The organism is Actinoallomurus sp. CA-150999 (assembly GCF_050942425.1).
GTDB lineage: Bacteria > Actinomycetota > Actinomycetes > Streptosporangiales > Streptosporangiaceae > Actinoallomurus.
Genome location: NZ_CP192063.1, coordinates 8,974,157 through 9,086,771 on the forward strand (window position 1 = coordinate 8,974,157; position 112,615 = coordinate 9,086,771).

The window sequence follows — 112,615 nt, forward strand, 5'->3', positions numbered from 1 at the left end:
GCCCGTTTCCGCAGGGCCACGGGTGGCTGAGCACTCCACTCGGCACGGCGAGGCCCGTTTCCGCAGGGCCGGTCCGCTCGGCTCCGGAGCGACGCCCGGAGCGCCGAGGACGATCCGCTCAGCCGCGCGGGAACTCCGGCGCCGACCCGGTCAGCGCCGCAAGAACACCAGCGCTGGTTCGGTCAACGTCGCAGGAACTCCCGCAGCGCCTCGCCGATGAACGCCGCGGCGTCCGGGTCTGCGCCGCCGCCCGCGAGGTGTCCCCAGATGCCGGGGATGACGCGCAGTTCGGCGTCGGGGATGTGCTGGACGGCCCACGCCTCGTCCTCGGGCGGGAAGTACAGGTCCTTCTCCGACGGCATGACGAGTGCGCGCGCCTTGATCGAGCCGAGCGCCGCCACGGTGTCGCCGTCGAACCCCGGGGTCTGCCCGACGTCCGCGTGCTGCCAGGTCCAGACCATCGCGAGCAGGTCGTTGGCGTCGGAGCCGGCGAAGTTGGGCTCCCACACGCCGGTGAGGAAGTCCTCCAGCGTGGGGAACCCGAGCCGTTCGTACACGCGCTGCCAGTAGAAGGCCTGGGAAAGGCCCCAGCCCGCGTACACCCGGGCGAAGGCGCGCATGCCGTCGCGCGGCGGCTCGGCGTAGTCGCCGCCGGCGAACGCCGAGTCGGCGGTGAGCGCCGCCCGGAGGCCTTCGAGGAACACCTGGTTGTGCGGGCTGGTGTGCGAGGACCCGGTGATCGGCGCGATGCGTTCGACCATGCCGGGATGGCTCACCGCCCACTGGTACGTCTGCCCGGCGCCCATCGACGCGCCGAGGACCAGGGCCAGCCGGTCGATGCCGAACCGCTCGGTGACGAGGCGATGCTGCGCCGCCACGTTGTCGTGCATCGTCACGTGCGGGAACCGGGCGCGGTCGTACGGCGCCGGCGTGTTGCTCGGGGAACTGGACAGGCCGTTGCCGAACAGGTTCGGCGCGATGACGAAGTACCGGCGGGTGTCCAGTGGCCGTCCGTCGCCGATCAGCCACTCGTTCGCCTCGTGGGTCCCGGCGAACCAGGTCGGGAAGAGGATCGCGTTGGATCGGTCCGGGGCGAGCTCGCCGTACGTCCGGTAGGCGAGCCGGGCGTCCGGCAGGGTGCCGCCGCGCGACAGCGGAAGATCACCGAGTTCGAGCGTGTCATGATCGGTCACATCGCGGACAAGGCGCGGACGCTCCGGGCTATTCCGGACGCCCCCAGGCCCCCTCACGTGGGGATCAGGTCACGACGGTCACCGTCTCCGCCGGTGAGTCGTGGTGGCGCCAGAGGTGTTCGGCGATGTCGTCGGGTTCGTGGGTGAGTCCCGGCCCCACGGCGCCGACGATGGTGACGCGTCCGACGTGGATGCCCCGTTGCGGCAGCGTCTGTGCGAGCAGGTCGAGGTAGCCGTTCAGTCCGGCATAGACGACGGCGCTCACGGCGCGCTCCGGGCTGGGTCGTACGGCGGCGCCGCCGGTGGTGAACAGCAGCGTGCCGGAGCCGCGCTCCAGCATCCCCGGCAGGACGGCCTGGACGACGGCGACGGCGCCCACGACCGTGAGGGCCAGGGCGTCCTTCACGTCTCCGGCCGTGGTGTCGAGGACGGGCCGGATGAGGGATACGTCGGCGAGCGGACTGAAGCAGACGACCTCGGGAACACCGAGGGCGGACGTCAGCTCGTCGAGCGCTCGGGTGATGTCGTCGGGGTCGGTGATGTCACCGGTGGCGGCGATGACGTGGTGCCCGTGGGCTCGCAGGTCGTCGACGATGGCGTCGAGGCGCGCCCGCCCGCGCGCGATGAGTCCGATCGGGTGGCCCTCCCGGGCGAAGCGGCGGGCGGCGGACGCCCCGATGCCCGGGCCCGCGCCGACGACGAAGACGGGCCCGCTCACTGGGCGGTCCATCCGCCGTCGACGGCGACGAGCGCGCCGGTGATGAAACTGGCGGCGTCGGACACCAGGAACGCGACGGCCTCGGCGACCTCTTCCGGACGCCCGATCCGGCCGATCGGGTGAGCCTCGCCGAACGAGGCGAGCATCTCGCGGCCGTTCTCGACGACGCCTTCCATGATGTCGGTGTCGATCACCCCGGGGAGGACCGCGTTGGAGCGGATGCCCTTCGGGCCGCCCTCGATGGCGAGCACGCGCGTGATCTGGGCGAGGGCGCCCTTCGACGCGGCGTAGGCCGTCTGCGTCTCGAAGGCGACGACCGATGAGATCGAGGCGATCGAGACGATCGCGCCGCCACCCCCGGCCTCCATGATGCGGAAGGCCTCACGTGCCTGGACGAAGTTGCCGCCGGCGTTGACGCGCAGGATGCCCTCGAAGTCCGCGACGGTGGTCTCGGTGATCGGCTTGTTCAGGGTACGGCCCGCGTTGTTGACGAGGATGTCGAGCCGGCCGAACCGGTCGACGGCCAGCCGCATGGTCGAGCGCGCGAGGTCCTCGTCGGCGACGTCACCGACCAGCGCGGCCACGTTGTCGGGGTCCTGCGCGGCGAGTTCCTGGACCGCGTCGGAGCGGTCGGTGACGACGAGCCGGGCGCCGCGGGCGCGCAGCAGGGTGGCCGTCGCACGGCCGATGCCCCGTGCGGCGCCGGTGACGACGGCGACCCGTCCGGTGAGATCCCAGGTGGTCGGAGTAGTGGTCATGATCTTCTTCCTTCAGCGTTGGTGCGCCGGCCGTACGACGATCTCGTTGACGTCGACGCCGGCCGGCTGCGCGAGGGCGTACGACACGGCCTCGGCGATGGCGTCCGGCTCGATCGCGTGCGCCCGGTAGGTGCGCATGGCCTCGGCGGCTCCACGGTCGGTGATGGAGTCCGCGAGTTCGGAGGTGACCACACCGGGCGAGATGGTCGTGACCCGGATCGAGGGGTCGCTCTCCTGCCGCAGGCCCTCGGTGATCGCCCAGGCGGCGTACTTGGTACCGGAGTAGACGGCGCTGGTGGGCACCACCAGGTGCGCGCCGATGCTCGCGATCGTGACGAAGTGGCCCGAACCCTGCGCAGTGAACCGAGGCAGAACCGCGGCGATCCCGTGCAGTAGTCCGCGGACGTTCACATCGATCATTCGGTCCCACTCGTCGACCAGCAGGGAGTCGAGCCGTGACAGCGGCATGACCCCGGCGTTGTTGACGAAGACGTCGATCCGCCCGGCGCGATCCCGGGCGGTCTCGACGAAGTCCTCGACGTCGGCGCGCTTGGTCACGTCGAGCGGGACGGGTTGCAGGGTCCCCCCGGAGCGCGCGGTCGCTTCCTCGGTGCGTTCGGCGAGCGCCCGCAAGCGGTCGGTCCGCCGTGCGCCCGCGAACACGTGGTGTCCTTGACCTGCGAGGCGGGCGGCGACGGCCTCACCGATGCCGCTGCTGGCGCCGGTGACGAGGATGACCTTGCGGTCGGGCGATGATTCATTCTGGTTCGTCGGCATGACTTCGACGATGGCCGGTGCCGAACGGCTGGAGAAGGGCGCCGTCTTCCTGGGAGTACCGCACCCACCAAGCCATCGGCGAACGCTCATACGATGGCCGGTATGACACGTTCCGACCTCGGCACCTATCTGCGCGCCCGGCGGGCCCAGGTCACGCCGGGTGAGGCCGATCTGCCGATCGTCGGCCACCGGCGGGTCCCCGGTCTGCGACGCGAAGAGGTGGCGATGCTGGCCGGCGTCAGCGTCGACTACTACATCCGTCTCGAGCAAGGCCGCGAACGCACGCCTTCGGCGCAGGTGATCGACGCCCTGGCCGCCGCCCTGCGCCTCGACGAGGACGGCCGCGAACACCTGTTCCGCCTGGCCGGGCTCAGCCCCCGCGCCCAGGCCACCGCCGTCGACGAGCGCGTCGACCCGAGCCTGCTCCAGCTCATGACCGCATGGCCGAACAACCCCGCCATCGTCTACAACCGCGCCTACGACGTGCTCGCCTCGAACGCGATCGCCGACGCGCTCTTCCACGACTGGGCGCACTCACGCAACCTCATGCACGTCGTGTTCACCGACCCCGCCGCACGAGCCTTCTACCGGGACTGGCACGACGTCGCGCGAAACTCGGTGGCCGGCTTCCGGCTCGGTTACGGCAAGGCTCCGCACGACCCGCGAGTACGGCAGGTGCTCACCGAACTGCTCGACCAGAGCCCCGAGTTCGCCGAACTGTGGGCCCACCACGACGCCCGCGGCAAGGCGCTCGACCGCAAACGCTTCGACCACCGCGACGTCGGAGAGCTGACCTTGACGATGCAGACCTTCGACGTCCGCTCCAGTCCCGGGCAGGAGCTCGTCGTCTACCACGCGGAACCGGCCTCGGCGAGCAGCCAGGCCCTCGCCCTCCTCGGCTCCCTGGCCGCCACCTCGCGCCAGGAGGTCTAAGGCGTCACTCTCCCGACGGCCGCCGGGCGATGACGTGCAGAAGGGCCGCGACCCGGCGGTAGGGGTCCGTGCGGCCGGCGCGCTCCTCGGCGGCGAGCAGCGCGTCGAGGTCCTCGGGTACGGGGGCGTCGTCGGCCGCCGTGTCGGTGAAGACGCGGACGCCGTACCAGGCGGGCACGGACAGGCCGCGCTCGGCGAGCGCGGCCGTCAGGTCGGCGAGCCGGTCCGCGCGGGCCTCGACGCCGATCCGGTTGCGGTAGGACGTGCCGTCGAAGGCCGCCATGGCGGCCGGCCAGTCGCCGAACAAGCCGGGCCGCATGGCCAGGGCGTCACCGTTGCGGGCCAGGAGGGACACCAGCGCGCCCGGAGCGGCGACGTCCGCGACGGCGTCGAGGAGCGGGCCCGGGTCGGCGAAGTACATGAGCACGCCGTGGCAGAGGACGACGTCGAAGACCGCCGTCCCGCACAGCGCGGCGGCCCGCGTCACATCTCCCTGGACGACGCGGACGCGCTCCCGTACGGCGGCCGGTTCGGCGTCCAACGCGGTCGTGAGGTCGCCGAGCAGCGCCGACGAGGCGTCCAGCCCGGTCGCGGCGTGTCCACGGCGGGCGAGCCGGAGGATCTGCGTTCCCTGACCGCAGCCGAGGTCGAGCACGCGCCGGGGTGGCGCGTCCGGAAGGTGCGCGGCGAGCTGCCGCGCCACGAGCTCCTGGCGGACCGTCTGGCGGAGCGAGCCCAGTCCCGCCCGCCAGCGCCCCTCGCCCGGCGCGAACCCGCTCATGCGCCCTCCTTCGTCGGGGGGGGTGACCAGACGCGCCATGCTCACGATTCGCTCGCTCCGCTCACTCACGCGCCCTCCTCCGCCAGAGGAGCGACCAGACGCGCCATGCTCACGATTCGCTCGCTCCGCTCACTCACGCGCCCTCCTCCGCCAGAGGAGCGACCAGACGCGCCACGCCGACGTCGGCCGCGCGTACCCGCTGAGAACGCAGGTGCCGTCTCGCGGCGTACCCGCTCATGAGCCGGCGCCGCCGGGCGGCACGATCGGCAGGTCCGGTGGGGTGCCGGTCTCGATGAGACGCCACAGGGCGTCGGTGTCGAGGTGGCGTTCCACGAGGTCGCCGAGCGCGTCGAGCTGTGCCTCCCGCAGCGCCGCGAAGTCGGTGTCGGGGGCGGGGGTGAAGTCGCGGCCCGCGGTCCGGGCGACGTCGGTGAGGAAGGCGCGGCGGAAGCCGTCGTTCTCCATCGCGCCGTGCCAGGTCGTGCCCCAGACCGCCCCGACGCGGCAGCCGTCGAGGAACGGTTCCCCGCCCTCCGCCGCGGCCACTCCGTGATGGATCTCGTACGCGTGCACCGGCTCGCCGTAGGCGATTCCGCTGGGTCGGCGCAGGGTCTTGTCGGAGGCGAACTCCACGCGCACCGGCAGCAGCCCGAGGCCCGCCACCGGTCCGGCCATCGACTCGATGTCGTCGAGGATCTCGCGGGCCAGCATCTGGTAGCCGCCGCAGATCCCGAGCACTGGGCGGCCGGCCCGTGCCCGTCGTACGACCTCGGCGGCCAGTCCCTGCTCGTGCAGCCAGGCCAGGTCGGCGACCGTGGCCCGGGATCCGGGCAGCACGACCAGGTCCGCGTCGGCCAGTTCGCCGGGCGTGGTCGCGAACCGTACGCTCACGCCCGGCTCGGCGGACAGGGCGTCCAGGTCGGTGAAGTTCGAGATGCGCGGCAGCCGGGCGACCGCGACCCGCAGGGTCTCCCCCGCGACCGCGGGGCGCGTCGGGGGGCGCGCGTCCAGGGCGAGGGAGTCCTCCACGTCGAGCCAGAGCCCGCCGAGCCAGGGCAGCACGCCGTACACCGGCCGGCCGGTCAGGGCCGTGATCTGCGCGAGGCCGGGGGCCAGCAGCTCCGGCGCGCCCCGGAACTTGTTGATGACGAATCCGGCGATCAGCCGCTGGTCCTCCGGCTCCAGCAGGCCGACGGTCCCGTACAGCGCGGCGAAGACCCCGCCCCGGTCGATGTCCCCGACGACGATCACCGGCATGCCGGGGCCGTCCGGGGATCCGGCGGCGCGCGCGAGGCCCATGTTCGCGAGGTCGCCGGCGCGCAGGTTGATCTCGGCGGGGCTGCCCGCCCCCTCGCAGATCACCACGTCGTACCGCGCGCGCAGCTCGGCGAGGCTGGCGAGGACCACCTCGCGGAGGCGCCGCTTGTGCTCGGCGTATCCCATGGCATCGACCTCGGCGACCGGGCGGCCGAGCACGACCACCTGGCTGCGCCGGTCGCTGCCGGGCTTGAGGAGCACCGGGTTCATGTGGGCGGTGGGCTCGACCCGCGCGGCGGCGGCCTGCATGGCCTGCGCCCGCCCGATCTCCGCGCCGTCGGCGGTGACCATCGAGTTGAGTGACATGTTCTGCGCCTTGAACGGGGCGACCTTGACCCCCTGCCGGGCGAGCCACCGGCAGATCCCCGCCGTGAGGACGCTCTTGCCCGCATCCGACGTCGTCCCCGCGACCAGCAGCATCCCATTGCCCACGGACGCCGACGGTAGCAGCCGGACGACGGGCCGCCGGAGCCGGTGACGGCCTGGAAGAGCAGCGGGCATACCCGATTCGGATGTCCGTCGTCGGCAGGTCGAGGTCGACGGGGCCGACGGCACCGTGCCGGGCCGCCACAGCCGGCCGGGCCCGCAGTCGGCCGGGCCCGCAGTCGGCGGGAGCGAATTTCTACCGGAATCGCCCCGTTTGTGAGAAGCGGCTCCCGTGGGGACGGGGCAGCGTGGAGGCCTCCTACAGTGGGTGTTCGTGCTTTACGGCAGATCTGCGGAAATCAGGGCACTCGACGAGGTGATCGTGCGGGCCCGCGCCGGCTCCGGCGCCGGGGTGGTGTTGCGGGGCGAGGCAGGGGCGGGCAAGACCGCCCTGCTCGACGCGGCGGCCGCGCGAGGCGGCGCGATGCGTGTGCTGCGGACCAGCGGCGTCGAGTCCGAGTCCGACCTCGCGTTCGCGGCGCTGCACCAGGTGCTTTGGCCGGTGACCGGCTCGCTCGACGCGCTGCCCGAACCCCAGCGCGACGCTGTGAGTACGGCTCTGGGGCTTGCCGCGGGCAGTGTCGGGGATCGGTTCCTGCTGGGCGCCGGCGTGCTCTCGTTGCTGGCCGAGGCGGCCGCGCCGGACGGGCTGATCTGTGTGGTCGACGACTTTCAGTGGGTCGACCGGGCCTCGGCCGACGCGCTGTTGTTCGCCGCCAGGCGGCTGGGGACGGAACGGATCGCGATGTTGTTCGCCGTGCGCGGGGATGTTCCGGTCAAGGGCGTGCCGCTGACAGTGGACGTGGGTGGCCTGCCCGAGTCCGCGGCGGCCGAGCTGCTGGAGTCCCGCCACGGTGTGCTGCCCGCTCATGTGGCGCGGGAGCTCGTCACGCTGACCCACGCGAATCCGCTCGCCCTGGGCGAGATCGCCGCCCGCCTGACGCCCGCCCAGCTCGCCGGGCGCGAACCGCTGCCTGAACCGTTGCCCGGTGGTGCCCGGCTCTTCGGCGATCGGGTGGCCGCGTTGTCCGCCCCTGCTCGGCTGGTCGCCCTGGTCGCCACCGTGGAGGCCGACCTCGACCCGGTCCTGCGCGCCACCGACCGGTTGTTCGCCGAGGAGGCGATACGGCCCGCCGAGAACACCACAGGGCGGGTGGCGTTGGCCGAGCTGGAAGGAGCCGGGCTGGCCGGGGTGTCGGGCACGAGCGTGCGCTTCCGCCATCCGCTCATCCGGTCCGCGATCCATGAGGTGGCCGCTCCCGCCGACGTCCGCCGCGTGCACGCCGTCCTGGCGGAGCTGACTTCGGATGATCGCCGCGCCTGGCACCTGGCCGGAGCCGCCCTGGGCCACGACGAGCAGGTCGCCGCCGCGCTGGTGGCCGCCGCGGAGCGGGCGCGCGACCGCGGCGGGTACGGCGCCGCCGCCACGGCCCTGGCCAGGGCCGCCGAGCTGACCCCCGAGCCTCGCGCCCGTGCCGTCCGCCTGAAGGACGCCGCCGTCGCGGCCTGGCTCGGCGGCCGCCCGGGACAGGCGGAGTCGCTGCTCGCCGAGGCGCGCGAACGGGCCGGCGGGGACGCCACCCTCGCCATGGAGATCGCCCAGCTCCGGGGCCGGTTCGAGCTGAACTCGGGCAACGCCGCCGAGGCCGTACGGATCCTGGCGGCAGGCGACAGCCTGGGCATGCTGGCCGACGCCGTGGAGGCGGCCTCATTCGTCGGTGACACGACGACCATCGTCGAGCTCGGCCGGAGGGCGGCGGCGCACCCCGAGGGTTTCCTGCGGGACACGGTCGCCGGGATCGGCCTGACGCTCGACGGCGACGCCGCTGGGCCGGTCCTGCTGCGGCGGGCGCTGGCGCGGACCGGCGAGCTGGAGGACGCGGCGGGGTACCTGTGGGCGACGGCCGCGGCCAGCTCCCTGGGCGAGTGGGACCTGGCCACCGAGATGGTCACGAGGGCCGGACGGGTGGCCCGGGTGTCGGGGATGACCGGGCAGCTGCCTGTCGTGCTGGAGTTCGTGGCGACCGCCGAGCGCATCGCCGGGCGGCTTGCACAAAGCCAAGCGATCTCCGACGAGGGCCTGGAGCTGGCCCGTGAGGCGGGGTACGAGAACACGGTGGCCGCGCACCGGGCCAACCTGGCGGCGCTGGCGGCGCTGCGGGGTGAGGAGGAGCCCTGCAAACGGCAGGCCCGCGAGGCGCTGGCCATCGCCGTACCGCATCGGCTGGGCTTGCAAGCGGGAGTGGCCGCGTACGCGCTGGCGCTGCTCGACCTGTGCCTGGGCCGTTACGCGGTGGCGCACGACCGTTTCACGGCCATCGCGACGGCGGGACCGGGCGCCGGGCATCCGACCGTGGTGTGGCGGTCGGCGCCGGACCGCGTCGAGGCCGCCGTGGGGGCGGGCGACGAGGCGGGCGCGCGGGCGGCGCTGGAGGCGCACGAGCGGTGGTCGGCGCACGCCGCGACGGCCGAGTCGCGCGCCGTGCTGGCCCGTTGCCGGGGCCTGGTCGAGTCGTCCGAGGACGCCTTCGGCGAGGCGCTGCGGCTGCACACCAACCCGTTCGAGGCGGCCAGGACCGCCCTGCTGCTGGGTGAGCGCCTGCGCCGCGCGCAGCGGCCGGGCGAGGCGCGGGCGCATCTGCGGATGGCGTGGGAGACGTTCGAACGGGCGGGTGCCCGGCCGTGGGCGCGGCGCGCGCAGGACGAGTTGCGGGTGGCGGGCGAGAGCGGGCAGGCCCCGCCCGCGGCCGTACTCGACGCGCTGACCCCGCAGGAGCTGCGCATCGCGGGCCTGGTCGCCGACGGCTTGTCCAGCAAGCAGATCGCCGCCCGGCTCTTCCTGAGCCCGCGCACGGTCGAGTACCACCTGTACAAGATCTATCCGAAGCTGGGCATCGGCTCCCGTACGGAACTGGCGCGACTAGTAGTTCTACAGAAGGCACCCGTAGCCGACGACGACATGCTGTGAGACATGCAGAACGTGACCATCTGGAGTGAAGAGTTCGGCGCCGAGACGGACGCGCCGATCCTGCTGATCATGGGGTCGATGTCGCAGGGCATCCTGTGGCCGGACGAGTTCGTCGGCCGCCTGACCGCCGGAGGCCGCCGGGTGATCCGGTACGACCACCGGGACACCGGCATGTCGGGTACCGTCGACTTCGCGGCGGAGCCGTACACGTGGGACGACATCAAGAACGACGTGTACCGCGTGCTGGACGCCCACGGCCTGGAGAGCGCGCACCTGGTCGGCCACTCGGCGGGCGGGCTGCTCGGCCAGCTGGTCGCCGTGGAGCGGCCGGAGCGGGTGCGCTCGCTGACCGTCATCGCCTCCTCGCCGCTCGGCGGCGGCGAGGGCCAGGTGCTCATGCGAGCCCTGATGAGGCAACCGCAGTCCGAGGGGAGCCTGCCCGAGCCGACTCCGGAGTTCGTGGCCTTCTACCGCGCGCTGATCGCCGCCCCGCCGCCGGAGGACCGGCGCGCGCGGATCGACGGGATGATCGCCGAGCAGCGTGTGCTGCACGGCACCGGGCTGCCGTTCGACGAGGACGCGGCGCGCCGGCTGCAGGAACGGATCTACGACCGGGCCCGCGATCTGTCGGCGGCGGCCAACCACCGGCTGGCCGGAGCGGCCAGGCCCGACTTCGAGCCGGTGGGCGTGCTGCACCAGGTGAAGGCGCCCACGCTGGTCATCGAGGGCAGCCACGAGCCGGCCAAGCCGGGCCACGGCGCGATCATCGCCGAGCAGATCCCAGGGGCGCGGCCGATGATCGTGGCGGGCATGGGGCACACGCTGCCGATCGAGGTGCACGAGGAGCTGGCCGCCGCGATCCTCGCGCACACGGCCGGGTGACGGCCCACCGGAGTCCTAGGCCGTGACGGGAGCGGGAGCTCAGGAGGCGCCGAGGGCCCGGTGCGCGAGCTCCTGCACCACGGCGGTGACCTCGTGGACGTCGATCGGCGCGCCATCGGCGATCAGGTCGTCGAGCAGGCCGTCGGCCGCGTGGTAGACCATGCGGAACGCCATGGCCGGATCGCGGGCCTCGAACGCTCCCGCCTCGGCGCCCTCGGCGACGTAGCCGCAGATCAGGTCGATGACGCGCTGGTTGGCGCGCTTGCAGATCTCCAGGGCCGGGGCGTTCGCCGAGCCGTAGACGACGCGGTGCAGCTCGGCGTTCCGGACGGCGTGCTCGATGAGCGTGGCGAGGAGACCGTCGATCGTCGGCCACCAGCCGCGTTCCTCACCGAGGATGTCCTGGGTCTTGGTGACGATCGCGTCGACGTACCGCTCCCAGAGCGCGCCGAGCAGGTGGTCCTTGGTGTCGAAGTACAGATAAAAGGTGCCCTTGCCGATCTCGGCGGCGTCGGTGATGTGGCCGATCGTGGCGACGTTGAAGCCGATCGAGCGGAACACCTCCTGGCCCGCCCGGAGGATGTCCTCCCGGCGGTCGTCGTGGCTCTTCGTCACCCGCTTGCGCCGTGCGCCCGTCGCCATCGCGTCCGTCTCCTTCTCCGCCGGCCTTCGAGCATAGCCGAATGACCGACGTTCAGTCGGTTGACTGAACGTCGGTCATTGGGATTGACTGACCGTCGGTCAGTCACTGCTCGAGGAGGATCCGATGTCAGCCGACACCGCCGGCCACGCGAACCGACCCGCGCGGGCGACCGGATGGAGGTTCCGGGGCGCCGCGTACACCTTGCTGGTCCTGCTGGCCGGCACCAACCTGCCCACGCCGCTGTACCGCGGCTACCAGCGGACCTTCGGGTTCTCGCCGCTCGTCGTCACGCTGATCTTCGCCGCCTATGTCGCGGCTCTCATCCCGTCGCTCCTGGTCGCCGGACCGCTTTCGGACGCCGTCGGACGCCGCAGGATCCTGCTCCCCGCCGTGGGCCTGGCGGCCGTCGGCTCGCTGGTCTTCGCCCTCGCCGGCGGGACGGTCTGGCTGTTCGCCGCCCGCGTCGCCCAGGGACTGGCTCTCGGCGCGGCGTCCGGAGCGCTCAGCGCCGTCCTGACCGAGCTCGAACCGAACGGCGACCGCCGCCGGGCCGCCCTCGTCACCACGATCGCGTCCGTCGGCGGGCTCGGCGCGGGGCCGCTGCTGTCGGGCCTGCTCGCGCAGTACGCTCCGGCCCCTCGCGTTCTCCCCTACGTCGTGGAGATCGGCCTGCTGGTCCCGGCGGCCGTCGCGATGGCGGCACTGCCCCCGGGACGCCCGGCGACCCGATGGCGGCCCCAGCGACCCCGGATCCCGGCCGCCATGCGGCGGGTCTTCGCCACCAGCGGTGTCGCCGGCTTCCTGGCCTTCGCCGTCATCGGTCTCTTCCTCACCCTGGTCCCGCCGTACGTGGCCACCCTGGCGGGAAGCGCGAACCTCGCCCTCAGCGGCGGCACGGTGACCCTCATGCTCGGTTCGTCGGCCGTCGCCCAGGTCGTCGCGTACGGGCGGAGGCCGATCACCGTCCGGGCGGCCGGGCTGCCCCTGCTGGCCGCCGGGCTCGTCCTGCTCGCTGTCGCCGGAGAGGAGGCATCCCTGCCCCTGCTCCTCACCGCGACGGTCGTGGCCGGGGCCGGGCAGGGACTGGTGTTCCTCGGCTCCCTCACCCTGGTCAACAACGCGGCGCCCGCCGAACGCCGCGCCGAGGTCATGGCGGGTTTCTTCGTGGTCATCTATCTCGGCGTCGGCGTGCCGGTGATCGGTGTCGGCCTCCTCGCGACGGCGACCGGCCTGCTGACCGCCGTCCAGGACTTCGCCTACGTCGCCGCCGCCCTGTGCCTGACCGTCCTGGCCGCCCCGTACCTGGTGCGCCGGCCGGCCCGGAAGACCGACCCGGTCGCCTGAGATAAGGGAGTTCCGACAGTGGACACGACACGCCTCACCCATGCCTACCGCGACCTGGTCGCCGCGGCCTCGGCGATCGATGCGGCCGTGCGGCGAGCCGACGTCGACTGGACGCTGGCGCACATCGCCCTCAGCGACGAGATGCTCGCCGGAGCGGCCGAGCGGCTGCTCACCGGCGAGAACGTCGTGGTGGACAACCGCGCCGCGATGGACGAGACCGCGATCGCGGAACTGATCGCGGCCACCTCGCACGCCGAACGCGTCGCGCTGGTCCACCGCAACGGCGCGGCCCTCACGAACGTGGTCGGCCGGATCCCGGAGGCGACGGCCGACCGGACCGTACGGATCCGTCTCGTCGACCGCACCGGTCGTCAGGTCACCGACGCCGAGGTGACGTGGGACCGGCTCATCCGGATGCGGGCGGAGGAGCACCTGCCGGGGCACACCGCGCGGCTCGCCGCCGTCAGCGGCGCAGCCTCCGCCACCCGGCCCTGACCGCCGCCCGCGCGCCGACCGTGACGACGGCCGAGGCGACCGTGACCGCCCGAGACAGCCGGACGGCCCGCCGGATGTCGTACGGTTCGGCGGCGCGACCATCGCCGAGCTCAGGCCGGTGCTCGACGCGGTTCCCGTACACGTTGACGCCGCCGAGCCGTACGCCGAGCGCTCCGGCGAACGCGGCCTCGCAGCGCCCGGCGTTCGGGCTGGGGTGCGCGGCACCGTCACGGCGGAGGACCGCGTACGCCGCGCGCGGCGAGCCCCCGACGAGCGGCGCGCAGACGACCGTGAGCAGCCCGGTCAGCTGCGCGGGCGCCCAGTTCGCCGCGTCGTCGAGGCGTGCGGCGGCCCAGCCGAAGCGCAGGTAGCGGGGGCTGCGGTGCCCGACCATCGCGTCCAGCGTGTTGACCGCCCGGTACGCGAGCAGCCCCGGCACGCCGAAGACCGAACCCCAGAACAGCGGAGCGACGGCGGCGTCGGAGGTGTTCTCGGCGATCGACTCGACCGTCGCCCGCGCCAGCTCCTTGGCGTCGAGGGCGCTCGGATCCCGGCCGCACAGATGCGGCAGCCGCCGCCGAGCCGCCTCGACATCGCCCGCCTCCAGAGCGACCGCCATCGCCACCCCCTCCCGCCCCAACGACGTCCCACCGAGAACCGCCCAGGTGGAGACGGCCGTGACCACGGCCCGAGTTGGACCGCCCGCAGCCGAAGCGTCCCTGACCAGGTCGGTCGCGGCCGAGGTAGCCCTGTCCGGACCGGCCGCAGTCGAAGCATTCTCGGCGGGGCCCGTCGCGGCCGAGACAGCCCTGTCCGGGCATGCTGCGGCCAAGGCGCTCCCGGCCGAGCCGACCGCGGCGGCCCCGGCGGCCCCGGCGGCCCCGGCCCGGTCGGACGTCCGGTCGAGGCGGCGCGGCCGACAGCGCCCCGTACGGCCGGTGCGCGCCGCAGTGCTCCGTACGACCGCGTCGGCGGCGAACCCTAGACCGGCGGCGCCGAGCACGCAGGTCGCCGCGAACACGGCTCCGCGCGCCCGGGAGTCGGCGTAGAGCCGTCGCTCCAGCGCCGACGCCGCCCGGCCGAACGCGGCCACCGGATGCCCCCGCCGTGGGTCACCGACCAGCGCATCCAGGACCAACCCGACGCACAGCCCCTTCTCGATCGTCACGAACGAAGACGATAGGCCCACCAGAGCCCGCAGTACCTATGGGGCCGGGTGGCTGCCTTCGCTCCGGCGGCGTTTCGTCTTGCGAGAAATGTCGGTTCTGGCTCAAATTCGATGATCGGTCGCGGGTGGTGTTGGAGGGCCTGGCAAGCGGACACCTGGCGCAAAGTACGGTTTCGTTCCGATCGCGATCCCATCTCGTCCAGGGGGCGCAGCGGAGCCGATTCGGCTCGCTGCGGGGGTGTTCTCCGAGACTGCTGCACGGTTGTTGAGCGGCAGGTAATTGGGCTCTGACCCACTCCTGATGAAAGCATCACAGGTGGTGACGAGGGCACCTGCCGAGGACCCGCCCCGGGGGGCGGTGCCTGTTGACCATCGGGAATGATGTCCTTGTGCGTGGATCTTTGATGGTTGCTGTTGCCCAGCCCGCGTGTGTTGATCTGGATGTCGCCCTTAATGCCGGCCGCCAGGCCGGGGTGGTGCAGCGTGCGGGTGCGCGTCTGGTGGTCTTCCCGGAGCTGTCACTGACTGGTTACGATCTTGCGGCGCCCGCTGTGGCTGTGGACGACTCGCGGTTGGATCCGATCAGGGCTGCGTGTGGTAGCGCCAACGCGATCGCGCTGGTGGGCGCTCCGGTGCGGGAAGACGATGGGCGTGAATACATCGCAACGCTTGCCGTCACCGGCGAGAGTACGACGGTGGCATATCGCAAGATGCACCTTCACGGTGAGGAAGTCCGCCGCTTCACACCCGGCGAAAAGCCGGAAGTTCTGGAGATCGACGGATGGCGGCTGGGGCTGGCCATCTGCCGAGATGCAGCGGTGCCGCAGCACGCGGCCGACACTGCGGCATTGACCATCGACGCTTACGTGGCCAGCACCCTGTATGGGGCAGGACAGGAACAGGCGACCCGCCGAGACGGGCACATGCGAGATCGGGCCGCCGCACACGGCGTCTGGGTCGTCCTGTCCACCGCTGCCGGGTCGAGCGGGGAGTACCGCGAGACATCCGGTGGCTCCGGCGTCTGGGCGCCGGATGGGGACGTGTTCATTCAGGCAGGCGCAGAGCCCGAGGCCGTGGTGACTGCGACTCTCCACTGACCCATCACGGCGGTCGGCAGGTGTGTACTTCCTGTTGAGCGACAGCTAGACGGACGCCGGCTCATTCAACGATCGGGTGACGCATGGACCGGGTCGTGCCGACGCCCAGTCCGTTCGCTGTTCTGGAGGCGACACTCCGTTCCTCGTAGGCACCCATCGCACACCATGGACATTGGCGGTCCGCAGGATGTTCCCGCACGCGGTCGTGGTCCGCGGGCATCACCGCAGGCATGATTCGACCGGAACGGAAGTATCCCGGCCGTACGGTCGACGTGTGATCGCGATGATCTTCGAGTATCGGTTCGACCCGGACGACGACGCCGCCTTCCAGGACTACCTGGCCGAGTCCGCGCGGCTTCGGGAGTTGCTGCCCGAGCTCGACGGGTTCTACGGGATCGAGCGGTACGCCAGCGAGGCGGAGCCGGGCAAGTACCTCGCCCTCGGGTTCTTCCGGGACGAGGAGGCCGTCGCCGCCTGGCGGAACACGCCGGCGCACCGGCGTGCGCAGGCGCTGGGCCGGCACCGGTTCTTCACGACGTACCGGCTGCGGATGGCGGAAGTGGTCCGGGACTACGGCCCGGAGGACCGTGACGAGGCACCGGCGGACAGCCGCCGCGTGCACGGCTGAGGAGACGATGATGTACGACCTGACCATCGAACTGGACGACCGGCCGGGCGCGCTGGCGGAGATGGGTGAGGCGCTCGGCGTGGCCGGGGTCAGCGTGGAGGGCGGCGGCGCCTGGACGGTCGACGGCCGCGGTGTGGCGCACTTCCTGTTCCACGACGGCGAGGCTGCGACCGCCGCTCTTGAGCAGGCCGGCATCAAGGTCACCGCCTGCCGAAAGGTGGTCGCCCGCCGCCTCCACCAGGAGAAGCCGGGCCAGCTCGGCGCGATCACCCGGGCGCTCGCCACGGCCGGGGTGAACATCGAGGTGCTCTACTCCGACCACGACCACCGGCTCATCCTTGTCACCGACGACCCGGACGCCGCCGCGACCGCGACCGCCGACTGGGACCGCTGACCTCCCGCCGCCGGTCACGATCGAACTGTGGCGAGCACGGCCACCGCCGGATCCACCGAGCCCTCGTCCGGCGTGTGTGCCTTATGGGGCCGGGTGGCCGCCTTCGCTCCGGTGCGGCCGGAGCGGACGTCAGGTGGGTTGGTGGTCGGTCTCCGGTGGCCTGGTCGGGGCGGCGCGGCGGATCTTGGCGCGCATGGCGCGGGTGGCGAGCGGGCCGAGGCTGTCGAGGGCTTCGAGGGCGGCGCCGAGGTTGTCAAGGGCGTTGAGGGCGGAGTCGGCCGCTTGCGGGTCGGCGCCTTCGTAGAGTTCGATGCCGATGAACGCCGCTGATATCGCGCGTGCGAGCGCGGGGGTGTCGGCGATCTCGATCAAGGGCGTGGCGGGCAGCACCCGGTCAAGGACGCGCTCGAGTTCGTGTGCCCATTGTTCCAACGCCGCGCTGGTGGCCGCGGCCAGGGCGGGGTCGCGTTGTGCTCCTGCCAGCATCTGCGCCAGGACCGTGACGTTCCCTGCGGCACGCTCTGTGGCGTGGAGTTCTCGCCCGGCGGCCAGCAACTCGCGCAGTGAGCCCACTTCCGCGAACCGTTCGCGGAACATCTGCACGCGCTGGGCGGCCGCTTCGGCACATGATGCGGCCAGTAGCTGGTCGACGCTGCCGAAGTGGTAGAAGACCAGCGCCTGGTTCACGTCGGCGGTACCGGCGATGGTCCGGGCCGATATCCCGGCGATGCCATGGGTGCGCAGCGTCTGGATCGTGGCGTCGATGAGTCGTTGCCTGGTGTCACTCACCGGGCGAGACCTTATCGGCAGGCGAGCGCTTCCCGTGCAGGACGCTGGGCCCGAGCAGCGCCCCCAAGCAGACGCATATCACCATATGGACCAGTGGCAGCGGCATCACCAGTCCGCGGACCAAGCTCTCCACAGTAAGGATCAAACCCCCGCCGACCAGTCCCGTGAACCAGAGCCCGACACAATTCGCGACGAGAGACCACCCGAACGCGACTGCCATACCAGCGAGCGGCGCACGTGAATCGTCGCGCGTCAGGGGCCTTGCCGCCAACGCGAAGACGGTCCCGCCGATGATGCCCGGTCCCAGCCCGACCGCCGCACCGACAGCGCCGCCGAACACGGCAAAGACGCACATCCCCACCGGGCCACCCATGATCCCTAGCACGCCTCCCACGAGAGCACCGGTGGCAAGGCCCGCCAGAGACCCGTATGCCGCGCCTCGCAGCACGATGTCCATCCGTTGCGGGACCGCCTCGGCCTTGGCATCAACATCAGAGTCAGGTTCGCGGCGTGCGTCCGCCATCTTCCCTCCTAGTTGAGCGACTGCTCAAACGGCAGCGTACGGGATGTTTGAGCGATCGCTCAAGTTGCGGGAGTTCGTCGCGTGTGAGCGGGTAATGGAAGACTGACGCTGATCCGCTACGTCACGCTGGGAGCCGAAGCATGGAACTCACCGCGGAACCCTGTTCGCCGGTACGAGTGGAGCACGCCGAAGGGCCGTTCTGGTACGGAGACCGGTTCGGCTGGGTCGACATCATGGCCGGGCGGCTGTGGCTGGCCGGATTCGACGGCAAGACGCTCACCGACCCGCGCTCGCTGGAGGTCGACCGCCCGATCGGCGCCGCCGTCCCTCGTGCCCGAAGTGGGTGGATCATCGCCGCCGGCACCTGCTTCATGGAGCTGGACGAGGACGGCCGGGCGACGGCCCTGACGGGTGACCTGGCCGACACCTCCACGATCCGCATGAACGACGGCAAGTGCGACCCGGCGGGGCGGTTCTGGGCGGGCACGATGGCGTTCGACGAGACGCCCGGGGCCGGCTCGCTGTTCGTCTTCGACGGATCGGTCCGTACGGTGCTGGAAGGCGTCACCATCTCCAACGGGCTCGGCTGGAGTCCCGACCACCGCACGATGTACTACATCGACTCGCGGGCCGGCGGGGTCGACGCGTTCGACTATGACGTGGAGACCGGGGCGGCGACCGGCCGCAGGCGGCTGTTCGCGGTCGAGGGTGCCACCCCGGACGGGATGAGCGTCGACGACGAGGGCCACCTGTGGGTCGCGTTCTGGGGCGGCCACGCCGTGCGCCGCTACGACCCGTCCGGGCGTCTGGTCGCCACGGTGCATCTGCCGGTGACGAACGTGTCGAGTTGCTGCTTCGGCGGCGCCGACCGCTCGACGCTGTTCATCACGACGTCGCAGCAGGGCCTGTCGCCCGAGCAGCGGGAGGCCGAGCCGGACGCCGGCCGGATCTTCCGCGTCGACCCCGGCGTCTCCGGCCCGACCGCCGCGCCCTTCGCGGCCGGCCGCTGAGCGTCATCGCCGGTAGAGGGCGGCCAGGGCCTCGACGGCCTCGGTCATCCGCTCCCGCAGGGCCGGGGGACCGAGGACCTCGACGTCCGCGCCGAGGCGGAGGAAGTCGGCGAGCGCCTGCTCCACCGACTCGATCGGAACGGTGATCCGCACCCGGCCGTCGGCGTCCGGCTCGCCGGCGGTGCCGCGGGCGGCTCGTGCCACGGCCGGCTCCAGGACGTGAGGGATGCGCTCCAGGGCTCGCGGGGAGACTCGGAGCGTCGCCTCGTCCCGGTGCCGGCCCGCGTGGAACCGCTCGACGTGGCCTCGCCAGTACGCGGACAGGTCGAAGCCGACCGGCCGGGTGAACGACTCGGCGAGAACGGTGAGGTCGGTGATCCGGGACACGCGGTAGGTGCGGATGCCGTCCTCGTGCCCGGCGACGAGGTACCAATGGCCCGCCTTCAGCACGAGGCCGTACGGATCGACGGTCCGGTCGATCTCGTGCGGCTCCGCCCAGCGTAGGTAGCGGATGCGCGTGCGGTGCCGGGTCCACACCGCGTCCGCGACCGCGTCGAGCCGGTCGGTACGGTCGGTGTCGCCGTACCAGGGCGGGGCGTCGAGGTGGAAGCACTCGGAGATCCGCATGGCATGCGCCCGCGACTCCGCGGGCAGGGCGGCCATGAGCTTCAGCTGCGCTGCGCTCACCGCGGCGCCGAGGCCCAGATCCGCCGCGACCGACGGCATCCCGGCCAGGAACAGTGACTCGGCCTCCGCGGCGGTGAGCCCGGTCAGCCGGGTGCGATAGCCGTCGAGCAGGCGGTAGCCGCCGTCGTGCCCCGCCTCGCCGTACACCGGGACACCGGCCGCGCCGAGCGCCTCCACGTCGCGGTAGACGGTGCGCACGGAGACCTCCAAGGCGTCGGCGAGCTCTCGCGCGGTCATGCGTCCTCGGACCTGCAGGAGCAGAAGCAGGGACACCAGCCGGCTCGCGCGCACGGTCCTCAACAATGCCGCGCTCCACTGACAGAACGTGTCAGTGAACCGCCCGTACGGTCCGGCCATGAACGATTTCAGCCAATTCGTAGATCGTTACGCCGCCGTCTGGAACGAACCGGAGGCCTCCGTACGCCGCGGAATGATCGCGGACCTGTGGGCCGAGGACGGTGTCGAGTTCACCGAGTCGGGCGAGTACCGCGGGCACGAGGAGATCGAGAGGCGGGTCACGGGGGCGTACGAGGAGTTCGTCCGGGAGGGCGGGTTCGTCTTCCGGCCGGCGGGTGAGCCGGTGGGGCATCACGACGCCGTACGGTTCACGGTCGAGATGGCGCCCGCCACGGGCGGCGACGCCGTGTGGAACGGGTCGATCTTCGTCGTCCTCGGTGAAGACGGCCTGATCCGGTACGACTACCAGTTCGCCGGGGACCCCGATCCGGGCACGCGGGCCGTCGCGCGGGAGTACCTCCGCCGGCTCGTCGCGGGCGACCCGGAACACGTCGCGGAGATCTTCGCCGAGAAGGTCGACTGGCGTCTGGACTGGCCCGCCGAGGGTCATCCAGCGGTGCCCTGGATCCGTCCTCGCTCCAGCCGCGCCGATGTCGCCGACCACTTCCGGACCATCCAGGACTTCCATGTCCCGCAGGAGCAGGGGTCGGCGGCGGAGGAAATCGTCGTCGACGGTCCGGACGCGGTGATCCTCGGTGAGATCCGGCAGACGGTCAAGGCGACCGGCGAGCCCTACACGGCCCTGTGCGCGGTCCGCCTCACCGTGGAGGACGGCCTGATCACCCGGTACCACGTCTACGAGGACAGCCTCACCGTCGCGGAGGCACTGGCCCGCGCCGACGCCGGTCGTTGACCGGACCGCGGTCCTCCGAGCCCCGCCGCCGACCGAGCGCACGGTTCCCCGAGGCCCGCCGCCGACCAGACGCATCGCCCACCGAGGCCCTCCGCCAACCGAGCACACGGTCCACCGACACCGGCCGCCGACCGGACACGTCGCCCTCCGCCGACCGGACGCATCGCCCACCAACGTCCGCCGCCGACCGAGCGCACGCCCCACCGACACCGGCCGCCGACCGGACACGTCATCCTCCGCCGACCGGACCCATCGCCCACCGACACCGGTCGCCGACCGGACGCGTTGCCCGCCGGCGTGCGCCGTGTCACGGCGCACGCCGGTGGTCGGGCGCCCTCACCGCAGGGCGAACCTGTCGATCGGCGGATGGCCGTCCACCAGGTCGGCGACGAGTTCGCCGATCAGCGGGGTGAACTTCGCGCCGTGTCCGGAACAGGCGGAGCAGACCACGAACGGGCCGCGGCGGTCGAGGACGAAGTCCTCGTTCGGTGTCGAGGTGTAGAGGCAGGTCAGCTCCGAGCGCGGGACCGGGTCGAGGCCGGGGAGCCACGCGCGCGCGTACGCGACCGCTCGTTCCCGGGCGGCCGGGTCGACGGTGAAGTCCCGGTCGTCCGCGGTCGTCACCGTGCCGTGCACGTGCTCGCCGACCTTGAAGTACGGCCCTTCGGGCAGCGCGTACAGGTCGAGGGACGTCTCACCGTGGACGACCGTGGGCCAGGGGCCGGGGTCCTCGCGGTCGAAGAAGAAGACCTGCTGCTGGGTCACGGTCAGCGGCGGGAGCGGGACCAGGCCGTCGAGCAGCGGGCCGGCCCAGCCGCCTGCGGCGACCACGACCGTGCGGGCGCGCCAGGTGCCGGTGTCGGTGGTGAGGGTCACGCCGTCCGAGTCCGGCCGCAGGGCGCGGACCGGAGTGTCGTACGCGACGTGCGCCCCGGCGTCGGTGGCCAGGCGGACCATGGCGGCCATCGCCGCCTCCGGGTCGAGAACGCCGCCCTCCGGGTCGAAGAGCACGGGTCCCTCGAAGCGGATGCCGGACCAGCGGCGGGCCGCCTCGGCCGGGTCGAGCAGCTCGGCGGCGACACCGTGTTCCCGGAGCAGGGCCGCCATGCGCTCGGGCTCGCGGCCCGCGCCGTGGTCGACGCCGCCGGTCCGGGTCAGGAGCCGCTCGCCGGCCTGCTCTCCGAGCTCCTCCCACAGCCGCCCCGCCCGGCCGGTGAGCTCGACGTAGAGCGGGTCGAGGTAGGCGCGGCGGAAGATCCGGGCGCGGCCGTGCGAGCTGCCGCGCCGGTGGCCCGGCCCGTACGCCTCGAAGGCGGCGACGCTCCGTCCGCGCCGGCTCACCGCCCACGCCGCGGCGGATCCCGCCAGTCCGAGCCCCACGATCGCCACATCGATGTCGTCCATGTCCCGCATCATGCCTGCATAGACGCCTGCGCTACGATACTTGCAGAATACAGATAAAACGTGGGAGGACTCCGGTGACCCACCTCCGCCTCACCGCGACACGCGTCGCGGGCACCGGCAGAACGGCATCACGATGAGCACGCCCGCAGCCGCCGCGTACGGCTGTTCCGGGCTCGATGACGCGACTCTCGGCACGCTCCTCACCAAGGCGGTCACGCGGCGCACCACGCCGGTACGGCTCGTCGGCTCGGGCCTCCACGACCTGGCCGCCCGGCTGATCGCCGACGGGGTGCCGGTCGAGGTATGCGTCCCCCACCGGCGTGACGCCCGCGCACTGCGGCGGGCGGCGCACCGGGTCGGCGGCGACGTTCCCACGCCGTCCGTCGGCGGGATCGACGTCGACCTGCCGTTCCCCGACGGGACCCTGCACGCGCTCGTCTGCCGCCTCGATCCGAGGTCCTTCCCGTTCCCCCGCCACACCGTCCGCGAACTCGGCCGCGCCCTCGCCCCGGACGGCCTGGTCGTGGTACTCCCCGGTGAGCGGACGTCCTGGCCGGCGAGCCTGGTCGACGCGTGGGCCGCGGCCGCCGGGCTCGCGCCGCCCGACGAGCGTGAGAGGGGCGGCGCGCTGCCGTTCACCGGCGCGGTGTACCGGGCCCGCGCCTAGAGTCCGGCGGATCTTGTTCGTAGCGCCACGCGGCCGGACGTGGATCCACCGGACACGCCCTTTTTAGGCGTGTCCGGTGCTCACTACAGGTCCGCGACGGCCGGGATGACGTCGGCGCCGATCGCCTCGAGCGGTGTGACGCGCCAGACGTCGGTGACACCGCCGATGACCGCGTCGATGCCGAGCTCCGCCAGCTTCCCGAGCGTGTCGACGATCTCGCCCGTCTTCTCGCCCTTCTCGCCAGGGTCGAAGCGGAAGATGACGGTCTTCTCGATCTCGTCGTAGTCGCGGCCCTCCGCCGCGCAGTGCTCGCGGAGCACGTCGAGCTTGTGGGCCACGTCGGGACCGGGGAACAGGTTGCACGCCTGTGCGTACCGGGCCACGAACCGCAGCGTCTTCCGCTCGCCGGACCCACCGACCATGATCGGCGGGTGCGGTCGCGACAGCGCCTGCGGCGAGTTGAGCGTGCGTCCGAGACGGTAGTGCCGCCCCTCGTACGCCTCGTCGCCGTCGCCCCACATCCGCAGGCAGATCTGCAGCGTCTCCTCCAGCCGCTCGAAGCGTTCGGCGATGGGCGGGAAGGGCAGGCCCAGGCCGCGCGCCTCCTCCTCGTTCCAGGCCGCGCCGATACCCAGCTCGGCCCGCCCGCCGGACAGCGCGTCGAGCGTCGTCACGGTCTTGGCGAGCAGGCCCGGCGGCCGGTAGACCGCCCCGGTGACGAGGGTGAGCAGCCGCGCGCGGGACGTGTGCGCGGCCAGGAAGCCGAGTGTGGTGTACGCCTCGAGCATGTCGTGCTCGGGCGGCCCGACCATGCCGATCTGGAAGAAGTGGTCCATCACCGCGATCCGGTTGAACCCCGCGTCGTCCGCGGTGCGTGCGACGCGGGCCAGGTCCGCACCGAGACTCGACGGTCCACCGGGCCAGGTGAAGTCAGGAATCTGTAGTCCGACCTTCATTGAGAAGCACCTCCCACCCGCGATCCTGTCACGCGACGGCGAGGACGTCTCACGCGCTTCCGACGGGAACCTCCACGAACCCCATCGACTCGTACAGCGCACGGGCGCGGGTGTTCTGGCCGGTCACGGCGAGGGAGAGCCGGTCGTACCCCTGCCCCACGAGCGCCCCCATCACCGCCTCGATCAGCCGCCTGGCCAGCCCCCGGCCGGTGTGGGACGACGCCGTGAAGACGAACGCCAGCAGGGGAACCCCGCGCCAGACCGTCACCAGAGCCGCCGCGACGAGACGGCCGCCCTCCTCGGCGACGAGCGACGCCTCCGGCAGGAACGGCCCGTACTCCCCCTCGAAGGTGAGCCGGACCTCCTCGGTGGCCGACGGGACGCCGTCCCCGACGTCCCGCTCGTCCGGCGTCCCCCGGTAGGCGTCCCACATCAGGGTGCCGAGCAACGGGATGTCGTCGCGAGTCGGTGAGCGGAACGAGTGGCCAATCGACGCCCGGATCCCGTACAGCGTCGCGTCGAGCCGGTACCGCATCGGCTCCGCCGGAGGGTGCTTCACGCAGCCGAGCCTAAGCGGCTCTCAGCGGCCGGCGAAGGATCGTGCGCATCTTCTCCGGTCGGTCTCCCAGACGTCGGACAGGTCTACCTCATGGTGCAGGCCGTTCGGCACCAGCCGCAGATCTTCGCGAGGCTCGTTGGACTCTCCCACCGTGGGAGAGTCCACCATGACTCCATGCAAGACGAACTTCTCACCATCGGACCCTTCGCTCGCCTGTGCCGGCTCAGCGTCAAGCAGCTACGGCACTACGACGAGATGGGGCTATTGGCCCCGGTCCGCGTGGACGCCGGCTCCGGCTACCGCTATTACGCACCTGAACAGGCCCGTGATGCCCTGACCATCGCCCTGCTCCGCGAGATGGACCTTCCCCTCGCTGTGATCGCCCAGGCGCTGGCGGCCGAGCCCGAGTCCAGGGCAGAGATCCTGCGCGCTGAGCGCGACCGGCTGGCCGAGCGCATCAGCAGGGACCAGGTACGGCTGGAGATGCTGGAGCGGCTGGCGGAGGGCGGCCTGCCCGGCTATGAGGTGACGATGGGCAGAGAGCCGGAGCGACGGCTGGCCGTGGTGCGAGCGGTCTGCACCCCTGCGGAGATCGGAGAGAAGGTCGAGGAGTGCGTTGGCCGGCTGCTAGCCGCGCTCGGCAAGGCTGGAATCGCGTGGGAGCCGCCGTTGTGGGGGCTGTACCCGCTGGATCTGGAAGAGCGGATGGAGATCGCCATCGGAGTGCAGACGCAGCAGGGGGAAGGGACGCCCGGCCTGCGGTTCGAGGTGCTGCCCGGCGGAGCCGTTGCCGAGACCATGCACATCGGTCCCTACGCCCAGCTGCCTTTGGCCTACAACGCTGTCTTCGCCGCCGTCCACGAGCGCGGGCTGCGCCCGCGAGCGCCCGTACGTGAGGCCTACCTCGTCGGGCCGGCAGAGGCACCGCGAGAAGAACTGATGACGCGGCTGATCATCCCCGTCCGGGAAGGCCTGGCATGACCACGGTCGTGGACGTTGATGCCCGCGGTATGCAGCACTGCGAGACGACGGCTCTGGGGGTGCTGCTGCGGCACCAAGGACTCGATCTGTCCGAGCCCATGCTCTTCGGCCTCGGCTCCGGCCTGTCCTTCATCTACTGGGACGGCAAGAACATGGATTTCCCCTTCCTCGGGGGACGGGTCAAGCCCTTCGAACTCACCAGGAACCTGGCCGCCGGCCTCAACCTGGACCTCCAGGTCCACGAGACCGCGTCTCCCCGCAGGGCATGGGAGAACGTGACGGCCCCCATCGACGCCGGCCGCCCCGTCGGACTGCAGCTCGACAGCTACCACCTGGACTACTTCCGCTCGAAGGTGCACTTCGGCGGTCATATCGTCGCGCTGTACGGCTACGACGACCACGACGCCTACCTGGTGGACACCGACCAGCAAGGCGGAGCGGTGTCCACCAGCCTGACCGGCCTCGCCCGGGCCAGGGCCGCGCGCGGCCCGATGACCGCCAAGCACCGGTCCTTCACCCTCACCGCTCCGAGGAACCCGCCCTCCCCGCAGAGCCAGATCATTCCCGCCATCACCGCCTGCGCCGACGCCTTCCTCAACCCGCCCATCGCCAACCTCGGCCACCGGGGCATCGAGAAGGCCGGCAAGCTGGTACGCACATGGTTCCAGCGCACCGACACCCCTCAGCGGGACCTGCCGCAGGCCGCCCTGTTGATGGAGAAGGCCGGCACCGGCGGCGCCCTGTTCCGTAACCTCTACCGCGACTTCCTCGCCGAATGCGCCCAACTGCTCGACAGCAGCCGCCTGCGCACCGGCCACGGGCTGTACACCGAGGCCGCCGCCCTATGGACGGAAGTCGCAGCACTGATCACGAAGGCCGGCGAGTCAGGCGATACGCAGTGCCTCGTCCAGGCGGGCACCATCCTCTGCGATCTTTCCCGCATAGAGCGCGAGGCCATGCAGGCGCTGAGCCGCCTGGACGCATACGAACGAAAAGTCGCGCCGAGCACCGCCCGAGGCCTTGCTTAGCGCGACTTTTCGTTCTACGCACGTCAGCCCCCGATAACTCCCCTTAGGGTTCGAGGGTGATCGAATTGATCGGTGTCATGTCCTTGTCCATGTAAGTCCCGGCCTTGAGATAACCCTGGCATCCCGTGCCGTTGTAACCCGTGCATGTCCGCATGGTCGCGCCGCCGGTCTGGTTGTTGAAGATGCGGAGCATGCCATACATGTTGCTGAGGTTGTAGTAGCCGTAGTCGTAGTAGTAATAGGACGGCTTTCCGGCGTTCCAGCTGGCGTCCGGGTAGATGCATACGTCTCCGGAAGGGCATCCCTCGACCGTTCCTGCCGGCGAAATCCGCGCCGGCTTGGGGTGCGTCGAAGCCTGGGCCGCGGTGGCCGGTGCCGTGAACGCGACGGCCGATGCAGCGGTGAGTGTCATGCCCGCCAGCAGGCCGGTACGCACGAATTTCTTGCCGAACTTCATGTGCGAAGCTCTCCTTTCGCGATGCGATTCGCGCTCCCCGCGAGGGGAGAATTGGCAAACCCACGGATGTGCGATATGCGGCGCCCTCCACCCAGGTCTGATAAGTAGCCGCATATCGAATCCGTCGGCATGCACCGAACTATGCCTTTCACGGCGTTGCGCGTCGAGGTCGTTAAGTCACTGCTGAAAATCCCTGGTCCATCCCTTTTGAGCTGGCAACGCCGAGGCCGTAAGGTCGCAGTCGTGGTCGAGCAGATGTGGCGGGCGGTGGGCGTCTTCCGGCTCGTCACCCTCGGCTACGCCGCGGTCCTCATCGTGCGGGATCACGGGCGGTACGCCCATCCCCTGGGCGGTCTCCTCGCGCTCGCCGCGATGGCGGCGTGGTCCGTGCTCGCCACCGTCGCGTACGCGCGCCCGTCCGCGCGGCGTCCCTGGCTGGTCGGCGCGGACGTGGCCGTCGCGGCTGCGCTGATCCTCGTCACGCGCCTGGTCGACACGGCCGCCCGCATCGACCACGGCGCCGCGACGCTGCCGGTGTCGTGGGCGGCGGCGTCCGTGCTGGCCTGCGCCGTCGCGGGCGGCCCGTGGGCGGGGTGCGCCGGAGCCGCCGTCCTCTCAGCGGCCGACCTGTTCGAACGCCAGGCGCTGCCGCACAACACGTTCAACGGCATCGTGCTGCTGCTCATCGCCGGCACGGTCGGCGGCCATGTCGTACGGCTCGTGCTACGCGCGGAGGCCGCCCTCGACCGCGCGGCCCGGCAGGAGGCGGCCACGGCCGAGCGGCAGCGCATCGCGCGGGACATCCACGACTCGGTCCTGCAGGTGCTCGCGCTGGTCAGCGTGCGCGGGCGGGAGCTCGGTGGGGAGGCGGCCGAACTCGGCCGGCTGGCGGGCGAACAGGAGGTGGCGCTGCGGTCCCTGGTCGCCGCCTCGCCGACGCCGCCGCCGGACGGCCGAGTCGACGTACGGACGCTGCTGGAGCCCCTCGCCGGCGACCGGGTCACGGTGTCCTGCCCGGCGCACGCGGTCCTTCTCCCCGACGCGCCGGCGCGGGCCCTGGCTGCAGCGACCGGCGAGGCGCTCGACAACGTCCGCCGCCACGCCGGCCCGGACGCGCGGGCCTGGGTGCTGCTCGACGACGAGGGCGAGGCGGTCGCGGTGAGCGTCCGGGACGACGGCGCGGGGTTCGAGGACGGCCGCCTGGCCCGGGCGGCCGAGGCGGGGCGTCTCGGCGTCGCGCAGTCGATCGTCGGGCGGATCCGGGAGCTCGACGGCGAGGCGACCGTGACGTCGGCCCCCGGCCGCGGGACCGAGGTCGAGCTCCGGGTCCCCCGGACCTTGCGGGACGAGGTGGAACACCATGGACGCTGACACCCCGAGGGGCAAGGGCGAACCCGTGGACGCCCAGAGGAACAACGACGAACCCATGGACGCCGACGCCCCGGGCAGCCAGAAGGAACCCATGGACGCCGACGCCCCGAAGAACGAGGGGGAACCCATGGACGCCGATGCCCCACTGCACGTTCTGGTCGTCGACGACCATCCGATCTGGCGCGACGGCATCGCGGAGAAGCTGGGGACGGCCGGCCTCACCGTGGTCGGCACGGCCGGCGACGGTGTCCAGGCGCTGCGGGTGGCGAAGGCGACGCGGCCGCGGGTCGTGCTGCTCGACCTGCACCTGCCGGATCTGCCCGGGGCGGAGGTGACCCGCCGGCTCCTGGCCGCCGACGGGACGATCCGCGTGCTCGTGCTGTCGGCGAGCGGGGAACGCCAGGACGTCCTCGACGCCGTGACGGCGGGCGCGACCGGCTACCTGACCAAGTCGGCGTCCCTCGACGAAGTGATCGCGGCGGTGCGCTCGGCCGCGGCCGGGCAGGCCGTGTTCACGCCCGGGCTGGCGGGCCTGGTGCTGGGCGAGTACCGCCGCCTGGTCGGCGCGCCGGAGCGGGAGACTCCCCGGCTCATGAACCGGGAGACCGAGGTGCTGCGGCTGGTCGCCAAGGGCCTGACCTACCGCGAGATCGCCGAGCGGCTCGTGCTGTCGCACCGGACGGTGCAGAACCACGTGCAGAACACCCTGACCAAGCTGCAGCTGCACAACAAGGCACAGCTGGTGCGGTACGCGCTGGAGCGGGGACTGGACTGAGTACTACTACTCAGGCGAAGTCGGGCGATCTTGCTCAGGCGGGCGCGGCCCGGGCAGCGGATCCTCGGTGCATGGAACCCCTGCCACCCCACCGCCCAAGCTTGCGCGGTGGTAATGACCGTGCGGGACACACTCGGTACGTAGCCGTCTTCACCATGCTCCTCACCATGCTCCTCGCCGTGGCCACTCAGCTCAGCCTCGTCTACCCAGAGAAGTTCGTGATCGACGCGATGAGACAAGTGCGAGGCGAAACGATCATCGAGAGATTTCAGTCAATGTCGCTTAGCGAGGAAATCGAAATCGCTGTCGCATCGTTGATCACGCTTGGCCTTCCGCTCCTTGGTGTGATCGCTGGCCTGGGGGTTACGTCCCGACTCCGTCCTGCGATCCGGTTTGCAATCGCGGCTGCGGGCGCCTTCATCGGAAGCCTGTTCGTTTGGGTCGCCTGGGGCGCCTTCTTGCTCTGCGGACTCCTGTATGGCCGCCCGAACCCGTACGTATTCTGAACGGAGGGACGTTGCGGGAGCGGCGGGCGCACGAGCTGAAGTTCCTTGCAGAGGATTGCTGCAATCACTGGCGGAGCGGGCCCGTGGAGCTGCGGACCACCAGCTCGGGCCGGAAGACCAGCTCGGTGTGCGGGGCCCCGACGCCCTGGATCTCGTCGAGCAGGCTGCGAACGGCGACCAAGGCCATGTCGCGGACCGGCTGGCGGACCGTGGTCAGGGGCGGATCGACATAGGCCATCAGCGGCGAGTCGTCGAAGCCGATGACGGACACGTCCGCGGGAACTCGCAGGCCTCGCTGCCGGGCCGCTCTGATCGCCCCGATCGCCATCATGTCGCTGCCACAGCAGATCGCGGTGCACCCCCGGTCGAGCAGTCGCTTCGCCGCCGCCTCCCCGCCTTCGACCGTGAAGATGGTGTTGGCGATCCAGTCGTCCACCTCGGCGATCCCGAGGCGCTCGGCCATCCCTCTGCGGTAGCCCTCGGTCTTCCGGATGACCGGCACGAAACGCTCCTGGCCCACGGCGAGCCCGATGCGGCGGTGCCCCAGGTGCGCGAGGTGGGCCACGGCCAGCTCCATGGAGCCGACCTCGTCGCTGGAGACGAACGTGGCGTCGACCCCCTCGGCGTAGCCGTTGATCAGCACGATCGGGAGCCCGCGATCGGTGAGGCGCTTGTAGCGGCCGTGGTCGGCCTGCGAGTCGGCGTGCAGCCCGGAGACGAAGACGATCCCGGAGACCCCGCGCTCGAGCAGGAGGTCGGTGTAGTCGTCCTCGTTGATGCCGCCGGGCGCCAGCGCGCCGAGCACCGCGGTGTAGCCGTGCACGGCCAGGGTGTTCTCGATGACCTGCGCGAAAGCCGGAAAGATGGGGTTGTCCAGCTCGGCGACGATCAGGCCGATCAGCCCGCTGCGCGGCGGCCGTAGGCGAACGGGGCGTTCGTACCCGAGGGCGTCGAGCGCGTCGAGGACCGCCTGCCGCGTGGCCGGCGCGACGCCCTGCCTGCCGTTGAGCACCCGGCTCACGGTCGCCTCGCTCACACCGGCTTGGGCGGCGATGTCCGCCAGGCGCATGCTCACATGCACGAATGTACCGCCGGACGGAATGGACCGGCGTGGATCCCTTGCCGCGTTCTTTCGCAAGATTGCAGCAAGACCTTGCCGTCAACCGATGAAGGCGTTACCGTCGCGGCAACACAGCGGAAACACAGCGGCCGCCAGACCCTCGGGGGACCCCGCCCACTCTCCTCACCCCAGGAGGCCCGCATGCTAAAACGCCTGCTGCCCGCGCTGGCCGTCGCGCTGGCGGCCACGATCATGCCCGTGGCCGGCGCCGCGCCCGCCACAGCATCACCCACGGGCGACCACGACGTCATCGCCAACCTCTTCGAATGGAACTGGAACTCCGTCGCCTCCGAGTGCACGAACGTGCTGGGTCCCAAGGGCTACGGCGCCGTCCAGGTCGCCCCGCCGGAGGACTCCCTCACCCGGAGCGGCCACCCGTGGTGGGAGGTCTACCAGCCTGCCGACTACGACGTGAACAGCCGCATGGGCACCCGGTCGCAGTTCGCCGCCATGGTGTCGGCCTGCCACAGCGCGGGCGTCAAGGTGTACGCGGACGCGGTCATCAACCACATGACCGGCCAGGGCAGCGCGAGCTACGGCGGCAAGAGCTTCTCGAAGTACGACTACCCGGGCATCTACTCCTCGGCCGACTTCCACAACTACCCGGCGGACTGCCCGGAGTCCGACGACCAGATCCACAACTGGAACGACTACACCGAGGTCACCAAGTGCGAGCTGAGCAGCCTGTCGGACCTGCGCACCGAGTCCGACTACGTGCGCGGGAAGATCGCCGGCTACCTCAATGACCTGCTGTCCCTCGGCGTGGACGGTTTCCGGGTGGACGCCGCCAAGCACATCGGCGCGACCGACCTGGCGGCCATCGAAGGGAAACTGAGCAGGTCCGCGTACATCTACCAGGAGGTCATGCCCGGCAGCGGCGGCGGCCTCGCGCCCAGCGCCTTCGAGGGCACCGGCGACCTGCTGGAGTTCATTTACGGCCAGAAGCTCAAGGAGCAGTTCAACGGCAGCATCGCCAACCTGCAGAGCTTCGGGCAGTCGTGGGGAATGGAGCCGAGCGACAAGTCGGTCGTCTTCGCCGCCAACCACGACACCGAGCGGAACGGCAGCACGCTGTCCTACAAGGACGGCACCAAGTACCGGCTGGCCACGATCTTCTCGCTGGCCTGGAACTTCGGCACCCCGCAGGTCTACTCCGGCTTCGACTTCAGCGGCACCGACGACTCTCCGCCCGCCGACTCCAGCGGGTACGTCACCGACACGAACTGCGCGAGCGGCTGGCAGGGCTGCCTCGACCGCGTGCTCGGCGGCATGGTCGGCTGGCACAACGCGGTGAAGGGCACGTCCGTCACGAACTGGTGGTCCGACGGTTCCAACCAGATCGCCTTCGGCCGCGGCGCGAAGGGCTATGTCGCGATCAACAACTCCGGCGGCACGCTGAGCCGTACGTTCGCGACCGGCCTGCCCGCCGGGACGTACTGCGACGTCATCGGCGGCGGCGTGTCCTCGGGGAAGTGCACCGGCACGGCCGTCACGGTCGACGGCTCCGGCAACGCGACCTTCTCCGTGAGCCCGGGCAGCGCCGTGGCGATCGACGTCGCGGCCACCGGCACCGGCACCGGCGGCGGTGGCACCGGCGTCGTCCAGGTGACCTTCAACGAGTACGCGACGACCTACTACGGGCAGAACGTCTACGTCGTCGGCTCGATCCCCGCGCTGGGCGACTGGGCTCCGGGCAGCGCCGTCGCGCTGTCGTCCGCGGGCTACCCGACCTGGTCCGCCGCCGTGTCCCTGCCGGCGAACACCGCCTTCCAGTACAAGTACATCAAGAAGAACCCGGACGGTTCGGTCACCTGGGAGTCCGATCCCAACCGGTCGTACACCACCGGGTCCGACGGCACCGCCACGATCAACGACAGCTGGCGCTGACCCCGCGTAGGCGCCCGGGACGCAACGCGTCCCGGGCGCCTACTGCTTAGAGCGCGGGAACGCCGTGCCGCTCGGAGTTCGACAAGATCGTCGATCTTCGAGGGCCGTGGGAGCGCTCCCAGATTCCGGTTTCTTTCTCATAACACCCCATTGCGTCACATTGGTGACCGGCTTAACATTCCGGGAATCGAAGCGCTTCGACAGGAGCGGACCTTGGTAAAGATCTCTGACGTGGCCCGCCACGCCGGCGTCTCCCCCAGCACGGTGTCCTATGTTCTCAGCGGCAAACGGTCGATCTCCGACCAGACCCGCCGCCGCGTCATGGACAGTATCCGGGCCCTGGGCTACCGCCCGCACGCCGGTGCCCGCGCGCTGGCGAGCAACCGCTCCAACGTCATCGCCCTCGTCGTCCCGCTGCGCTCGGGCATCCACGTGCCGATCGTCATGCAGATGGTGATCTCGGCCGTGACCACCGCCCGCACGTACGACCACGACGTCCTCCTGCTGACCCAGGACGAAGGCGTCGGCGGTCTCGAGCGGGTGGCCGGATCGTCCCTCGTCGACGCGATCCTCGTGATGGACGTCGAGATGCACGACGTACGGCTGCCGGTGCTGCGCTCGCTGGACCGGCCGTCGGTGCTCATCGGCTTCCCCGCGGACCCATCCGGGCTGACCTGCATCGACTGGGACTTCGAGGCGGCGGGTGCGGCCTGCGCCGAGCACCTCGCCGACCTCGGGCACCGCGAGATCGCGCTGATCGGCGCGCCGCCCGCGGTGTACGAACGCGGCACCGGCTTCGCCGAGCGTACGAAGGCGGGCTTTCAGCGGGCCGCCGCCGAACGCGGCGTCCACGCGATCGTCCGGCCCTGCGACCCGGAGCACGCCCGGGAGACCGCCGCCGACCTGCTCCGCGACCATCCGGGCCTGACCGGCATCGCGGTCCACAACGAGCCGGCCGTCGAACCGCTGCTCACCGCGTTCCGCGCGAGCGGGCGCGGCATCCCCGACGACCTGTCCGTGATCGCCATCGCTCCCGACGACCTCGCGGAGCGGCTCGACCTCACGTCGATCTCCATCCCCGCCGAGGAGCTCGGCCGGCAGGCGGTCGCCGTGCTCATGGACAAGCTGAACGGCGACCAGGCACCTGGCGCCACCCTGCTCCCCTCCCGCCTCGTCGCCCGGTCCAGCACTCCGGCGGCCTGAAACGTGACCGATCTCGAAACCCGTACGCCTCGGCGTCATTGAAGCGCTTCGACGTTTCGCACACCCCCTGGAGGAATCCCGATGTTCAAGGCGACAAAGGCGCTCGCGGCTTTGACCGCGGGTCTGCTGGCCCTGTCCGCGTGCGGCGGTGGGGGCGGTGGCGGCTCTTCCTCGAAAGAGCTGAAGCTGTGGCACTACGAGACCCAGGACAGCGCCATGGGGGTGGCGTGGAACCAGGCGATCAAGGAGTTCGAGCAGACCCACCCGGGCGTCAAGGTGAAGTTCGAGGAGAAGGGCTTCGAGCAGATCCAGAAGACCGCCCCGATGGTGCTGAACTCCAAGGACGCGCCGGACATCCTGGAGTACAACAAGGGCAACGCGACCGCCGGCCTGCTGTCCAAGCAGGGGCTGCTCACCGACATCAGCTCCGAGGTGACCAAGCGCGGCTGGGACAAGATGCTCCCCGCGAACGTCGCCGAGACCGCGAAGTACGACGCCAAGGGCGTCATGGGCGGCGACAAGTGGTTCGGCGTCCCGAACTACGCCGAGTACCTGCAGGTGTACTACAACAAGGCGCTGTTCGATAAGTACGGCCTGAAGGTGCCGACGACGTTCGACGAGTTCACCAAGGCGATGGACACCTTCACGAGCAAGGGCGTCACCCCGCTCGCCAACGCGGGCGCGGAGTACCCGGCGCAGCAGTACCTCTACCAGCTCGCGCTGAGCAAGGCGGACCGGCCGTGGGTCGACCGGTTCGAGCGCTACACCGGCAAGACCGACTTCCACGACCCGGCGTGGACGTACGCCGCGAACACCTTCGCCGACTGGGTGAAGAAGGGCTACATCGCCAAGAACTCGTCGGGCACCAAGGCCGAGGACGCGGGCACCGCGTTCATGGCCGGCAAGTTCCCGATGTTCTTCTCCGGCAGCTGGTGGTACGGCCGCTTCGAGAAGGAGATCAAGAACTTCCAGTGGGACACGTTCCTCTGGCCGGGCAGCAAGATGACGCTCGGGTCGAGCGGCAACCTCTGGGTCGTCCCGAAGGGGTCGAAGAACAAGGACCTCGCCTATGACTTCATCAACATCACGATGAAGAAGGAGATCCAGAACACCCTGGCCAACAACGGCGGCGTGCCGGTCGCGGGCGACCCCTCCGGCGTCACGGACCCGAAGAACAAGAAGCTCATCCAGAACTACCAGACCCTCGCGAACAGCGACGGCCTGGGCTTCTACCCGGACTGGCCCGCGCCGGGCTACTACGACGTGCTCGTGGCCGGGACCCAGAAGCTGATCACCGGCACCGCGTCGCCGAGCTCGGTCCTGGACGGCTTCGCCAAGCCGTACAACGAGAACCTCTCGAACATCGGCCACTGAGCGACACCGCCGACCGCGGGAGGCGGGTGGCCCGACGGCCGCCCGCCTCCCGTACCGGAGAACCACGATGACTCAAACCCTGAGCGCGCCGCCCGCGAAGGCCGTGCACAAGCCCGCCCGGCGGCCGCGCCGCGGTCTGCCCTACTCCGTCTACCTGATCCCCAGCACGGTCCTGTTCATCGGCGTCATCCTGGTGCCGTTCGTGATGAACATCGGCTTCAGCCTGACCAAGTGGGACGGCATCGGCTCGCCGCAGTGGGTCGGGCTGGACAACTACTCCAAGCTGATGTCCGACGGGGCCTTCTGGTCCTCGTTCGCGCACAACGTCGCGCTCGTCATCGCCATGGCGATCCTCCCGTTGATGATCGGGCTGGTCCTGGCGTCCGTGCTGTTCGACGTCATCGCCAAGCGGTTCGGCCCGCGCACGACCGCGATCCTGCGGGCCTGCATCTACCTGCCGCAGGTGCTGCCGTTCGCGGTGGCCGGCATCGTGTGGGCCTGGATCCTCGCCCCCGACAACGGCGCGCTCAACGCGGTCCTCAAGGCGGTCGGCCTGAAGTCGCTCCAGGAGGACTGGCTGGGCGACCCGAAGCTCGCGCTCTACACGGTGATGGGCGTGCTGGTCTGGGTGCAGATCGGCTTCCCGCTCGTCGTCTTCATGGCGGGCCTGCAGCGGGTCGACCCCTCGCTGTACGAGGCCGCCGACATCGACGGCGCGTCGTGGTGGCGGAAGTTCTGGTACATCACGATCCCGCAGATCCGCCCGGAGATCTACGTGGTGCTGCTGACCTGCACGGTCGCCGCCATCAAGAGCTTCGACAAGGTCTTCATCCTGACGAAGGGCGGGCCCGGCGGGGCGACGAACGTGCCCGCCTACTACTCGTACCAGAACTTCTTCGAGAAGACCCAGGTCGGCTACGGCGCCGCGATCGCGACCGTGCTGACGCTCATCATCGTCGTGGTCATGGCGGTGCTGATCAGCCGCCAGAACAAGGCCGAGGAGGCGGACCGATGACCTCCATCGCCGCGGGGCGTAGGCCCCGACCGGCCGCGCACCGCAGGACACCGGGCGCCTGGGCGGTGCTCGTGTCGCTCGCCGTGCTCGCGGTCGTGATGCTGCTGCCGTTCGTCATCATCACGTTCAACGCGTTCAAGAGCCCGGCCGAGTACTCGAGCCACGGCCCGCTCAGTGTGCCGAAGGGCTTCTACCTGCAGGGCATCAAGGACTTCTGGGAGCGCGTCGACTTCGGCGCGAAGCTCGTCAACAGCCTGATCATCAGCGGCTCGGTCGCCGTGCTCGCGGTGATCCTCTCGGTGCTGAACTCCTACGCCCTCGGCATCGGCCGGATCAAGGGCCGGGTGTGGATCCTCGTGCTGTTCCTGCTGGCCAACACGATGCCGCAGGAGGTGCTGGTCTACCCGCTGTACTTCATCTCGAAGAAGGTCGGCCTGTACGACACGCGGCTGAGCGTCATCATCATCTTCACCGCGATCCAGACCGCGTTCGGCACGTACCTGCTGTCGTCGGTGCTGTCGACGTTCCCACGGGAGATCCTCGAGGCGGCGCGGATGGACGGCGCGGGCCGGTTCCGCATCCTTTGGCGCGTCGTCGTGCCGATCAGCCGCCCGACGCTCGGCGTGCTGTTCGTCTTCTTCTTCATCTGGACGTGGAACGAGTTCTTCCTGCCGATGATCTTCCTGATCTCCAACGAGAACCAGACGGTGCCGGTCGCGCTCGGCGTGCTCCAGGGCCAGAAGCTCATGGACGCGACCATGACCAGCGCGTCCGCCCTGCTCGGCATCATCCCGGCGGTCGTCTTCTTCCTGATCTTCCAGCGCACTCTCACCCGCGGCATCACCGTCGGTGCCGTCAAGTAAGAGAAGGACACCTTCTTTGAAGTTCACCGATGGTTACTGGATGCTGCAGGACGGCGTGCAGGCCTCCTACCCGATCGAAGTCCTCGATGTACAGGCCACGCCCGACTCGCTCAGCGTCTACGCGCCGACCCAGCACATCCGGCACCGGGGCGACCTGCTCAAAGGACCGCAGCTCACCCTGACCTATACCTCCCCCATGCCGGACGTCATCGGGGTGACGGTCACCCACTTCGACGGCGAGGTGCCGCGCGAGCCGAGGTTCCGGCTGACCGAGGAGCAGGCCGCCATCGACGTCGCGGTCGGCGACGAGGCCGCCACGCTGACCTCCGGCGCGCTGTCCGTACGGGTCGCCCGCACCGGGCCCTGGCGCGTCGACTTCTCCGCCGGCGGCCGGGTCATCACCGGCGGCAGCGAGAAGACCACCGCCATCATGGAGACCGGCGACGGCCGCCACTACATCCGCGAGCAGCTCGACCTCGGCGTCGGCCACCACGTGTACGGGCTCGGTGAGCGCTTCGGCCCGCTGGTGAAGAACGGCCAGACCGTCGACGTCTGGAACGCCGACGGCGGCACCGCCAGCGAACAGTCCTACAAGAACGTGCCGTTCTACCTGACCGACGCGGGCTACGGCATCTTCGTCGACCACCCCGGCCACGTGTCGTACGAGGTGGCGTCGGAGGTCGTGACGCGCACGCAGTTCAGCGTCGCGGGCCAGTCGCTGCGCTACTTCGTCATCTACGGCCCGACGCCGAAGGACATCCTGCGCAAGTACACCGCGCTGACCGGCCGCCCGGCCCGGGTGCCCGCCTGGTCGTACGGGCTGTGGCTGTCCACGTCGTTCACCACGTCGTACGACGAGGAGACGGTCTCCAGCTTCATCGACGGCATGGCCGAGCGGGACCTGCCGCTGTCGGTGTTCCACTTCGACTGCTTCTGGATGCGCGAGTTCCACTGGTGCGACTTCGAGTGGGACCCGCGGACGTTCCCCGACCCGGAAGGAATGCTGCGGCGGCTGAAGGCGCGTGGCCTGAAGATCTGCGTCTGGATCAACCCGTACATCGCGCAGCGTTCCAAGCTGTTCGAGGAGGGCAGGGCCCGCGGCTTCCTCGTCAAGAAGCCGAACGGCGACGTGTGGCAGTGGGACAAGTGGCAGCCCGGCATGGGCCTGGTGGACTTCACCAACCCCGAGGCTCGCGAGTGGTACGCCGCGAAGCTCGGCGCGCTGCTCGACATGGGCGTCGACTGCTTCAAGACCGACTTCGGCGAGCGCATCCCCACGGACGTCGTCTACTTCGACGGCTCCGACCCCGAGCGGATGCACAACTACTACACGTACCTGTACAACGAGACCGTCTTCGAGCTGCTGCGCAAGCGGCGGGGCGAGGGCGAGGCCGTGGTGTTCGCCCGGTCGGCGACGGCCGGGTCGCAGGCGTTCCCGGTGCACTGGGGCGGCGACTGCGAGTCGACGTTCGAGGCGATGGCCGAGGACCTGCGCGGCGGGCTGTCGTTGAGCATGTCCGGGTTCGGCTACTGGAGCCACGACATCGGCGGCTTCGAGGGCACCCCCGACCCGGCGCTGTTCAAGCGGTGGATCGCGTTCGGCCTGCTGTCCTCGCACAGCCGGCTGCACGGCAGCGGCTCCTACCGGGTGCCGTGGCTGTTCGACGAGGAGGCCGTCGACGTCCTGCGCGTCTTCACGAAGCTCAAGGCGCGGCTCATGCCGTACATCCTGGGCGCGGCCCGGGAGACGTACGGCGAGGGCGTCCCGATGATGCGCCCGATGGTCGTGGAGTTCCCCGACGACCCGGCCGTGAGCCACCTCGACCGGCAGTACATGCTCGGCGGGGACCTGCTGGTCGCGCCGGTGTTCTCGGCCGACGACGAGACCGCCTACTACGTGCCCGAGGGAACCTGGACGCACGTCCTGACCGGCGAGCCGGTGGCCGGCGGGCGCTGGGTACGGGAGCGGCACGACTTCCTCAGCGTCCCGCTGCTGGCCCGGCCCGGTTCGGTCGTCCCGGTGGGCGCGGTCGAGGACCGCCCCGACTACGACTACGCCGACGGCGTCACCCTGCACGCGTACGCGCTGCCGGACGGCGCGCGGGTCACCACCGACGTCCCGGACACCTCCGGTGAGGTCGCGGCGACCTTCACCACGGTGCGGGACGGCGACACGGTCACGGTCACCGCCCAGGGCGCGACGACCTGGCGGGTGCTGCTCGTCGGCGTCCGATCGGGCGAGGTCCAGGGCGGTACGGTCGCCGAGCACGACCAGGGCCTCCTCGTCGAGGCCAGCGGAGACACCGTCACCATCGGGGGGATCGCATGACTGAGTTCTTGTGGGGGGCCGCGACGGCCTCGTACCAGATCGAGGGCGCGGCGCGCGAGGACGGCCGGGTGCCGTCGATCTGGGACACCTACAGCCACACGCCGGGCCGGGTGCTGAACGGCGACACCGGCGACGTGGCCGCCGACCACTACCACCGGTGGCCGGAAGACGTCGAGATCATGCGGGAGCTCGGCCTGGGGGCGTACCGCTTCTCCATCGCCTGGCCGCGCATCCACGACCAGCGCGGGATCGACTTCTACTCCCGGCTCGTCGACGCGCTGCTCGAGCGCGGGATCAAGCCGGTCGCCACCCTCTACCACTGGGACCTCCCCCAGGAGCTGGAGGACGCCGGCGGGTGGACGGCCCGCGACACCGCCTACCGGTTCGCCGAGTACGCCGAGCGGATCGGCGCGGCGCTCGGCGACCGCGTCCACCTGTGGACGACGCTGAACGAGCCGTGGTGCTCGGCGTTCCTCGGCTACGGCTCGGGCGTGCACGCGCCCGGCCGGACCGACCCGGTCGCCGCGCTGACCGCCGCGCACCACCTCAACCTCGCGCACGGCCTCGCCGCTCGCGTCCTGCCCGGCAACGTGTCGGTCACCCTCAACCTGCACCACGTCCGGGGCGAGGACGCCGACGCCGTTCGCCAGGTCGACGCCGTCGCCAACCGCGTCTTCCTCGGCCCGATGCTGGACGGCGCCTACCCCGCCGACCTCCTCGACGACACCGAGCAGATCACCGACTGGTCGTTCGTCAAGGACGGCGACGAGGCGACCTGCAACGCGCCGCTCGAGGTGCTCGGGGTGAACTACTACGCGCCCACTCTCGTCCGGCGCTGGGACGGCGTGTCCTCCCGGGACACCACGGACGGGCACGGCGACGGCACGGCGTCGCCGTGGGTGGGCTGCGACGACATCGACTTCGTGCGGCAGCCGGGCCCGTACACCGAGATGGGCTGGCCGATCGACGCGACCGGCCTGACCGAGCTGCTGCTCCGAGTGCACCGCGACCACCCCGGCGTCCCGCTGATGATCACCGAGAACGGCGCGGCGTTCGACGACCGCGTCGACGCGGACGGCCGGGTGCGCGACCAGCGCCGGATCGACTACCTGCGCGACCACTTCGCGGCGGTCGGGCGGGCGCGCGAGGCCGGAGCGGACGTACGCGGCTACTTCGTCTGGTCCTTGCTGGACAACTTCGAGTGGGCGTACGGCTATTCGAAGCGGTTCGGCATCGTGCACGTCGATTACGCGGCCCAGAAGCGCACCTGGAAGGACAGCGCGCACTGGTACCGCGACGTCATCGCGGACTCGCCTGAGGGTCCACGGCCGTAAGGCCACCACTGTTCTTCGGGGGCACCGTTGTCGAAGCGCTTCGACTAACAGGAGGTCGTAGCTAGTGAGATTCCGACCCCGGATATCCGTGATGCTCGGCGTGGCCATGGTGGCCTCGCTCGGGCTGACCGGTCCGGCCCATGCCAAAGAGACCTATCCCTTCCAGAACCCCCGCCTGCCACTCAAGACCCGCGTCGACGACCTGCTCAAACGGCTGACCGTCGACGAGAAGATCTCTCTGCTGCACCAGTACGAGCCGGCCATCCCCCGGCTCGGGATCAAGCCGTTCAAGACCGGCACCGAGGGTCTGCACGGCGTCGCGTGGTCCACCGACATCCACAACAACGGCGCCGTCGTCACCGCGAACGGCACGGTGTTCCCGCAGGCCATCGGCCTGGCCTCGACGTGGAACCCCGCGCTGATCAAGAAGGTCGGCTCCGCCGTCGGCGACGAGGCGCGGGGCTTCAACTCCGTCAACCCCGACGTGTGGGGGCTCCAGCTCTGGGCGCCCGTCGTCAACCTGCTGCGCGACCCGCGCTGGGGCCGCAACGAGGAGGGCTACTCCGAGGACCCGTACCTCACCGGTGCGATCTCCACGGCGTACGGCTCCGGCATCGAGGGACCCGACAAGGACCACCTCAAGGCCGCGCCCGTCCTCAAGCACTACCTGGCCAACAACAACGAGGTGAACCGCGACACCACCTCGTCGGACCTGCGTCCCCGGGTGAAGAACGAGTACGACGAGAAGGCCTTCTCCCCCGCCATCTCCGCGGACGCGGCGACGGGCGTGATGGCGTCGTACAACCTGGTCAACGGCCGGCCCAACACCGTCGACCCCGACCTGAACGACGTAGTCCGCAAATGGACCAAGCGTGACCTGCTCAACGTCACCGACGCCGGCGCGCCGAACAACCTGACCGGCAGCGAGAAGTACTACGCCACCCAGCCGGAGGCGGACGCCGCGCTCATCAAGGCCGGCCTGGACAGCTTCACGGTCGACGACACCAACGCCGGCCCGACCACCGCCGCGGTCAAGTCCGCGCTGTCGCAGGGCCTGCTGAAGCAGTCCGACCTGGACACCGCCGTGTCGCACATCCTGAGCCTGCGCGTCCGGCTCGGCGACTTCGACCCCGACGGCGGCCCGTACGCCAAGATCGGCAAGTCGGTCATCAACAGCGCGGCCAACCAGGCGCTGGCCCGGCAGACCGCCGACCAGGCCGCCGTGCTGCTGAAGAACTCCGGGAACGCCCTGCCGCTGGACGCCGCGAAGACCAAGAAGGTCGCGGTGGTCGGCCCGCTGGAGAAGACCCTCTACACCGACTGGTACTCCGGCTCCCTGCCGTACAAGGTCACCCCGCTCGACGGGATCAAGCAGCGCCTCGGCGCGGGCGGCACCGTCACCGACAGCGAGGCGGCCGACCGGATCGCCCTCAAGGACACCAAGACCGGCAAGTACATCACCGCCGGGACCGGGGCGTCCGGGGCCGCGCTGAAGGAGAGCGCCACCAGCGCCGACACCACGGCCCAGTTCGACGCGTTCGACTGGGGCCAGGGCAAGCTCACCCTGCGCAGCGTCGCCAACGGCAAGTACGCCGGCCGGTACAACTGGGGCGACACCATGGTCAACGACCAGGACCAGCCGAACGGCTGGTTCGTCCAGCAGATGTTCTCGCTGGAGAAGCAGGACGACGGCGGCTACCTGCTCCGCTACTCCGGCTACGAGGCCGACGAGTCCTGGTTCGGCGACAAGAAGTACCTCAAGGCCTCCGACGACGGCACGCTCGTCCTCGCCACGAAGGCCGACGCCTCGCACTTCAGCAAGGACACGATCAGCAGCGGCGCGGACGAGGCGGTCAAGGCCGTCAAGGGCGCGGACGCGGCGGTCGTCGTGGTCGGCAGCATGCCGTTCATCAACGGCCGGGAGGCGCACGACCGTACGACGATGGCCCTCGCCGAGAGCCAGGAGAACCTAATCAAGGCGGTGCGGGCGGCCAACCCGAACACGGTCCTGGTCGTGGAGAACAGCTACCCGACCACGCTCAACTGGGAGCAGGAGAACGTCCCGGCGATCCTGTGGACGACGCACGCGGGCGCGGAGACCGGGCACGCCCTCGCCGACACCCTCTTCGGCGACAGCAACCCGGCCGGGCGGCTCACCCAGACCTGGTACCGCTCGGACAGCGGCCTGCCCGACATCCTCGACTACGACATCATCAAGTCGGACCGCACCTACCTGTACTACAAGGGCCAGACGCTCTACCCGTTCGGCTACGGCCTGTCGTACACGAGCTTCCGCTACGACGGGCTGCACGTGAGCAAGGCGGGCGGGCAGGTCACCGCGACCGTCCAGGTCACCAACACCGGCAAGCGCGCCGGTGACGAGGTCGTCCAGCTCTACACCCACCAGCGGACCTCGCGCGACAAGCAGCCGGTCAAGCAGCTGCGCGCGTTCCAGCGGGTGCACCTGGCCCCCGGGCAGACCACGAAGGCGCGGCTGACGTTCAACGTGTCCGACCTGGCGCACTGGGACGTCACCCGCGGCAAGAACGTCGTGGAGACGAGCGCGTACGACGTGCTCGTCGGCTCGTCCTCGGCCGACATCCGGCAGCGGTCCAGCGTGCGCGTCCAGGGCGAGACCATCCCCGCGCGGAACCTCGCCGCCCAGACCCGCGCCGTCGACTTCGACGACTACAAGGGCGTGCGCCTCGTCGACGAGACGAAGGTGCGCGGGGACGCGGTCGGCGCGGCCGACGGCACCTGGGTCGAGTTCGCCGGCGCGTCGCTCGGCTCGGGCGCGTCGACCTTCACCGCCTCGGCCGCCAAGGCGAGCACCGGCGACGGCTCGATCGAGGTCCGTCTCGACTCGCCCACCGGCCCGCTCGCCGGCACCGCGACGGTGTCGAGCACCGGAGACGTCTACAAGTACACGACCACGACCGCCGCACTGCACGGCGCGACGGGCCGCCACGACGTCTACCTGGTGTTCCACGGCGACCTGCGGGTCAGCACCTTCTCGCTGAAGTAAGCGATCGCGGCCGCCGTCCCGTCCGCGGCGGCGGCCGCCACCAGCGGGGGCGCCCCGTCCCAGCCCCAGGAACGCGGGGCGGGGCGTCCCGTCCATCGGGGGATGACCGATCCGGCGCTCATCGCAGGAGCACCATGGTGCGTCCAGTTCATCCGAAACTTCTCTCCGCCTTCTTCACTGTCCTCATCCTCTGCCTGGGGCTCGCCACCCCTGTTCACGCGGCCGTCGGCCCGGCACCGTCCGCCCGTACCGTCGTCGACCTCGATCATGGCTGGCGCTTCCACCAGGGCGACGTCGCCGGCGCGGAGGCGCCCGGCCACGACGACTCCGGCTGGGAGTCCGTGTCCGTCCCGCACACGTGGAACGCCCGCGACGGCGAGGACGGCGGCAACGACTACTACCGCGGCCCCGGCTGGTACCGCCGCACCGTGCGGATCCCCGCCGGCCGTGTCTTCCTCCAGTTCGACGGCGCGACGATCGTCAGCGACGTGTGGGTGAACGGCCGTAAGGCCGGGCACCACGCCGGCGGGTACGCGGCGTTCCGCTTCGACGTCACCGGGCTGGCCGCGCCGGGGACCGACGCGACCGTCGCGGTGCGGGTCGACAACTCCACCAACGCGGACGTGCTGCCGCTCGGCGGTGACTTCACGGTGTTCGGCGGGCTGACCCGCGACGTCCACCTGCTGGTGACCGGCCCCGTGCACGTCGACGCGCTCGACTACGGAGGCCCCGGCGTCTACGTGCGGCAGACCGTCAACGGTATGGGCACCGTCCGCGCGGCCTCCGCGAACCTGGCCGTCACCACCCGGGTCGCCAACGACACGGCGGAACCGGTCCGGGCGAAGGTCCGCACGGTGATCACCGACGCCGCGCACCGCACGGTCGCCACGGCCTCCGGCCACGTCGACGTCGGGCCCGGCGCCGTGGTCCCGGTCGTGCAGAACGCCTCGGTGACCGAGCCCCACCTCTGGAACGGCCGGCCGGACCCGTACCTGTACACGGCCCGCGCCGAGGTGTCCTACGGCGGGCACACCGACGTCGTCACCGTCCCGCTCGGCATCCGCACGGTCGCCGTCGACGCGAACCGCGGCTTCCTGCTGAACGGGCGGCCGTACGCCGTGCACGGGGTCGACCTGCACGGCATGCGGGCGGGCGAGGGCTCGGCGATGAGCGCCTCGGACGTCGACCAGGACTTCGGCCTGATCGACCGGCTCGGCGCGACCGGCGTCCGGCTGGTCCACTACCAGCACGGGCAGCGGATCTACGACCTCGCGGACCGGCGTGGCATCGTTCTGTGGACCGAGATCCCGAACCTCGCCTCGATCACCGTCTCCGACGCCTTCTTCGCCAACGCGCGGCAGCAACTGCTCGAGCTGATCCGGCAGAACGAGCAGCACGCCGCCGTGGCGGTGTGGGGCATCGGCAACGAGCTGTACACCAGCAGCGCCGACGCGAACCGGCTGCTCGGCGACCTCGCGGCGACGGTGCGGGCCGAGGATCCGTCCCGGCCGTCGACGTACGCGACCTGCTGCTTCTCCGACACCGACCCGATCGCGAACCACTCGGCGACGATCGGCTACAACCGCTACTTCGGCTGGTACGGCGGGTCGTTCTCCGACATCGGGCCGTGGGCCGACGGGCTGCACGCCCAGGACCCGGCGCGGAAGATCGCGGTCAGCGAGTACGGCGCGGGCGCGAGCGTGGTCGAGCAGCAGACGGACCCGGCCGCTCCGGTTCCGGCGAGCCACTTCCATCCCGAGGAGTGGCAGGCGCTGTATCACGAGGAGAACTGGCGGCAGTTGCGGAGCCGCACCTACCTGTGGGGGACGTTCGTCTGGCAGATGTTCGACTCGGCCGTGGACGGCCGTGACGAGGGCGACCGGCCGGGCCTGAACGACAAGGGCCTGGTCACCGCCGACCGGAAGATCGCCAAGGACGCCTACTACTGGTACCAGGCGAACTGGTCGTCCGCGCCGGTCGTGCACATCGCCCAGCGGCGTGACACCCCGCGCTTCACGCCGGCGACGGACGTCAAGGTGTACGCCGACACCCGTTCGGTGAGCCTGTCGCTGAACGGCGTCCCGCTCGGCAGCCGGACTCCGGAGGACCACATCGCGACCTGGTCCGGTGTGACGCTCAAGCCGGGCGCGAACGTCCTCGAGGCGCGTTCGGGCGGCACGACCGACCGGGTCACCTGGCTGCTCGACACCTCCACGGGCGCCACCACGGTCGACGCCGACGCGACCGACCCGCACGCGTCCGACGGCCGGGTCCTCCGTACGGCCGGGCGGGCGTACCGCGAGGGCACCTTCGCCTACCGCTTCCCGGTCGCGAACGGCACGTACGACGTCGACCTGGCGTTCGCCGAGCCGGACCGTTCGGGGGTCTTCAACGTGAACGCCGAACGGCAGCGCGTCATCAAGAGCCTCGACGTCCGCGCCGAGGTCGGCGTCAGGGCACCCCTGCACAAGACCTTCACCGTCCAGGTGACCGACGGCGTACTCGACCTGGAGTTCGTCCCCCAGGCCGGGGAGGCCGTCGTCTCGCACATCACCGCCACCCGGAGGTCCGGCCAGTGAGAGCCAGACTGTTGACCCTGTTCACCGCGATCGCCACGGTTCTGGCGATCGTCCTCCCCACGTCTCCCCCGGCCGCGTCGGCCGCCGCCGCGCCCCGGCACCGGGTGACGTACGACCACTACTCCGTCTCGATCGACGGGCAGCGCGTGCTGCTGCGGTCCGCCGAGTTCCACTACTACCGGCTGCCCAGCCCCGACCTGTGGCGCGACGTGCTGGAGAAGTACAAGGCGGCCGGGTTCAACACCGTCTCGCTGTACTTCGACTGGGCGTACCACTCCCCCAAGGCCGGGGTGTACGACTTCACCGGCGTCCGTGACGTGAACCGCCTGCTGACCGTCGCCCAGCAGGCCGGGCTGTACGTCATCGCGCGCCCGGGGCCGTACATCAACGCCGAGACCACCGGCGGCGGCTTCCCCGCGTGGCTGAAGAACGTGCCCGGACGGGCCCGCAGCAGCTCACCCGGCTACACCGCCGCGTACCGCGACTGGCTCGGCCACATCAACAAGATCATCGCGCCGCACCAGATCACCCGCGGCGGCTCGGTGATCCTCTACAACGTCGAGAACGAATATGCGATGAACACCGACGCGGCGTACATGGAGGACATCCAGAAGAAGGCGCGCGCCGACGGCATCGACGTGCCGACGATGACCAACGACTGTTGCGACGCCGCCTCGTGGACCTCCACCTGGGCGTCGGGGCAGGGCGCGGTGCAGATCCCGGGCGTGGACGACTACCCGCAGGGCTTCGACTGTGCCAACGCCGACACGAGCTGGGGGCCGTGGGGCGCGGGCCTGACCGAGCGGCTGCGCGACGACACCCCGGTGTTCGCCGCGGAGTACCAGGGCGGCTCGATCGACCCGGACAACGCCGGCATGGACAAGTGCCGGGAGCTGACCGGCCCGAAGTTCATGAAGTTCTTCTACAAGTCGAACCTCATCGCGTCCGGCGCGACGGCGTTCAACTACTACATGGGCTTCGGAGGCACCAACTGGGGCTGGCTGGCCCAGCCGAACGATGTCTACACCTCCTACGACTACGGCTCGGCGATCACCGAGAACCGGCTGCTGAGCGACAAGTACGACGAGTTCAAGCGGCAGAACTCCTTCCTTGCCTCGGTCGCGCCGCTGACGAAGACCGACCCGGTCACCGCTCCGGCGTCCTCGGACAAGGCGATCGAGACGGTCGCGCGGGCCAACCCGGACACGCACACGCAGTTCGTGCTCGTCCGGCACAGTGACCACGCGGCGACCACCGACGACTCGGCCACGCTCGACTGGACCACACCGGACGGCCACTACTCCGTGCCGGTACGGGTCAAGGGCCGGGACGCCAAGGTGCTGATCGCCGGGTACGACCTGGGCGGCCAGCGGCTCGTCTGGTCGAACTCCGAGCTCATGACGCATGTGGCCGCCGGCGGACGGGACGTCGCGGTGCTGTACGGCACCGACGGCACGCAGGGCTCCACGGTGCTGCGCTACTCCTCCCAGCCGACCGTGCAGGTCCTCGCCGGTTCGGTGAAGTCGTCGTACTCCGGAGGTGACCTCCGGCTCGACTACACCCACTCCGGGCTCGCCCGCGTGCTGATCAGCGGCGGCGGACGCCGCCCGCTGCTGCTCCTGCTCGGCACCGACGCCGAGGCGGCGAAGTTCTGGCAGGCCGGTCCGGCGCTCGTGCGCGGCACGTCGCTCGTCCGCTCCGCCACCGTGGCCGGGGCGACCGCGTACCTGCGCGCCGACACCGCCAAGGTCGAGGACGTCGAGGTGTTCGCCGACGCCGGCCGCCTCGTGGTGAACGGCTCGCCGGTACGGACGCGGGTGACCGCGAGCGGGTCGCTGCTGGGCACGCTGCCCGGCCCGGAGGCCGTCCACCTGCCCGCGCTGACCGGCTGGCGGTCGAAGACGGAGGCGCCCGAGGCGCAGCCCGGCTTCGACGACTCCGGCTGGGTGAGCGCGAGCAAGACGACGACCGAGAGCCCGCTGAAGCCGAAGACCCCGACCGTGCTGTACGCCGACGACTACGGCTACCACTACGGCGACGTGTGGTATCGCGGACGGTTCACCGGCACCGGCGGGGAGACGAAGGTGTCGCTGAACGCCTTCACCGGCAAGCGCGGCTCCTACCTCGTCTGGCTGAACGGCCGGTACCTCGGCTCGGCCATGGGCGGCGTCCAGGCCGACTCCGACTCGCCGGTCAACCCCGACCCGGGTCGCGGTGACTTCACGATCCCGGCGGGCCTGGTGAAGGCCGGGCAGCCGGCCGTCCTGTCGGTGCTCGTGGAGAACCAGGGCCACAACGACGACTGGATCGCCGACGACAACCGGTTCAAGCAGCCGCGCGGCCTGTACGGCGCGTCCGTCGAGGGCTCGACCGCCCCGATCTCCTGGAAGATCCAGGGTGTTGCGGGAGGTGAGAACCTCGTCGACCGGACGCGCGGCCCGCTGAACAACGGCGGCCTGTACGGCGAGCGCGCGGGCTGGCACCTGCCCGCCTACGACAACCGGTCCTGGACGGCGGGCAACGCCTCCCAGGTCGCGCCCGGCGTGACCTGGCAGCGCACCTCCTTCCGCCTCGACCTGCCGAAGGGCCAGGACGTGCCGATCGTCCTGCGCTTCGGCGGCCCGGTCGGCAAGGGCTACCGCGTCCAGATCTTCCTCAACGGCTGGAACCTCGGCCAGTACGGCGGCGACATCGGCCCGCAGACCGACTTCACGCTGCCCGCCGGCCTGCTGAGGCAGCACGGCCGCAACACCCTCGCCCTCGCCGTCGTCGCCCGCACCGACGCGACGCCCGCACCGGTGAGCCTGGTCGCGCTCGACAACGAGCGCGGCGGCGTGCCGGTGTCCGACGTTCCCTCCCCCTCCCCCCGCTGATCTCCACGGGTCCGTGGCCGGGCCGCCGCCCGGCCACGGACCCGGAAAGGGAATCGACCGATGACCTCGCAGATCCCGAGCAGACGCGCCTTCCTGGCCGCCACCGCCACGGCGGCCGGAGCGGCCGCCCTCCCCCTGACCGCCGCCTCGGCCACCCCTGTCGGCAACCGCTACGCGCTGCAGCGCCGCTTCGTCGACTGGCGCTTCGGCATGTTCCTGCACTTCAACATGGGCACCTTCCACGACGCCGAGTGGGTGGACCCGAAGCAGGACCCGATGTCCTTCAACCCGGCGAAGCTGGACTGCGGCCAGTGGGCCGACGCCGCCAAGGCCGCCGGGATGCGGTTCGCGGTGCTCACCGCTAAACACCACGACGGCTTCTGCCTGTGGCCGTCGAAGTACACGAAGTACTCCGTCGCCAGCAGCCCGGTCAAGCGCGACATCGTGCGCGAGTACATGGACGCCTTCCGCTCCCGCGGCGTCACGCCCTGCCTGTACTTCTCGATCTGGGACCGCACCAACGGCGTCGGGCCGTCCGGCTTCGACGACCACCCGCCGATCACCCGGGCGAACATCGAGTTCGTCAAGAACCAGCTCACCGAACTGCTCACCCGGTACGGGCGGATCCCGGTCCTGATCTTCGACGGGTGGGCGTGGCACTGGGCGTTCGGCCAGCAGTCACTGCCGTTCTCCGAGATCCGCGAGCACGTCGCCTCGATCCAGCCCGACTGCCTCGTCCTCGACCTCAACGGGCTCACCGTGCCCTGGCACTCGGAGCTGCTGTTCTTCGAAGAGCCGAAGGGCGGCGTCTTCTGCCCGCCCGGCAACACCTACGCCGCCTCCCAGGGCCAGACCATCTCGCCGTCCGGCTGGTTCTGGCACCCGTCGACCCCGTCGAACCTGCTGACGACCGACCAGATCGTCGACGGCCATCTCAAAGTGTTGGAGCCGCGGTACGCGACCTTCATCCTCAACTGCCCGCCCAACACCGACGGCCTCCTCGACGACACCGTCGTCACCGTGTTGAAGGACGTCGGGAAGCGCTGGCGACCGAACCTCTCCCGCCCACCGCTGCCCGCCCAGCCGGACGTCGTACGCCACCTGGTCACGCCGGTCTCGGCCACCGCGACCAGCGGCGACGCCGCCAAAGCCGTCGACGGCCACAGCGACTACGGCTGGAACGGCCAGGCCGACCAGACCCTCTGGACGACCACGGACCGGCTGCCACAGGCGATCACCCTGGACCTGGGGCGCCGCTACGTGGGCCTGGACACGCTCACCTACCTGCCCCGGCAGGACACGGCGACCCCGTACTCGTTCGACGAGTTCGTCACCGCCGGCAACATCACCGCCTACCGCGTCTCCGTCAGCGTCGACGGCACGACCTTCAGGCCGGTCGCGAAGGGCACCTGGGCCGCCGACCACGCCCTGAAGCACACCCGCTTCAAGCCGACGACCGCCCGCTACGTCCGGGTGGAGGCCCTGTCCGCCGTCGGCGGTGGCGCCGCCATCGCCGGCCAGTTCGACTGCGGCGGCACCGACCGCCGCCCCCGCCCCGCCTGAGGGCTCCGGCCCCCAGGCGGAAACGAGCCGTCCCACTTCCAGGATCACCGGGTGGGACGGCTCAGCCTGTGGAAGAAAAGCAACCCTGCGCATGAAAGCGGTACTAGGAGGTGCATGAAATCGGTACTGTACGACGCATGAGATAGGTACTGACCTTTGCATGAGACCGGTACCGTATGAGCCGTGGAGGCCACCTACCTAGCGCGGATCGTCGATCCGCTCATTGCCGAACTCATGACCGAGGTACCTGCCGTCTCGCTGATCGGACCTCGCGCAGCCGGTAAGACCACCACGGCACTGAGGCATGCGGCCTCCGTCGTCCACCTTGATCGGCCCGGAGACGCGACGGTGTTCCGGATCGACCCCGACGCGGCGCTGCGCGGCCTGCCCGAGCCCGTGCTTCTGGACGAATGGCAAGAGGCCCCCGAGGTTCTCGGTGCGGTGAAGCGCAATGTCGACGCCGATCCCAGACCTGGCCGTTACATCCTCACGGGCTCGGTACGCGCCGAATTGGATGCCCACACGTGGCCAGGTACGGGTCGAGTGATCCACGTCCGGATGACCGGGCTGACGGCACGCGAGCGGTTCGGAGACGCGACCGAGAAGCCGTTCATCGACCGCATCGTTCGCCCCGGCTCCTTGGACCTCCGGCTTCCCGAGTCCTGTCCGGACACTCGCGACTACGTCGACCTGGCTCTCAGCGGCACCTTCCCGGAGCCGGCCCTGCGACTGTCGGCACGTGGTCGTCGGCGTTGGTTCGACAGCTATGTGCAGCAACTGCTCACCCGGGATGTAGCCGCCGTCGAGCCCCGACGGGATCCAGAACGGCTGCGCCGGTTCTTCGAAGCCCTCGCGCTCAACACCGCCGGCGTCGTCGACAGCGCGACCCTGTATCGAGCGGCCGGGATCAACATCAAAACGGCGAACGCCTACGAAAACCTGCTCAGCAACGTCTTCGTCCTCGATGTCGTGCCGGCCTGGTTCAGCAACCGGCTGAAGCGGCTGGCCCAGGGCCCCAAGCGGTACCTGATCGACGCGGCGCTGCTGGGTGCGGCCGTAGGCGCGGACACGGAGACCGTACTTCGGGACCCTGATCTGCTTGGCAGGCTCATCGACACCTTCGTGGCAGAACAACTCCGTGCCGAACTCGCCGTCAGCGATCACCGACCCCGCATGCACCATTTGCGCCAAGAAGGAGGACGGCGCGAGATCGACATCCTCATCGAGCTCGCGGGGCATCGTGTCATCGGGATCGAGGTCAAGGCATCCACCGGCCCCAACCGCGACTCGGGGCGGCACCTCGCATGGCTACGGGACGAGTTGGGAGACCGCTTCGTCCATGGGCTCGTCCTGCATACGGGCAGGCACATCTACGAGCTCGGCGACCGCATAACAGCCGCGCCGATCTGCACCCTCTGGGCATGAGCATTTTACGTACGGCGCAGGTGAACCCCCGCGGCCGCTCTCGCTCTTTACTCACCGTCCTCCGCGCGCGGAATTGTCTCCTGGATCGCTGTTCAGTCGTTGGCCTGGACTGGAATGAGGAGCCACCGCGCGAAGCAGCTGTCTTCGCCCAGTTCGGTGTACCAGCGAATCTTGAGCTTGTACGCGGAGTGCTCGGTTGAGAACAGGAGGCCCGAATCCTCCTCGCGAGACGGTGGGCCGTGGACGGGCGGTACCGGTCCAGACCTCGCAGCGAGCAGGGGCATTGAGTGCTGCCCGGCGCCGTCGACCGCGGCGCTGAAGGTAGCAAGTTCGCCACTGCGCACGTTGAGCGTGTCACCGTCCTCATCTTCAGCGTCCGGGTAGCTGAGCGCTCTGGCCAGGACATCCGGATAGTCCGAGCCGGCAGCCTGCACCAATGCCACGGGGCCGCTTGTCGCCTCGAAGACCTCGATCCAGCTGTCGTCACGAACGACGCCGTCGCCTCCAACGATGACTGCTCTTCCGACGCCGACAGGGATGCTCGTGTCCTGCCAGCCGAGTTCGACGACCTGATCGAACTCGTCCTTGCTGAAACCGTGCCATGCATCGCGAAGCGCGGCGTCGACAGCGAGATACGGTTCACCGTTGGTCCAAAGTCGACCGACGTGCGCCCATGAGTCCTGCATTGGTCCCGTATCACGGTCCCGAACACGGCCTGCGGATCCAGGATCGACGTGATCGGCGAGTTGTCGGTGGCGGTGCATAGCGTGTGCGCGTAACGACGCTGAAGGGGGCCGCTGATGGGTGCTAAGGACTGGATGTTGATGTACGCGGACGCAGAGGTCAGGCCGATTCTGCAGTCGACGCCTCCCATCGACCGTGGCGCCACTGCGGCATTGGTGGAACGGCTCCATCCCGGCCGGCACGTCTCCTGGATCGGGGACGGCACGCTCTCCGAGCAGGCCAATCCACCCGACCACCAGGTCTACGCCGGTTGTTTCGCCGAGCTCACCATCGTCTGCAGCGGCGAGGTCGCGTTGGACCGGCCATCAGCACTCGACCCACGGTTTCTGGAAGAGGCAGCCGGACGAACGGTCTACCTGCACGCGATGCACAGTGTGGTCGACTGGTTCGCCTATGCCGTCTGGGAAGGCGACGGGGCTCTCCGGCGTTCCCTCAGCCTGGCCCCCGATCACGGGATCATGGAGCGCATCGGTATGCCCATGGCCTTCGAAGAGCCGTACTGGGCCGGTGAGCACCCTCTCGACATCGATGACGACGAAGATGAGCGCCTGCCTCCGTATCCATTCCCGTTCCACCCGCTGGATCTGGCGGAGGGTGCTCTGCGTGCCCTCTTCGGCTTCAACTACGAGGGTCTCTACCACGACGACGATCCGAATTTGGAGGACATCGTGCTCATGGGCTTTGCGATCGGCTCCAGCGCAAGCCACTGATCCATCGTGCTCGGCGGGAGCGCCAGGGCAGGACAAGCAAGCAGCGCCATCACGGCCAGCTTCGTCGCCGTGGGCTCCGCTGCCGCACACGCCGATATTTTCGGACGCTAAGAGGCCGGGAACCATGTAGAACCGCGTGGGGCTGGTGCGGACCCGCGGTGGCACGGCGTTCACCTCGTCCCCACCGCGGGGCCGGGTGCGGCGCCGTGGATGAGCCGGATGACGGCCTGGCTCATCGGCTCGTACTCATGGGTGTTGGGTACGCCGCCGGCGATCTCGAAGTCGCGCATCACCGTGATGCGATCCGCGAGAGTGATCATCTCCGAGAGGTCGCTGGTGATCAGCAGGATGGCGAGCCCGTCCGCGGCCAGTCGCCAGATCAGCTGGTGGAAGGCGGCCTTGGTCCGGATGTCGATGCCGACGGTGGGCTCGTCGATGATGAGGATCTCGGTCTTGGCGGCGAGCCACTTGGCGAGGCTGACCTTCTGCTGGTTGCCGCCGGAGAGTTGGCCGGCGAGCTGCCGGGGGCCGGCGGACCGGATGCCGAGCCGTTCGGTGTACTCCCGTACGAGGTCCTGCTCGCGGTGCGGCGGGATGTACCCGAGGGCTCGCCGGATCCGGGCCCATACGGTGACGGCGATGTTCCTGGTCAGTGGCTGGTCGAGGAAGAGCCCCTCCTCTTTGCGGTTCTCCGGCACGTAGCCGATGCGGTAGCGGCCCAGGGCCTGGCCCACGTCGTGGATGCGGGCCGGCTCGCCGTGCACCCGGATCGTTCCGGAGACCACTCGATCCAGGCCCAGCAGTGCCTTGGCCAGTTCGGTACGCCCCGCGCCGACGAGCCCGTAGAGGCCCACGATCTCCCCGCGGCGTACGTCGAGGGAGATGTTCCGGTGGCCGGTGGCGGTGGAGATCGCGTCCAGTTCCAGCGCTGGCGGGCCGTCGGGGTCGACCGTACGCGGGGTGAAGGCGTCGCTGGTGTGGCTGCGGCCCACCATGAGGCCGACGATCTCGTCCCTGGTGTATTCGGCGACCGGTGCCGCCTCGAGTACGGAGGCGCCGTCGCGTAGCACCGTGACGGTGTCGCAGACGGCGAAGACCTCCTCCAGCTTGTGGCTGACGAGCAGGACCGCGGTGCCCTGGTCCCGCAGGCGCCCGATGACCTCCAGGAGTCGTTCCGTCTCCTGGAGGGTGAGCGCCGAGGTCGGCTCGTCCAGCAACAGCACCCTGCTGTCGGTCGAGAGTGCTTTGGCGATCTCGACCAACTGGATCTGCGCGGGTGAGAGCGTCTTCACCGGGGCGTCGACGTCCAGCTCCACGTCGAGGAGGTCCAGGCATCGGCGGGCCTGCCGGCGCATCTGGTCGCGGTCCACCAGGCGGCCTCGTACCGGGATCTGCCGCAGGGTGATGTTCTCGGCGACGGAGAACTCGGGGATCACGTTGCGCTCCTGGTGGACCACGGAGATCCCGGCCCGTACCGCGTCGTGCGGGGAGGAGAAGACGGTCGGCCGCCCCTGGACCGCGAGGCCGCCGCCGTCCGGCCGATAGAGCCCGGTCACGACCTTGATGAGGGTCGACTTCCCGGCGCCGTTCTCGCCGAGCAGCGCGTGCACCGATCCGGACTCCATGCGCAGGGTGGCACCGTCCAGCGCCCGTACGCCGGGGAAGGTCTTGACGAGCCGGTCCGCGAGAAGGGCCGGTGGGGTGTCGGCGTTGTCGGTCACGATGTGCTCCTGGCCGTTGGTACGTACCTGTCCCCTGTGGTGTCGCCGGATCGTCGTGGCGTGCTCCTGGCCTGCCGCGCCTGCCGGATCCGGCCGATGACGACGGTGCCGAGGACGATGGCCCCTACGGTGAAGTTGACCCAGCTCGGGTCGAGTGAGTACTGCGCACGCGCGACGTCCACAAGACGGACGATGAACGCGGCGAGCACGGCGCCGAGCACGGAGACCGAGCCGCCGGCCAGCGCCGCGCCACCGATGATGGGGGCGGCGAAGCTGGGCAGCAGCCAGTCTCCGCCGATGCTCTTGTTGACTCCGGGAGCCGAGGCGACGGTGAGGACGGCGGCGATGCCGGTGATCAGCCCCGACAGGGCGTGCGCCACGATGAGGCTGCGGTCGTTGGAGATACCCGACAGCCGCGCGGCCAGGGGGTTGCCGCCGCTGGCCAGCATGCGGCGTCCGGTCGGCACTCGGCGCAGGAAGAAGGCCAGCAGCCCGGCGATGGCCAGCGCGAGCAAGAAGATCACCGGGATGTTCAGCACCGACATGTCGCCGAACCGGGTGAGGCCGGACGAGCCGAGGTCGATCGTGCGCGTGCCGGCGAGCCGGTACTGCAGGCCGCCCAGGATCGTCATCGTCGCCAGGGTGACGATGAACCCGTTGATCCGGGTGGCCACGACCAGCAGTCCGTTGGCCGCGCCGAGCAGAGTGCCGGCGGCCAGCGCGATCAGGATCGCGACCGGGGCGGGCACGCCGTGGTCGGCCATGAGCACGGCGATGGCCACCGCCAGGAAGCCGCCGAGCGCGCCGACCGACAGATTCATCTGGCCGACCGCCAGCACCACGAGCTGGGCCAGCCCGATGAGGACGGGGACGGTGAGATACGTCAGAACGCCGCGGATGGCGTTGCCGTGCAGCAGGCTGCCGTGGGAGCCGGCCACGAGAGCCACGGATCCCAGCACGCCGACGACGAGCAGCGTCATCTCGGTGGAGCGGGCGAACCGCGCGAGGGCGGAGGCGTTCATCGGGCCGTCGCCGCCCTTCGCGTGACGACCAGAGACCTGATGCGGTCGGTGGACAGCGCGAGCAGCAGGATCACGCCGAGGTAGATGTTCAGGCTCTCCAGGCCGATGCCCATGGTGGTGAGCCCTTGATGGATCACCTGGACGAGAGAGGTGCCGAGCAGGGTCCCGATCACGGAGACGCCACCGCCGGTGAGCAGGGTGCCGCCGAGGACCGGGCCGAGGAAGGAGGGGATCATGAACTCCGCGCCGATGCCCGCGGTGAAGGAGCCGCTCGTGGCGGCGAGCATGAAGCCCGCGAGGGCGGCGAGCGTCCCGGACAGCGCGTGCGCGAACACGACCCGCCGCCCGGCCGGGATGCCCGACAGCCGGGCCGCGGTGATGTTCGAACCGACGAGGAGCAGTTCGCGGCCGGTCCGGCTCCTGGCGTACAGGTAGCCGACCAGCAGCATCGCGACGACCGTGAACAGCAGGATCTGCGGCACCGCCGGCGAGCCGCAGACGGGGCCCGCGCAGAGGTCCGCCAGCGAGTACGTGCGCAGCCCCTCCATGCCGGCGGGCTTCGCGGTGAACGCCGCGGCGGTGGTGAACTGGGAGTAGACCAACGAGACCAGGCCCAGCAGCGCGAAGTCCATCGCCAGGGTGACCACGAACGAGTTCACCCCGGTCGTGCTGATCACCCAGCCGGTCAGGGCTCCGATGGCGGCGCCGGCGAACAGACCGACGGCCAGTCCCGCGTACAGCGGGAGATGCCACTCCTGGTAGGCCAGGCCCATGAACATCGCGGAGAAGGCGGCCATGCGTCCGACCGCCAGATTCATGTGACCGATCGACAGCGCGGCCATCTGCGACAGTCCGACCACGGTGAAGATGGCGATGTCCTGCAACAGCGGGAAGATGCTGAACTGCTGGTTGTAGAACGAGCTCCGGGCGGAACCGAAGAAGACCACGAGAGCCGCGATCGCCACCAGGAGCCCGATCCGCTGGGACGCTCCTGCCGTCAGCCGGCGGGCGGGCATCGCCTGCTCCGCCGCCGGGCCGTCCGGCCGGTCGTGCTCGGTCTCGTGGGTCGACGAGGTGGTCATGCCGTTCTCCTGTCGGCCATCGCGTCGCGGTTCCAGGCGATGCCCAGTCCCGGCGTGTCAGGGGCGATGGCGTGGCCGTTCTGGATGCGCAGTTCGTCGTGGGTGAGGGCGCGCAGTTGCGGGATGTGCTCGACGTAGCGTCCGTTGGGCACCGCGGCGACGAGGCTGACGTGCAGTTCCATCAGGAAGTGCGGGCAGACGTCGACGTTGAAGGTCTCCGCGAGGTGGGCGACCTTCAGCCAGGGGGTGATCCCGCCGATGCGAGCCACGTCGACCTGGATGATGGAGGCCGCGCCGCGAGCGAGGTAGTCGCGGAAGTGAGCCATCGAGTAGAGGGACTCGCCGACGGCGACCGGGATGGAGGTCGAACGGGCGAGCGCCACGTGGCCCTCGACGTCGTCGGCGGGAAGCGGCTCCTCGAACCAGGCCAGGCTGATCGGCTCGAACGCGGCGGCGCGGCGGCGCGCCTCGGCACGGGTCATCGACTGGTTGGCGTCGACCATGAGGTCCAGCCCGGGGCCGACGGCGTCGCGCACCGCCCGCAGCCGTTCGACGTCCTGCTCGATCCGGGGCTTGCCCACCTTCACCTTGATGCCCGACCAGCCGGCGGCCTGGGAGGCGAGCGCGCCGGTGACGAGGTCGTCGGTGGACAGGTGCAGCCAGCCGCCCTCGGTGTCGTACAGCGGCACCTGCGGGCGGAACCCGCCGGCCACCCGCCACAACGGCTCACCGGCCCGGCTACACCGCAGATCCCACAGCGCGGTGTCCACCGCCGCGAGGGCCAGCGAGGTGATCGCCCCCACCGTGGTGGCCCGGGTGGAGGCGAACAGGTCATGCCAGAGGTACTCGATCTCCCGGGCGTCCCGCCCCGGCAGGCGAGGCAGGAGATGCTCCCGCAGCATCGCCAGCACGGCACTGCCGCCGGTGCCGATCGTGTACGAGTAGCCGAGCCCGGTGTTCCCGTCATCGGTGGTCAGTTCGACGAAGACGGTCTCCTGCTTGAGGAACGCCTGCACCGCGTCGGTGCGCTCCGTCTCGACCTCCACGTCGACCAGGAAGGCGGTCGCTTCGACGATCTTGGTCACGCTGGTCTCCCTCCGTGGGCACATCTCACGAGCAGGACAGGACGGTGTCCTTGAAAGCCGTGAGGAGTTGCTGCGTCTTGGTCTGCCGCTCCTGGTCGTACGTGCTCACGTTGTCGCGGGTGACCACGAAGGAGCCGGAGTCGATCACCGTGCCGGGGTTGCGCACGGTGCACGCCCCGCTCCGCAGCCGGCCGAGCGCCCACGACCCGACGTACGCCTGGCCGACCGGGTTCTGGGTGACGGTCGCGGCCACGGAACCGTCGGAGATTCCGGAGAGGATCTTGGGGTCGTCGTCGATGGCGACGACCTTGATGGGCAGGTGGTTACGCTTCACCCCCGCCGCGGCGGCGACGGCCGGGTTGTAGGCGGTGGTCACGATCCCGGCGATCTGCGTGCCGTGCGCGGTGAGCAGATCGGAGACGGCCCGCTGCGCGGTCTGCAGGTCCGTGTCGACGTCGGTGATCGTCGTGAGGAGTTTGACCTGCCCGTTGGTCTCCGCCACCGCCTTCTTCACGCCGGCGATCCGGCGCTGGGTGTTGGAGTCGACGTTGTTGCCGGTGAGGTGGACCAGGTTCCCGTGGCCGCCCATGGCCTTGATGTCGGCCTGCGCGGCCTTGTACGCGGCCTGCTCCACGTCGGTGGCCAGGCAGAAGTCGGCCTTGTCGACGTCCCCGGCCGGGCAGGATCCCAGCGAGGCCACCGTGGAGCCCTTGGACTTCAGCTCGGCGAAGGTGCTGTTGATGTCGGTCGGCGAGACGCCGAAGATGCCGAACGCGTTGTACCCCTGAGCCGCCAGCGTGTCGAGCAGGCTGTTCTGCTTGGCCTGGTTCCACTCGGCGGTCTCGTTGAACGTCACCTGGCCGAGCCCGAAGTCGGTCTTGGCCTTCTGCCCGGCCGTCTTCCACGGCTGGAAGTACGGGTGTGCGCCACCGGGTACGAGGGCGACCTTCACGCTCGACAGCGGGACCTTGGCCTCCGCGCCCTTCGCGCCCGTGGCGTTCGACGCCCCCCGGGTGCTGCAGCCCGCGAGGGCCACGGCCGACAGACCGGCGACGAGCAGCACCCGTCCGGTGAGTGGACGCTTCACCTGCCACCACCTTTCCAAGGATCGTATATTTTCCGAGGAGTATGCGGGTGGGGTGAGCGTGCGTCAAGAGGGCAAATACCGTCGAGCGCAATCGCCGATCGGACGGATCGTATAGGATCGTCGATGCGCGTTGATCTGGTGACGCACGTGGACGTCGCGATCGTGTCGCCGGCGGGCAGCGCGCGGCCTACCGTCTCGACGGGAGCAGTGAGGCAGATGGAAGGGTGAGGCGATGACGCTGATACAGCCTCGGCAGATGCTCGCCGACACGGTCTATGAGGCGATCGAGCAGCGGCTCGTCAACCACGACCTCGAACCGGGCGCCAAGCTCAACATCAGCACACTGGCCCAGGAACTGGACGTCTCACCGACGCCGGTACGGGAAGCGCTGGCGCGCCTGGAAGCCGACGGGCTGGTCGTCAAGCGGCCCAACGCCGGCTATGCCGCCGCACCGCTCATGGGCAGCAAGGACTTCGACGAGCTGTTCGAGATGCGGTTGCTGCTCGAGCCCGCCGCCGCGGGCCGCGCCGCCGCCAGGGTCGGCGAGGACGACCTGCGAGCGCTCACCGACACCCTCGCCGAGATGCGCAAGGTACAGGGCGGCGCCGGCAGCCGGGAGACGCTGCGGCTGTTCGTCCACCAGGACGCGCTCTTCCACGACATCATCGCGAACTCCGGCGGGAACACCCTGATGGCCGACACACTGCGGCGCTTCCGCGCCCACACGCACCTGTATCGGCTCTACTTCCGCGAGGGCATCACCGATGCGACGTGCCGCGAGCACGAGCGCGTCCTCGACGCCCTGCGCGAAGCGGACGCCGACGCCGCCGCGGCCACCATGCGCACCCACCTCCGCCGCGCCCAACAGCGACTGCTTCCCACCGTGATCGGCACCGGACCCGACGACGCCGACAGCCGCGCCTGACGACCGAGGACCAAGGGAACGCCGTCACGCACGGTCATGCGACCCACGACGGAACGATCTGGCCCAGGCGGGCCGGCGCGGTCAGCGCGCGGATCGCGATGACGACACCGTCGGCGACCGTGAAGGCCACGACCGTGACCGGCCGTCCGCCGATGGTGATGAGAACGCCCGGAACGCCGTCCAAGAGCACCGGGTGCGCCAGCGCCTCCCCGCGCGCGAACCTCGTCGCCCCGGCCGCGACCTGGCCCGCGCCGCGGATGACTGCGGTCCCCTCCGGAGTCTGGGCCCGCAGCTCGACATCGGGTGCGAGCACGGTCAGCAGTGTTTCGACGTCGCCCTTGCCGACCGCCGCGAAGAACGCGTCGATGACGTCCCGGGCAGCGGCATGGGGGTCGGCCGTGGGTGTGCCCGATCGCAGCCGCCCCCGGGCCCGGCTGGCGAGCATCTTGGTGGCCGCGGCGCTCCGGCCGAGGATGGCCGCGATCGCGTCGAACGGGACCTCGAATACGTCGTGGAGCACGAACGACACCCGTTCCGCCGGAGTGAGGGCGTCCATGACGACGTACAGCGCGAGGCCGACGGACTCGGCGAGCACGGCCTCCTCCTCGGGATCGATCCGGGAGTCCCCGGCCACCTCCCGCGGGAGCGTGCCGACGTCGAGTTCGAGCGGCTGCTCGCCCCGCACCCCGCGCCTTCGGAGCACGTCCAGGCAGATCCGGCCGGTCACCGTGGTGAGCCAGCCGCGCAGGTCCTCGATGTCACCGCGACCGGTCCGCGCGAGCCGCAGCCACGCCTCCTGAACGGCGTCGTCCGCGTCGGCGTGCGAGCCGAGCACGCGGAACGCGATCGCGTGGAGATAGGAGCGCTGGGTCTCGAACTCCGCGGCGAGCTCTTCCTCTTCGGTCATGGTTCTCCTCGGCGTACGGCGGTGCCACTACCAGGACGCATCGCGCGCTTGGAAGGTAACTCCGGGGCCGGCGTTACCTTCCGCCGCGGCCGCACGTCGTAGTGCCGTCCGCGGGTCCAACGACCCCGTTCCCTGGAGGAAAGATGACAGCACGTATCCAGAACGCGGCAAGCCACCCCGACATCACGACGGGCGTCCAGCACATATTCAAGGAGGTGTACTCCGGCGGCGTACCGCGTGAGACGCTTGAGCTGGTGCATCTGCGCGCGAGCCAGATCAACGGCTGCAGCGCCTGTGCCGACGCCGGCACCGCGGGCAAGGCCGGTGTCAGCGTCGAGAAGCTGCTCGCCGTCGCCACCTGGTACGAGAACCCGCTCTTCGACGACGCCGAGCGGGCCGCGTTGGCGCTCACCGAGGCCGCGACCCGGCTCTCCGACCGGCCCGGCGCGGTCACCGACGAGATCTGGGCCGAGGCCGCGAAGCACTACGACGAGCGGCAACTCGCGTCCCTGGTGCTCATGGTGGCGATCACCAACTTCTTCAACCGCATCAACACCACCTTCCGGGTGCCCGCCGGAACCAGGTGGGACTGACGCGGCGAAGAAGTCGCGCTTGCGTCAGATCGGCGTCCGACACGAAGGCGTCCCGCTCAGAAGCTGATCGCCCTCGAAGCGGCGAGCCGCCCGTTTCGGCCCGGACCGCGGCTCCTCTCACCGCCGGTTCCGGTCCGGACCGCGGCTCGCCTCACCGCCGGTCAGGCGGAAGGCCCGGACCGGTGGCGAGGACGCAGATCACCGGCGGGCTGAGCGGGAGGGTCTCGGTGCTCATCTGTGTGAAGCCGGCGCTCCCCAGCAGGTCCTCGATTTCGCGGGCGGCGTTGCGGGACGTGTCCGCCGTGGCGCCGTGGCAGCGGGGCTGGGACACGATGGCGAGGCGTCCGGCGGGTGCGAGCCGTCGGCGCAGTTCGGCGAGCCGTTCGGCCGGCGCGGGCCAGAACCCGAGGGAGTTGACGGCGAGGATGGCGTCGAAGGGGCCGTCGAGGGCGGGCGGAAGCCGATCGACGGAGGCTCTGATCAGGCTGACCCGGCCGGCCCGGATGGCGGCGGCGTTACGCCTGGACGCTTGCCGGAGCATCACGTCGGAATGGTCGATCCCGTACACATGACCTGCGCCGGCGCGGGCCAGTTCCGCGACCGCGACGCCGGGGCCGAAGCCGATCTCCAGGACCTTGTCGTCGGGCCGCACATCGAGCAGCGAGACCACCCAGCGGTTGCGCTGCCGGTTGGAGGGGCGGTGGGCGAACACCCAGCCGTTCACGCGCCCGGCCGCGCCGCGAGGTTGATGTGCCTGGCCGATGACGTCGCGGTCCAGGGCACGCACCGCGACGATCCCGGCGCGCCCGACCCCGTACTCGACAGCTGCGGTCACCGCCCGCTTCACTGCCCGTGGCATGCTTCTTTCATGTCGCGTTTCCATGGCCGGCAGTCAACGACTTCAAGTGCACCTGAAGTCAACCCACCCGGCGGCCTGCTCACCATCGGCGAGCTGGCCCGCCGCACGGGAGTCGCCGCCTCGGCCCTGCGCTACTACGAAGAACTCGGCCTGCTCCCCGCGCCCGCCAGGGTCTCGGGGCAGCGCCGCTACCCCGAGTCGGCCGCCCGGGTCGTCGGCACGATCCTGCTCTACAGCGACGCGGGGTTCACCCTCGCCGAGCAGAAGACCCTCCTCGCATCGCGCGCCGACACGCCCGGCTGGAGAGAGCTCGCGCAGCGCAAGGTCGCGGAACTCGACGAGCAGATCGCCAGGGCGCAGGCCGCCCGCGAGGCCATCCGGCACGGGCTGCGCTGCCCCCACGAGGACGTCACGCACTGCCCCAACTTCAACGCCGGCGTCACCGCCCGGCTCGCCGGCCGGCCGCTCGCACAGTCCCACCAGCAGCTGCACGACCAACGGTTCCGCGAACCGGATCCGTCAACCTAACGCCGGCGCTGTCGAAGGTGATGTCGGTCTGCTCAACGCCGGCGGGCTCGAAGGACGGCGTCGTGCACGGTGACCTCGTGGCCGTCATGGCTTTCATGGCCGGCGGCCGGTCGGGGCCTCGCGTCGGCGACGACGATGTCCCACCGGTCGGGGTCGAGGTCGGCGGCGACCTCCTCGGCCGTGAAGAACAGCTCTGGTGCGAAGGGGCGCGGCACCGTCTGCAGGTCCGACGGGTGGTGGCCGACGATGAGCAGCGTGCCGCCCGGCGCGACCGCCGCCGCCAGCCGGCGGAACAGCGCCGCGCGCGACGCCGCCACATGCACGTAGTGGGTGGAGACCAGATCGAAGTGCTCCGCGGCGGGCGTCCAGGCGGTCAGGTCGGCCGGTACCCAGTCGATCCGGTCGGCGATGCCGTCGCCGAGGGCTTCGACGTGTTCTCGGGCACGGCTCAGCGCGGTGGTGGCGAAGTCCACCGCCGTCACCCGCCAGCCGCGCGAGGCGAGCCAGACGGCGTCGCCTCCCTCGCCGCAGCCCGCGTCCAGTGCCGTGCCGGGCGTCAGATCCCCGGCCTCCGCCACCAGTTGCGAGTTGGGCCGCCCGCTCCAGACCGCGGTACGGCCGCGGTAACGGTCTTCCCAGTACTCCTGGTCGAACTCTTCGGACACGACGGATTCCCTTCCGTGGTTCACAGGCCGTGGCGGCGGTCGCCCGCCACCTGTTCGCAGAGACGTGCTTCGTTCTCCGCCGAGAACGGGTCCCGATGCGCGGCGACCGCCCGGCGGGTCTCCTCGGCGATCAGGTCGGCGTTGATCTGGGCCCCCGCTCCGGCGCCCGCGGACGCGGAGGAGACGACCTGGGCGACCGGGTCGGTGACGTTGCCCGCGACCCACACGCCGGGCACGTCCGTACGGCCGGTCGCGTCGGCGGGGATGCTCGCCCCGATCCCCATCGGGTGTTCGACCGGCCGCAGTCCGAGCGCGGCCAGGAAGCCGGCGCGCGCCGTCATCCGCGTCGCGACCGCCAACGCCTCACGGGCGACCACCGTGCCGTCGCTCAGCCGTACTCCCACGAGGCGGTCGTCGACGATCTCCAGAGACGCCACCTCGCCGTCCACCACGCCGATGCCGCGCGCGGCCAGCTGCTCCGCCTCCTCGGCGGTCGGCGGCGTGGTGTGGGAGAAGAAGGTGACATCGTCGCTCAGCTGCCGGAACATCAACGCCTGGTGCACCGACATCGGCCCGGTGGCCAGCACGCCGATCGCCTGGTCCCGGACCTCCCAGCCGTGGCAGTACGGGCAGTGCACGACGTCCCGCCCCCAGCGAGCGCGCAGTCCCGGTATGTCCGGCAGCTCGTCGACCAGCCCGGTGGCGACCAGCAGCCGTCGGGCACGGACCGTCCAGCCATCGGCCAGCGTCACCGCGAACCCGTCGCCCTCGCGCACCACGGTCTCGACCTCGCCGGGCACCACCTGGCCGCCATAGCCGCGAACCTCCGCCCGGCCCTGCTCCAGCAGTTCCGCCGGCGGGACCCCGTCCCGCGACAGGAACCCGTGCACGCCCGCCGCCGGGGCGTTGCGCGGGGAGCCGCCGTCGATCACCACCACCGACCGCCGTGAGCGGGCCAGCATCAGCGCCCCGCTCAGTCCCGCGGCACCACCGCCGACGACCACCACGTCATAGCCGTCCCTCAGCCGATCGGTCACCATGACCACCTCCGGGAACGACGATGCAGTCCCATCGGCGGTCTCCGCAAACTCCGTTGCCGTTATGGCAAACTGGTGGCATGGACGACGACCTCGACCAGGCGCTCGCCGCAGTCGGACCCCGGCTGCGCACGCTGCGCCGGGAGCGCGAGACCACCCTGGCCGATCTGTCGGCGGCGACCGGCATCTCGGTGAGCACCCTGTCCCGGCTGGAGTCCGGTGCCCGCCGGCCCACCCTCGAGCTCCTGCTCCCCCTGGCCAAGGCGTACGGCGTCACGCTCGACGAGCTCGTTGACGCCCCTCAGACCGGAGACCCACGCGTCCACCTGCGACCGGTCACCCGCCACGGCATGACCATGCTGCCCCTGACCCGCCGAGCCGGGGGCATCCAGGCGTACAAGCTGATCATCCCTGCCGACAGCTCTCGCCGGGAGCCCGAGCCGCGGACCCACGAGGGCTACGACTGGCTCTACGTCCTCAACGGACGGCTGCGGGTCATCCTCGGTGACCAGGACCTGATCCTCTCACCGGGCGAGGCCGCCGAGTTCGACACCCGCGTACCGCACTGGTTCGGCGCGGTCGGCCCCGAACCGGTGGAGTTCCTCAGCCTGTTCGGCACCCAGGGCGAACGCGCCCACCTCCGCGCCCGCCCCAAGACGAAGGACCGACCCGAACGATGACCGTACGGGTCGCGCCGTCATTTCGCGCTCACAGTTCGCACCGTGCCCCGGCCGGCCACCATCGCGACGATCACCTGGCCGGCCGCAGCGACGCACATCAGGATGATCGATGCCTGCCAGCCGGAACTGACGGTGTGCAGCAGCCCGAAGATCACCGGTCCCGCGGCGGCCAGCAGGTAACCGATCGACTGCGCCATCGCTGACAACGCGCCCGCCACGGCCGCGTCCTGGGCGCGCAGACTGAAGAACGCCAACGCGAGCACCAGGCAGGCTCCGCCGCCCAGCCCGAGGACCACACTCCACAGCAACGCCCATCCCGGCGCCACCAGAAGTCCGAGGTAACCGGCGAGTACGACCGCCGAGCTCACCGTCGCCACCGCGCGTTGGTCACGCGCCCACCGCAGCACGGCGGGCACCGCCAGGCTGGTCGACACCGCGACCGCCTGGAACAGGAACAGCAGCCATCCCGCCGCGGCCGCACTCACTCCACTGTCCTGGAACACCTGAGGCAACCACGTTACGACGACATAGAAGCCCAGCGACTGCAAGCCCATGAACGCCGTGACCGCCCACGCCAGCGCCGATCCCCACGGCAACCGGTGTCCGCGAACCGCCTCCGAGACCGGCCGCGGAGTCCGCATCTGCGGGAGCCACAGCACGATGGCCATCAGCGCGAGCACGATCCAGCAGCCCAACGCGGTGTACCAACCGCCAGGGGCGACCTGACCGATCGGCACCGCTACCCCGGAGGCCACCGCGGCGACGCCCCCCATCACGGTGGCGTACGCGCTGGTCAGCAGTCCCACTCTGGCCGGGAAGTCGCGCTTGATCAGGCTCGGCAGCAGCACGTTCCCCACGGCGATTCCCGCTCCGATCAGCGCGGTTCCCGCGAACAGAGCGAAGGCCGTCGGCACCCACCGGACCGCGATCCCCAGCGTCAGCACCACGAGCGCACCACCGAGCAGCCGCTCGGGTCCCCACCGCCCGGCCAGTCGCGGAACCATCGGAGACAGTGCCGCGAACGCCAGCAACGGCAGCGTGTTCAGCAGGCCCGCCACGGCCGGGGCCAACGTCAGATCGGCCTGGACGCGATCCAGCAACGGCCCGACACCAGTCAAACTCGCCCGTAGGTTCGCCGCCACCACCAGCAATCCCCACACCAGCAACGCCTGACCGGAACGTCGCCTCGACCTGTTCACCATGCGCACCACGATCGAGCCGCACCGTCGCGACAACCAGACCGTGCTCAGACTGGCCCCCAAGAGGCCACCCTCGGCACTGCTCGATCAGCGCGCAGCGCCGTACGCTCACGGCGTGGGTACGCCGTTGGGGAAGTTCGTCCGAGCCAAGCGCGACAGTATCCAGCCGGAATCCCTGGGACTGCCGGACCGCGGCCGCCGCCGGTCACCCGGTCTACGCCGCCTGGATCTCGCCGCGCGGGCCGGCATCAGCGTCGAATACCTGACCCGCATCGAGCAGGGCCGCGACCGCAATCCGTCGACAGCGGTCATCAACGCGCTCGCCGACGCGCTCAGCCTCGCCCCCTCGGAGCGCAACCACCTGCGCTACCTCGCGAAGATCACCGGCGACGTATGTTCCGCCCACTTCCGGCCCACACCACCGCCCCGACAGGTGCGACCGTCCGTACTGAAGACACTCCGCCTCCTTGAACCGGGCATCGCCATCGTGACGAACCGGCTGGGCGACGTCCTCGCCCATACCAGCGGCTACGAGTCGGTCACCAGCGGAACCGGACTGCTCGACGCCGCCCCGCCGAACCTCACACGCTACGTCTTCACCGACCCCCGCGCGCGGACGTTCTTCACCGACTGGGACGACATCGCGGACGAGCAGGCCTTCGACCTGTGGCTCGCGCCATCCGTCGAGAACCTCGAGTGGCTCACCGCCGAGCTCACCCCCGTCGCCGGCCCCGACTTCACCCGCCGCCTGAACCGCCACGTGGTGCCGCGACGTGGAACTCTCCGGCTCAACCATCCAGCCGGGCACGAGCTTCAGCTGCTCCGCGAGACGCTCGAACTCCCCACGGACGACCAACAGCTCGTCGTCTTCCTCCCCGCGGACGAACAGACGGCCCAGGCCATCGACCAACTCCACCGCTCGCCCCACGGCCGGCTCCGATCCATCTCATGACACCCCGAGATCAGAGTTCGACGACTCCCCGAACGACGTGCTCACCTCGGTGGCCGAGCTGAGGGTCGTGGCCGTCGCCTGATGCGCCGGCTCAGTCGTCGGCGGCCTGCACCGCGGCGGCGATCGGCTCGAGCCCCGCGACCAGCTCGTTGAGCTCGTCCGCGCTGAGCACGTCGTAGGCCGGCGCCGCCAGCTCGTCGGTGAGGGCCTCGATCCGCTCCTTGGTCTCCCGGCCTGCGTCGGTGAACCCGCCGGCGGCGTCCACGAGGCCGCGGCCGCGCAGCCCGTCGACGACAGCGGCCAGCTGTGCCTTGGGCAGGTGGTGGATCCGGCCGAACTCCTCCGCCCGCATTCCGAGGGAGAGAGCGAGGAGAACGTGGGCCTCGGTGCCGCCGATGCCGTGGGCGACGAGGGCGGCGTTGTGGCCGTCCCCGCGGTGCTCCCGCAGCAGCGTGGCCGCGTGCCAGAGCCGGGCCACCGGCTCCTCGGGCACGTCGAGCGCCCGGAGCCCGGCGTACAGCACTCGGCCCTCGGTCGGCGCGCTGACCGCCGCTCGAGTGGCGAGGTCGGCGACCCGCACCAGACCGGGGGAGTCGGCGAGCTCCCCGAGCATCTGCCGCAGCGCGGTGGCGCTGCCCCGCTCGCGCACGGCGATCGCCTCCTCCGGGGTGGTCTTCCCCCAGACCCACGGGATGTGGCGCGCCACCTCGCCGTCGGCGAAGTTGTAGAAGACCGCGTGCACCACCTCGGCCGGTGCCGGCCCCAGTGGCGCGGCGCGGCCCGCGAAGTATCCGTCCCAGTAGTTGCGCATGCCGAGGGCCAGGAACGCCTCGTTCGGCACCTCGGAGAAGGTGACGGTGGCGATCGGCTCGACGAGCTCGAACATGCGGTGAACCTTGGCCTGTGGGTGCGGCATCGGTCGGCATCTCCTGTGGTCCGTGACCGCACCCTCGTGGGCGGCCTCTCACCCTGGCTACGAACGACGCGGCCCGGATCCGACAACTAAGGTCGATTCTGCCGAGCAGCGTCGGGGTGTCACACGGACTCGGTCGCCGCCCGCAGTTGCTCACGCGCGTCCCGCATCTCCGGAACGCTCGCCCATCGAGCGGAACCCGCGATGATTTCGTTCGCCTTCTGATCGAAATGGGAAGATGTTATCAGCGGGCTGATTCGCGCCAAGGTATGCATCAGGGCCGCCGCTTTGGCCGGGTCAGCCGCCCGCATGGAAGCCTGCACACTTTCCCCGATCCACAACCCCCGCATAAGCGGGATTCCCTCGAAATAACGTACCGCTTCGTCGAGAGAGTCACCCGCTTCTTCATGACGCCCGAAGCGACTGAGGACAATGCCGGAGCTTCCAGTGATCATTGCCGCGGCTCCTGGCGAGGAGCCGTCGAATTCATGCGCCGCATCGAGCATGTGACGCGACTTTCGCTCGGCGCCAGGAGCATTGATCTTGGCGAGACTGACGCCGAGCCGAACACTCAGCCGCGCCTTGGACTCGTCGGTGAGTGCGGGTAGGGCAAGACCGCGTTGCGCATACATGGCGGCCCGGCGGTAATCGCCTCGATAGGAGCTCACCTGACACATCAACTCGTATGCGTTGGCCGTATCATCGACGTGTTCCGCCCTTTGCGCCAGCACGAGCGCAAGATTTCCGGCATTCTCCGCCTTGCCGTACAGCCGAGCGTCATGCAGAACGTGTGCGGCCGCGCGTGCCAGGCCGGCCGCCGCAAGCTGAAGGTTACGATCGCGCACATTGATCGCTTGCGCGATCTTCCCCAGATGTCGTACGGCGACCGACACCAGGGGAACGCCCCCTATTTCGTTTCGCGTCTCGCGGAGCTGTGTCGCGAGGGCGCGCAGGTAGTCCGGATCTTGATAGGGACCGGTCTTCGCCGACGGCACGAGTGTGACGGATGCCGCTGCGGCGATGAATGATCTCCGCTTCACCGGATCGTCTTCCTCCCCTATGGGCGTTATGCGCAGCTCCCAGCCTACGCGCGCTAGAAGCCGACTTGCCTTAATGATCCCTGTATCGCGCTGTTCGCGCGAGACCTGCGAGACCCAGACCTGGGAGACGCCCAGCTCGCGGGCGAGTTCTGTCTGAGTCCACTCGCGGCTTTTCATGATCAATTTAAGGGCTTGACCCAGGCTCCGCGCTTCCACGGCCGCAGGCTATAGCCGATCGCGATGCCGCACTACCCGATTACTGATAGTGGCCGAAACGATGAGTCAACAGCGGACACGACCGGGAGTGATCGAAATAGAAAATGTCGATCGCGCCGGTCGGAGTAGGTGATCGAAAGGCGGGATCGGTGCAGGGAGAAGATCTGGACGCCGCGACGTCCATGGACCGGGTCCAGCTGGTCAAGGCCCGGCTGGACGAGCTGGGCGCGGCACTGACCGAACGCGGCCTCACCGTACGGATCGGCACGGGGGCGCTGGTGGCGTGGAACCCGGCGGCGTCGCGGACGGACGACCCGATGGGCAGGGCCATGAGCCCGGGCCTGTCACAGTACGTAGCGCTGTGCCGGCACGAGGACGGGTCCCTCCAGTGGTACTGGTGCTGGACGGGTCCGACGCGGGACGCGCCGCTGGAGACCGAGCACATGTGCGCCGCCGAGGAGATCGAGTACGCGGCCGATCTCACGGCGAAGGTGCTCCGCGTCGAAGACGAATGACGTGGAGTCCACCGGTTTCCACGACCCGGCGGGCGGCGGCGTTCGGGATCGGCTCCCACCGCGACGAACCGACCCGCCGGCGGCCGAGACTCGCGTCGATCAGGGGTGCTTCGCCCCGCGAGCGGACTCGTACGGGACCGAGGCGGCACCGTGGCTGGCCCGTCTGCGCGGGGAGTTCCCGCACTGGGGATTCATCCACGATCCCTTCGCGGGCGTGTGGATCGCCGTACGAGGGCGCGGCCGTACGGAAGTGGCGGCGACCGCCTTCGAGCTGCGCGAGAGGCTGACCGCGGCATCCGAGAAGCGGTGACGCCGCGGGCCGGCGCCCGACCTTCTAACGTCGGAAGTGAGCTCGACCGCCAGAGATCACACCGGAACAGGGGGAAGCCCATGACCCGCCCACCCGTACCTCCCTTCACCGAGGAGACCGCGCGACAGAAGGTCCAGGCCGCCGAGGACGCCTGGAACACCCGGGACCCCGAGCGGGTCGCCGCCGCGTACACGCCGGACTCGGTCTGGCGCAACAGGTCCGAGTTCGTCACCGGGCACGACGAGATCGTGGCGTTCCTGACCCGCAAGTGGGAGCGCGAGCTGGAGTACGCCCTGCGCAAGAGCCTCTGGGCGTTCACCGACGACCGGATCGCGGTCCGTTTCCAGTACGAGTGCCGCGACGCCTCCGGCCAGTGGTGGCGCAGCTACGGCAACGAGCAGTGGGAGTTCGACGCGGAGGGCTACATGCGCCGCCGCGAGGCCTGCATCAACGATGTCCCGATCACGGCGGACGAGCGGCGGATCTTCGGCCCGCGCGGCGACGACGAACGCGATCACGACATCCCCTTGCGGTAGGCGGCGGGGTCGGTCGGCGAAAGGCCCTTGCGGAGCAAAGTTAATGCGACTAACTTGAAGTTAGTCGCATTAACTAGTGCACCGTCCAGGGAGTACCTGATGAACGTCTCGGCCACCGCCCCCACCCGGCCTCGCCTGCTCACCGTTCCCGCCGTCACCGGCGTCGCCTACGCGCTGTCCTGGGTCGCCGGGCTGTCCGTCGGGGCGCCGAGCCCGAAGCTCGACGCGTCGGGAAGCGAGATCGTCTCCGCCATCGCGGGGCACGAGGGCGTCGTGGCGGTCCAGTTCGCCCTCACCGAGGGCCTGCCCGCCTCGGGTCTGGCGATCGTCTCGGTGCTGCTGGCCAAGGCCGTCTCCCGTTCGGGCGCGGCCACCGCCGCCAGGGTCATCGGAGTCGCCGGGGTGGTCGCCGCGGCGATCTCGCTGGTGCAGTTCGTGCTCGGCCTCGCGCTGTCGCGGGCGACCGCACCCGGCACCGCGCACCTGTTGTTCCAGGCGGTCGACCGGCTGGACGGGGTCAAGATGCTCGCCCTGGCCGTCGTCGGCGTCGCCGCCGCCGTGTCGGGCGCGCTCCCCCGCTGGCTGCGCTGGACGGGAGCCGCCCTCGCCGTCTCCATCGCGGCCAGCGGCGTCGTCTACCTGTTCCTCCTGCAAAGCCTGGCCCTGCTGGCCGCCCCCGCCCTGATCCTGCTGCTGGTCTTCATCACCGGCACCGGCATCGCGCTCGGACGATACGGTCGGTGACCATGCCTCGCGTTGGACTCACCCCCGACCGCATCGTCGCCGAAGCGGCGGCCGTCGCCGACGAGGTGGGCCTGGACCGGCTCACCCTCGCCGCGGTCGCCCAGCGCTGCCGCGTCTCCCTCCCCGGCCTGTACAAGCACGTCAGCGGACTCGAAGCCGTCAAGAGAGACGTCGCCCTGCTGTCCATCCGCGAGCTCACCGACGCCCTGACCAGGGCGGCCGTCGGGCTGACGGGCCAGGAGTGCCTGCGCGCCGTCTCCAAGGCCTACCGGAGCTACGCCCTCGCCCATCCGGGCCGCTACGCCGCGAGCGTGCAGGCCCCGACACCCGGAGATCAGGAGTACACCCACATGAGCGACCAGGCCGTCGCCGTCGCCGCAGCCGCCCTGAGCGGGTACGGCCTCGAGGGCTCGGACCTGATCCACGCGATCCGCATGTGGCGTACGGTCTGCCACGGCCTCGTCTCCCTCGAGGCGGCCGGCGGCTTCGGCCTCCCCGAGTCCCTAGACGCCACCTTCGACCATCTCATCAGCGCCCTCGACACCGCCTACCGCGACTTGGCATCCCAGAAGATCTCCGGTCGGTAGTCACTCAACGCTCTGTGGCGACGGGCGGGGCCGTACGGGTGGTTCGGGATCGTCGGGCGGCGATGATGACGAGGATGACGGCGGCGAGGGCGAGGACGGCGTTCATGATGTAGTCGGCGGTTCTCTTCGGGCCCGATTCGGGGCGCATGCCGATGCCCACCCACGCGTAGGTCAGGAGGGCGCCCGAGGCGAGGGCGAGCCGATGCGCACGGCCCCAGCCCCGCTGCCGGGACCATCGGCCGCCGATCACGGCGATCGCGACGATGAGCAGCGCTGCGACTGCGGCAACGCTCCACCAGCCCGGCAGGCCCTCGGTCATCATGAACGCGCCGGAAGCGACGAAGGCGACGATCCCGACGACCAGCGGCGGCGGCGCGGTGCCGGGGAGCGCGCTCGCGGGTCGCCGGCGGAAGGCCGCCACGACCAGTGCGACGATGGCGGCCACGGTCCCGAGCAGCTGCGCGGGCGCGGCGAAGAACCGCTCGTCCTGGTAGCTGCCCCAGGTGACCACCACCACGCCGACGACGTAGAGGGCGGCGGTGACGCCGAGCCCGGTCCGGCCCAGCCAGGGCCTCTCGGCGCGTTCGGGTACGAGGGCCTCGATCAGTGTGATGCCGACGTTGGTGCTCCACACGGCGTGCATGGTGAGGACGCCGATCGTCAGCCAGCCGCCCATCCCGAGCGCCGGAATGTAGGTGTCGCCCATCGCGTCGTTGTCGGCGTAGTACCGGTGGAACAGCATCTGGTCCGCCAGGCCCTCCTCGACGAGCCCGTACGCGACGCCGAGGATGAGCATGGTCGTCGGTCCGCGCCCGGCCCGCCGGGCGGTCTCGCGGATGAGCAGGGCGCCGCCGCCGTACATGAGGCCGAAGAGGGGGAAGGCGGCGACCGCCTCGCCGAGCCGTTGATTTGCCCAGGAGCAGCTCCCCGATGACCGGGGCGAGGAGGAACAGCGCGACGGCCGGAGCGATGCGCCGTCTCAGGGAGTGCTCGGCGGTGTCCGCTCGCCCGCTCATGTCCGATCCTCGCCGAGACGGTGCTCCGGCATCAGGCACCGGTCCCGCGTCGTACGACTTGTCCGTCATGGCGACGATCCTCGCGAGGCGGGGATCGCCGCCGATAGCGGCGATGGTCTAGGGTCCCGGTTCTTCGGTCGACAGGCGTTCGCCGGAGGACGTACGGCGGGTGCGACCGCAGACCAGGCCGGGCCTCCCCTACGATCATGATCCACTCGATCGTGGGAGGACATCGTGTCGGATACCGGTCTGCTGTGCGTGCACGCGCATCCCGATGACGAGGCGCTGTGGACCGGCGGGGTGCTGGCGCGCTACGCCGAGGCCGGCGTCCGTACGGGGGTCGTGACCTGCACGTGGGTGGAGGGGACGCGGCGCGTCGAGGAGCTGCGGCGCTCCCTGGCGATCCTGGGCGCCGGAGAGCCCCGGCTGCTTGGCTACTCCGACGCGGGCGCGAACGAGTCGGGAGGAGACGAGCGGTTCGTCGAGGCCGACGTCGACGGGGCGGTGGGGCGGCTGGTCGGGCACATCCGTGAGTTCCGGCCGGACGTCGTGGTCACCTATGACGCCTTCGGTGGCTACGGGCACCCGGACCACGTACGGGCGCACCGCGCGACCCTGGCCGCGGTCGAGGCGGCTGCGTACGAGCAGCTGTACCCGGAGGCCGGTGAGCCCTGGCAGGCGCGGACGCTGTACCTCGTGACCATCCCCCAGTCGGTCGTGCGCGCCGAGTGGGAGAAGATCTTCGGTGCCCCGCCCGAGGCCGGTCAGGTCCTGCCGGGAACGCCCGACGAGCAGGTCACCACGACGGTCGACGTACGAGCCTGGGCGGACCGCAAGTGGGAGGCGTTCCAGGCGCACGAGTCGGAGGCCGAGCGCGGGGCGGGGCCCGCGATGTTCGCGGGCCTGCCGGATGAGGAGCGCGAGCGTCTGCTCGCCACCGAGTGGTACATCCGCCGGGACCTCGTCGCGCCGCGGAGCGCCGATCTGATCTAGCATCCCCGGCATGATCACAGCCGTGTTGGCGTTCGCCGGGGTCGCCGCGTTGATCAACGTCACGCCTGGTCTGGACACCCTGCTGGTGGTGCGCACCTCCGCCGGTCAAGGGCGGCGCTTCGGTGTGGCCGCCGCCCTCGGGATCCTCTCCGGTTGTGTGGTGTGGAGCGTCGCGACGGCCGCGGGACTCACCGCGCTGCTCACCGCCTCACACCTGGCCTATGACGCCTTGCGCATCGCCGGAGCCGGCTATCTGACCTGGCTGGGCATCTCGGCGCTGGTCCGGTCCCGGAGACGGAGCGCACCCTCGCCTGGCGAGGCGTCTGATCAGGTCGCTCCTGATGCGGTGCCCCGTGGATGGCTCACCGCCTTCCGTTCCGGCATGGGCACCAACCTGCTCAATCCCAAGGCCGGCGTGTTCTACATGAGCCTGATCCCGCAGTTCATCCCGCACGGCGCGCCGACGTTCGGCACCACACTGCTGCTCAGCGCCGTGGACATGGTGGAGCTGGCGGTCTGGTACTGGGTGGTCTCCGGCGCCGCGCACGCGCTGAGCGAACGGATCCGGCGGCCGTCCTTCCGCCGCCGGATGGAGCAGATCAGCGGGATCGCGTTCCTCGGGTTCGCCGTCAACCTGCTCGTCGACGAGAAATGACCAGGGTCACTTCGTGAACTTCAGCAGGAACTCCACCTGACCGTTGTCCTGCGTCTGGATGGGGCCGAAGCTCGGGTTGGCGATCTTCCAGTCGGCGAACTTCACCGGGATCGACCCGCTCACGTCGAAGGCTCCCGGCGCGGTACGGGACGCGGTGACGTCGAAGGTGACCTTCCTGGTCTCCGCCTTGAGCGTGAGGTTCCCGGTCGCCTTCGTATTGATCTTCGCGCCGACCGCGGGCACGCTGCCGAGGTCGATGGGCTCGGTGAGGGCGAAGGTGGCCTTCGGGTACTTCGCGGTCTCCATGATGCGCCCCTGGAACTGCTGGTCGCGCCGGTCCTTGTCGCTCTTCACCGTGGTCAGGTCCACGGTGAACGAGCCCTTGGTCGCCTTGGTCCCGGCGATGGTCAGGTCGCCGGTGACGCCGTTCGTGCGCCCGACCGCCTCGGTGTTCTGGCCGAACAGCACCTCCTTCACCCGGTATCCGGCCTGCGATCCCGAGGCGGCCTTCCACGTTCCGTCGGCGGGCACCGCCGCGCCCGTGGCGGCCTGGGGTGAGGCCGAGACGCTCAGCGGTGCGGGCGCCTTGTCCTGGAAGAAGTGGATGTAGACGAACGGCCCTCCGACGACGAGGACGACGGCGACGGCCACTCCGATGAGCAGCAGGCGCTTCCAGTTGCGGGTCATGGACTCTCGATTCCCCGGTGATGGCGTGGACGGGTGCCATCCCACCAGCGGGGAATCAGAGAATCCTCAGAAGGGGTAGCGGGCGATCTCGCCCTGCATGGTGACCCACTGCGTCTCGGTGAACGCCTCGATGTTGGCCGCCGCGCCGCCGAAGCGCGAGCCCGTGCCCGACGCGCCGACGCCGCCGAACGGGGCGACGGCCTCGTCGTCGACGGTCTGGTCGTTGATGTGCACGATGCCGCTGGGGATGCGCTCGGCGAGGTCGAGGGCCTTCATGACGTCACGGGTGAGGATGCCGAGCGACAGGCCGTACTCGGTGCCGACGGCCAGTTCCACCGCCTCCTCCGCCGAGCCGAACACGCTGACGGGGGCGACCGGCCCGAAGACCTCGTCCGCGTACGCCGGGGTCTGCGGGGTGACGTCGGCGAGGACGGTCGGGCGGTAGAACAGCCCCTCGTACGTGCCGCCGGCGGCCAGGCGCGCGCCCGCCTCGACGCTCGCCGTGACCAGCGCGTGCACTCGGTTGCGCTGGCCCGCGTCGATGATGGGGCCCAGGGCGACCTGGTCGGTGGCGGGGTTCCCGACGGGCAGGCCGTCGGCCTTGGCGGCGAGCCGTTCGACGTACTCGCCGGCGATCCGCTCGTGGACGAGGTGCCGTCCGGTGGTCATGCAGATCTGGCCCTGGTGCATGAAGGAGCCGAACGCCGCGGCCGACACCGCCAGGTCGAGGTCGGCGTCGTCGAGGACGATGAGGGCGGAGTTGCCGCCGAGTTCCAGGTGGGCGCGCTTGAGGTGGCGTCCCGCCGCCGCCCCGACCGCGCGGCCGGCGGCGGTGGAGCCGGTGAAGGAGATGACCCGGACGTGCGGGTCGGCGACGAGCGCCTCACCGGCCTCGGCCCCGCCGGGCAGCATGTGCAGGACTCCGGCGGGCAGCCCGGCCTCCTCGAGGACGCGGGCGATGACGACGCCTCCGGAGACCGCCGTACGGGGGTCGGGCTTGAACACGACGGAGTTGCCGAGCGCGAGGGCCGGGGCGACCGAGCGGATGCCGAGGATGAGCGGGAAGTTGAAGGGCGCGATCACGCCGACGACGCCGGCGGGCACCCGGCGGGCGAGGCTGAGGCGCTTCTTGGCGGTCGGCAGGACGTCGCCGAGAGTGTGCGAGGCCAGCGCGGACGCCTCGTAGCACTCCTGCGCGGCGATGTGGGTCTCCAGGGCGGCCTTGGGCGGGATCGCGCCGGTCTCGCGGACGATCCACTGCTCGATCTCGGCGGCGTGCTGCTCGAACAGCAGGCCGGCGCGGCGGAGCACGGCCGCGCGCTCCTCGAACGAGGTGGCGGCCCAGCCCCGCTGGGCCTTGGCCGCCTCGGCCGCGGCCCGGGCGATGTCCTCGGCGGCGGCGTTGCCGGTGCGCCCGAGTTCGGCGCCGGTGGCGGGCTCCACGACGGGCGCCTCTCCGCCGGACGGCTCGTACCAGCCGTCGCCGAACACCGAGCCGGTCCAGGTCTTCTCGTCCAGCAGAGCCATGATGCGCGGTTCCTCCTCTTCGAGCGGTTTCGTCAGCCTATGCCCGGAGTGGAGGCCGCCAAAGGCCCAGACAGCGGGACCGTGCCGGACAGCGGCGCTGCCCGGCACGGTCGCGGTCGTCGGTCGGTCAGTTGTTGAGGTTGATGGTGATCGTGTTTCCGGTGGCCGTCACCGTGTGGGTGCTCGAGTTGTAGCTTCCGCCGCTCACCGAGGTGACCGAGGAGCTGGAGAAGACGGGCAGCGAGATGTAGGCGGTGCCGCCGGGCGGGGTGCCGGTGATGCTCACGGTGATCGCCCGGGCGCCCGGGTTCGTGACCGCGATCGAGACCCCGTAGGTGCTGCGCGAGCCGGAGCTCACGTTGTACGACGAGGTCAGGTTGCTCACCGAGACGGTCTGCCCGGCCGCCAGCCAGGAGTTGGGGATGCCGCGGCCGATGTAGAGCGGCCGGGTGTAGGTGTACGGGCCCGAACCCGACGACGCCAGTCCTTCGGCGACGATCGAGTTCAGCAGGCCCAGCTGCTGGCCCGCGAGCGGCCAGGCGTACGGGCAGGCGCCGAACTCCGGGCCCGCGTGGTTGCCGTTCCACGGGTTCGACGAGCTCGGGCCGCTGCCGTTGGCCTCCCACCAGGCGTTCGGGCCGCCCGTGGTGGTCGCCAGCTGCCAGGCGTAGCTGGTGATCGGCATGTCGCGGTACTTGTCGCCGTAGAGGCCGTCGGACGCGTAGAAGGTGTTGTAGCCGGTGGAGTAGCCGTTGAAGGCGCCGAAGGTCGGATAGGGGTAGCCCTGCGCGGACAGCCGGGCGAAGCCCCACTGGTACATGCGGTCGATCTGGCCGGGGTCGCCGATGACGCCGTTCAGCGCGCCGCCCATCAGCATCGTGTCGAACTGGTTCTGTCCCGCCCAGGCCGGCGACGCCCAGTTGGCGTCGTTGAAGGTGTTGCAGCGGTTGGCGCTGTTGGGCTTGTCGACCTCGCAGGGCAGGTAGTTGAAGCCGTTGGCCGACTCGTTGTTGCCGACCACCCTGTTCAGGGCGTTCAGGAGGTTGGTGTAGGCGGTGTCCGCGTACGTCGCCTCCGAGGTCAGGCCGAGCCTGGTCGCGATGTACTTGTAGGACGCGAGGCCGATCAGCGCCGAGTAGTTGCTGAACAGCCACTTGCCGGTCGAGTCGTTGTCGAAGTTGGTCTGCAGCGTGCCGTCGGAGTCGAGCTGCCCCTGGTAGTAGTTGTGCATCATCGTGTAGAGGCTGGGGCCCCACTTCGAGGAGCCGCCGGAGTCGTCGTGGAAGTAGCTGTTCACGAACGAGGTGTCGCCCGTCTTCGCCAGGTAGATCGCCCAGATCTCGGGCGTCTTCCAGACCCCGTCCCAGTACCAGTTCGCGCCCTTCTCGTCCCAGCCCGACGTCTCGGAGATCCGGGCGGTGAGCAGGAGGTTCTGCGCGTCGTGGAAGTCACCGGTCGACAGCTTGGCGATCAGCTCCCCGGGCACGTCGTGGTTGAGGATATAGGCGTAGTTGTTGGCTGCCGAGAACTGTGCCTTGCCCACCTGCATGATCAGGTTGTAGGCCGTGGCCGCCTTGTAGGCGTTGGTCATCGCCGTGCCCGGGTTGGCCAGGTTGCCGGTGTTCGGCAGGCTGACGTTGGGCAGCGAGAAGGTGTTCAGCTCGCCCAGCCGGCCGTTCCAGTACGAGGACATCTGGCTGTAGGCGGTGTCGTAGTTCGGCGCGCTGGAGGACAGCGTGCTCGTGCTGGGGAAGGCCGCCCCGCTGCCGAAGTTGTCGACCGCGGCCACGAAGTCGTGGTTGTTGGTCGCGCCCGCCGCGACCGTGTCCAGCGACGAACTGGTCAGCCGTACGAGGTTGGGCCCGGACCCGCCGGGTGACACGGTCACCGAGCTCGAGCCCTTGTTGGTCACCGAGACCCGGGTGTAGATCAGCGAGAAGGCGCTGCCGTTCAGCGTCACCTTGTTCGCGAAGTTCTTGATGGCGATGGTGACCGAACCGCTGGTGAACTGTGTCTTCAGGGCGGGCAGGTAGCCGTTGTCCATGGTCCACTGGACCGACTGCGCCGGGTGGCTGCCGCCGTAGTTGTAGGCGCTGAAGGAGTACATCCCGCCGCAGTACTGCGAGTTGTAGGTGCTGTTGACACCGCGCGCGAAGTACGACCCGGACAGGAAGGTCGTCACCGGCCAGTAGTTGCCGTCCCAGCCGAGCGCGCTGGTGTTGTAGTAGCCCTGAGAGTACGGGTCGTTGGGGGTGGGGAAGTTCGTCCCGTACGACCGGCCGAGGCCGGAGTTCCCGCACACGTTGTAGGCGGGCAGGGACGGGAAGCCCTCGTAGGTCCCGCTCCCCGGGTCGCCGCCGCCCTGGGTCGTGTAGTCCGGCAACTGCCAGACGCGGGAGGTCGCCGAGCTGCAGGGCAGCTGGACCAGCCCCGTGTTGGACGCCGAAGAGTCGCCCGAGGGCACGATGCACTTGCCGGAGTGAACGGCCTTGAGATTGAACGTCTTGTCACTCGCCGACACCGGCACCAGCTGGAACTTCTGACTGTTGTCCCCACTGCAGGCCGACTGCCCCACAGTGGCGTTGTCCGCGGTCGAGGCACCCGACACCCCGGCGCACTTACCCGCCACGGTGTTGATCGTGTACTGGTCACTGGTCCCCGAGACCGGAGCGAAGGTGAAGCTCTGATTCGTCCCCTGGTTACAGGACCACTGGATGAGCTGGATGTCGTCGGACGTACCCCACGGCACGTCCATACAGTTACCGCCGTTCTGATTCACGACGGTCGAGGAGAAGGACACCGCGGCCTCGGCCGAACTCGTCGGGGAGAGTGCGGTGGCCACGGCGAGGGCTCCGGCTGCGCAGAGCGAGAGCAGGCGGGAACGTCTCACGTGATCACATCCTTTCTGGCGGGACTGGGGCGTTGGCGGATGATGCGATCGGAGTACGTCAGGAGGCGGGCTCGCCGGAGGGCGCGGGCAGCGTCGTCCCGAGGCGCACCGGCGTACCGAAGTTCGGCGTGCCGTCGGCGTTCCAGGTGAACTTCTGCGCCCGCGTGGTGCGGTTCATGTCGCAGCCGCCGCCCGCCGAGTCGTTGGCGTGGTAGACCATCCAGCTCTCGGTGCCGTCGGGCGACGTGAAGAAGCCGTTGTGGCCCGGGCCGTAGACGCCGTTGGCGTCCGAGCGCTGGAACACCGGTGTCGACGACTTCACCCAGGACGACGAGTTCAGCGGGTCACCGCCGTCGTAGGTGAGCAGGCCGAGCTTGTAGTCCGGCGTGGAGCAGTGGCTGGCGGAGAAGACGATGAAGGTCTTGCCGCCGTGCTGGAGCACTTCGGGCGCCTCGTTGACCGCTCCCCCGACCGTCTCCCAGCCGTACGTCGGCGTGGCGAGCAGATGACGGGTTCCGCTCGCCGTCCACGGGTTGCTCAGCGGCCGGATGAACATCGGCTGGGAGCCGTCGTAGTAGGTCCCGAGCAGGTAGAGGTTGCCGTTCAGCTGAAGGATCGACGGGTCGAGCTCCCACGTGTTGTCCGCGGTCGGATCGAGCAGGTCGGCCTTGAAGCTGTACGGGCCCATCGGATCGGTGCCGGCGCTCTCCAGCACGTGGATGCGCTGGGTGCCGAGGTAGTCGGGGACGTTCGCCCCCGCGACGTAGTAGAGGTACCAGCGCGGGCCGTTGGGGCCGTTGAGCAGGTGGAACTCCGGCGCCCACATGTTGCAGCAGCCGTTCGACCGGGTCAGGTTGAAGATCACCGTGTCGGGGGCAGAGGCCAGGCCGCGCAGCGTCGTGGCCTTCCGCATGGTGATCGTGGAGTTCCAGGTGGTCGTGGCCAGGTAGTAGTAGCCGTTGTAGTACGTCATCCACGGGTCCGGCCCGTGCAGGTCGAGCGGGTTGGTGTAGGTCCCGCCCGTGGTGCCGCCCGCGCTGTAGTTCGGCAGCTGCCAGACGCGGGAGGTCGCCGAACTGCAGGGCAGCTGGACCAGGCCGGTGTTGGAGGCCGAGGCATCACCCGAGGGCACGATGCACTTGCCGGAGTGAACGGCCTTGAGATTGAACGTCTTGTCACTCGCCGACACCGGCACCAGCTGGAACTTCTGACTGTTGTCCCCACTGCAGGCCGACTGCCCCACGGTGGCGTTGTCCGCGGTCGAGGCACCCGACACCCCGGCGCACTTACCCGCCACGGTGTTGATCGTGTACTGATCGGAAGTCCCCGAGACCGGAGCGAAGGTGAAGCTCTGATTCGTCCCCTGGTTACAGGACCACTGGATGAGCTGGATGTCGTCGGACGTACCCCACGGCACGTCCATACAGTTACCGCCGTTCTGATTCACGACGGTCGAGGAGAAGGACACCGCGGCCTCGGCCGAACTCGTCGGGGAGAGTGCGGTCGTGAGGAGCAGGGCCGCGGACAGTTGGAACAGGACTCGTGAGCGCCGCACGGAACCCCCATTACGGGTAGGCGTGGCAGAGGACTCACGACAGTGGAAGCGCCGTCCGTGAAAAGTGCGCCTACCCGGCCACCGGCGGAGGTGTCCCAATTGTTGATGATCGTCCAAGGGCTGGCAAGGGTCTTTCACGGACACAGCAAGATCCGTGAACCCATTTCGGTACGGCCCGGAAATCTCGGCGTTGACACGGCTCGTACAGCGTGTTTACGTTACCGAAAACGTTTTAGGTGTTTTCGGTATCTCCGGAGGAGGCGGAGAGGAAAACGTGTGCCCGGCTCGTGAGCGAGTACCCGGCCGCTCGCGGGCCGGGCACCGGCTGGATTCCGTCACAGGTCCACTCCGTGCGGCGGCGGCCGCCCGTCACAGCCCCTCTGGACGGAGCCGCGTTCGCCGGATCGGCTCGACCAGGTCCCTACGCGGCCCGGTCGAGTGAGCCGGCCGCCGATCGGCGGGAGATGCGCGCTCGTTGGCGCGCCTTCGCCGATCGGCGGCCGGCTCGTGTTCAGGTCACGCGGGCGGCCGCCCGATCACCGCGCGAGACCGGCGATCTCGGACGCTGAGAGAGCGCGGCTGTAGACGCGCAGGTCGTCGATCGCACCGTCCAGGTACGGGTCCGAATACTGGGACCGGCCGAGGCGGTTCTGGGCCGTGCCGCCGAGGCCGCCCGGGGTGAGGGACATCGCCGTGTTGCGGGCCACTTCGGCGCCGTTGACGTAGAGCACCCCGACGCCACCGCCGAGGGTGACGGCGACGTGCGTCCAGGCGCCGGTCGGCAGCGCCGCCGGGGCGTTGATCTGCTGCTCGCCGCCCGCACCCGAGGTCGTGATGGCGAACCTCGCGGTGCCGGAGCCGCTCTGCGGAGTGAGGAACATGTTGGTCGTGGTGTCGCTGCCGAAGTCGAACACCCGGGCCCACGCGCTGCTCGTGTTCAGGCGCACCCAGGCGGCGACGGTGCAGGCGGCCGCGCCGGCCAGGATGCCGGCGGGCAGCGTGACGTACCCGGAGGAGCCGTCGAGGCCGACCGCGTTCCCGCTGTGTCCCGTCGTCCAGGTCGTGCCGCCGGCCAGCGTGGCGGTCTTGCCGTTGCCGCTGGAGTCCTGGGCCGACGTCCCGGAGGTCTCGTCGAACTTGTACCAGGCGACCAGTTCCGGCAGCGTCTTGGAGACGGTCCAGTACACCGTGTAGCGCTGGTGGTGCATCTTGTAGAACGGCAGCAGCGTGACGGTCCCGGTGCTCGCCGTCGCCGTGTACTGCAGCGGTGTGCTCGTCGCCTGCACGCTGGACGGGGTGAGCGTCGGCAGCGCCGACAGGTCGGTCGAGCCGTAGGCGCCCGCGAGGACGATCGGCCCGATCTTCACGGCCTGGGTGGTGGCGCTGTCGGGAGCGGCGGGGAAGCTGAGCGCCATCGGGAGCGTCAGGTTCACCACGTCCCCGGACGACCAGGTCCGGTTGATCGTCGCGTACCCGCCCGGACTGGCGGCGACCGCCGAGCCGTTGACCGTCAGCACCGCGCCCGCGGCCCAGCCGGGGACCCGGATCTTCATGGTGAACGTGCCGGAGCCGGTGACGGTCAGCTTCGTCGACGCGGCCTCCGGGAAGGTGGTGTCCTGCCGGATCGTGACTCCCTGGGCCGCCCAGTTCAGCGTCGAGGCGACGAAGAGGTTCACGTACAGCGTGCTGCCGCCGTAGAAGTAGATGCTGTCGGCGAACTTCGTGTGCGTCTCCATCCCGGTGCCGTGATCGCACGTGAAGTCGTCGTAGTCGTTGCTGTAGGTCTTGATCCCGCCGGCGCGCAGCGGCGTGTAGTACGTGACGAACCCGTGCGCGGAGTTCGGGTCCTGCTCGCCGAGCATCTGGTTCCAGAGAGTGCGCTCGTAGTAGTCGATGTAGTCGGTGCGCGACGGGTCGGTGAAGAACAGCTGCCGGGTCAGCTTGAGCATGTTGTAGCTGTTGCAGACCTCGCAGGTGGTGTCGGAGAGCTGGCCCGCGATGCTGTCCGGCGTCTGGAAGTACTCGCCGTTGGAGTTCCCGCCGATGACGTACGTGTGGTGCCCGACGACGATGTCCCAGAAATTGGTTGCGATGTCGTGGTATCGCGTCGTGCCCGTCGCGTGGTACTCACGGATCGCCCCGAGCATCTTGGGGATCTGGGTGTTGGCGTGGAAGCCCGCCAGCTGGTCGCTGTCGGCGGCGAGCGGGTCGAACATCCGCGCGTGGTCGAAGTACTTGGCGGTCGTCAGATGGTCGGGGTCGCCGGTCACCTGGTACAGGTTGGCCAGGACCTCGTTCATCCCGCCGAACTCCGTGTCGAGCATGCTCTGCTGCTGGCTGTAACTGAGCCGGCCCATGCGGAACTTGACCCACGCGGCCATGGCCTTCAGAACGGTCAGCGCCTGCGCGTTGCCCGCGAGCAGGTACTGGTCGAGCAGGCCCGCCATGATCTTGTGCAGCGTGTAGTACGGCGCCCAGACGTTCTGGCGGGTTTCGACCCGGTCGATGAAGCTCTCCGGGTAGGCGGCCAGGAAGCCGCTGTTGTACCCGGCCGCCGTGGCGCGCGCCTGGCAGGTGGCCAGCGCGCCGACGATGTAGTCACCCTTGGTCTTGAACGAGGACGCGCCGGTGTTCGCGTACGACTGGGCGAGGGCGCTGAGCAGATGCCCGGTCGAGTGCCCGCGCAGCTCCACGTCCGGGGCCTCCCAGCCGCCGCAGGGCTGCGCGCTCGAGGACAGGCCGTAGTTGAGGCGGAAGGTGTGCAGGAGCCGGTCGGCGTCGACGAAGTTCAGGTACGCCTGCGTACGGGTCATGTTCTGCTGGAACGGACCGCTCAGCAGGGTCACCGCCGAGAGCGGGAACGCGTAGACGGAGACTCCGGCGTCGGTCCGCGCGGCCAGGGCTGCTCGGGCTGCTTGAGCTGCTTGGGCTGCCCGGGCTGTTCTGGGCAGCCCCACCGCGCCGAGCATCGACCCGCCGACGACGGCGGCGCCCGCGCTCAGGAGCGTTCTCCGGTTGATCGAGGTCTGGGTCTCGGACGGCGTGCTGGCAGGGCGTGAGCGTCTCACTGAACCCCCAAGGTGGGTAGGCGTGACAGGTGCTCACGACGGTGGAAAGCGTGGCTCCTGCGAGAAGTACGCCTACCCGGACCACCGGCGCGGTTCCTCGATTGTTGATGATCGGGATGACGCTGACAAGACGGCTTTCACGCCCGTTCGAGAGCAGTCGGATGCCGGCCCGGAGGCCACCGGCCGCCGGAGAAGGCGCAGCCGCTCTCCTCAGCAGGCACGAACCACGGCCGGTGACCGGCCGACGCCGCCTTGGGTGAATTCTCACCCGGCTTTCATCATCGGCTCAGGGACCCCCAACGTCCGCCGCCGACCGTCGAGTCATGACATCGATGACCGGACCACCCCGGCAGGCCGACCCCGGGCAGGGCGCCTCGGCCTCCCGGAGCACCAACCCGGCGCGCCGGTTGCTCCGCGGCGACGCCGCCGACCCGGCCTGGGCGCGCCCGGCACTGCTCGGACTGCTCGCCGCGACGGCGGTGCTGTACGTATGGGGCCTCGGCGCCTCCGGCTGGGCCAACTCCTTCTACTCGGCGGCCGTCCAGGCCGGAACACACAGCTGGAAGGCCTTCTTCTTCGGCTCCTCCGACGCGGCGAACTTCATCACCGTCGACAAGACGCCGATGGCGCTGTGGCCGATGGAACTGTCCGCCCGCATTTTCGGCGTGAACTCCTGGAGCGTCCTGGTGCCGCAGGCTCTCATGGGGGTCGCGACCGTCGGAGTGCTGTACGCGGCGGTCCGGCGTTCCCTCAGCGGGCTCGGCGACCGGGTGCGGACCGGCGAACGCGGTGACCGGATCGCGATCGGCGGGGCGCTGCTGGCCGGGGCGGTCCTCGCGACCACCCCGGTGGCCGCGCTGATGTTCCGCTTCAACAACCCGGACGCGCTGCTCGTACTGCTGCTCACCCTCGGCGCGTACGGGCTGGTGCGGGCGCTGGAGAACGCGAGCACGCGGTGGCTCGTGATCGCCGCCTCCTGCGTGGGGCTCGCCTTCCTGGCCAAGATGATGCAGGCGTTCCTGGTCGTGCCCGCGTTCGCGCTGGTGTACCTGCTGCTGGCGCCCGCGCCGATCTGGCGGCGGGTCCGGCAGCTGCTGCTCGCCGGTGTGGCGCTGGTCGTGGCGGCCGGCTGGTGGGTCGCGATCGTCGCCCTCGTCCCGGCGGGCTCCCGCCCGTACATCGGTGGCTCGCAGCACAACAGCGTCCTGGAACTGGCGCTCGGCTACAACGGCCTCGGCCGCCTGAACGGCGACGAGACCGGCGGCCTCGGCAACCTGAACCAGGACGCCGGATGGACCCGGATGTTCGACGCGGAGCTCGGCGGGCAGATCGCCTGGCTGTTGCCCGCCGCGCTGGTCCTGCTGGTCGCCAGCCTCGCGCTGACGTGGGGACGGGACCGCCGGAGGGAGTTCGCCGGATTCGCGCTGTGGGGCGGCTGGCTGCTGGTCACCGGCCTGGTGTTCAGCTTCATGCAGGGGATCTTCCACGGCTACTACACGATCGCGCTGGCCCCGGCGGTCGCGGCGCTCACCGGCATGGGCGCGGCGGTGCTGTGGCGCGAGCGGCACCGACCGGCCGCCGCCGTGCCCCTTGCCGGCGCCGTCGCGCTGACCGCGTGGTGGTCGTACGTCCTGCTCGGCCGCACCCCGGACTTCCTGCCGTGGCTGCGGTTCGTCGTGCTGGTCGGCGGCCTGCTCGCCGCCGCGCTGCTCGCCTCTGCCGGCCGCGCCCCGCGCCGGGTCATCGGAGCGGCCGTGGCCGTCGCCGCCCTGACGTCGGTCGCCGGCCCGGCCGCGTACGCCGTCGACACGGCGAACACGTCGCATACCGGAGCGATCCCCACGGCGGGACCGTCGTCCGGCGGGCCCGGCGGAATGCCCGGATTCGGCGGCCGCCGGGGCGGCCCCGGCGCGCGCGGCGGCTTCGGCGGACGACAGAACCGGTTCCCCGGAGGCGGGTTCCCCGGAGGCGGCCAGGGCGGCACCGGCGGCATGCCGCAGGCGCCCGGCGGTGCCGGAGGCGCCATGGGCGGACCGGGTTCGACCAGGAGGCCCGGTGGCATGGGCGGCCCCGGTGGGCTGCTGAACGCCACCACCCCGAGCGCCGCGCTGACCGCCTTGCTCAAGCAGAACGCGCGCTCGTACACCTGGGTCGCGGCGACGGTCGGGTCCAACAACGCCTCCGGATACCAGCTGGCCACCGGCGCGCCGGTCATGGCGCTCGGCGGGTTCAACGGCACCGACCCGGCGCCGAGCCTGCAGAGGTTCCAGCAGTACGTCGCCGCCGGCAGGATCCACTACTTCATCGGCGGGTCGGGCATGGGCATGATGCGCGGCGGCAACTCCAGCGGCAGCGACGACGCCCAGCAGATCGCGACCTGGGTGCAGCAGCACTACACCGCCAAGACCGTCGGCGGCGTCACGGTCTACGACCTTTCTCAGACACGTTGATCCGGCGGCTCATCCCGCTCTCACGTTCACCGCCGAGCATCGGAAGTACCGCGAGAGATCGGAGGAGAAGAAATGGAAAGGTGGGAGGACGGCGGACGCCGGGACCGGCGCGTGTCCCTGGTCCGCCGCATCACCGTCTGGGCCTCGGCCGGTTCGCTGGCCGTGGCCGCCGGGCTGGCGGCCGTCTTCGGCGTCACGCAGGCCGACTCACAGACGAAGACCGGAACCACGACGAGCACCGGATCGGACTCGGGCACGACCGGCGGCTCGTCCGGCTCGAGCAGCACGACGGACTCCGGATCCAGCGGCGGGCTCACCCAGCCCACGCAGGCACCCGGATCAGGTTCGTCGAACGGATCCGGCACCGTCACCTCAGGAGGATCGTGATGGGCACCGCTCAGGAGACCTTCCCGCTGTGGGGCGGCTCGGCGACCGTCGCGGTCACCGAGCCGGACCGCCTGGCCGTCGCCCGCGCGGCCGTCGACCGGGTGATCCGCGACGTCGACGCCGCCTGCAGCGCCTACCGCGACGATTCGGACCTGGCCCGAGTGAACGCCGGCTCCGGATACGCCGTCCGGGTCAGCACGACATTCTTGGACGTGCTGCAGGCGGCGCTGCGCGCCGCCGAACTCACCGGCGGGCTGGTCGACCCGACCGCCGTCGGACGGTCGGCGGGAGCCGTCAGGCTGTCGCCGGGGACCGAGGTCACGCGTCCCAACGACGTCACCGCCTTCCGCACCGGCATGGAGGCCGGACGATCGCCGAGGACCGAGAACACCCGCCCGAACGACACCGCCGCATTCGGCGGCGGCATGGAGTCCGGACAGTCGGCGGGAACCAAGGACATCCACCCAAACGACGGCACCGCATTCCGCACCGGCACAGAGACCGGCTGGTCGGCGAAGACCGAAGACACCCGCCCGAACAACGCCGCCGCATTCCGCACCGGCACAGAGACCGGACGATCGACGAAGACCGAAGACACCCGCCCGAACGACATCGCCGCATTCCGCGGCGGCACAGAGACCGGACGATCGGCGACGGCCGACGTGACCCGTCCGAACGATGTCGCTGCCTTCCGCGGCGGCGCGGAGGCCGGGCGGTCCCGGCTGGGACCGGGGTTCGCCGTGCCGACCGGCAAGGACTGGCGGTCGATCGAGATCATCCCGGCGTCCACGACCGTGTCGGTGCCGCGCGGGCTCACCTTGGACTTCGGCGCCGTCGGCAAGGCGTTCGCCGCCGACCGGGCGGCCGCCGAGGCGAGCGCGGCGGCAGGCTGCGGCGTGCTCGTCGCGCTGGCCGGCGACATCGCGGTCGCCGGGCCCGTGCCGGTGAACGGCTGGCCGGTCCGCGTGGCGGACGACCACCGGCTGAGGCCGGACGGAAGCCTGCCGCCCGGTCAGGACATCACGCTCCGCGCGCCAGGCGGGCTGGCCACCTCCAGCCTCGCGGTCCGGACCCGCCGCATGGCGGACGGCCGTACGGTCACGCACATCGTCGACCCCCGAACCGGCATGCCGGTCCGCGGCCCGTGGCGCACCGTCTCGGTGTCGGCGGGGACCTGCGTCGACGCCAACACCGCCAGCACCGCCGCCCTCGTGCGCGGCCACGGGGCCGGCGGCTGGCTGGCCCGGCACGGGCTGCCGTCGCGGCTCGTCCACGCCGACGGCTGGGTGCACACGATCGTCGGCTGGCCGGACGACCACAGCGAGCGCCCCGGCGTGAAGGTGGCCGGGTGATGGCCCTCTGGTACGCCACCCGGGCGTTCGGCCTGGTATCGATGGTGCTGCTCACGGCCGTGACCGTGCTCGGCCTGCTCGTCGCGGCCCGCAGCGCGCGCGGCCCGCGAATGGGGAATCCGCCGACGGCCGGCTCGCGGGCAGGCGACCGGGGAGCGTCGGCCTCGCGCGCGGGAAACCCCCGGGCCGGGGGCTCCGGGCGGCGTCCGGCGGGAACGCGCCGCGCGTCGTACGTGGTGACCGCGCTGCACCGTTCGCTGTCGCTGCTGTCGGTGGTCCTCATCGCGCTGCACGTGGCGACGAGCGTGATCGACTCGTACGTCGCGATCCGGTGGGTCGACGCGGTCGTCCCCTTCGTCTCCGCGTACCGCCCCTTCTGGGTCGGGCTCGGGTCGGTCGCGCTCGACCTGATCATCGCCTTGGTGGTCACGAGCCTGCTGCGGGTCCGGCTCGGGCTGCGCACCTGGCGCGCCGTGCACTGGCTGGCGTACGCGTCCTGGCCGGTAGCGCTGGTCCACGGGCTGGGAATCGGCACGGACGACACGGTCGTGCTCACGCTCGCCGTCGGCTGCACCGCCGCCGTCGCGGCGGCCGCAGTGATCCGCGCCGCCGCAGCCCGGCAGGCCGCCACCGTCAAGCGCGCCACCATGGCCGGCCCAGCGGTCATGGCGGAACACGCCACCGTGGCCGGCCACACCACCACGGCGGGACACACCACCGTGGCCGGATACATCACCACGGCCGGACACCCCACCATGGCCGCACACATCGCCACGACCGACCACGCGGCCATGGCCGAACACACCGCCCGGATCGAACCGGATGTCGCCGACATGCCGCCGAATCTTGCCCGCCGGTCCGCGCCGGCGGCCGCTCCCACCTACGGAGGACCACGATGACGGAGCGACTGCTGACCGTGACCGGCCCGGACCTGAGCCGACACCTCACCCGGCACGGCAACCTGCCCTTGCGCGGCCCGGCACGGCCGGGCTCGCTGGGACCGCTCGCCGAGGAGATCGCCGCCGCCGGCCTCCGGGGGCGTGGCGGCGGCTGGTTCCCCACCGCGCGGAAGCTGGCGGCGGCCGCCCGTGGTGGTGGTGAACGCCATGGAGGGCGAGCCGCTGAGCGCCAAGGACGCACGGTTGCTGGCGGTCGCGCCTCACCTGGTCCTGGACGGGGCGGCCCTGGCCGCCGAGACGGTCGGCGCGGACCGCATCATCCTGGCGGTGCCAGTGGGCGGCGCGGACCCGGTACTGCGAAACGTCACGACCGAACACACCCACCACAGCACCGGCCCCGCGCCGGTGAGCGGCCCGGGGACGGCGATGCGGGGCATCATGGCCGAACACGCCCACCACAGCACCGACCCCATGCAGGTGGGCGGCCTGGTGTCGGCATTGCGAAGCGTCGTGGCCGGGCGCGCCCGCCGAGGCATCGACCCGGTGCCGATCGAGGTGGTTGAAGGGCCCGACCGCTTCCTGTCCGGTCAGGAGAGCGCGCTGGTGCGCTGGATCGACGGCGGCCCGGCGATCCCCACCACGAACCGGCCCTACGAGCAGGGGATCGGCGGCCGGGCCACCCTCGTGAGCAACGCTGAGACGTTCGCGCACGTCGCGCTGATCGCCCGCCATGGAGCGACCTGGTTCCGGTCTGTGGGCACCGCCGATGATCCCGGAACCATGCTGGTCAGCGTCTCGGACCCGGACATCCGAGTGCTCGAGGTCCCGGTCGGCACGCCGGTGGGCGCGGTGACGGGGCCGGCGCCGGCCGTCCTCCTCGGCGGGTACGGCGGCGCATGGCTGCCGGGCGACCGGGCCCGGGAACTCCCGCTGGCACCCGAGCCCCTCCAGGCGGCGGGCGCGGCCCTCGGCGCGGGAATCGTGTCGGCTCTCCCGTACGGGGTCTGCGGCCTGCGCCGCACCGCCGCGATCGCGGGCTGGATGTCCGGGCAGGGGGCCCGGCAGTGCGGACCGTGCCTGTTCGGGCTGCCGGCGGTCGCCGGGGACCTGGCGCTCCTCGCCGACGGCCGAGCGACGCGCGCCGACGTGGACCGGCTGCGCGCGCGGACAGGGCTGCTGCCGGGGCGGGGCGGATGCGCCCATCCCGACGGTGTCGCCCGGCTGACCGGTAGCGCGCTGCGCGTCTTCGCCGACGAGGTGGAGGCCCACCTGCACGGTCACTGCGTGGAGACCCTGACGTACCGGAGGGCGAGTTGAGCACCATGGAACTGCGAATCGACCGCATCGCCTGTGACGGCGCCGGCTTGTGCGCGGAGATCCTTCCCGAGCTGGTCACTCTCGACGAGTGGGGGTATCCGATCATCGAGGATGCCCGGGTCGGGCCCGGCCGGCAGGCGAACGCCCGCCGGGCGGTCTCCCTGTGCCCGCGCCTGGCGCTGCGCCTGGCCGAATCCCGGCAGCGTACACCGCCGAGCTCCAGAGCCGCCTGAACCCGCGCGGCACCACCGCACCCCAGAACCGCCCCAACCAGCACCGCACCACCGCAATCCAAACCCGCCTGAACCCGCACGGCACCACCGCACCCCAGAGCCGCCTGAACCAGCGCGGCAGCGCCCTCCAGAGCGGCACGGCCGCCGCGCCGAGAGGCCGTTCCTCCGGACCCGTTGCCGGTTCAGGGCGGCGGTTCGGCCGGTGCTCTCGCTACGACGTGCGCAGCCGGGCGAGCAGTCGCCCGGCGTCGGCATCGAAGCCGGGGAATCCGGCGGCCAGCGTGCGGTTCATCAGCTCGATGGCTCGGGTGTGATCTCCTGTCTCCGCGAGATGCTCGCCCAGCCGGTACGCGGACTCGGCGACGTACTCGGGGTTGTCGCTCAGTTCCAGGACCCGCTCGTAGTGGCGGGCCGCCTCGGCCTTGTCCCCCAGCAAGTAGTGCAGCTCGGCCAGGTGGGCCAGCGCGGTGGGGATGTGGTTGGCGTCACCCGAGTCGATCACTCTGGTGAACCACGGCCTGGCCGTCTTGAGGTCACGCTGAGCCTTGGCGTCGAGTCCCATCGCCAGCGCGGCGATCACGGCGATCTCCTTCTGCTCCTCGTCCCGCGGCTTGGCGAACATCTTCAGCAGCTTCCGCAGGATCCGCCGGGAGGAGTCGCGCTCCCCGAGGAGCCCCTGGACCTGGGCCAGGTGCAGCAGGGCCCACCGGGCGTCGAACGGGTACTCCTCGTTCCAGTACTCACGCCAGGCGTCGACGGCGGCCTGGTACGCGTCCCGGGCTCCGGCCCAGTCACGCCGGCGACGGAGTGTGTCGCCGAGCCGTTGCGCGGTACGGGCCCGGCCGCGTGGCGGGTCGCCGGCCGCCTCCGCGCCCCGATGGGCGTCCCGGGCCGCCTCGACCGCGCCCTCGGTGTCACCCAGCTTGGTGAGGACGGTGGACAGGTTGTACGCCGCATTGGTCGCGTGCGAGCCCTCCGCCAGCCGCCGTGCGTTCAGGTACGCCACGGCGGCGTCCTCGAACCCGCCGTCCGCGGAGTGGATGTGGCCGAGTCCCAGCCACGCGCGGCCCGCCGCGCGCGGATCGTCGCCGTCGGTGGCCATCGTGTAGGCGGTCGTCGCGTCATCGTTCCGTTCCGCTTCGCGGAGGGCGTCGGCGATCTCCACGATCAACCGGTCGTCACGGCCGTGGCGCAGGGCGTGCCGCGCTCCCGGCTCGTCGCCCCGGACGGTCAGCAGCACGGCCTGGCAGGTGCCGGCCCACCGCGCGTACGGCAGCAGGCCCGTGTCGGCCACGTCCGCCCACGCCCGCAGGGCACCGTTCCAGCCACCCGCGCGCCGACGTTCCCGCACCGTCAGCCACAGCGCATACGCCGCGGACTCAGAGGAGCCGTCCAGCTCCCGCAGCAGGTCGGCCAGCGGATGGTCGGACGGATCATCCGAGTCCTCCACGATCCGTGCGCCGAGCCGGGTGGCCAGCCGGCAGGCGTGGGCGTGACGCTCGTCGTTCCAGGCGCGCAGCCACTCCAGAGCACCCCGCACCGCGTACGGATTCGCGTCGAGCACACCGAGGCCGACAGTGGCGAGGCCGGGATCGGCGATCTCGCGCAGCGGCTGGGCAAGCGCGAACGCCTCACGGATCTCTTCGAGCCCGGCCTCCCGCTCGGCCAGCGGTTCACCGAGCCGTACGGCGATCCAGGGCAGCAGCCCGTACGGACTCTCGCGGGTTCGGAGAGCGGTGTCGCAGGCTCGCCGAAGCACCGCCTCAGCCGCCTCGGCCTCACCGGAGTCGATCAGCATCCCGCCAAGCAGATATCCGGCATAAGACGAGGCGAGCGGGCCGGCGGAATCCTGCGCCTCAACGAGGAACTCCCGCGCCTGCCGCACGTCGGCGTCGGCGGCCTCGGCGCGGGCATCGGCATCGATGTCGGCCTCTGCGTTGGTGTCGGCGTCGGCGGGTCGGTGCTCGGCCCGCGCTTCGGCGTCGGCGAGCGGGCTGGCGGAGTCCTGCGCCCCGCCAAGTAGCTCCCACGCGCGCCGCGCATCGCCATCACCGTCGGCGACGGCATCCGCGTGGGCTTCGGCGTCGGTCTTTGCGTCGGCGTCGGCGGGTCGATGCTCGACGCGGGCTTCGGCGTCGGCGAGCAGCCGCCCGAGCAGTGCCTTCGCGAGAGCGGCCGCAGGACCGGTCTGGGCCTCGTAGATCGCGCGTGCGGTGGCGGTCTCTCCGGTGATCTCGGCGGCCATTGCGCGCATGATCGGGTCGGCCTCACCGGCGGTGGCGCCATCGAGCCGACTCAGCGCCACCGCGGCCCACGGTCCGGCCGACGGGTCCTCGCCCGCCGCCACCCGGCGCAGCCGCCCTACGGACTCGCCGCCGACCAGGGAATCCCGCTCCTCGCCCAGCGCGACGTCGGGGAAGTGACGGCCGGTCCCCTGGGACCGCACGCGGGCCGTGACCGTGCCGCCCTCCGGCCGCGCCTCCGCTCCCTCGCCCGGCGCGACCTCGGGGAAGTGACGGCTGATCACGTGGGGCCGCGCGCCGGCCGCGACCATGCCACCCTCCGGCCACGCCTTCGCCGCCTCGTCCGACACCCCGACCGGGAAGATCCGTAGCTCGCTCGGCGCGTCGGCGCCCGGCCCATGGTGCAGGCCGATGGCGAGCAGCCGGCCGTCCGGTGACCAGTCGATGTTCGCGGTGAACCGGCCGAGCCCGGCTCGGAGAACGAGTTCGCCGCCGTCGGCGACCCGCCGGATGGTGGGCTCGACCACGAACGGCTCCGTCTCCTCGGCGATCGCCAGGTACGCGCCGTCCGGGCTCACCGCGAAGTCCAGGACCATCTCGGCCGAGGTGCCGACGACACCCAGGAAGCGGCCGGTGTCCGGATCGAGCACCGAGAACCTCGCGTGCTCCTCCTCGATGTCGAGGGCGAACATCCGGGACTCGTCCGCGCTGAAGCGGACCCCGTCGGCGGTGGGCGGCTCGTCCCGCGCGTCGGCCTCCGCGTCGAGGCCGAGCAGCACCGTACGGTCCGGGGTGAACGGCGCGCTGACGAACTCGACTCCGGGCCCCATGCCGTACTCGATCCGGTAACGCCCGGTACGTGAGCGGCGGAATCCGAACTCGATGGGCACGTCGGCCTCGGTACCGGTGTCGACGTCCCAGGCCGGCTGCGGCTCGTATTCGAGGGCGGGTGGCCGCGCCGTGATCACGTGGCGGCCGGGCACCCACATCAACCTCGGGCCGATGAGGTCGTGCGGCGTGTCGAAGCGCGCTCGCTCCGTCCAGTCACCGGTGTCGTACACCCGCACGTCGCCTCGCTGACCGGCGACCGCGAGATAGCGCCCGTCGTCGGAGAAGGCCAGGTCGCATAGGGACCGTCCCTCTTCCGTACGGTCGGCGAAGGGCACGACGACGGCGACCGGCTCGGAGAACCGGGGGACGTACGGACCGTCATCGGACCGTACTCGTATGGCGGGGCTCGGATACCAGACGGTGGCCCGGCCATGGCCCGGCTCCACGCCCGCGAGGTGGCGCGGATCGGTCACCCGCACCACGTAGTCGGCCTGGACGAGCCGGTGTTCGTCGAGCCAGCCCCCATGCCTCTCGTAGTAGAAGTCGCTCAGGTGCTCCCAGTCCTCGGCGGTCGGCACCGCGTTGCGCTCGGCCACCCGGTCGACCTGCGGCACGTACTCCCCGGCGTGTGCGGCCATCCAGCCCTCGTCGAGCAGTTGGTCGAGCTCGATCTCCGCGAGCGGCCGGTCGCCCGACTCCTCACGCCCCGGGTACGCAGCCCAGTCCCACAGCACCCGCAGGAAGAACGCCGGATCGTCCGGAAGATCCAGGGCACGGCGCTGCGCGACCTCGTAGTAGACGACGAACACGCGTATCCGTACGCTCATCCGGTCGGCGGCGACCGCCATCACCCGCGCACCGTACAGATCGGTGGACATCTCGTTTCCCCTTCGCAAGGCCGGTGCCGTCAAGGCGTTCGAGCATTTCAGGACCCACCGACAAGGCACAGCGAAAATGATCAACTTCCGATCACCTCGCCGGAACGGCACACTCCCGCCCCGCGTGACCGTCGTCGCCGGACAGTGCCCCGATCAGGAATAACCGAGAACGGTTTTCGTTATCGATAGCGGTACGGACGGACCGTGCCGATGAGAGGGGAACCCACAGTGGCGAGGAACACGCTCCGGCCGGTGCTGAAGCTCCGGTCCACCGCCGGCACCGGCTATACCTACGTGACCCGGAAGAACCGTCGCAACGACCCTGACCGGCTCACGCTCAGCAAGTACGACCCGATCGTCCGGCGGCACGTCGCCTTCCGCGAAGAGCGCTGACCCGCGAACCGGGCCTACCGGGAGACGAATCCGGCCCCCGGAGACCGCCCGGCCCCGGGACGCACGCGACCCACGAGACCGGCCGGACCTGCGAAAAGAACCCGACTCGCAGGCCGGCCGGATCCGAAGGCCGCGGAGACCGGGCAAACCTGGAGACGATCGAGGCCTCACCCGTATCGTGGGCACATGTCCGATAAGGCGGGCGATGTCCCTCCCAAAAGCCCGGCCGACGGCCAGGCCGCGCCGCAGCACCGCGAAGCGGCCCGTCACCGGGCGATGGCCGGGCTGCGGCGGCGGTTGCGGTTCTCCGATCCCGGGTTCGTCGCGTTGCGGACCGCCCTGCGGGCGGCGATCGTGCTGCCGATCGTCTTCGCCGTCGCCTCCCGGGTGATCGGCGACCCGCAGGCGGCGCTCTTCGCCTCCTTCGGCTCGTTCGCGATGCTGGTCTTCGCCGACTTCTCCGGCTCGCCGGCACGCCGGTTCGTCGCCTACTCCAGCCTCGCGGCCACCGGCGCCGTCCTGATCTTCGTGGGCACGCTGTGCTCCCGTAATCCCACGCTGGCCGCGGCCGCGATGGCGGTGGTCGGCTTCATCGTCCTGTTCGCCGGGGTCGTCAACGGTTACGCCGCCGCGGGCGCGACCGCGGCGATCCTCGCCTTCGTGCTTCCGGTGACGATCCCGGCGCCGCTGTCGGCCGTACCCTCACGGCTCGAGGGTTGGGCGCTCGCCGCCGGGGCGGGCATCGCCGCCCAGCTGCTCCTGTGGCCGGCCCGCAGCCGCGCGATTCTCCGTACCAAGGCGGCCCTCGCCTGCCGGGCGCTCGCCGACCTCGCGGACGCCCAGGTCGCCGGGGACGCCGAGGCCGTCGTCGACCGGACGCGCACCGCCCACGAGGCGGTCGACGAGCTGCATCGCCGGTTCGTCGGCACGCCGCACCGGCCCACCGGCCCACCGGCCTCACCGGTCCCACCGCCGCACTCACCTCGCTCATCGACGAACTCGACTTCCTCCTGTCCTTCCTCGGGTCACCCGCCGGATCACCGCCGATCTCGCTGTGCCGCGCGGAGAACGCCGAGGCCATGCGGGCGTCGGCGGCCGCGCTCCGGGCTTCCGCGGACCGCCTTGACGGTCAGGGTTCCGGGCGACCGGACCTCGGCCCGCTCGAGGAGGCCCGCGCCGCCATGACCCGCGCGCTCGCGCAGCGACTCCCCGAACTGCCCGCCATTCCGGACCATGACGCGATGGTGGCCTTGCTGGAACCGACGTTCCGCACCCGCACCGTGTCGTACGCCGCGGAGCACTCCGCCCGCTACGCCCTCATGGCCGTCGGCGAGACCGTGCCCGAGGGCCCGGGCGCCGGCTCGCTGCGCGGTGTCGTCGATCGGCAGGCGCACTCGGTGATCCGGGCGACCGAGCTCGCCATCGAGGACGCGCACGCCCGGTCGGTGTGGTTCCGCAACAGCGTCCGGGGCGCCGTGGGCCTGGCCATCGCCGTCTACATCGCCCAGCGCACCGGCCTGCAGCACTCCTTCTGGGTGGTGCTCGGCACCCTCTCGGTCCTGCGGTCCAACGCGCTGGGCACCGGCTGGTCCGTCCTGAGCGCGCTGGCCGGGACCGCCATCGGCATCCTCGTCGGCGCGCCCCTCATCCTCGTGATCGGCACGCACGAGACCGTCCTGTGGAGCGTGCTGCCGATCGTCATTCTCATCGCGGCGTACGCTCCGCGCGCGATCTCCTTCGCCGCCGGTCAGGCCGCCTTCAACGTCGTGCTGTTCATCCTGTTCAATCTGATCCAGCCGAGCGGGTGGCAGGTCGGCCTCGTCCGCATCGAGGACGTCGCCATCGGCTTCGCGATCAGCCTGGGCGTCGGCCTGCTGTTCTGGCCGCGCGGCGCGGCCACTCTGCTCCGGGAGAACCTCGCCGCCGCCTACGCACGCAGCGCGGACTACGTCCTGGCCGCGACGCGCCGGCTCGTCGGCCACGGCGACCCGGCATGGTCGCAACAGGCCGAGCAGGACGCGGACGCCGCCGTGCACCGTCTCGACGACGCCTACCGGCAGTTCCTCTCCGAACGTTCCGCGCAGCCCATGGCCGCCGGCAGCGTGGCCGCGCTGGTGACGGGGGCGGCGCGCGTACGGCGCGTGGCGAGCTCCCTCGCCAGGCTGGGCCGGTTCACCGACGGCCACGAAGAGCTGGAGCGCTGCGCCGAGAACCTCGACGCGGAGGTCCACGCCCTGCGCACCTGGTACATCGCGCTCGGCGACTGCATCCTGCACGAGACGGCCGTACCGCCCCCGCACGTACGCGACGCCGACGGCCGCCGGCGGCTGCTCGAGGGCGTACACGCCGTGGTCGCGAGCGGCGACGAAAGCGCGCTGCCGGCCGCCCTGGCGCTGCTGTGGGCCGACCAGTACGTCAACACGCTGTGGCGGCTCGAGGGTCACCTCGGCCGGCACGCGACCGAGTCGAGCCCGGCCGCGGTGCCCGCCGAAGCCAGCCCCGTACCGGCGTAGCACCCCCGGCCGGTGCGCGACGACCACCGACCCGCGCCCACCCCGATCCGACGCTCCAGAGGGGGCGGCCGGATCAGGCCACACGCGACGACCAGGCTTTTGATCCGGACGAGGCCTACTGGTGACGCACGAATGCCGTGGAGTCCGTACACTCGGAGCCGGTCGAGCGAGCGCCCATAGCTCAGCTGGATAGAGCATCGGACTTCTAATCCGACGGTCGGGGGTTCGAATCCCTCTGGGCGCGCCACCCCCACCAGGACGATCAAGCGCCTGAGCAGGGCATACACCTCTCTTCCGCAGACGCCATCGGGCACCCTGCGCCAAGACTACTTCGCACACGCCCGGATCACGTGATCGGCGTGCTCCGGTGGCGTCGCGGTTCCCGGTACGGCGGTGAGCTGCTGATACGGCCTCATGCGGAACGACAGCTGGTCGAGGCGATGGCCGTCTTCCACCTGTTCCGCGAGCATGACCCAGACGACGTGCTCCGCCACGTGCGCTCGCTGATCGCGCCCGGCGGCTCGGCCGTGATCGTCGATGTCGTGGCCGTCTATTCGCGCTCGGTCCTGCGGCACCGCTGGTGGGGTGTTGAAGACGCCATCCGTACGTTCGGCCGGCGCCGATCCGCGTCCGCGATCTGGACGGTGTTGCGGCTCCGCCAGCATCCGGTGTGGCTGCAGCACGTTCGCACCGACCGAACGCTCACCCGGGACGCGTTCCACGAAACACTATTCCGCCGTCTTCCCCGGCGCCCGATTCAACGATCGGCTGGACCCGTTCACCTGCGCCATGCGCTGGCGTGACCCGGCATCCGCCAGAAGCCGGGACACGCGCTGGTGATTCCAGGCCGGGGTTCCAGGCCGGGGTTCCAGGCCGGGGTTCCAGGCCGGGGTTCCAGGCCGGGGTTCCAGGCCGGTCCTCGACAGCCCCGGCCGGTGACCCGGCAGCGATCATTCGCCGCGTCCCAGGGGTCTTCTTCGCCCAAGCTTGGATCTCGGCCGCCGATACGCCGGTAACGCTTCACGGCCGTCGGTCCAAGAGCGGGTGAATGATCCGAAAGGAGACGCTGCATGGCCGTACCCGAGACCGGCCTCTCCCGCATCAGACACGATCCCGATGCGTTCGAGGGGTTCTACCGGCGCCACGTCGAGGCGGTGACCAGGTTCGTGGCTCGGCGGGTCGACGACCCGCACACCGCCGCGGACGTGACCGCCGACGTCTTCCTGGCCGTGATCGACTCCGCGCATACCTACCGGCCGGGCAGCGGGCCTGAGATCGCCTGGCTCTTCGGTATCGCGCGGAACGTACTGGCCTCCGAACGCCGCCGGGCGGGCCGCGAACTCCGAGCCAACCGGCGGATCGTGGGGCGGCGGCTGCTGGATTCCGACGACATCGACCGGCTGGTGGAGCGCATCGACGCCGAAGGCGCCGGGCGGCGCACCTACGCGGCGCTTGCCGACCTGCCCGAGGGCGTACGGGCGGTGCTGGAACTGATCGCGGTCGACGGGCTGACGGTCACTGAGACGGCTGCCGCGCTCGGCATCCGCCCGGTCACCGCCAGGGTCCGGTTGCACCGCGCCCGCGGAGTCCTGAGGGACGTCGCAGCCCTCCAGTCCCCCGCGATCGCGTACGCGAAGGAGTGATCAGCATGCAGACCTTCGAAGATCGGCTCCTCGCGGAGCTCAAGCACGTCGTGGCGGCCAACCGGCCGGCCGCCGAACCCCGGCGACGCGTGCGGCGATGGACCGGACCCCGGCTCGCCCTGGCCGCCGGCGCCATCGCGGCCGCGGTGGGAACGGCGGTCGCGGTCCCCGCTCTCACCGCGCACGAGCGGGCCCAGGCGAACACCGTCGTGCGGGTCCCGGACGGCTCCATCGTGGTCCGGCTGGTGGAGTTCACGCATCCCGAGCGGGTCGAGCAGAAGCTACGCGCGCTCGGCGTTCCGGCAAAGGTGGACTTCCTGCCGTTCGGCACGCAGTGCAAGGGGCGTGAGTACGACAGTGACTTCTGGATGTCGGAGCACCCGGACAACGGGGTGTTCGGGGGCGATCCGGGCTCCGATCCGCATGCCGACGCCGACATGAGGAACGCGGTCGGCACGCGCATCTATCCGAACAAACTGAAGCCCGGAGAGATGGTGGTCCTCGACGTGTGGTTCGAGAACACGAAGGACCCCGCGTCCTCGAGCACCGTCAACCCGATGGTGAAGAAGATCGGGACGGTGCCCCCTTGTGTCCGGGTGCCGGGCGGCCCCCACTCCGGCCCCAACGGCGTCGGCGGCTGACGGGCAAGCCGAAGATCACTGACGGTCGGCGTGCCCGACGATGCGCACCGTGAGTGATCTTCGGCACCGCCGGCCACCGCGCTCGGGAAACAGATCGTCGGCACTCCGTGGCCGTTCCCTGCGATTACCGATACCGACATAACGGGTAATCGCGTGATACGGGGTGGATTCACACAGATGTCCTGTGCTGGCACGCGCCGATGACCGCAGACGGTGACACCGCGAAGCAACCGCGAAAACGGAGGTGCACGATGTCTCATCCGAAGCGGCTCCTGGCCGCCGTGTCGTTCGGCACCCTCGCCGGGATCGGCGTGCCCACCGCAGCTCAGGCGCTCGCCACCCGGACTGGGACACACGGCACGGTCGGCGTCGGCTCGTACGCCATGGGCACGGTACCGACCATCCGGAGCCAGCCGACACCGCAGCCATCACAGGATCAACGTCCCCCCGCGCTCCACCCGACCACGATCCTGCGACCGCCAGGCACCCGGCGCCCGTTGGTCCCCCGGCCGGGGTGGAGCCTGCCGAAGAAGACGTTCATCCGCCCACCGGGGCCGATCCGCCAACCGGGGCCGATCCGCAGACCCAACCGACCTGTCGTCCCGTACCGGGGAGAGTAAATGGAGCATGTCACCCTGGCGCGGTACGCCGATCCTCCGGCCGCGCGAGTTCGCGGCAAAGGTGGACGGGATGCGCCGTCATCGCCGCGGTCGGCAGCGGTGACCGCCGAAGGACATACCGGCCCGGACGTTGGGCGCCTCCTAGGGCCTGTCTCGAAGTCCCCGTCCGTAGCGAGCGGTGTCCAGGTGGTGCCTCGCAAGGCGGAGGAGGGAGTCAGCCCGGTGTTGGCTGGCGACTCCTCCCGGGGTCCCCGCGGAAACGCGGCGGCCGGCGAAGCCGTTCCCGCGCGTTTTCGTGGGGTGGGGCGACAACGCGGCGAGGCGCCGCCTGGACACCGCGCAGTAGGACAGCGGACTTCGAGACAGGCCCTAGTGCGGAGGACGGCACGAATGCGCAGCCGACTCTCCGAACCCTGAGCGACGGCCACGGCCTCACTGATCTCGCTCCTCCGAACCTCGCCGTCGGGCGCCTCCGCGCAGACGAGGATGGCCGGGAACTCCGCGCGGCCGATGCAGCGGACACGCATGCAGGGCTCGGTCGAGCCGACTCAACTGGTATCGCGTAGGTCGCCGTGGGCGGACGACCGCCGTACGGGCGCGCCCCTACGGCTCTCCGTCACATGGCGCTCCGTCATCACGTAGGTCGCCGTGGGCGGACGACTGCCGTATGGGCGTGCCCGTACGGCTCTCCGTCACATGGCGCTCGGTCAGATGGCCGCGAAGGCGACCCCTGCGGTGACGGCGATCATGACGGCGAGGACGACCAGGACCGTGAGCGTGGCGAGCGGCTTCTTCCGCCGCGGCAGGTGCACGGCCTCATGCTTCTGCGGCGGCGCCGGGGCGAACGACGACAGAGCCGGGCCTCGGCTCGGCGCGGTGCGCGGCGGCGTGGCCGCCGGACCTGCGGGAGCCGACCGCAAAGCGACCGGGTGCGCCGGCGCGACCGGTGCGGCGGAAGGCGGAGCGGTGTGCGGTGGCCGTACGGGCGGCGGCGTCGTCGGTGGAGAGGCGGGCGGTGATGCGGGCGGCGAGGTGGGAGGAGCCGTCGGAGGAGATGTGGGCGGGGCTGTCGGCGGCGGCTCCGGGTGGGCGGGAGGCTCACATTCGCCGACGGCAAGGTGGACGTCGAGGGTGTGGAGCAGGTCGAGGTCGACGCAGATCGATAGGCCCAGGGAGAGGATCGGTGCCGGGGCCTCGTCTTCCGCAGTAGAAAGGCGCCGACGGCCGACCTCGCCGCGGGCGGCGAGATGCCGATGGCTCGGCCTGCCGGAGTCGACACGGCCCCCGAAACGCCCACCCGTCAGCCCGCCGGAGTCGCCAGGCCCCTCGGAACGCCGATCGCTCGGCCCCCCCGAGTCATCACGCCCCCCGGAACGCCGATCGCTCGGCTCGTCGGCATCGTCGTCCGGGGCGCGGTCGCCGAGACCCGCGCCGCCCGCTCGAGCCGGGCCCGTACGACGGCCCTGGCCCGGATGACCTGGGTGGACGTGGCCCGCGGGGTCCTGCTGAGCGGCTGGCATGTTCGACGAGGCCGGTGGCCGTACGAGACCGACGGCGGGCGGGTCTTCGAAGGGCAGCGCCGCGGAGATGGGCCACGCCGGATCGGGTGCTTCGGCCACCGGGCGCAAAACCCCGGACGGCCACGCGCCATCCGGCGTGTGAGGCACCCGGGATCTCCCAGGCCAGATGACCTTGTCGGAGGATCCACCCGATTCGGTCGACGTACGCGCCCAGGCCGACGAGCCCGACCTGGCCGACCCAGCCGAGTGCGACCCGGCCGAGCGCGATCCCGCCGACGACGCCGACCTCGTGGATGAACCGGACCTGGCCGAGCGCGGCCCGGTCGACGACGCCGACGCCGTGGATGAACCCGGCCTGGTCCTCCCGGTCGCCCCGGCGGATCTACTCGATCCCGCCGGCAGGCTCTGCCCCGCAGATTCGCCAGACCTGGCCGACGGCGCCGACTCGGCCGACCCGTCAGATGAGGCCGGGTCGGCCGACGATGAGGAAGGCCCGGCCGACCGGGCCGAGGAATCGGATCGGGCGGAGGCCGACGGGACGGAGCGGCGGGTTGCGGAAGTGGATCGGGTGCGGGATCGGGCGGACCTGGCGCCGTCGTCGGCCAGCGCGGGGGCGGACGTCAGCCCGATGAGAGCACCCGTCGCGAGGAGGCTGATGCTGCGCGTGCGCATGGGTCACCGGCTCTCGGGGATGCGAGGGAACTCCTGCTGGGCCGTCGTGAAGGCGTCCGGCTTGACGCGCAGTGCGCCGCTGAACACGTGGGAGATGTCGAACGAGAGGTAGATGCCGACGGTGAGCATGGCCGTCATCGCCGCCGCCGGGATGAGGGCCATGCCCCGGGGCCGGGCGCCGGCCAGGAACGGGAACGCGCACACGAGGATCGCGGTGATGATCGTGAGGATCATGAGGCCCTGAGGCGGCTGGGTCTTGGCGTCCACCGCCCGCTGACCGCGCGCGGAGGACATGTCCCGGATCCGGTCGAGGACGGTGCTCCGGGCGGTCTCCGCCGCGGTGCCCGAGACCTGGAGGCTGGTGACCTGGGCCCGCAGGGTGTCCAGGCGCGCCCACCCCTCCTGGCTGAGCCGGCCCTTGGCCATGAGCTTCCACTCGTCGTCGACGATGAAGCGGACGTAGTCGCGCAGGGACGCCTGGACCTGGGTGCCGGCCGGTGCGGGGAGGGCGGCGGCCGCCCAGTAGGCGTCCATGATCGCCTGGCTCTCCGTCTGGGTGTTCTGCCGGGCGGAGTCGGCCGCGGTCCACGGGAGGACGATGGCGATCGCGAAGGCGAGCAGGAACAGGGAGGACAGCATCGAGCCCGCGTGCCCCGCGGTCGTGCTGCTGTGGCCCCGGTCGTCGGTGCCGTGACGTGACTTGCGGAAGAGGAACGCGGCTGCGAACACGGCACCGACGGCCGCGACTACAGCGAGGGTGAACACGAGCATGACCGTCTCCATGTCTTGCCGTTGATGAGACGCGCATACGCGAACCTGTTGCGTACCGTCACATGACTATCACAGTACGTATCCATTTTGTAGCGGCTGCGCGAACTCGCTTCCGAGGGCACGTCGCAGCGGATCCGCCGGCCGTACGGGGACATCCGAGCGGTCGGGCGCCGCGCGGGCGGGAACGGCGAAAGGGCGCCGGTCGGTGGGCCGGCGCCCTTCAGAGAGGTCTCGTCACGCTCCGGAGAGTCTGGCGGCCGCGAAGGTCGCGGCGGCGCCCGCGTCGTTGCCGTAGCTGAGGTGGGCGGAGGCGTCCGTGCCGGCGCCGCACACGGGGTCGCCGTTCGCGCAGAAGTCGTCGGTGCGCGAGGCGTACGTGCCGGTGACGCTCTTGCCGATCGCGCGGATCGGGTTGCCGAACAGGAGGACGGCGGCGACCCGGGGCTCTATCGACGCCGGGATCGTCGCGACGATGGCGCCGCCGACGACGGCGCCGTCACTGCTGATGCCGATCGAGTTGTCGACGACATTGGCGCCCTGCGAATAACCGACGAGGATGAAGCGCTGATTCGGGCAGGCGGCGGCCTGTTTCGTCACGTGGTCGACGAGGTCGGCATTTCCCTTCTGCGCCGAATTCGGGTTCGAGTAGACGTCGAGGTTGGCCGGATAGTTGACCGGATAGCTGCTGGTGGTCTTGTTGGTCACCTTCTGCTGGATGGCGGAGTAGACCGGGTCGCCCACGATGAGGCCGAGGGTGCCGGGTTCGAAGGTTCCGCGGGCGACGACCACGTCGACGTCGGCGCAGGTGGCCGCGTGTGCGGTGGTCGCGGTGGCGGTCGCGGCGGCGCCGCCCGCCGCGAGGGCGACGACCGCGGCGGCGGCGTGCGCGGCGGTGCGACGGGTCATCCGAGAGCGGGGGGAGAACACGGAAATGCCACCTCCTCGCACTGACGCGAGGCGTCAGTGGGGGTAGCGCGCGATGAGCGGGAAACGCGCGCTACCCCTTTCCAGTAGGACATCGGCCTCATCGCTGTGGAGCGGGCCGATCGAGGAGGACGTTAACGGTTGGGAAACCTAAAAGTAATACTCATTTCTGACAATTGAGTTGATGCTCTTGTCAACAAAATGAAGGCACCCGCCCGCGTACGAAATCTCAGGTCTCGCGGGCGCGGGCGAGTGCCAGCCAAGCGTGCAGCGCCATCTCCAGCGCGAGTTGCTGCTCGGTGTCGTAGAGCCGTTCTCCGAACAGCTCCTCGAGCTGCCGCAGCCGATATCGCACCGTCTGCGGGTGGATGTGCAGGCGCTCGGCGGCCTCGTTGGCGTTGAACCCGCGTTGCAGGCAGGCGAGGAGCGTCTCCGCCAGGCGTTCGCGCTGTCCGGGCCGCAGGGTCTCCAGGGGGGCGAGCCTGGTGGCGGCGACGTTCTGGATGAAGCCCTCGTCGCGGAAGACGACGAGCGTCGACTCATGGTCGCTGCATCGGATCAGGTTCTCTCGGGGGATGATCCCGCGGCGGGCCAGGGCGAGGGCCTCCCGGGCCCACCGCAGCGAGTTCGCCGCGCCCCGCAGGGGGACGGTCGGCCCGACGGCGGTGATCCAGTCGACGTCGATGGCCTCGAGGATGCGGGAGCGGCCCGGACCGTCCGGATCCGGGAGGAGCAGGTACGGCTGCGGGCAGTCGGTGTCGACCAGCACGTCCGGCGGGAGCGTCAGGGGCGTGAACTGGTCCGGTTTCCGTTCGAGGAGAGCGACGCCGGCGACCGTACGGGGCAGGGCCCACCCGGCCATCCGGGCGACCTCGGCGACCTCTTCCGAGGACGCCGGCGGGTCGGACAGCAGCAGGCCCAGCAGTCTTCGCCTGCGGCGTTCGATCTCGCCGGCGGCCCGTCCGATCGCCTTGAGGTACCCCTCCGAGGCGGCCGCGGCGATCTCGTCGAGGAAGACGAAGATGGACTCGGCGAGCGGACCGAGGGCCTCCGGCGAGTCGCACTGCTCGGCGATGCGCCGCCAGGCCAGCCGGGCACCCACCCGCAGGGATCGTTGCAGGGCGTCGAGGCCACGGCCCTGGGCGGCTTCCCAGGCGCCGATCGCCCGGTACACCGTGGCGATGCTCTCCCACGGGGCGCGCGGGTTCTCCAGCAGGTCGACGAACTGGCGGAGCGCGCCATCGACCGCGAGCCGCTGCTGCTGCCCGAAGACCTCGTCCTCCGGGCGGTCGAACTCGGGGACGTGGCTGCCGATCTCCGCGATGACCTCGTCGACCAGCGGCCCGATGAGCGGACGCAGCCAGACGGCGGTACCCCGCGGGACGGCCAGCCACGGCCGGGACTCCGCGTCTTGTCTCCTCGCCACGGTCACACCCCTTCACCGGCCGATCGTGCAGAACGGGAGGCGTCCTTCCTTCCCGACCACGAAGAGCGCCCTCGGATCCGATGGGTCACTCGTCGCGGGCTCGTACGGCGAGCCGGTGCTCGTCCGGCCAGCGGACGTCGCGGGCCCAGCCGAGGCGTTCGAAGAGCCAGATGAGGCGGGCGCTGGAGTCCAGTTGGCCGCGCAGCACGCCGTGCCGCGCCGAGGTCGGGTCGGCGTGGTGGAGGTTGTGCCAGGACTCACCGCCGGAGAGGGGGGCGAGCCACCACACGTTGCCGGAGCGGTCGTGGGACCGGAACGGCCGCTCCCCGCCGACGTGGCAGATCGAGTTGATCGACCAGGTGACGTGGTGGAGGAGGCCGATGCGGACGAGCCCGGCCCAGAAGAACGCCGACCAGGCGGCTCCCCCGTCCCAGGCGCCGGATCCCCACAGGCCGCCCGCGACCGCGGGGCCGGCGAAGGAGAACAGCACGATCAGCGGCTGCCAGAGCGCGACCCGGTGAAGGTCGCGGTCGGCCAGCAGGTCGGGGACGTAGCGGCGCTGGTTGGTCTTCTCGTTGTTGAAGGTCCATCCGACGTGCGCCCAGATCATGCCTTTGACGAGGGCGGGGATGGAGTTGCCGAAGCGCCACGGCGAGTGCGGGTCGCCCTCCTTGTCGGCGAACTGGTGATGGCGGCGGTGGTCGGCGGCCCAGGTGATCACGTCGCCCTCGACCGCCATCGTGCCGGCGACCGCGAGCGCGATCTTCAGCGGGCGCGCGGCCTTGAACGCCTTGTGGGTGAACAGCCGGTGGTAGCCGATCGTGATCCCATGCCCGGCGATGACGTACGTCACCGCGCCGATGACCAGGTCGTGCCACGTCACGCCCCAGCCCCAGAGCACGACGACGGAGACGATCACTGCGACGAAGGGAATGCCCACGAAGATTCCGACGATCACACGGTCGCCGGCCCCCATCCGCTCTCCCCAGGGAGCGTTCGCGTCGACGGCAACGGCCTGTTCCGCCATCTGACCCTCCTCATGACGCTGCGGGTCAGCGGAACGTTACTGGCGAGTATCAATGTGATCTACGCAACAATCCAACACCTCGGCGTCCACAGTCATCACAAAAGTGACAAGCGACGACAGAGCGCCGAACACCATCGGCAAGGCGACGGTCAACACCATAAGCCGTCGACCGGAAAAATGCCGGTGGCCTTTTTAGTGCGACTTGATCGGCGATTCCCCGCTATCCCCGGCTCAAGGTTAGAGACCTTTAACCGAGCCGCCAGCGTCGATCTCATTAACGGACCTTTACCGTGGGCGCCGCATGCCATTTCACCGAGCCCTGAGCTCGGACGATCGACCAGGGGGACACATGGAATCGCATCCCGACCGCTCCGTACGATCGGCGCGGCGAAATGAGGCCGGGCACCGCCTGCGGAGGGCGATCGAGGCCGAGCCGGTCACACCGCTCATCGGAGTGTTCGACATGTTCTCGGCGTCCGTCGCCGCCCGGCATTACGACGGGTTGTTCGTCTCCGGATTCGGGTTCGCCGCCTCGCACTACGGACTGCCCGACATCGGCTTCATCGCCTGGCCCGACATGGTGGCCTTCGTGCAGCGTCTCCGGCTCGCCTTCCCCCGGCACCACCTCCTCGTCGACATCGACGACGGCTACGTCGACCACGAGGTGGCCTGCCACGTGGTCGAGCACCTCGAGGCCATCGGCGCGTCCGGCGTGATCATCGAGGACCAGAAGCGCCCGCGGCGCTGCGGCCACGTGGACGGCAAGCAGATCCTCCGGCTGAGCGAATACCTCGAGAAGCTGCGGCTGGTCCTGGAGACCCGGCGGGACCTCGTCGTCGTCGCCCGGACCGACGCCACGGACGAGCGCGAGATCGTGCTGCGCGCCGAGGCGCTGGCCGCCACGGACGCCGACGTCATCCTCGTCGACGGCGTGCGCAGCGCCGAGTGGATCCGCAAGATCCACGCGGTGACGGGCGGCAAGCCGCTGCTGTTCAACCAGATCGCCGGCGGCAAGTCGCCGCGGTTCTCGCTGTCCGATCTGGAGGACCTCGGCGTCAGCGTCGCCATCTACAGCACGCCGTGCCTGTTCGCCGCGCAGACGGCGATCGACCGGGCGCTGACGGGCCTGAAAGAAGAGGACGGGCGACTGCCCGAGGTCGCCGACGGCACGGTCGGCGTGGCCGACTGCCTGGCGCTCCTCGAGCGCAACGTCAGCCGTCACCACCCGCCGGAGCGCGGCTGACCAGGCCGCTCATGGATCGCCGGCCCTCTCCGACGATTCCGTGTCCGCTCAGACTCTTGGCGTGGCTGTGCTCATTAGTGCATGATACGAGCACGAATCGCTCAAGAACGAGCAGATGTGGAGGCGGTGTTGGCGCAACGACACGTCGTGGCCGAGATCGAGAGTCAGCCTTCCTGCTGGCGGCGGGCCGCCGACCGACTGGGCGAGGCGCGGGGGGCGCTGCCCCGCGACGGTGAGCGCGTCGCCGTGTTCGGCTGCGGCACCTCGCTGTACATGGCCAGGGCGTACGCCGCGCTGCGCGAGAGCAGGGGCCTCGGCCTCACCGACGCCTTCCCCGCCTCGGAGCTGCCCTTCGGCCGCGACTACGACCGCTACGTCGCCATCAGCCGGTCCGGCACCACGACCGAGGTGCTCGAGGCGGTCGAGCGGCTTCCGGAGGTCACCGCGATCACCGCGATCCCCGACGCGCCCTTCGCGGCCGGGACGCGCACGGTCGTCCTGGACTTCGCCGACGAGCGGTCGGTGGTGCAGACCCGGTTCGCCACGACCGCGCTGGCGCTGCTGCGCGCCTCCCTCGGCGACGCGGTGCCCGCCGACGACGCCGAGCAGGCGCTGACCGAGCCGCTGGACCCCGCGTGGCTCGACGCCGAGCAGATCACCTTCCTCGGCCGGGGCTGGACCGTCGGCCTGGCCGAAGAGGCCGCGCTCAAGGCGCGCGAGGCGGCGCAGCTGTGGACGGAGTCGTACCCGGCCATGGAGTATCGCCACGGCCCGATCAGCATCGCCCAGCCGGGCCGCCTGACCTGGATGTTCGGCGCTCCCCCGGACGGGCTCGCCGACGACGTCGCCGCGACCGGCGCGACGTTCGCGACCAGCGGCCTCGACCCGCTCGCGCATCTCATCGTCGCGCAGCGGCTGGCGGTCGCGCGCGGCGAGGCGAAGGGCCTCGACCCCGATCGCCCGCGGTCGCTGACCCGCTCGGTCGTGCTCAAGTGATCGTCGCTCTCGACGTCGGCGGCACATCGATGAAGGGCGCGGTCCTCTCTCCCGAACTCGACCGCGTCGCCTCCCTGCGCCGGCCCACGCCGCACGGCGACGCCGCGATCGACGCCGTGGTGGAGACCGTGGCGGAGCTGGTCGGGCAGGCGGGCGACGCCCAGGCGATCGGCCTGGCCGTGCCCGGCATCGTCGACGACGAGCGCGGCGTCGCGGTCTGGTCGGAGAACATCGGCTGGCGGGACGTCCCCTTCCGCGACCTGATCACCGAGCGCACCGGCCTGCCGGTCGCGGTCGGCCACGACGTACGCGCCGGCGGGACCGCCGAGGTCCGCCTCGGCGCGGCACAGGGCGCCCGCAACTCGCTCGTCGTGGCCATCGGCACCGGCATCGCGGCGGCGATGACGATCGACGGGCACCTGTGCGTCGCCAGCGGCTACGCCGGCGAGATCGGGCACATGTCCGTCGGCGTGGACGAGCCGTGCGTCTGCGGCGGCACCGGCTGCCTGGAGGCGGTCGCCTCCGCCGCCGCGGTCGGCCGCCGCTACGCCCGCCGTACGGGCCGGGAGGCGGCCGCCGACGCGGTCGCCGCGCTGGTGACCGAGGGCGACGCCGACGCGGCGGCGATCTGGGCGGAGACGGTCGGCTTCCTCGGCACCGCCCTGGCCGCCGCGACCGCGTTGATCGCCCCAGAAGTGATCGTGATCGGCGGAGGCCTGTCCCGGGCGGGCGACCTCCTGCTGGACCCGCTCGACGACGACCTCGCCGGGCGGCTCACCTTCCACCGCCGGCCGCGCCTGACCATCGCGCGGTTCGGGGACGAGGCCGGGTGTGTCGGCGCCGGACTCTGGGCACGCGACCTATTGGAGCGACGATGACGATTCTCAGCGCGGACAAGGTCGTGACCCCCGACGGCGTCCTCGAGCCCGGATGGGTGAGCGTCGAGGACGGCCGGATCGCGCGCGTCGAGCGGGGCCTGCCGGAACGGACCGACCGGCACGTCCATGTGATCGTCCCCGGTTTCGTCGACATTCACTGCCACGGAGGCGGCGGGGCGTCGTTCGACTCCGCGGACCCGGAGGAGTGTGTACGGGCGGCGGCGTTCCACCTGGAGCACGGGACGACGACGCTGGTCGCGAGCCTGGTGACGGCGACACCGGACGATCTCGAACGGCGGGCGTCCGTCCTCGCGGAGCTCGCCGACGACGGCGTCGTGGCGGGCGTCCACTACGAGGGCCCGTTCCTGTCGGTCGCCCGCAAGGGCGCGCACGACCCGACCCTGCTGCGCGCGCCGGACGCCGAGACCGTCGGCCGGCTGCTGAAGATCCCGCACGTGCGGATGATGACGCTCGCGCCCGAGCTCGACGGCGGCCTGGACGCGCTGCGCCGCGTCCGCGACGCCGGGGTGATCCCCGCCGTGGGGCACACCGACGCGACGTACGACGTGGCGCTCGAGGCCGTCCGGAGCGGCGCGCGGGTCGCCACCCACCTGTTCAACGGGATGCGCCCGCTGAACCACCGCGAGCCGGGACCGATCCTCGCGCTGCTGGAGGCGCCGGACGTCACGGTCGAGCTGGTCGGCGACGGCGTGCACCTGCACCCGTCGATCGTGGCGCACATCGCCCGGACCGCCGGCAGCGCGCGGACCGCGCTGGTGACCGACTCGATCGCGGCGGCGGGCATGTCCGACGGCGAGTACCGCCTCGGCGGGCTCGACGTGGAGGTACGCGACGGCGTGGCGCGCCTGGCCGAGGGCGGCTCGATCGCCGGGAGCACCGCGACGGCCGCCGCGATCTTCCGCCAGACGGTGCTGACGTCCGGCGTCGCGCTGGAGGACGCCGTACGGCTCGCCGCGACGACGCCCGCCGCGCTGCTCGGCCTCACCGACCGGGGCGCCGTCGCGCCCGGGCTCCGCGCGGACCTCGTGCTCCTCAACGCGGACCTTCGCGTCGAGACGGTGGTGACGGCGTGATCGTCACGGTCACGCCCAACCTCGCGCTCGACGTCACGTACGAACTGCCGGAGCTGCGGCCCGGAGAGACCCACCGCGTCGAGAACGTCCACGCCCGCGCCGGCGGCAAGGGCGTGAACGTCGCCCGGGTCCTGCACGCGCTCGGCCACGACGTCCTCGTCGTCGGCCCGGCCGGCGGGCCGACGGGCGCGGCGCTGCGCGCCGACCTGGACGCCGCCGGGCTGGCGCACGACCTCGTCCCCATTTCCGGGGAGACCCGCCGTACCGTCACCGTCGTGGCCGGCGGCGACGCCACCCTGCTCAACGAGCCCGGCCCCACGATCACACCGGAGGAGTGGGCGGCGCTGGAGGCGCGGATCCCCGACGCCGACGTCGTCGTCATCTCCGGCAGCCTGCCGCCGGGCGTGCCCGCGGACGCCGTCGCCCGGCTCGCCCGGCGCGACGCGCGGGTCATCGTCGACACGTCCGGTGAGCCGCTGCGGCACGCCGCGCCGTACGCCTGGGCCGTCAAGCCGAACGCCGTCGAGCTCGCCGAGCTCACCGGCACGGACGACCCCGTGGCGGGCGCCCGTGCACTGCTCGCCGGCGCGGACGACCCCGTGACGGGGGCCCGCACGCTGCTCACCGGCACGGACGATCCC

The 112,615-nt window shown here is 70.8% G+C and carries 101 protein-coding genes and 1 tRNA gene (1 of these 102 only partly in view); 61 read left to right on the forward strand and 41 right to left on the reverse strand.

Annotation, left to right across the window (positions count from 1 at the left end):
• Nucleotides 1–182: 182 nt before the first annotated feature.
• The 4 genes from ACQP2O_RS41510 to ACQP2O_RS41525 all read right to left on the reverse strand — a co-directional run bounded on the left by ACQP2O_RS41510 (nt 183) and on the right by ACQP2O_RS41525 (nt 3,446).
• A complete protein-coding gene (locus ACQP2O_RS41510) occupies nt 183–1,193 on the reverse strand; it encodes an alpha/beta fold hydrolase (RefSeq protein ID WP_433174686.1) in 1,011 nt (336 codons plus the stop codon).
• Nucleotides 1,194–1,257: 64 nt separating this feature from the next.
• The gene (locus tag ACQP2O_RS41515) at nt 1,258–1,911 is read right to left on the reverse strand and encodes an SDR family NAD(P)-dependent oxidoreductase (RefSeq protein ID WP_433174688.1); all 654 of its coding nucleotides are present in this window, start codon (nt 1,909–1,911) and stop codon (nt 1,258–1,260) included.
• On the reverse strand, nt 1,908–2,669 hold the full coding sequence (locus ACQP2O_RS41520) for an SDR family NAD(P)-dependent oxidoreductase (protein WP_433174689.1): 762 nt from the start codon (nt 2,667–2,669) through the stop codon (nt 1,908–1,910). Before ACQP2O_RS41520 ends, ACQP2O_RS41515 begins: the two co-directional genes overlap by 4 nt.
• A gap of 12 nt (nt 2,670–2,681) precedes the next feature.
• Nucleotides 2,682–3,446, reverse strand: a complete 765-nt coding sequence (locus tag ACQP2O_RS41525) for an SDR family oxidoreductase (RefSeq protein WP_433174690.1) — start codon at nt 3,444–3,446, stop codon at nt 2,682–2,684.
• A gap of 102 nt (nt 3,447–3,548) precedes the next feature.
• Here ACQP2O_RS41525 and ACQP2O_RS41530 point away from each other — a divergent pair, with 102 nt between their 5' ends.
• Entirely contained in the window at nt 3,549–4,379 is an 831-nt protein-coding gene (locus tag ACQP2O_RS41530) for a helix-turn-helix transcriptional regulator (protein ID WP_433174691.1), read from the forward strand.
• A gap of 4 nt (nt 4,380–4,383) precedes the next feature.
• Here ACQP2O_RS41530 and ACQP2O_RS41535 read toward each other — a convergent pair whose 3' ends face one another.
• A complete protein-coding gene (locus ACQP2O_RS41535; protein ID WP_433174692.1) occupies nt 4,384–5,160 on the reverse strand; it encodes a methyltransferase domain-containing protein in 777 nt (258 codons plus the stop codon).
• A gap of 234 nt (nt 5,161–5,394) precedes the next feature.
• Nucleotides 5,395–6,897 carry a cobyric acid synthase gene (locus ACQP2O_RS41540; RefSeq protein WP_433191322.1) on the reverse strand — a complete coding sequence of 501 codons (1,503 nt, stop codon included), beginning with the start codon at nt 6,895–6,897 and terminating at the stop codon, nt 5,395–5,397.
• 280 nt (nt 6,898–7,177) lie between these two features.
• On the opposite strand from ACQP2O_RS41540, the gene ACQP2O_RS41545 reads away from it, so the two are divergent.
• Nucleotides 7,178–9,871 (forward strand): LuxR C-terminal-related transcriptional regulator, encoded by a 2,694-nt coding sequence (locus ACQP2O_RS41545; protein WP_433174693.1) that lies wholly within the window; start codon nt 7,178–7,180, stop codon nt 9,869–9,871.
• 3 nt (nt 9,872–9,874) lie between these two features.
• Nucleotides 9,875–10,753 carry an alpha/beta hydrolase gene (locus tag ACQP2O_RS41550; RefSeq protein ID WP_433174694.1) on the forward strand — a complete coding sequence of 293 codons (879 nt, stop codon included), beginning with the start codon at nt 9,875–9,877 and terminating at the stop codon, nt 10,751–10,753.
• 39 nt (nt 10,754–10,792) lie between these two features.
• Here the strand turns inward: ACQP2O_RS41550 and ACQP2O_RS41555 are convergent, their stop codons facing one another.
• Nucleotides 10,793–11,395, reverse strand: a complete 603-nt coding sequence (locus ACQP2O_RS41555; protein WP_433174695.1) for a TetR/AcrR family transcriptional regulator — start codon at nt 11,393–11,395, stop codon at nt 10,793–10,795.
• A gap of 124 nt (nt 11,396–11,519) precedes the next feature.
• Here ACQP2O_RS41555 and ACQP2O_RS41560 point away from each other — a divergent pair, with 124 nt between their 5' ends.
• Together ACQP2O_RS41560 and ACQP2O_RS41565 are read left to right on the forward strand one after the other, a co-directional pair.
• The gene (locus ACQP2O_RS41560; RefSeq protein WP_433174696.1) at nt 11,520–12,740 is read left to right on the forward strand and encodes an MFS transporter; all 1,221 of its coding nucleotides are present in this window, start codon (nt 11,520–11,522) and stop codon (nt 12,738–12,740) included.
• A gap of 18 nt (nt 12,741–12,758) precedes the next feature.
• Entirely contained in the window at nt 12,759–13,235 is a 477-nt protein-coding gene (locus ACQP2O_RS41565) for a hypothetical protein (protein ID WP_433174697.1), read from the forward strand.
• On the opposite strand, the gene ACQP2O_RS41570 is transcribed toward ACQP2O_RS41565, so the two are convergent.
• The gene (locus ACQP2O_RS41570; protein ID WP_433174698.1) at nt 13,204–14,424 is read right to left on the reverse strand and encodes a cobalamin biosynthesis protein; all 1,221 of its coding nucleotides are present in this window, start codon (nt 14,422–14,424) and stop codon (nt 13,204–13,206) included. The genes ACQP2O_RS41565 and ACQP2O_RS41570 overlap by 32 nt on opposite strands.
• A 383-nt stretch (nt 14,425–14,807) precedes the next feature.
• On the opposite strand from ACQP2O_RS41570, the gene ACQP2O_RS41575 reads away from it, so the two are divergent.
• The 3 genes from ACQP2O_RS41575 (at nt 14,808) to ACQP2O_RS41585 (ending at nt 16,522) form a co-directional block, all read left to right on the forward strand.
• Complete coding sequence (locus tag ACQP2O_RS41575) at nt 14,808–15,500, forward strand: carbon-nitrogen hydrolase family protein (RefSeq protein WP_433174699.1); 693 nt, start codon at nt 14,808–14,810, stop codon at nt 15,498–15,500.
• Between the two features lie 283 nt (nt 15,501–15,783).
• Nucleotides 15,784–16,128, forward strand: coding sequence for an antibiotic biosynthesis monooxygenase family protein (locus ACQP2O_RS41580; RefSeq protein WP_433191324.1), 345 nt, complete (start codon nt 15,784–15,786; stop codon nt 16,126–16,128).
• A 10-nt stretch (nt 16,129–16,138) separates the two neighbouring features.
• Entirely contained in the window at nt 16,139–16,522 is a 384-nt protein-coding gene (locus ACQP2O_RS41585; protein WP_433174700.1) for a hypothetical protein, read from the forward strand.
• A gap of 129 nt (nt 16,523–16,651) precedes the next feature.
• Here the strand turns inward: ACQP2O_RS41585 and ACQP2O_RS41590 are convergent, their stop codons facing one another.
• Both ACQP2O_RS41590 and ACQP2O_RS41595 read right to left on the reverse strand, forming a co-directional pair.
• Nucleotides 16,652–17,311: a TetR/AcrR family transcriptional regulator gene (locus tag ACQP2O_RS41590; RefSeq protein WP_433174701.1), complete on the reverse strand. Its 660-nt coding sequence runs from the start codon at nt 17,309–17,311 to the stop codon at nt 16,652–16,654.
• Complete coding sequence (locus ACQP2O_RS41595; RefSeq protein ID WP_433174702.1) at nt 17,304–17,834, reverse strand: hypothetical protein; 531 nt, start codon at nt 17,832–17,834, stop codon at nt 17,304–17,306. The genes ACQP2O_RS41590 and ACQP2O_RS41595 overlap by 8 nt, the downstream gene beginning before the upstream one ends.
• A 140-nt stretch (nt 17,835–17,974) precedes the next feature.
• On the opposite strand from ACQP2O_RS41595, the gene ACQP2O_RS41600 reads away from it, so the two are divergent.
• Entirely contained in the window at nt 17,975–18,844 is an 870-nt protein-coding gene (locus ACQP2O_RS41600; protein WP_433174703.1) for an SMP-30/gluconolactonase/LRE family protein, read from the forward strand.
• 3 nt (nt 18,845–18,847) lie between these two features.
• Here the strand turns inward: ACQP2O_RS41600 and ACQP2O_RS41605 are convergent, their stop codons facing one another.
• Nucleotides 18,848–19,822: a helix-turn-helix transcriptional regulator gene (locus ACQP2O_RS41605; RefSeq protein ID WP_433174705.1), complete on the reverse strand. Its 975-nt coding sequence runs from the start codon at nt 19,820–19,822 to the stop codon at nt 18,848–18,850.
• Between the two features lie 64 nt (nt 19,823–19,886).
• On the opposite strand from ACQP2O_RS41605, the gene ACQP2O_RS41610 reads away from it, so the two are divergent.
• Complete coding sequence (locus ACQP2O_RS41610; protein WP_433174706.1) at nt 19,887–20,681, forward strand: nuclear transport factor 2 family protein; 795 nt, start codon at nt 19,887–19,889, stop codon at nt 20,679–20,681.
• A gap of 336 nt (nt 20,682–21,017) precedes the next feature.
• Here the strand turns inward: ACQP2O_RS41610 and ACQP2O_RS41615 are convergent, their stop codons facing one another.
• Nucleotides 21,018–22,085, reverse strand: a complete 1,068-nt coding sequence (locus ACQP2O_RS41615; protein WP_433174708.1) for an FAD-dependent oxidoreductase — start codon at nt 22,083–22,085, stop codon at nt 21,018–21,020.
• A 133-nt stretch (nt 22,086–22,218) separates the two neighbouring features.
• Here ACQP2O_RS41615 and ACQP2O_RS41620 point away from each other — a divergent pair, with 133 nt between their 5' ends.
• Nucleotides 22,219–22,752 (forward strand): hypothetical protein, encoded by a 534-nt coding sequence (locus tag ACQP2O_RS41620; RefSeq protein WP_433174709.1) that lies wholly within the window; start codon nt 22,219–22,221, stop codon nt 22,750–22,752.
• A gap of 83 nt (nt 22,753–22,835) precedes the next feature.
• Here ACQP2O_RS41620 and ACQP2O_RS41625 read toward each other — a convergent pair whose 3' ends face one another.
• On the reverse strand, nt 22,836–23,708 hold the full coding sequence (locus ACQP2O_RS41625) for an LLM class F420-dependent oxidoreductase (RefSeq protein WP_433174710.1): 873 nt from the start codon (nt 23,706–23,708) through the stop codon (nt 22,836–22,838).
• Between the two features lie 49 nt (nt 23,709–23,757).
• Nucleotides 23,758–24,267 carry an N-acetyltransferase family protein gene (locus tag ACQP2O_RS41630; protein WP_433174711.1) on the reverse strand — a complete coding sequence of 170 codons (510 nt, stop codon included), beginning with the start codon at nt 24,265–24,267 and terminating at the stop codon, nt 23,758–23,760.
• A 174-nt stretch (nt 24,268–24,441) separates the two neighbouring features.
• On the opposite strand from ACQP2O_RS41630, the gene ACQP2O_RS41635 reads away from it, so the two are divergent.
• Both ACQP2O_RS41635 and ACQP2O_RS41640 read left to right on the forward strand, forming a co-directional pair.
• Nucleotides 24,442–25,248: a MerR family transcriptional regulator gene (locus tag ACQP2O_RS41635; RefSeq protein WP_433174712.1), complete on the forward strand. Its 807-nt coding sequence runs from the start codon at nt 24,442–24,444 to the stop codon at nt 25,246–25,248.
• Nucleotides 25,245–26,276, forward strand: a complete 1,032-nt coding sequence (locus ACQP2O_RS41640; protein ID WP_433174713.1) for a BtrH N-terminal domain-containing protein — start codon at nt 25,245–25,247, stop codon at nt 26,274–26,276. The genes ACQP2O_RS41635 and ACQP2O_RS41640 overlap by 4 nt, the downstream gene beginning before the upstream one ends.
• A 43-nt stretch (nt 26,277–26,319) precedes the next feature.
• Here the strand turns inward: ACQP2O_RS41640 and ACQP2O_RS41645 are convergent, their stop codons facing one another.
• A complete protein-coding gene (locus ACQP2O_RS41645) occupies nt 26,320–26,733 on the reverse strand; it encodes a hypothetical protein (protein ID WP_433174714.1) in 414 nt (137 codons plus the stop codon).
• Nucleotides 26,734–26,976: 243 nt separating this feature from the next.
• On the opposite strand from ACQP2O_RS41645, the gene macS reads away from it, so the two are divergent.
• From macS to ACQP2O_RS41660, 3 genes are all read left to right on the forward strand, one after another.
• Nucleotides 26,977–28,104 (forward strand): MacS family sensor histidine kinase, encoded by a 1,128-nt coding sequence (macS, locus tag ACQP2O_RS41650; protein WP_433174715.1) that lies wholly within the window; start codon nt 26,977–26,979, stop codon nt 28,102–28,104.
• 127 nt (nt 28,105–28,231) lie between these two features.
• Nucleotides 28,232–28,879 (forward strand): response regulator, encoded by a 648-nt coding sequence (locus ACQP2O_RS41655; protein ID WP_433191326.1) that lies wholly within the window; start codon nt 28,232–28,234, stop codon nt 28,877–28,879.
• 167 nt (nt 28,880–29,046) lie between these two features.
• Complete coding sequence (locus ACQP2O_RS41660) at nt 29,047–29,385, forward strand: hypothetical protein (RefSeq protein WP_433174716.1); 339 nt, start codon at nt 29,047–29,049, stop codon at nt 29,383–29,385.
• Between the two features lie 64 nt (nt 29,386–29,449).
• Here the strand turns inward: ACQP2O_RS41660 and ACQP2O_RS41665 are convergent, their stop codons facing one another.
• Entirely contained in the window at nt 29,450–30,454 is a 1,005-nt protein-coding gene (locus ACQP2O_RS41665) for a LacI family DNA-binding transcriptional regulator (protein ID WP_433191328.1), read from the reverse strand.
• 192 nt (nt 30,455–30,646) lie between these two features.
• Between ACQP2O_RS41665 and ACQP2O_RS41670 the strand changes: the two genes are divergently transcribed.
• The 8 genes from ACQP2O_RS41670 to ACQP2O_RS41705 all read left to right on the forward strand — a co-directional run bounded on the left by ACQP2O_RS41670 (nt 30,647) and on the right by ACQP2O_RS41705 (nt 43,535).
• The gene (locus tag ACQP2O_RS41670) at nt 30,647–32,392 is read left to right on the forward strand and encodes a carbohydrate-binding module family 20 domain-containing protein (protein WP_433174717.1); all 1,746 of its coding nucleotides are present in this window, start codon (nt 30,647–30,649) and stop codon (nt 32,390–32,392) included.
• Between the two features lie 213 nt (nt 32,393–32,605).
• A complete protein-coding gene (locus ACQP2O_RS41675) occupies nt 32,606–33,595 on the forward strand; it encodes a LacI family DNA-binding transcriptional regulator (protein ID WP_433174718.1) in 990 nt (329 codons plus the stop codon).
• Between the two features lie 81 nt (nt 33,596–33,676).
• On the forward strand, nt 33,677–34,969 hold the full coding sequence (locus ACQP2O_RS41680; RefSeq protein WP_433174719.1) for an extracellular solute-binding protein: 1,293 nt from the start codon (nt 33,677–33,679) through the stop codon (nt 34,967–34,969).
• A gap of 67 nt (nt 34,970–35,036) precedes the next feature.
• Nucleotides 35,037–35,984, forward strand: a complete 948-nt coding sequence (locus ACQP2O_RS41685) for a carbohydrate ABC transporter permease (RefSeq protein WP_433174720.1) — start codon at nt 35,037–35,039, stop codon at nt 35,982–35,984.
• Nucleotides 35,981–36,847, forward strand: a complete 867-nt coding sequence (locus tag ACQP2O_RS41690) for a carbohydrate ABC transporter permease (protein WP_433174721.1) — start codon at nt 35,981–35,983, stop codon at nt 36,845–36,847. Before ACQP2O_RS41685 ends, ACQP2O_RS41690 begins: the two co-directional genes overlap by 4 nt.
• Nucleotides 36,848–36,863: 16 nt before the next feature.
• Nucleotides 36,864–39,176, forward strand: coding sequence for an alpha-xylosidase (gene yicI, locus ACQP2O_RS41695; protein WP_433174722.1), 2,313 nt, complete (start codon nt 36,864–36,866; stop codon nt 39,174–39,176).
• Nucleotides 39,173–40,510 carry a GH1 family beta-glucosidase gene (locus ACQP2O_RS41700; RefSeq protein ID WP_433174723.1) on the forward strand — a complete coding sequence of 446 codons (1,338 nt, stop codon included), beginning with the start codon at nt 39,173–39,175 and terminating at the stop codon, nt 40,508–40,510. Before yicI ends, ACQP2O_RS41700 begins: the two co-directional genes overlap by 4 nt.
• 64 nt (nt 40,511–40,574) lie before the next feature.
• Nucleotides 40,575–43,535, forward strand: coding sequence for a glycoside hydrolase family 3 C-terminal domain-containing protein (locus tag ACQP2O_RS41705; protein WP_433174724.1), 2,961 nt, complete (start codon nt 40,575–40,577; stop codon nt 43,533–43,535).
• On the opposite strand, the gene ACQP2O_RS41710 is transcribed toward ACQP2O_RS41705, so the two are convergent.
• The gene (locus tag ACQP2O_RS41710; RefSeq protein ID WP_433174725.1) at nt 43,484–43,657 is read right to left on the reverse strand and encodes a hypothetical protein; all 174 of its coding nucleotides are present in this window, start codon (nt 43,655–43,657) and stop codon (nt 43,484–43,486) included. The genes ACQP2O_RS41705 and ACQP2O_RS41710 overlap by 52 nt on opposite strands.
• A gap of 12 nt (nt 43,658–43,669) precedes the next feature.
• Between ACQP2O_RS41710 and ACQP2O_RS41715 the strand changes: the two genes are divergently transcribed.
• The 4 genes from ACQP2O_RS41715 to ACQP2O_RS41730 all read left to right on the forward strand — a co-directional run bounded on the left by ACQP2O_RS41715 (nt 43,670) and on the right by ACQP2O_RS41730 (nt 51,975).
• Nucleotides 43,670–46,114: a glycoside hydrolase family 2 TIM barrel-domain containing protein gene (locus tag ACQP2O_RS41715; RefSeq protein ID WP_433174726.1), complete on the forward strand. Its 2,445-nt coding sequence runs from the start codon at nt 43,670–43,672 to the stop codon at nt 46,112–46,114.
• Nucleotides 46,111–48,987 (forward strand): beta-galactosidase, encoded by a 2,877-nt coding sequence (locus tag ACQP2O_RS41720; protein ID WP_433174727.1) that lies wholly within the window; start codon nt 46,111–46,113, stop codon nt 48,985–48,987. The genes ACQP2O_RS41715 and ACQP2O_RS41720 overlap by 4 nt, the downstream gene beginning before the upstream one ends.
• A gap of 60 nt (nt 48,988–49,047) precedes the next feature.
• On the forward strand, nt 49,048–50,550 hold the full coding sequence (locus ACQP2O_RS41725; RefSeq protein ID WP_433174728.1) for an alpha-L-fucosidase: 1,503 nt from the start codon (nt 49,048–49,050) through the stop codon (nt 50,548–50,550).
• Between the two features lie 183 nt (nt 50,551–50,733).
• Entirely contained in the window at nt 50,734–51,975 is a 1,242-nt protein-coding gene (locus ACQP2O_RS41730) for an ATP-binding protein (protein ID WP_433174729.1), read from the forward strand.
• A 92-nt stretch (nt 51,976–52,067) separates the two neighbouring features.
• Here ACQP2O_RS41730 and ACQP2O_RS41735 read toward each other — a convergent pair whose 3' ends face one another.
• Nucleotides 52,068–52,661 carry a hypothetical protein gene (locus ACQP2O_RS41735; protein ID WP_433174730.1) on the reverse strand — a complete coding sequence of 198 codons (594 nt, stop codon included), beginning with the start codon at nt 52,659–52,661 and terminating at the stop codon, nt 52,068–52,070.
• Nucleotides 52,662–52,775: 114 nt separating this feature from the next.
• Here ACQP2O_RS41735 and ACQP2O_RS41740 point away from each other — a divergent pair, with 114 nt between their 5' ends.
• A complete protein-coding gene (locus tag ACQP2O_RS41740; protein ID WP_433174731.1) occupies nt 52,776–53,429 on the forward strand; it encodes a DUF6928 family protein in 654 nt (217 codons plus the stop codon).
• Nucleotides 53,430–53,599: 170 nt separating this feature from the next.
• Here the strand turns inward: ACQP2O_RS41740 and ACQP2O_RS41745 are convergent, their stop codons facing one another.
• The 5 genes from ACQP2O_RS41745 to ACQP2O_RS41765 are packed head-to-tail and all read right to left on the reverse strand — an operon-like array spanning nt 53,600 to nt 59,426.
• Nucleotides 53,600–55,150, reverse strand: a complete 1,551-nt coding sequence (locus tag ACQP2O_RS41745) for a sugar ABC transporter ATP-binding protein (protein WP_433174732.1) — start codon at nt 55,148–55,150, stop codon at nt 53,600–53,602.
• Nucleotides 55,147–56,172 (reverse strand): ABC transporter permease, encoded by a 1,026-nt coding sequence (locus ACQP2O_RS41750; protein ID WP_433174733.1) that lies wholly within the window; start codon nt 56,170–56,172, stop codon nt 55,147–55,149. Before ACQP2O_RS41750 ends, ACQP2O_RS41745 begins: the two co-directional genes overlap by 4 nt.
• The gene (locus ACQP2O_RS41755; protein ID WP_433174734.1) at nt 56,169–57,254 is read right to left on the reverse strand and encodes an ABC transporter permease; all 1,086 of its coding nucleotides are present in this window, start codon (nt 57,252–57,254) and stop codon (nt 56,169–56,171) included. Before ACQP2O_RS41755 ends, ACQP2O_RS41750 begins: the two co-directional genes overlap by 4 nt.
• The gene (locus ACQP2O_RS41760) at nt 57,251–58,339 is read right to left on the reverse strand and encodes a mandelate racemase/muconate lactonizing enzyme family protein (protein ID WP_433174735.1); all 1,089 of its coding nucleotides are present in this window, start codon (nt 58,337–58,339) and stop codon (nt 57,251–57,253) included. The genes ACQP2O_RS41755 and ACQP2O_RS41760 overlap by 4 nt, the downstream gene beginning before the upstream one ends.
• A 25-nt stretch (nt 58,340–58,364) precedes the next feature.
• Complete coding sequence (locus tag ACQP2O_RS41765; RefSeq protein ID WP_433174736.1) at nt 58,365–59,426, reverse strand: sugar ABC transporter substrate-binding protein; 1,062 nt, start codon at nt 59,424–59,426, stop codon at nt 58,365–58,367.
• Between the two features lie 232 nt (nt 59,427–59,658).
• Here ACQP2O_RS41765 and ACQP2O_RS41770 point away from each other — a divergent pair, with 232 nt between their 5' ends.
• Entirely contained in the window at nt 59,659–60,351 is a 693-nt protein-coding gene (locus tag ACQP2O_RS41770; protein WP_433174737.1) for a GntR family transcriptional regulator, read from the forward strand.
• 34 nt (nt 60,352–60,385) lie between these two features.
• On the opposite strand, the gene ACQP2O_RS41775 is transcribed toward ACQP2O_RS41770, so the two are convergent.
• Nucleotides 60,386–61,258 (reverse strand): sigma-70 family RNA polymerase sigma factor, encoded by an 873-nt coding sequence (locus tag ACQP2O_RS41775; RefSeq protein ID WP_433174738.1) that lies wholly within the window; start codon nt 61,256–61,258, stop codon nt 60,386–60,388.
• Nucleotides 61,259–61,401: 143 nt separating this feature from the next.
• Here ACQP2O_RS41775 and ACQP2O_RS41780 point away from each other — a divergent pair, with 143 nt between their 5' ends.
• The gene (locus ACQP2O_RS41780; RefSeq protein ID WP_433174739.1) at nt 61,402–61,851 is read left to right on the forward strand and encodes a carboxymuconolactone decarboxylase family protein; all 450 of its coding nucleotides are present in this window, start codon (nt 61,402–61,404) and stop codon (nt 61,849–61,851) included.
• Nucleotides 61,852–62,002: 151 nt separating this feature from the next.
• Here the strand turns inward: ACQP2O_RS41780 and ACQP2O_RS41785 are convergent, their stop codons facing one another.
• A complete protein-coding gene (locus tag ACQP2O_RS41785; RefSeq protein ID WP_433174740.1) occupies nt 62,003–62,710 on the reverse strand; it encodes a class I SAM-dependent methyltransferase in 708 nt (235 codons plus the stop codon).
• 9 nt (nt 62,711–62,719) lie between these two features.
• Here ACQP2O_RS41785 and ACQP2O_RS41790 point away from each other — a divergent pair, with 9 nt between their 5' ends.
• Nucleotides 62,720–63,238 (forward strand): MerR family DNA-binding transcriptional regulator, encoded by a 519-nt coding sequence (locus ACQP2O_RS41790; protein ID WP_433174741.1) that lies wholly within the window; start codon nt 62,720–62,722, stop codon nt 63,236–63,238.
• 32 nt (nt 63,239–63,270) lie between these two features.
• On the opposite strand, the gene ACQP2O_RS41795 is transcribed toward ACQP2O_RS41790, so the two are convergent.
• Both ACQP2O_RS41795 and ACQP2O_RS41800 read right to left on the reverse strand, forming a co-directional pair.
• Nucleotides 63,271–63,903, reverse strand: coding sequence for a class I SAM-dependent methyltransferase (locus ACQP2O_RS41795; protein ID WP_433174742.1), 633 nt, complete (start codon nt 63,901–63,903; stop codon nt 63,271–63,273).
• A gap of 20 nt (nt 63,904–63,923) precedes the next feature.
• On the reverse strand, nt 63,924–64,943 hold the full coding sequence (locus ACQP2O_RS41800) for an NAD(P)/FAD-dependent oxidoreductase (protein WP_433174743.1): 1,020 nt from the start codon (nt 64,941–64,943) through the stop codon (nt 63,924–63,926).
• Nucleotides 64,944–65,020: 77 nt separating this feature from the next.
• Between ACQP2O_RS41800 and ACQP2O_RS41805 the strand changes: the two genes are divergently transcribed.
• The gene (locus ACQP2O_RS41805) at nt 65,021–65,620 is read left to right on the forward strand and encodes a helix-turn-helix domain-containing protein (RefSeq protein WP_433174744.1); all 600 of its coding nucleotides are present in this window, start codon (nt 65,021–65,023) and stop codon (nt 65,618–65,620) included.
• Nucleotides 65,621–65,637: 17 nt separating this feature from the next.
• On the opposite strand, the gene ACQP2O_RS41810 is transcribed toward ACQP2O_RS41805, so the two are convergent.
• The gene (locus tag ACQP2O_RS41810) at nt 65,638–66,822 is read right to left on the reverse strand and encodes an MFS transporter (protein ID WP_433174745.1); all 1,185 of its coding nucleotides are present in this window, start codon (nt 66,820–66,822) and stop codon (nt 65,638–65,640) included.
• Here ACQP2O_RS41810 and ACQP2O_RS41815 point away from each other — a divergent pair.
• The gene (locus tag ACQP2O_RS41815) at nt 66,821–67,771 is read left to right on the forward strand and encodes a helix-turn-helix domain-containing protein (RefSeq protein ID WP_433174746.1); all 951 of its coding nucleotides are present in this window, start codon (nt 66,821–66,823) and stop codon (nt 67,769–67,771) included. The two genes, ACQP2O_RS41810 and ACQP2O_RS41815, sit on opposite strands and share 2 nt — an antisense overlap.
• Before the next feature lie 91 nt (nt 67,772–67,862).
• On the opposite strand, the gene ACQP2O_RS41820 is transcribed toward ACQP2O_RS41815, so the two are convergent.
• Together ACQP2O_RS41820 and ACQP2O_RS41825 are read right to left on the reverse strand one after the other, a co-directional pair.
• On the reverse strand, nt 67,863–68,657 hold the full coding sequence (locus ACQP2O_RS41820) for a MarR family winged helix-turn-helix transcriptional regulator (RefSeq protein WP_433174747.1): 795 nt from the start codon (nt 68,655–68,657) through the stop codon (nt 67,863–67,865).
• A gap of 149 nt (nt 68,658–68,806) precedes the next feature.
• Nucleotides 68,807–69,940, reverse strand: a complete 1,134-nt coding sequence (locus ACQP2O_RS41825) for a helix-turn-helix domain-containing protein (RefSeq protein WP_433174748.1) — start codon at nt 69,938–69,940, stop codon at nt 68,807–68,809.
• Nucleotides 69,941–70,089: 149 nt separating this feature from the next.
• Here ACQP2O_RS41825 and ACQP2O_RS41830 point away from each other — a divergent pair, with 149 nt between their 5' ends.
• The 5 genes from ACQP2O_RS41830 (at nt 70,090) to ACQP2O_RS41850 (ending at nt 72,632) form a co-directional block, all read left to right on the forward strand.
• Nucleotides 70,090–70,455 (forward strand): hypothetical protein, encoded by a 366-nt coding sequence (locus ACQP2O_RS41830; protein ID WP_433174749.1) that lies wholly within the window; start codon nt 70,090–70,092, stop codon nt 70,453–70,455.
• Nucleotide 70,456: 1 nt separating this feature from the next.
• A complete protein-coding gene (locus ACQP2O_RS41835) occupies nt 70,457–70,765 on the forward strand; it encodes a hypothetical protein (protein WP_433174750.1) in 309 nt (102 codons plus the stop codon).
• A gap of 80 nt (nt 70,766–70,845) precedes the next feature.
• Complete coding sequence (locus ACQP2O_RS41840) at nt 70,846–71,301, forward strand: DUF1348 family protein (RefSeq protein ID WP_433174751.1); 456 nt, start codon at nt 70,846–70,848, stop codon at nt 71,299–71,301.
• 99 nt (nt 71,302–71,400) lie between these two features.
• Nucleotides 71,401–72,045: a hypothetical protein gene (locus ACQP2O_RS41845; RefSeq protein ID WP_433174752.1), complete on the forward strand. Its 645-nt coding sequence runs from the start codon at nt 71,401–71,403 to the stop codon at nt 72,043–72,045.
• A gap of 2 nt (nt 72,046–72,047) precedes the next feature.
• Nucleotides 72,048–72,632, forward strand: coding sequence for a TetR/AcrR family transcriptional regulator (locus tag ACQP2O_RS41850; RefSeq protein ID WP_433174753.1), 585 nt, complete (start codon nt 72,048–72,050; stop codon nt 72,630–72,632).
• Nucleotides 72,633–72,636: 4 nt separating this feature from the next.
• Here ACQP2O_RS41850 and ACQP2O_RS41855 read toward each other — a convergent pair whose 3' ends face one another.
• Complete coding sequence (locus tag ACQP2O_RS41855; RefSeq protein ID WP_433174754.1) at nt 72,637–73,494, reverse strand: hypothetical protein; 858 nt, start codon at nt 73,492–73,494, stop codon at nt 72,637–72,639.
• Between the two features lie 388 nt (nt 73,495–73,882).
• Here ACQP2O_RS41855 and ACQP2O_RS41860 point away from each other — a divergent pair, with 388 nt between their 5' ends.
• Together ACQP2O_RS41860 and ACQP2O_RS41865 are read left to right on the forward strand one after the other, a co-directional pair.
• Complete coding sequence (locus ACQP2O_RS41860; RefSeq protein ID WP_433174755.1) at nt 73,883–74,641, forward strand: PIG-L family deacetylase; 759 nt, start codon at nt 73,883–73,885, stop codon at nt 74,639–74,641.
• 10 nt (nt 74,642–74,651) lie between these two features.
• Entirely contained in the window at nt 74,652–75,296 is a 645-nt protein-coding gene (locus ACQP2O_RS41865) for a LysE family translocator (protein ID WP_433174757.1), read from the forward strand.
• 6 nt (nt 75,297–75,302) lie between these two features.
• Here ACQP2O_RS41865 and ACQP2O_RS41870 read toward each other — a convergent pair whose 3' ends face one another.
• The 5 genes from ACQP2O_RS41870 to ACQP2O_RS41890 form a co-directional block, all read right to left on the reverse strand.
• Nucleotides 75,303–75,983 (reverse strand): YceI family protein, encoded by a 681-nt coding sequence (locus tag ACQP2O_RS41870; RefSeq protein ID WP_433174758.1) that lies wholly within the window; start codon nt 75,981–75,983, stop codon nt 75,303–75,305.
• 66 nt (nt 75,984–76,049) lie between these two features.
• Nucleotides 76,050–77,510: a benzaldehyde dehydrogenase gene (locus tag ACQP2O_RS41875; RefSeq protein WP_433174759.1), complete on the reverse strand. Its 1,461-nt coding sequence runs from the start codon at nt 77,508–77,510 to the stop codon at nt 76,050–76,052.
• A gap of 127 nt (nt 77,511–77,637) precedes the next feature.
• Nucleotides 77,638–80,400: an RICIN domain-containing protein gene (locus tag ACQP2O_RS41880; RefSeq protein WP_433174760.1), complete on the reverse strand. Its 2,763-nt coding sequence runs from the start codon at nt 80,398–80,400 to the stop codon at nt 77,638–77,640.
• A gap of 58 nt (nt 80,401–80,458) precedes the next feature.
• Entirely contained in the window at nt 80,459–81,955 is a 1,497-nt protein-coding gene (locus tag ACQP2O_RS41885) for a family 43 glycosylhydrolase (protein WP_433174761.1), read from the reverse strand.
• A 536-nt stretch (nt 81,956–82,491) separates the two neighbouring features.
• Nucleotides 82,492–85,023: a beta-L-arabinofuranosidase domain-containing protein gene (locus ACQP2O_RS41890; RefSeq protein ID WP_433174762.1), complete on the reverse strand. Its 2,532-nt coding sequence runs from the start codon at nt 85,021–85,023 to the stop codon at nt 82,492–82,494.
• 323 nt (nt 85,024–85,346) lie between these two features.
• Here ACQP2O_RS41890 and ACQP2O_RS41895 point away from each other — a divergent pair, with 323 nt between their 5' ends.
• The 6 genes from ACQP2O_RS41895 to ACQP2O_RS41920 all read left to right on the forward strand — a co-directional run bounded on the left by ACQP2O_RS41895 (nt 85,347) and on the right by ACQP2O_RS41920 (nt 91,661).
• Nucleotides 85,347–87,473, forward strand: coding sequence for an ArnT family glycosyltransferase (locus ACQP2O_RS41895; RefSeq protein ID WP_433174763.1), 2,127 nt, complete (start codon nt 85,347–85,349; stop codon nt 87,471–87,473).
• A gap of 72 nt (nt 87,474–87,545) precedes the next feature.
• Nucleotides 87,546–87,860, forward strand: a complete 315-nt coding sequence (locus tag ACQP2O_RS41900) for a hypothetical protein (protein ID WP_433174764.1) — start codon at nt 87,546–87,548, stop codon at nt 87,858–87,860.
• Nucleotides 87,860–89,212, forward strand: a complete 1,353-nt coding sequence (locus ACQP2O_RS41905) for an FAD:protein FMN transferase (protein ID WP_433174765.1) — start codon at nt 87,860–87,862, stop codon at nt 89,210–89,212. The genes ACQP2O_RS41900 and ACQP2O_RS41905 overlap by 1 nt, the downstream gene beginning before the upstream one ends.
• Nucleotides 89,212–90,111, forward strand: a complete 900-nt coding sequence (locus tag ACQP2O_RS41910) for a ferric reductase-like transmembrane domain-containing protein (RefSeq protein ID WP_433174767.1) — start codon at nt 89,212–89,214, stop codon at nt 90,109–90,111. The genes ACQP2O_RS41905 and ACQP2O_RS41910 overlap by 1 nt, the downstream gene beginning before the upstream one ends.
• Nucleotides 90,112–90,318: 207 nt before the next feature.
• A complete protein-coding gene (locus tag ACQP2O_RS41915; RefSeq protein ID WP_433191330.1) occupies nt 90,319–91,428 on the forward strand; it encodes an NADH-ubiquinone oxidoreductase-F iron-sulfur binding region domain-containing protein in 1,110 nt (369 codons plus the stop codon).
• A 5-nt stretch (nt 91,429–91,433) separates the two neighbouring features.
• Nucleotides 91,434–91,661 carry a ferredoxin gene (locus ACQP2O_RS41920; protein ID WP_433191332.1) on the forward strand — a complete coding sequence of 76 codons (228 nt, stop codon included), beginning with the start codon at nt 91,434–91,436 and terminating at the stop codon, nt 91,659–91,661.
• 211 nt (nt 91,662–91,872) lie between these two features.
• Here the strand turns inward: ACQP2O_RS41920 and ACQP2O_RS41925 are convergent, their stop codons facing one another.
• A complete protein-coding gene (locus tag ACQP2O_RS41925) occupies nt 91,873–95,613 on the reverse strand; it encodes a hypothetical protein (protein ID WP_433174768.1) in 3,741 nt (1,246 codons plus the stop codon).
• Nucleotides 95,614–95,841: 228 nt separating this feature from the next.
• Here ACQP2O_RS41925 and rpmG point away from each other — a divergent pair, with 228 nt between their 5' ends.
• The 9 genes from rpmG (at nt 95,842) to ACQP2O_RS41970 (ending at nt 103,727) form a co-directional block, all read left to right on the forward strand.
• A complete protein-coding gene (rpmG, locus tag ACQP2O_RS41930; RefSeq protein ID WP_252843362.1) occupies nt 95,842–96,006 on the forward strand; it encodes a 50S ribosomal protein L33 in 165 nt (54 codons plus the stop codon).
• A gap of 186 nt (nt 96,007–96,192) precedes the next feature.
• Nucleotides 96,193–97,191: a hypothetical protein gene (locus ACQP2O_RS41935; RefSeq protein WP_433174769.1), complete on the forward strand. Its 999-nt coding sequence runs from the start codon at nt 96,193–96,195 to the stop codon at nt 97,189–97,191.
• Nucleotides 97,188–98,519 (forward strand): FUSC family protein, encoded by a 1,332-nt coding sequence (locus ACQP2O_RS41940; protein WP_433174770.1) that lies wholly within the window; start codon nt 97,188–97,190, stop codon nt 98,517–98,519. The genes ACQP2O_RS41935 and ACQP2O_RS41940 overlap by 4 nt, the downstream gene beginning before the upstream one ends.
• A gap of 170 nt (nt 98,520–98,689) precedes the next feature.
• Nucleotides 98,690–98,766, forward strand: a tRNA-Arg gene (locus tag ACQP2O_RS41945).
• Between the two features lie 193 nt (nt 98,767–98,959).
• Complete coding sequence (locus tag ACQP2O_RS41950) at nt 98,960–99,322, forward strand: hypothetical protein (protein ID WP_433174771.1); 363 nt, start codon at nt 98,960–98,962, stop codon at nt 99,320–99,322.
• Between the two features lie 267 nt (nt 99,323–99,589).
• Nucleotides 99,590–100,162 carry an RNA polymerase sigma factor gene (locus ACQP2O_RS41955; protein WP_433174772.1) on the forward strand — a complete coding sequence of 191 codons (573 nt, stop codon included), beginning with the start codon at nt 99,590–99,592 and terminating at the stop codon, nt 100,160–100,162.
• 5 nt (nt 100,163–100,167) lie between these two features.
• Complete coding sequence (locus tag ACQP2O_RS41960) at nt 100,168–100,803, forward strand: hypothetical protein (RefSeq protein ID WP_433174773.1); 636 nt, start codon at nt 100,168–100,170, stop codon at nt 100,801–100,803.
• Nucleotides 100,804–101,054: 251 nt separating this feature from the next.
• Nucleotides 101,055–101,423, forward strand: coding sequence for a hypothetical protein (locus tag ACQP2O_RS41965; protein ID WP_433174774.1), 369 nt, complete (start codon nt 101,055–101,057; stop codon nt 101,421–101,423).
• A 1,686-nt stretch (nt 101,424–103,109) separates the two neighbouring features.
• Nucleotides 103,110–103,727, forward strand: coding sequence for a hypothetical protein (locus ACQP2O_RS41970; RefSeq protein ID WP_433174775.1), 618 nt, complete (start codon nt 103,110–103,112; stop codon nt 103,725–103,727).
• Here ACQP2O_RS41970 and ACQP2O_RS41975 read toward each other — a convergent pair.
• The 4 genes from ACQP2O_RS41975 to ACQP2O_RS41990 form a co-directional block, all read right to left on the reverse strand.
• Entirely contained in the window at nt 103,619–104,386 is a 768-nt protein-coding gene (locus tag ACQP2O_RS41975; RefSeq protein WP_433174776.1) for a hypothetical protein, read from the reverse strand. The genes ACQP2O_RS41970 and ACQP2O_RS41975 overlap by 109 nt on opposite strands.
• 234 nt (nt 104,387–104,620) lie before the next feature.
• Complete coding sequence (locus ACQP2O_RS41980) at nt 104,621–105,292, reverse strand: cutinase family protein (RefSeq protein ID WP_433174777.1); 672 nt, start codon at nt 105,290–105,292, stop codon at nt 104,621–104,623.
• 247 nt (nt 105,293–105,539) lie between these two features.
• Nucleotides 105,540–106,736, reverse strand: a complete 1,197-nt coding sequence (locus ACQP2O_RS41985; protein WP_433174778.1) for a PucR family transcriptional regulator — start codon at nt 106,734–106,736, stop codon at nt 105,540–105,542.
• An 85-nt stretch (nt 106,737–106,821) separates the two neighbouring features.
• The gene (locus ACQP2O_RS41990) at nt 106,822–107,763 is read right to left on the reverse strand and encodes an acyl-CoA desaturase (RefSeq protein WP_433174779.1); all 942 of its coding nucleotides are present in this window, start codon (nt 107,761–107,763) and stop codon (nt 106,822–106,824) included.
• 349 nt (nt 107,764–108,112) lie between these two features.
• Between ACQP2O_RS41990 and ACQP2O_RS41995 the strand changes: the two genes are divergently transcribed.
• The 5 genes from ACQP2O_RS41995 to ACQP2O_RS42015 form a co-directional block, all read left to right on the forward strand.
• Entirely contained in the window at nt 108,113–109,006 is an 894-nt protein-coding gene (locus ACQP2O_RS41995; RefSeq protein ID WP_433174780.1) for an isocitrate lyase/PEP mutase family protein, read from the forward strand.
• Nucleotides 109,007–109,135: 129 nt separating this feature from the next.
• Nucleotides 109,136–110,002, forward strand: a complete 867-nt coding sequence (locus ACQP2O_RS42000) for an SIS domain-containing protein (RefSeq protein ID WP_433174781.1) — start codon at nt 109,136–109,138, stop codon at nt 110,000–110,002.
• Nucleotides 109,999–110,880, forward strand: a complete 882-nt coding sequence (locus ACQP2O_RS42005) for an ROK family protein (RefSeq protein WP_433174782.1) — start codon at nt 109,999–110,001, stop codon at nt 110,878–110,880. Before ACQP2O_RS42000 ends, ACQP2O_RS42005 begins: the two co-directional genes overlap by 4 nt.
• Nucleotides 110,877–111,974 (forward strand): N-acetylglucosamine-6-phosphate deacetylase, encoded by a 1,098-nt coding sequence (gene nagA / locus ACQP2O_RS42010; protein ID WP_433174783.1) that lies wholly within the window; start codon nt 110,877–110,879, stop codon nt 111,972–111,974. The genes ACQP2O_RS42005 and nagA overlap by 4 nt, the downstream gene beginning before the upstream one ends.
• Nucleotides 111,971–112,615, forward strand: the 5' portion of a protein-coding gene (locus ACQP2O_RS42015) for a 1-phosphofructokinase family hexose kinase (protein ID WP_433174784.1). 414 nt of this gene lie beyond the right edge of the window; the window shows 645 of its 1,059 coding nt (coding positions 1–645); the start codon lies at nt 111,971–111,973; its stop codon lies beyond the right edge, outside the window. The genes nagA and ACQP2O_RS42015 overlap by 4 nt, the downstream gene beginning before the upstream one ends.

What these genes read in the sequence shown, in the direction of transcription:
- ACQP2O_RS41520 (WP_433174689.1), bottom strand. Translation starts at nt 2,669, where the DNA reads ATGACCACTACTCCGACCACCTGGGATCTCACCGGACGGGTCGCCGTC.
- ACQP2O_RS41525 (WP_433174690.1), bottom strand. Translation starts at nt 3,446, where the DNA reads ATGCCGACGAACCAGAATGAATCATCGCCCGACCGCAAGGTCATCCTC.
- ACQP2O_RS41530 (WP_433174691.1), top strand. Translation starts at nt 3,549, where the DNA reads ATGACACGTTCCGACCTCGGCACCTATCTGCGCGCCCGGCGGGCCCAG.
- ACQP2O_RS41535 (WP_433174692.1), bottom strand. Translation starts at nt 5,160, where the DNA reads ATGAGCGGGTTCGCGCCGGGCGAGGGGCGCTGGCGGGCGGGACTGGGC.
- ACQP2O_RS41540 (WP_433191322.1), bottom strand. Translation starts at nt 6,897, where the DNA reads ATGCTGCTGGTCGCGGGGACGACGTCGGATGCGGGCAAGAGCGTCCTC.
- ACQP2O_RS41550 (WP_433174694.1), top strand. Translation starts at nt 9,875, where the DNA reads ATGCAGAACGTGACCATCTGGAGTGAAGAGTTCGGCGCCGAGACGGAC.
- ACQP2O_RS41555 (WP_433174695.1), bottom strand. Translation starts at nt 11,395, where the DNA reads ATGGCGACGGGCGCACGGCGCAAGCGGGTGACGAAGAGCCACGACGAC.
- ACQP2O_RS41560 (WP_433174696.1), top strand. Translation starts at nt 11,520, where the DNA reads ATGTCAGCCGACACCGCCGGCCACGCGAACCGACCCGCGCGGGCGACC.
- ACQP2O_RS41575 (WP_433174699.1), top strand. Translation starts at nt 14,808, where the DNA reads ATGGTTGCTGTTGCCCAGCCCGCGTGTGTTGATCTGGATGTCGCCCTT.
- ACQP2O_RS41580 (WP_433191324.1), top strand. Translation starts at nt 15,784, where the DNA reads ATGATCTTCGAGTATCGGTTCGACCCGGACGACGACGCCGCCTTCCAG.
- ACQP2O_RS41585 (WP_433174700.1), top strand. Translation starts at nt 16,139, where the DNA reads ATGTACGACCTGACCATCGAACTGGACGACCGGCCGGGCGCGCTGGCG.
- ACQP2O_RS41595 (WP_433174702.1), bottom strand. Translation starts at nt 17,834, where the DNA reads ATGGCGGACGCACGCCGCGAACCTGACTCTGATGTTGATGCCAAGGCC.
- ACQP2O_RS41600 (WP_433174703.1), top strand. Translation starts at nt 17,975, where the DNA reads ATGGAACTCACCGCGGAACCCTGTTCGCCGGTACGAGTGGAGCACGCC.
- ACQP2O_RS41610 (WP_433174706.1), top strand. Translation starts at nt 19,887, where the DNA reads ATGAACGATTTCAGCCAATTCGTAGATCGTTACGCCGCCGTCTGGAAC.
- ACQP2O_RS41615 (WP_433174708.1), bottom strand. Translation starts at nt 22,085, where the DNA reads ATGGACGACATCGATGTGGCGATCGTGGGGCTCGGACTGGCGGGATCC.
- ACQP2O_RS41620 (WP_433174709.1), top strand. Translation starts at nt 22,219, where the DNA reads ATGAGCACGCCCGCAGCCGCCGCGTACGGCTGTTCCGGGCTCGATGAC.
- ACQP2O_RS41625 (WP_433174710.1), bottom strand. Translation starts at nt 23,708, where the DNA reads ATGAAGGTCGGACTACAGATTCCTGACTTCACCTGGCCCGGTGGACCG.
- ACQP2O_RS41635 (WP_433174712.1), top strand. Translation starts at nt 24,442, where the DNA reads ATGCAAGACGAACTTCTCACCATCGGACCCTTCGCTCGCCTGTGCCGG.
- ACQP2O_RS41640 (WP_433174713.1), top strand. Translation starts at nt 25,245, where the DNA reads ATGACCACGGTCGTGGACGTTGATGCCCGCGGTATGCAGCACTGCGAG.
- ACQP2O_RS41645 (WP_433174714.1), bottom strand. Translation starts at nt 26,733, where the DNA reads ATGAAGTTCGGCAAGAAATTCGTGCGTACCGGCCTGCTGGCGGGCATG.
- ACQP2O_RS41655 (WP_433191326.1), top strand. Translation starts at nt 28,232, where the DNA reads ATGGACGCCGATGCCCCACTGCACGTTCTGGTCGTCGACGACCATCCG.
- ACQP2O_RS41660 (WP_433174716.1), top strand. Translation starts at nt 29,047, where the DNA reads ATGCTCCTCGCCGTGGCCACTCAGCTCAGCCTCGTCTACCCAGAGAAG.
- ACQP2O_RS41665 (WP_433191328.1), bottom strand. Translation starts at nt 30,454, where the DNA reads ATGCGCCTGGCGGACATCGCCGCCCAAGCCGGTGTGAGCGAGGCGACC.
- ACQP2O_RS41670 (WP_433174717.1), top strand. Translation starts at nt 30,647, where the DNA reads ATGCTAAAACGCCTGCTGCCCGCGCTGGCCGTCGCGCTGGCGGCCACG.
- ACQP2O_RS41680 (WP_433174719.1), top strand. Translation starts at nt 33,677, where the DNA reads ATGTTCAAGGCGACAAAGGCGCTCGCGGCTTTGACCGCGGGTCTGCTG.
- ACQP2O_RS41685 (WP_433174720.1), top strand. Translation starts at nt 35,037, where the DNA reads ATGACTCAAACCCTGAGCGCGCCGCCCGCGAAGGCCGTGCACAAGCCC.
- ACQP2O_RS41690 (WP_433174721.1), top strand. Translation starts at nt 35,981, where the DNA reads ATGACCTCCATCGCCGCGGGGCGTAGGCCCCGACCGGCCGCGCACCGC.
- ACQP2O_RS41700 (WP_433174723.1), top strand. Translation starts at nt 39,173, where the DNA reads ATGACTGAGTTCTTGTGGGGGGCCGCGACGGCCTCGTACCAGATCGAG.
- ACQP2O_RS41710 (WP_433174725.1), bottom strand. Translation starts at nt 43,657, where the DNA reads ATGAGCGCCGGATCGGTCATCCCCCGATGGACGGGACGCCCCGCCCCG.
- ACQP2O_RS41715 (WP_433174726.1), top strand. Translation starts at nt 43,670, where the DNA reads ATGGTGCGTCCAGTTCATCCGAAACTTCTCTCCGCCTTCTTCACTGTC.
- ACQP2O_RS41725 (WP_433174728.1), top strand. Translation starts at nt 49,048, where the DNA reads ATGACCTCGCAGATCCCGAGCAGACGCGCCTTCCTGGCCGCCACCGCC.
- ACQP2O_RS41735 (WP_433174730.1), bottom strand. Translation starts at nt 52,661, where the DNA reads ATGCAGGACTCATGGGCGCACGTCGGTCGACTTTGGACCAACGGTGAA.
- ACQP2O_RS41740 (WP_433174731.1), top strand. Translation starts at nt 52,776, where the DNA reads ATGGGTGCTAAGGACTGGATGTTGATGTACGCGGACGCAGAGGTCAGG.
- ACQP2O_RS41750 (WP_433174733.1), bottom strand. Translation starts at nt 56,172, where the DNA reads ATGAACGCCTCCGCCCTCGCGCGGTTCGCCCGCTCCACCGAGATGACG.
- ACQP2O_RS41755 (WP_433174734.1), bottom strand. Translation starts at nt 57,254, where the DNA reads ATGACCACCTCGTCGACCCACGAGACCGAGCACGACCGGCCGGACGGC.
- ACQP2O_RS41770 (WP_433174737.1), top strand. Translation starts at nt 59,659, where the DNA reads ATGACGCTGATACAGCCTCGGCAGATGCTCGCCGACACGGTCTATGAG.
- ACQP2O_RS41775 (WP_433174738.1), bottom strand. Translation starts at nt 61,258, where the DNA reads ATGACCGAAGAGGAAGAGCTCGCCGCGGAGTTCGAGACCCAGCGCTCC.
- ACQP2O_RS41780 (WP_433174739.1), top strand. Translation starts at nt 61,402, where the DNA reads ATGACAGCACGTATCCAGAACGCGGCAAGCCACCCCGACATCACGACG.
- ACQP2O_RS41785 (WP_433174740.1), bottom strand. Translation starts at nt 62,710, where the DNA reads ATGCCACGGGCAGTGAAGCGGGCGGTGACCGCAGCTGTCGAGTACGGG.
- ACQP2O_RS41790 (WP_433174741.1), top strand. Translation starts at nt 62,720, where the DNA reads ATGTCGCGTTTCCATGGCCGGCAGTCAACGACTTCAAGTGCACCTGAA.
- ACQP2O_RS41800 (WP_433174743.1), bottom strand. Translation starts at nt 64,943, where the DNA reads ATGGTGACCGATCGGCTGAGGGACGGCTATGACGTGGTGGTCGTCGGC.
- ACQP2O_RS41805 (WP_433174744.1), top strand. Translation starts at nt 65,021, where the DNA reads ATGGACGACGACCTCGACCAGGCGCTCGCCGCAGTCGGACCCCGGCTG.
- ACQP2O_RS41815 (WP_433174746.1), top strand. Translation starts at nt 66,821, where the DNA reads ATGCGCACCACGATCGAGCCGCACCGTCGCGACAACCAGACCGTGCTC.
- ACQP2O_RS41810 (WP_433174745.1), bottom strand. Translation starts at nt 66,822, where the DNA reads ATGGTGAACAGGTCGAGGCGACGTTCCGGTCAGGCGTTGCTGGTGTGG.
- ACQP2O_RS41820 (WP_433174747.1), bottom strand. Translation starts at nt 68,657, where the DNA reads ATGTTCGAGCTCGTCGAGCCGATCGCCACCGTCACCTTCTCCGAGGTG.
- ACQP2O_RS41840 (WP_433174751.1), top strand. Translation starts at nt 70,846, where the DNA reads ATGACCCGCCCACCCGTACCTCCCTTCACCGAGGAGACCGCGCGACAG.
- ACQP2O_RS41845 (WP_433174752.1), top strand. Translation starts at nt 71,401, where the DNA reads ATGAACGTCTCGGCCACCGCCCCCACCCGGCCTCGCCTGCTCACCGTT.
- ACQP2O_RS41850 (WP_433174753.1), top strand. Translation starts at nt 72,048, where the DNA reads ATGCCTCGCGTTGGACTCACCCCCGACCGCATCGTCGCCGAAGCGGCG.
- ACQP2O_RS41855 (WP_433174754.1), bottom strand. Translation starts at nt 73,494, where the DNA reads ATGTACGGCGGCGGCGCCCTGCTCATCCGCGAGACCGCCCGGCGGGCC.
- ACQP2O_RS41865 (WP_433174757.1), top strand. Translation starts at nt 74,652, where the DNA reads ATGATCACAGCCGTGTTGGCGTTCGCCGGGGTCGCCGCGTTGATCAAC.
- ACQP2O_RS41870 (WP_433174758.1), bottom strand. Translation starts at nt 75,983, where the DNA reads ATGACCCGCAACTGGAAGCGCCTGCTGCTCATCGGAGTGGCCGTCGCC.
- ACQP2O_RS41875 (WP_433174759.1), bottom strand. Translation starts at nt 77,510, where the DNA reads ATGGCTCTGCTGGACGAGAAGACCTGGACCGGCTCGGTGTTCGGCGAC.
- ACQP2O_RS41895 (WP_433174763.1), top strand. Translation starts at nt 85,347, where the DNA reads ATGACATCGATGACCGGACCACCCCGGCAGGCCGACCCCGGGCAGGGC.
- ACQP2O_RS41900 (WP_433174764.1), top strand. Translation starts at nt 87,546, where the DNA reads ATGGAAAGGTGGGAGGACGGCGGACGCCGGGACCGGCGCGTGTCCCTG.
- ACQP2O_RS41905 (WP_433174765.1), top strand. Translation starts at nt 87,860, where the DNA reads ATGGGCACCGCTCAGGAGACCTTCCCGCTGTGGGGCGGCTCGGCGACC.
- ACQP2O_RS41910 (WP_433174767.1), top strand. Translation starts at nt 89,212, where the DNA reads ATGGCCCTCTGGTACGCCACCCGGGCGTTCGGCCTGGTATCGATGGTG.
- ACQP2O_RS41915 (WP_433191330.1), top strand. Translation starts at nt 90,319, where the DNA reads ATGGAGGGCGAGCCGCTGAGCGCCAAGGACGCACGGTTGCTGGCGGTC.
- ACQP2O_RS41920 (WP_433191332.1), top strand. Translation starts at nt 91,434, where the DNA reads ATGGAACTGCGAATCGACCGCATCGCCTGTGACGGCGCCGGCTTGTGC.
- ACQP2O_RS41925 (WP_433174768.1), bottom strand. Translation starts at nt 95,613, where the DNA reads ATGTCCACCGATCTGTACGGTGCGCGGGTGATGGCGGTCGCCGCCGAC.
- ACQP2O_RS41935 (WP_433174769.1), top strand. Translation starts at nt 96,193, where the DNA reads ATGTCCGATAAGGCGGGCGATGTCCCTCCCAAAAGCCCGGCCGACGGC.
- ACQP2O_RS41940 (WP_433174770.1), top strand. Translation starts at nt 97,188, where the DNA reads ATGACCCGCGCGCTCGCGCAGCGACTCCCCGAACTGCCCGCCATTCCG.
- ACQP2O_RS41950 (WP_433174771.1), top strand. Translation starts at nt 98,960, where the DNA reads ATGGCCGTCTTCCACCTGTTCCGCGAGCATGACCCAGACGACGTGCTC.
- ACQP2O_RS41955 (WP_433174772.1), top strand. Translation starts at nt 99,590, where the DNA reads ATGGCCGTACCCGAGACCGGCCTCTCCCGCATCAGACACGATCCCGAT.
- ACQP2O_RS41960 (WP_433174773.1), top strand. Translation starts at nt 100,168, where the DNA reads ATGCAGACCTTCGAAGATCGGCTCCTCGCGGAGCTCAAGCACGTCGTG.
- ACQP2O_RS41965 (WP_433174774.1), top strand. Translation starts at nt 101,055, where the DNA reads ATGTCTCATCCGAAGCGGCTCCTGGCCGCCGTGTCGTTCGGCACCCTC.
- ACQP2O_RS41970 (WP_433174775.1), top strand. Translation starts at nt 103,110, where the DNA reads ATGACCTTGTCGGAGGATCCACCCGATTCGGTCGACGTACGCGCCCAG.
- ACQP2O_RS41975 (WP_433174776.1), bottom strand. Translation starts at nt 104,386, where the DNA reads ATGCTCGTGTTCACCCTCGCTGTAGTCGCGGCCGTCGGTGCCGTGTTC.
- ACQP2O_RS41980 (WP_433174777.1), bottom strand. Translation starts at nt 105,292, where the DNA reads ATGACCCGTCGCACCGCCGCGCACGCCGCCGCCGCGGTCGTCGCCCTC.
- ACQP2O_RS41990 (WP_433174779.1), bottom strand. Translation starts at nt 107,763, where the DNA reads ATGGCGGAACAGGCCGTTGCCGTCGACGCGAACGCTCCCTGGGGAGAG.
- ACQP2O_RS41995 (WP_433174780.1), top strand. Translation starts at nt 108,113, where the DNA reads ATGGAATCGCATCCCGACCGCTCCGTACGATCGGCGCGGCGAAATGAG.
- nagA (WP_433174783.1), top strand. Translation starts at nt 110,877, where the DNA reads ATGACGATTCTCAGCGCGGACAAGGTCGTGACCCCCGACGGCGTCCTC.